General features: G+C 46.7%; 111 protein-coding genes, 1 pseudogene and 2 riboswitches (2 of these 114 running past the window's edge). Of the genes and pseudogenes, 29 read left to right on the forward strand and 83 right to left on the reverse strand.

Annotation, left to right across the window (positions count from 1 at the left end; all coding sequences use genetic code 11):
• The 3 genes from NSQ57_RS23385 to NSQ57_RS23395 form a co-directional block, all read right to left on the reverse strand.
• Positions 1–326, reverse strand: the 5' end (the start) of a protein-coding gene (locus tag NSQ57_RS23385; protein ID WP_069010059.1) for an AarF/ABC1/UbiB kinase family protein. The gene continues 1345 nt to the left of window position 1, outside the view; the window shows 326 of its 1671 coding nt (coding positions 1–326); it begins with the start codon at positions 324–326; its stop codon lies beyond the left edge, outside the window.
• A 1-nt stretch (position 327) separates the two neighbouring features.
• Positions 328–687, reverse strand: a complete 360-nt coding sequence (locus tag NSQ57_RS23390) for a phasin family protein (protein ID WP_342425370.1) — start codon at positions 685–687, stop codon at positions 328–330.
• 103 nt (positions 688–790) lie between these two features.
• Positions 791–1429, reverse strand: coding sequence for a ThuA domain-containing protein (locus NSQ57_RS23395; RefSeq protein WP_165146049.1), 639 nt, complete (start codon positions 1427–1429; stop codon positions 791–793).
• Between the two features lie 439 nt (positions 1430–1868).
• On the opposite strand from NSQ57_RS23395, the gene NSQ57_RS23400 reads away from it, so the two are divergent.
• A complete protein-coding gene (locus tag NSQ57_RS23400; protein ID WP_025721620.1) occupies positions 1869–2318 on the forward strand; it encodes an AbrB/MazE/SpoVT family DNA-binding domain-containing protein in 450 nt (149 codons plus the stop codon).
• Positions 2319–2453: 135 nt separating this feature from the next.
• Here NSQ57_RS23400 and NSQ57_RS23405 read toward each other — a convergent pair whose 3' ends face one another.
• From NSQ57_RS23405 to NSQ57_RS23495, 19 genes are all read right to left on the reverse strand, one after another.
• Positions 2454–3911, reverse strand: a complete 1458-nt coding sequence (locus tag NSQ57_RS23405) for a cobyrinate a,c-diamide synthase (RefSeq protein ID WP_342425371.1) — start codon at positions 3909–3911, stop codon at positions 2454–2456.
• On the reverse strand, positions 3904–4992 hold the full coding sequence (locus NSQ57_RS23410; RefSeq protein ID WP_342425372.1) for a cobalamin biosynthesis protein: 1089 nt from the start codon (positions 4990–4992) through the stop codon (positions 3904–3906). Before NSQ57_RS23410 ends, NSQ57_RS23405 begins: the two co-directional genes overlap by 8 nt.
• Positions 4985–5779 (reverse strand): precorrin-4 C(11)-methyltransferase, encoded by a 795-nt coding sequence (cobM, locus tag NSQ57_RS23415; protein ID WP_342425373.1) that lies wholly within the window; start codon positions 5777–5779, stop codon positions 4985–4987. Before cobM ends, NSQ57_RS23410 begins: the two co-directional genes overlap by 8 nt.
• Complete coding sequence (gene cobI, locus NSQ57_RS23420) at positions 5776–6492, reverse strand: precorrin-2 C(20)-methyltransferase (protein WP_342425374.1); 717 nt, start codon at positions 6490–6492, stop codon at positions 5776–5778. Before cobI ends, cobM begins: the two co-directional genes overlap by 4 nt.
• 31 nt (positions 6493–6523) lie before the next feature.
• Entirely contained in the window at positions 6524–7780 is a 1257-nt protein-coding gene (gene cbiE / locus NSQ57_RS23425; protein WP_342425375.1) for a precorrin-6y C5,15-methyltransferase (decarboxylating) subunit CbiE, read from the reverse strand.
• A complete protein-coding gene (locus NSQ57_RS23430; protein ID WP_318627962.1) occupies positions 7773–8918 on the reverse strand; it encodes a cobalt-precorrin-5B (C(1))-methyltransferase in 1146 nt (381 codons plus the stop codon). The genes cbiE and NSQ57_RS23430 overlap by 8 nt, the downstream gene beginning before the upstream one ends.
• Positions 8919–8992: 74 nt before the next feature.
• Entirely contained in the window at positions 8993–9637 is a 645-nt protein-coding gene (locus NSQ57_RS23435; protein ID WP_342425376.1) for a precorrin-8X methylmutase, read from the reverse strand.
• Positions 9638–9804: 167 nt separating this feature from the next.
• Positions 9805–10584: a precorrin-6A reductase gene (cobK, locus tag NSQ57_RS23440; protein ID WP_209947751.1), complete on the reverse strand. Its 780-nt coding sequence runs from the start codon at positions 10582–10584 to the stop codon at positions 9805–9807.
• Entirely contained in the window at positions 10581–11645 is a 1065-nt protein-coding gene (locus NSQ57_RS23445) for a sirohydrochlorin chelatase (protein ID WP_342425377.1), read from the reverse strand. Before NSQ57_RS23445 ends, cobK begins: the two co-directional genes overlap by 4 nt.
• Before the next feature lie 92 nt (positions 11646–11737).
• Positions 11738–13534 carry a precorrin-3B C(17)-methyltransferase gene (cobJ, locus tag NSQ57_RS23450; protein WP_342425378.1) on the reverse strand — a complete coding sequence of 599 codons (1797 nt, stop codon included), beginning with the start codon at positions 13532–13534 and terminating at the stop codon, positions 11738–11740.
• A gap of 310 nt (positions 13535–13844) precedes the next feature.
• Positions 13845–14032: riboswitch (cobalamin riboswitch) on the reverse strand.
• 56 nt (positions 14033–14088) lie between these two features.
• On the reverse strand, positions 14089–14643 hold the full coding sequence (locus NSQ57_RS23455; protein ID WP_318627966.1) for a TIGR00730 family Rossman fold protein: 555 nt from the start codon (positions 14641–14643) through the stop codon (positions 14089–14091).
• A gap of 201 nt (positions 14644–14844) precedes the next feature.
• Complete coding sequence (locus tag NSQ57_RS23460) at positions 14845–15702, reverse strand: uroporphyrinogen-III synthase (RefSeq protein ID WP_342425379.1); 858 nt, start codon at positions 15700–15702, stop codon at positions 14845–14847.
• Between the two features lie 101 nt (positions 15703–15803).
• On the reverse strand, positions 15804–16958 hold the full coding sequence (locus NSQ57_RS23465) for an endospore germination permease (RefSeq protein ID WP_165146025.1): 1155 nt from the start codon (positions 16956–16958) through the stop codon (positions 15804–15806).
• Positions 16959–17000: 42 nt separating this feature from the next.
• On the reverse strand, positions 17001–17225 hold the full coding sequence (locus NSQ57_RS23470; protein ID WP_165146022.1) for a hypothetical protein: 225 nt from the start codon (positions 17223–17225) through the stop codon (positions 17001–17003).
• Positions 17218–18435, reverse strand: coding sequence for a Ger(x)C family spore germination protein (locus tag NSQ57_RS23475; RefSeq protein ID WP_165146019.1), 1218 nt, complete (start codon positions 18433–18435; stop codon positions 17218–17220). The genes NSQ57_RS23470 and NSQ57_RS23475 overlap by 8 nt, the downstream gene beginning before the upstream one ends.
• Positions 18435–20060, reverse strand: coding sequence for a spore germination protein (locus NSQ57_RS23480; protein WP_342425380.1), 1626 nt, complete (start codon positions 20058–20060; stop codon positions 18435–18437). The genes NSQ57_RS23475 and NSQ57_RS23480 overlap by 1 nt, the downstream gene beginning before the upstream one ends.
• Before the next feature lie 180 nt (positions 20061–20240).
• Positions 20241–20579: a hypothetical protein gene (locus tag NSQ57_RS23485; RefSeq protein WP_069012102.1), complete on the reverse strand. Its 339-nt coding sequence runs from the start codon at positions 20577–20579 to the stop codon at positions 20241–20243.
• Between the two features lie 14 nt (positions 20580–20593).
• Positions 20594–21307 carry a pirin family protein gene (locus tag NSQ57_RS23490; protein ID WP_069012100.1) on the reverse strand — a complete coding sequence of 238 codons (714 nt, stop codon included), beginning with the start codon at positions 21305–21307 and terminating at the stop codon, positions 20594–20596.
• Positions 21308–21376: 69 nt separating this feature from the next.
• Positions 21377–22234, reverse strand: a complete 858-nt coding sequence (locus NSQ57_RS23495) for a LysR family transcriptional regulator (protein ID WP_039271679.1) — start codon at positions 22232–22234, stop codon at positions 21377–21379.
• A gap of 182 nt (positions 22235–22416) precedes the next feature.
• Between NSQ57_RS23495 and NSQ57_RS23500 the strand changes: the two genes are divergently transcribed.
• Positions 22417–23394: a DMT family transporter gene (locus NSQ57_RS23500; protein WP_342425381.1), complete on the forward strand. Its 978-nt coding sequence runs from the start codon at positions 22417–22419 to the stop codon at positions 23392–23394.
• A gap of 95 nt (positions 23395–23489) precedes the next feature.
• Here NSQ57_RS23500 and NSQ57_RS23505 read toward each other — a convergent pair whose 3' ends face one another.
• The 6 genes from NSQ57_RS23505 to NSQ57_RS23530 all read right to left on the reverse strand — a co-directional run bounded on the left by NSQ57_RS23505 (position 23490) and on the right by NSQ57_RS23530 (position 28791).
• Positions 23490–25478 (reverse strand): methyl-accepting chemotaxis protein, encoded by a 1989-nt coding sequence (locus NSQ57_RS23505; protein ID WP_342425382.1) that lies wholly within the window; start codon positions 25476–25478, stop codon positions 23490–23492.
• A 153-nt stretch (positions 25479–25631) separates the two neighbouring features.
• Positions 25632–26039, reverse strand: coding sequence for a DoxX family protein (locus NSQ57_RS23510; RefSeq protein WP_029518604.1), 408 nt, complete (start codon positions 26037–26039; stop codon positions 25632–25634).
• A 118-nt stretch (positions 26040–26157) separates the two neighbouring features.
• On the reverse strand, positions 26158–27018 hold the full coding sequence (locus tag NSQ57_RS23515) for a M56 family metallopeptidase (protein WP_029518605.1): 861 nt from the start codon (positions 27016–27018) through the stop codon (positions 26158–26160).
• Between the two features lie 2 nt (positions 27019–27020).
• Positions 27021–27434 (reverse strand): BlaI/MecI/CopY family transcriptional regulator, encoded by a 414-nt coding sequence (locus tag NSQ57_RS23520; RefSeq protein WP_013312429.1) that lies wholly within the window; start codon positions 27432–27434, stop codon positions 27021–27023.
• 146 nt (positions 27435–27580) lie between these two features.
• A complete protein-coding gene (locus NSQ57_RS23525; protein WP_025720336.1) occupies positions 27581–28420 on the reverse strand; it encodes a response regulator transcription factor in 840 nt (279 codons plus the stop codon).
• Complete coding sequence (locus tag NSQ57_RS23530; protein WP_023990809.1) at positions 28396–28791, reverse strand: transcriptional repressor; 396 nt, start codon at positions 28789–28791, stop codon at positions 28396–28398. Before NSQ57_RS23530 ends, NSQ57_RS23525 begins: the two co-directional genes overlap by 25 nt.
• 187 nt (positions 28792–28978) lie before the next feature.
• On the opposite strand from NSQ57_RS23530, the gene NSQ57_RS23535 reads away from it, so the two are divergent.
• Entirely contained in the window at positions 28979–29272 is a 294-nt protein-coding gene (locus NSQ57_RS23535; RefSeq protein ID WP_049817035.1) for a hypothetical protein, read from the forward strand.
• On the opposite strand, the gene NSQ57_RS23540 is transcribed toward NSQ57_RS23535, so the two are convergent.
• From NSQ57_RS23540 to NSQ57_RS23555, 4 genes are read right to left on the reverse strand one after another with little or no spacing between them, the layout of a single operon-like run.
• Positions 29260–29469: a hypothetical protein gene (locus NSQ57_RS23540; protein ID WP_029518606.1), complete on the reverse strand. Its 210-nt coding sequence runs from the start codon at positions 29467–29469 to the stop codon at positions 29260–29262. The two genes, NSQ57_RS23535 and NSQ57_RS23540, sit on opposite strands and share 13 nt — an antisense overlap.
• The gene (locus NSQ57_RS23545; RefSeq protein ID WP_029518607.1) at positions 29466–30578 is read right to left on the reverse strand and encodes a GerAB/ArcD/ProY family transporter; all 1113 of its coding nucleotides are present in this window, start codon (positions 30576–30578) and stop codon (positions 29466–29468) included. Before NSQ57_RS23545 ends, NSQ57_RS23540 begins: the two co-directional genes overlap by 4 nt.
• Positions 30579–30604: 26 nt before the next feature.
• Positions 30605–31780 carry a Ger(x)C family spore germination protein gene (locus NSQ57_RS23550; protein WP_342425383.1) on the reverse strand — a complete coding sequence of 392 codons (1176 nt, stop codon included), beginning with the start codon at positions 31778–31780 and terminating at the stop codon, positions 30605–30607.
• A 43-nt stretch (positions 31781–31823) separates the two neighbouring features.
• Positions 31824–33458 (reverse strand): spore germination protein, encoded by a 1635-nt coding sequence (locus NSQ57_RS23555; protein WP_029518609.1) that lies wholly within the window; start codon positions 33456–33458, stop codon positions 31824–31826.
• A gap of 224 nt (positions 33459–33682) precedes the next feature.
• Between NSQ57_RS23555 and NSQ57_RS23560 the strand changes: the two genes are divergently transcribed.
• Positions 33683–34774, forward strand: coding sequence for a diguanylate cyclase (locus NSQ57_RS23560; RefSeq protein WP_209947722.1), 1092 nt, complete (start codon positions 33683–33685; stop codon positions 34772–34774).
• Positions 34775–34841: 67 nt separating this feature from the next.
• On the opposite strand, the gene NSQ57_RS23565 is transcribed toward NSQ57_RS23560, so the two are convergent.
• On the reverse strand, positions 34842–35315 hold the full coding sequence (locus NSQ57_RS23565; protein ID WP_029518611.1) for an Rrf2 family transcriptional regulator: 474 nt from the start codon (positions 35313–35315) through the stop codon (positions 34842–34844).
• 66 nt (positions 35316–35381) lie between these two features.
• A complete protein-coding gene (locus NSQ57_RS23570; RefSeq protein WP_342425384.1) occupies positions 35382–38336 on the reverse strand; it encodes a glycoside hydrolase family 3 C-terminal domain-containing protein in 2955 nt (984 codons plus the stop codon).
• A gap of 232 nt (positions 38337–38568) precedes the next feature.
• Between NSQ57_RS23570 and NSQ57_RS23575 the strand changes: the two genes are divergently transcribed.
• The 4 genes from NSQ57_RS23575 to metE all read left to right on the forward strand — a co-directional run bounded on the left by NSQ57_RS23575 (position 38569) and on the right by metE (position 44631).
• A complete protein-coding gene (locus NSQ57_RS23575; protein ID WP_029518613.1) occupies positions 38569–39039 on the forward strand; it encodes an AbrB/MazE/SpoVT family DNA-binding domain-containing protein in 471 nt (156 codons plus the stop codon).
• Between the two features lie 293 nt (positions 39040–39332).
• Positions 39333–41282 carry an anaerobic ribonucleoside triphosphate reductase gene (locus NSQ57_RS23580; RefSeq protein ID WP_029518614.1) on the forward strand — a complete coding sequence of 650 codons (1950 nt, stop codon included), beginning with the start codon at positions 39333–39335 and terminating at the stop codon, positions 41280–41282.
• Positions 41279–41776 (forward strand): anaerobic ribonucleoside-triphosphate reductase activating protein, encoded by a 498-nt coding sequence (nrdG, locus tag NSQ57_RS23585; protein ID WP_039271699.1) that lies wholly within the window; start codon positions 41279–41281, stop codon positions 41774–41776. Before NSQ57_RS23580 ends, nrdG begins: the two co-directional genes overlap by 4 nt.
• A 179-nt stretch (positions 41777–41955) precedes the next feature.
• A riboswitch (cobalamin riboswitch) is annotated at positions 41956–42152 on the forward strand.
• Positions 42153–42312: 160 nt separating this feature from the next.
• Entirely contained in the window at positions 42313–44631 is a 2319-nt protein-coding gene (metE, locus tag NSQ57_RS23590) for a 5-methyltetrahydropteroyltriglutamate--homocysteine S-methyltransferase (RefSeq protein ID WP_069012086.1), read from the forward strand.
• An 85-nt stretch (positions 44632–44716) separates the two neighbouring features.
• On the opposite strand, the gene NSQ57_RS23595 is transcribed toward metE, so the two are convergent.
• Complete coding sequence (locus NSQ57_RS23595; protein ID WP_342425385.1) at positions 44717–45250, reverse strand: hypothetical protein; 534 nt, start codon at positions 45248–45250, stop codon at positions 44717–44719.
• 381 nt (positions 45251–45631) lie between these two features.
• Between NSQ57_RS23595 and NSQ57_RS23600 the strand changes: the two genes are divergently transcribed.
• From NSQ57_RS23600 to NSQ57_RS23620, 5 genes are all read left to right on the forward strand, one after another.
• On the forward strand, positions 45632–45961 hold the full coding sequence (locus NSQ57_RS23600; RefSeq protein WP_039271704.1) for a PadR family transcriptional regulator: 330 nt from the start codon (positions 45632–45634) through the stop codon (positions 45959–45961).
• Positions 45954–46505 carry a DUF1700 domain-containing protein gene (locus tag NSQ57_RS23605; RefSeq protein WP_342425386.1) on the forward strand — a complete coding sequence of 184 codons (552 nt, stop codon included), beginning with the start codon at positions 45954–45956 and terminating at the stop codon, positions 46503–46505. The genes NSQ57_RS23600 and NSQ57_RS23605 overlap by 8 nt, the downstream gene beginning before the upstream one ends.
• 4 nt (positions 46506–46509) lie before the next feature.
• The gene (locus tag NSQ57_RS23610) at positions 46510–47361 is read left to right on the forward strand and encodes a DUF4097 family beta strand repeat-containing protein (RefSeq protein ID WP_340933553.1); all 852 of its coding nucleotides are present in this window, start codon (positions 46510–46512) and stop codon (positions 47359–47361) included.
• A gap of 119 nt (positions 47362–47480) precedes the next feature.
• Positions 47481–48200 (forward strand): 3-ketoacyl-ACP reductase, encoded by a 720-nt coding sequence (locus NSQ57_RS23615; protein WP_039271709.1) that lies wholly within the window; start codon positions 47481–47483, stop codon positions 48198–48200.
• A 187-nt stretch (positions 48201–48387) separates the two neighbouring features.
• A complete protein-coding gene (locus tag NSQ57_RS23620) occupies positions 48388–48825 on the forward strand; it encodes an AbrB/MazE/SpoVT family DNA-binding domain-containing protein (RefSeq protein WP_029518622.1) in 438 nt (145 codons plus the stop codon).
• Between the two features lie 69 nt (positions 48826–48894).
• On the opposite strand, the gene NSQ57_RS23625 is transcribed toward NSQ57_RS23620, so the two are convergent.
• Positions 48895–49353 carry a hypothetical protein gene (locus tag NSQ57_RS23625; RefSeq protein WP_342425387.1) on the reverse strand — a complete coding sequence of 153 codons (459 nt, stop codon included), beginning with the start codon at positions 49351–49353 and terminating at the stop codon, positions 48895–48897.
• 120 nt (positions 49354–49473) lie between these two features.
• Here NSQ57_RS23625 and NSQ57_RS23630 point away from each other — a divergent pair, with 120 nt between their 5' ends.
• Positions 49474–49635, forward strand: a complete 162-nt coding sequence (locus NSQ57_RS23630) for a hypothetical protein (protein ID WP_176715742.1) — start codon at positions 49474–49476, stop codon at positions 49633–49635.
• A gap of 25 nt (positions 49636–49660) precedes the next feature.
• Here NSQ57_RS23630 and NSQ57_RS23635 read toward each other — a convergent pair whose 3' ends face one another.
• The 12 genes from NSQ57_RS23635 to NSQ57_RS23690 form a co-directional block, all read right to left on the reverse strand.
• Complete coding sequence (locus NSQ57_RS23635; RefSeq protein WP_039271711.1) at positions 49661–50824, reverse strand: nitric oxide synthase oxygenase; 1164 nt, start codon at positions 50822–50824, stop codon at positions 49661–49663.
• 150 nt (positions 50825–50974) lie between these two features.
• Positions 50975–51451 carry a Dps family protein gene (locus tag NSQ57_RS23640; protein ID WP_039271713.1) on the reverse strand — a complete coding sequence of 159 codons (477 nt, stop codon included), beginning with the start codon at positions 51449–51451 and terminating at the stop codon, positions 50975–50977.
• A gap of 365 nt (positions 51452–51816) precedes the next feature.
• On the reverse strand, positions 51817–53544 hold the full coding sequence (locus NSQ57_RS23645; RefSeq protein ID WP_029518626.1) for an adenine deaminase C-terminal domain-containing protein: 1728 nt from the start codon (positions 53542–53544) through the stop codon (positions 51817–51819).
• Between the two features lie 28 nt (positions 53545–53572).
• Positions 53573–54631 (reverse strand): ABC transporter ATP-binding protein, encoded by a 1059-nt coding sequence (locus NSQ57_RS23650; RefSeq protein WP_209947717.1) that lies wholly within the window; start codon positions 54629–54631, stop codon positions 53573–53575.
• 16 nt (positions 54632–54647) lie between these two features.
• Positions 54648–55436, reverse strand: a complete 789-nt coding sequence (locus NSQ57_RS23655; RefSeq protein WP_013312456.1) for an ABC transporter permease — start codon at positions 55434–55436, stop codon at positions 54648–54650.
• A gap of 6 nt (positions 55437–55442) precedes the next feature.
• Positions 55443–56264 carry an ABC transporter permease gene (locus NSQ57_RS23660; protein WP_013312457.1) on the reverse strand — a complete coding sequence of 274 codons (822 nt, stop codon included), beginning with the start codon at positions 56262–56264 and terminating at the stop codon, positions 55443–55445.
• A 27-nt stretch (positions 56265–56291) separates the two neighbouring features.
• Positions 56292–57221 carry a nucleoside hydrolase gene (locus NSQ57_RS23665; RefSeq protein ID WP_069012571.1) on the reverse strand — a complete coding sequence of 310 codons (930 nt, stop codon included), beginning with the start codon at positions 57219–57221 and terminating at the stop codon, positions 56292–56294.
• The gene (locus tag NSQ57_RS23670; protein ID WP_029518630.1) at positions 57221–58294 is read right to left on the reverse strand and encodes an ABC transporter substrate-binding protein; all 1074 of its coding nucleotides are present in this window, start codon (positions 58292–58294) and stop codon (positions 57221–57223) included. Before NSQ57_RS23670 ends, NSQ57_RS23665 begins: the two co-directional genes overlap by 1 nt.
• A gap of 175 nt (positions 58295–58469) precedes the next feature.
• Positions 58470–58814 carry a hypothetical protein gene (locus NSQ57_RS23675; protein ID WP_029518631.1) on the reverse strand — a complete coding sequence of 115 codons (345 nt, stop codon included), beginning with the start codon at positions 58812–58814 and terminating at the stop codon, positions 58470–58472.
• A gap of 401 nt (positions 58815–59215) precedes the next feature.
• Positions 59216–59527, reverse strand: coding sequence for a hypothetical protein (locus NSQ57_RS23680; protein WP_342425388.1), 312 nt, complete (start codon positions 59525–59527; stop codon positions 59216–59218).
• 32 nt (positions 59528–59559) lie between these two features.
• Positions 59560–59856 carry a WXG100 family type VII secretion target gene (locus tag NSQ57_RS23685; RefSeq protein WP_039271722.1) on the reverse strand — a complete coding sequence of 99 codons (297 nt, stop codon included), beginning with the start codon at positions 59854–59856 and terminating at the stop codon, positions 59560–59562.
• Positions 59857–59895: 39 nt separating this feature from the next.
• Positions 59896–61359, reverse strand: a complete 1464-nt coding sequence (locus tag NSQ57_RS23690; protein WP_165145954.1) for a hypothetical protein — start codon at positions 61357–61359, stop codon at positions 59896–59898.
• 82 nt (positions 61360–61441) lie between these two features.
• Between NSQ57_RS23690 and NSQ57_RS23695 the strand changes: the two genes are divergently transcribed.
• The 4 genes from NSQ57_RS23695 to NSQ57_RS23710 all read left to right on the forward strand — a co-directional run bounded on the left by NSQ57_RS23695 (position 61442) and on the right by NSQ57_RS23710 (position 63439).
• Positions 61442–61798, forward strand: a complete 357-nt coding sequence (locus tag NSQ57_RS23695; protein WP_029518634.1) for a hypothetical protein — start codon at positions 61442–61444, stop codon at positions 61796–61798.
• Positions 61799–62157: 359 nt separating this feature from the next.
• Entirely contained in the window at positions 62158–62514 is a 357-nt protein-coding gene (locus NSQ57_RS23700) for a hypothetical protein (RefSeq protein WP_208332577.1), read from the forward strand.
• Positions 62515–62703: 189 nt separating this feature from the next.
• Positions 62704–63048: a hypothetical protein gene (locus NSQ57_RS23705; protein ID WP_029518635.1), complete on the forward strand. Its 345-nt coding sequence runs from the start codon at positions 62704–62706 to the stop codon at positions 63046–63048.
• Complete coding sequence (locus NSQ57_RS23710) at positions 63032–63439, forward strand: hypothetical protein (RefSeq protein WP_239645242.1); 408 nt, start codon at positions 63032–63034, stop codon at positions 63437–63439. The genes NSQ57_RS23705 and NSQ57_RS23710 overlap by 17 nt, the downstream gene beginning before the upstream one ends.
• A gap of 64 nt (positions 63440–63503) precedes the next feature.
• Here NSQ57_RS23710 and NSQ57_RS23715 read toward each other — a convergent pair whose 3' ends face one another.
• From NSQ57_RS23715 to NSQ57_RS23760, 10 genes are all read right to left on the reverse strand, one after another.
• A complete protein-coding gene (locus tag NSQ57_RS23715; protein WP_023990839.1) occupies positions 63504–63650 on the reverse strand; it encodes a hypothetical protein in 147 nt (48 codons plus the stop codon).
• A gap of 27 nt (positions 63651–63677) precedes the next feature.
• On the reverse strand, positions 63678–65072 hold the full coding sequence (locus NSQ57_RS23720) for a contractile injection system protein, VgrG/Pvc8 family (RefSeq protein WP_340933561.1): 1395 nt from the start codon (positions 65070–65072) through the stop codon (positions 63678–63680).
• A gap of 21 nt (positions 65073–65093) precedes the next feature.
• The gene (locus NSQ57_RS23725) at positions 65094–65708 is read right to left on the reverse strand and encodes a hypothetical protein (protein ID WP_342425389.1); all 615 of its coding nucleotides are present in this window, start codon (positions 65706–65708) and stop codon (positions 65094–65096) included.
• Positions 65709–65746: 38 nt separating this feature from the next.
• A complete protein-coding gene (locus NSQ57_RS23730) occupies positions 65747–66874 on the reverse strand; it encodes an N-acetylmuramidase domain-containing protein (RefSeq protein ID WP_342425390.1) in 1128 nt (375 codons plus the stop codon).
• Positions 66875–66898: 24 nt separating this feature from the next.
• Positions 66899–68344: a discoidin domain-containing protein gene (locus NSQ57_RS23735; RefSeq protein WP_340957254.1), complete on the reverse strand. Its 1446-nt coding sequence runs from the start codon at positions 68342–68344 to the stop codon at positions 66899–66901.
• A complete protein-coding gene (locus tag NSQ57_RS23740) occupies positions 68344–69795 on the reverse strand; it encodes a discoidin domain-containing protein (RefSeq protein ID WP_069010974.1) in 1452 nt (483 codons plus the stop codon). Before NSQ57_RS23740 ends, NSQ57_RS23735 begins: the two co-directional genes overlap by 1 nt.
• Positions 69796–69952: 157 nt before the next feature.
• Positions 69953–72715 carry an NlpC/P60 family protein gene (locus NSQ57_RS23745; protein WP_342425391.1) on the reverse strand — a complete coding sequence of 921 codons (2763 nt, stop codon included), beginning with the start codon at positions 72713–72715 and terminating at the stop codon, positions 69953–69955.
• Positions 72716–72766: 51 nt separating this feature from the next.
• A complete protein-coding gene (locus tag NSQ57_RS23750) occupies positions 72767–73144 on the reverse strand; it encodes a DUF4280 domain-containing protein (RefSeq protein ID WP_029518643.1) in 378 nt (125 codons plus the stop codon).
• A gap of 2 nt (positions 73145–73146) precedes the next feature.
• Entirely contained in the window at positions 73147–73671 is a 525-nt protein-coding gene (locus tag NSQ57_RS23755; protein WP_029518644.1) for a hypothetical protein, read from the reverse strand.
• A complete protein-coding gene (locus NSQ57_RS23760; protein ID WP_029518645.1) occupies positions 73655–74260 on the reverse strand; it encodes a hypothetical protein in 606 nt (201 codons plus the stop codon). Before NSQ57_RS23760 ends, NSQ57_RS23755 begins: the two co-directional genes overlap by 17 nt.
• 372 nt (positions 74261–74632) lie before the next feature.
• Here NSQ57_RS23760 and NSQ57_RS23765 point away from each other — a divergent pair, with 372 nt between their 5' ends.
• Positions 74633–75817: a HAMP domain-containing sensor histidine kinase gene (locus tag NSQ57_RS23765; RefSeq protein ID WP_342425392.1), complete on the forward strand. Its 1185-nt coding sequence runs from the start codon at positions 74633–74635 to the stop codon at positions 75815–75817.
• A gap of 139 nt (positions 75818–75956) precedes the next feature.
• Here the strand turns inward: NSQ57_RS23765 and NSQ57_RS23770 are convergent, their stop codons facing one another.
• The gene (locus NSQ57_RS23770) at positions 75957–76913 is read right to left on the reverse strand and encodes a nucleoside hydrolase (protein ID WP_013312477.1); all 957 of its coding nucleotides are present in this window, start codon (positions 76911–76913) and stop codon (positions 75957–75959) included.
• 210 nt (positions 76914–77123) lie between these two features.
• Between NSQ57_RS23770 and NSQ57_RS23775 the strand changes: the two genes are divergently transcribed.
• Positions 77124–77717 (forward strand): hypothetical protein, encoded by a 594-nt coding sequence (locus tag NSQ57_RS23775; RefSeq protein ID WP_165145925.1) that lies wholly within the window; start codon positions 77124–77126, stop codon positions 77715–77717.
• 81 nt (positions 77718–77798) lie between these two features.
• Here the strand turns inward: NSQ57_RS23775 and NSQ57_RS23780 are convergent, their stop codons facing one another.
• From NSQ57_RS23780 to NSQ57_RS23790, 3 genes are read right to left on the reverse strand one after another with little or no spacing between them, the layout of a single operon-like run.
• The gene (locus tag NSQ57_RS23780; protein WP_029518648.1) at positions 77799–78407 is read right to left on the reverse strand and encodes a pentapeptide repeat-containing protein; all 609 of its coding nucleotides are present in this window, start codon (positions 78405–78407) and stop codon (positions 77799–77801) included.
• 37 nt (positions 78408–78444) lie between these two features.
• Complete coding sequence (locus tag NSQ57_RS23785; protein WP_029518649.1) at positions 78445–78954, reverse strand: MarR family transcriptional regulator; 510 nt, start codon at positions 78952–78954, stop codon at positions 78445–78447.
• Positions 78944–81316, reverse strand: coding sequence for an ATP-dependent DNA helicase (locus tag NSQ57_RS23790; protein ID WP_342425393.1), 2373 nt, complete (start codon positions 81314–81316; stop codon positions 78944–78946). Before NSQ57_RS23790 ends, NSQ57_RS23785 begins: the two co-directional genes overlap by 11 nt.
• A gap of 169 nt (positions 81317–81485) precedes the next feature.
• Here NSQ57_RS23790 and NSQ57_RS23795 point away from each other — a divergent pair, with 169 nt between their 5' ends.
• Complete coding sequence (locus NSQ57_RS23795; RefSeq protein WP_340933577.1) at positions 81486–82562, forward strand: GGDEF domain-containing protein; 1077 nt, start codon at positions 81486–81488, stop codon at positions 82560–82562.
• Positions 82563–82696: 134 nt separating this feature from the next.
• The gene (locus NSQ57_RS23800; protein ID WP_013312483.1) at positions 82697–82870 is read left to right on the forward strand and encodes an aspartyl-phosphate phosphatase Spo0E family protein; all 174 of its coding nucleotides are present in this window, start codon (positions 82697–82699) and stop codon (positions 82868–82870) included.
• An 83-nt stretch (positions 82871–82953) separates the two neighbouring features.
• Here the strand turns inward: NSQ57_RS23800 and NSQ57_RS23805 are convergent, their stop codons facing one another.
• Complete coding sequence (locus tag NSQ57_RS23805; protein WP_328801165.1) at positions 82954–83841, reverse strand: LysR family transcriptional regulator; 888 nt, start codon at positions 83839–83841, stop codon at positions 82954–82956.
• 131 nt (positions 83842–83972) lie between these two features.
• Here NSQ57_RS23805 and NSQ57_RS23810 point away from each other — a divergent pair, with 131 nt between their 5' ends.
• Positions 83973–84344, forward strand: coding sequence for a CidA/LrgA family holin-like protein (locus NSQ57_RS23810; protein WP_029518652.1), 372 nt, complete (start codon positions 83973–83975; stop codon positions 84342–84344).
• Positions 84341–85018, forward strand: coding sequence for a CidB/LrgB family autolysis modulator (locus NSQ57_RS23815; protein ID WP_029518653.1), 678 nt, complete (start codon positions 84341–84343; stop codon positions 85016–85018). The genes NSQ57_RS23810 and NSQ57_RS23815 overlap by 4 nt, the downstream gene beginning before the upstream one ends.
• A 149-nt stretch (positions 85019–85167) precedes the next feature.
• Here the strand turns inward: NSQ57_RS23815 and NSQ57_RS23820 are convergent, their stop codons facing one another.
• The 4 genes from NSQ57_RS23820 to NSQ57_RS23835 form a co-directional block, all read right to left on the reverse strand.
• Complete coding sequence (locus NSQ57_RS23820; protein WP_342426139.1) at positions 85168–86871, reverse strand: FAD-dependent oxidoreductase; 1704 nt, start codon at positions 86869–86871, stop codon at positions 85168–85170.
• A 193-nt stretch (positions 86872–87064) separates the two neighbouring features.
• On the reverse strand, positions 87065–88555 hold the full coding sequence (glpK, locus tag NSQ57_RS23825) for a glycerol kinase GlpK (RefSeq protein WP_029518655.1): 1491 nt from the start codon (positions 88553–88555) through the stop codon (positions 87065–87067).
• A 56-nt stretch (positions 88556–88611) separates the two neighbouring features.
• The gene (locus NSQ57_RS23830; protein WP_029518656.1) at positions 88612–89169 is read right to left on the reverse strand and encodes a glycerol-3-phosphate responsive antiterminator; all 558 of its coding nucleotides are present in this window, start codon (positions 89167–89169) and stop codon (positions 88612–88614) included.
• 205 nt (positions 89170–89374) lie between these two features.
• Entirely contained in the window at positions 89375–90328 is a 954-nt protein-coding gene (locus tag NSQ57_RS23835) for an alpha/beta hydrolase (RefSeq protein WP_342425394.1), read from the reverse strand.
• Positions 90329–90588: 260 nt separating this feature from the next.
• Between NSQ57_RS23835 and NSQ57_RS23840 the strand changes: the two genes are divergently transcribed.
• Complete coding sequence (locus NSQ57_RS23840; protein WP_029518658.1) at positions 90589–91224, forward strand: NAD(P)-dependent oxidoreductase; 636 nt, start codon at positions 90589–90591, stop codon at positions 91222–91224.
• Between the two features lie 116 nt (positions 91225–91340).
• Here the strand turns inward: NSQ57_RS23840 and NSQ57_RS23845 are convergent.
• The 8 genes and pseudogenes from NSQ57_RS23845 to kduI all read right to left on the reverse strand — a co-directional run.
• Positions 91341–92002, reverse strand: a pseudogene (locus NSQ57_RS23845) (cation:proton antiporter); the annotation flags it as partial.
• A gap of 137 nt (positions 92003–92139) precedes the next feature.
• Positions 92140–92727 (reverse strand): GNAT family protein, encoded by a 588-nt coding sequence (locus NSQ57_RS23850; protein ID WP_185156348.1) that lies wholly within the window; start codon positions 92725–92727, stop codon positions 92140–92142.
• A 65-nt stretch (positions 92728–92792) separates the two neighbouring features.
• Complete coding sequence (locus NSQ57_RS23855) at positions 92793–94154, reverse strand: MFS transporter (protein ID WP_342425395.1); 1362 nt, start codon at positions 94152–94154, stop codon at positions 92793–92795.
• A gap of 92 nt (positions 94155–94246) precedes the next feature.
• A complete protein-coding gene (locus NSQ57_RS23860; protein WP_342425396.1) occupies positions 94247–95398 on the reverse strand; it encodes a winged helix-turn-helix domain-containing protein in 1152 nt (383 codons plus the stop codon).
• Positions 95379–96617, reverse strand: coding sequence for an MFS transporter (locus NSQ57_RS23865; RefSeq protein ID WP_342425397.1), 1239 nt, complete (start codon positions 96615–96617; stop codon positions 95379–95381). Before NSQ57_RS23865 ends, NSQ57_RS23860 begins: the two co-directional genes overlap by 20 nt.
• Positions 96618–96864: 247 nt before the next feature.
• A complete protein-coding gene (gene kduD / locus NSQ57_RS23870) occupies positions 96865–97641 on the reverse strand; it encodes a 2-dehydro-3-deoxy-D-gluconate 5-dehydrogenase KduD (RefSeq protein WP_069010990.1) in 777 nt (258 codons plus the stop codon).
• A 49-nt stretch (positions 97642–97690) separates the two neighbouring features.
• A complete protein-coding gene (locus NSQ57_RS23875; RefSeq protein WP_029518665.1) occupies positions 97691–98335 on the reverse strand; it encodes a bifunctional 2-keto-4-hydroxyglutarate aldolase/2-keto-3-deoxy-6-phosphogluconate aldolase in 645 nt (214 codons plus the stop codon).
• A gap of 78 nt (positions 98336–98413) precedes the next feature.
• Positions 98414–99244: a 5-dehydro-4-deoxy-D-glucuronate isomerase gene (gene kduI, locus NSQ57_RS23880; protein ID WP_029518666.1), complete on the reverse strand. Its 831-nt coding sequence runs from the start codon at positions 99242–99244 to the stop codon at positions 98414–98416.
• Between the two features lie 340 nt (positions 99245–99584).
• Between kduI and NSQ57_RS23885 the strand changes: the two genes are divergently transcribed.
• The gene (locus tag NSQ57_RS23885) at positions 99585–100541 is read left to right on the forward strand and encodes a sugar kinase (protein ID WP_029518667.1); all 957 of its coding nucleotides are present in this window, start codon (positions 99585–99587) and stop codon (positions 100539–100541) included.
• A gap of 181 nt (positions 100542–100722) precedes the next feature.
• Here the strand turns inward: NSQ57_RS23885 and NSQ57_RS23890 are convergent, their stop codons facing one another.
• Both NSQ57_RS23890 and NSQ57_RS23895 read right to left on the reverse strand, forming a co-directional pair.
• Positions 100723–101736, reverse strand: a complete 1014-nt coding sequence (locus NSQ57_RS23890; protein ID WP_029518668.1) for a LacI family DNA-binding transcriptional regulator — start codon at positions 101734–101736, stop codon at positions 100723–100725.
• 256 nt (positions 101737–101992) lie between these two features.
• The gene (locus NSQ57_RS23895) at positions 101993–103402 is read right to left on the reverse strand and encodes an MATE family efflux transporter (protein ID WP_029518669.1); all 1410 of its coding nucleotides are present in this window, start codon (positions 103400–103402) and stop codon (positions 101993–101995) included.
• Positions 103403–103760: 358 nt separating this feature from the next.
• On the opposite strand from NSQ57_RS23895, the gene NSQ57_RS23900 reads away from it, so the two are divergent.
• The 3 genes from NSQ57_RS23900 to NSQ57_RS23910 all read left to right on the forward strand — a co-directional run bounded on the left by NSQ57_RS23900 (position 103761) and on the right by NSQ57_RS23910 (position 107231).
• The gene (locus tag NSQ57_RS23900; RefSeq protein WP_029518670.1) at positions 103761–104768 is read left to right on the forward strand and encodes an acryloyl-CoA reductase; all 1008 of its coding nucleotides are present in this window, start codon (positions 103761–103763) and stop codon (positions 104766–104768) included.
• 257 nt (positions 104769–105025) lie between these two features.
• Positions 105026–105586, forward strand: a complete 561-nt coding sequence (locus tag NSQ57_RS23905) for an RNA polymerase sigma factor (RefSeq protein ID WP_029518671.1) — start codon at positions 105026–105028, stop codon at positions 105584–105586.
• Entirely contained in the window at positions 105546–107231 is a 1686-nt protein-coding gene (locus NSQ57_RS23910) for a DUF4179 domain-containing protein (protein WP_069010992.1), read from the forward strand. Before NSQ57_RS23905 ends, NSQ57_RS23910 begins: the two co-directional genes overlap by 41 nt.
• A gap of 108 nt (positions 107232–107339) precedes the next feature.
• Here the strand turns inward: NSQ57_RS23910 and NSQ57_RS23915 are convergent, their stop codons facing one another.
• The 6 genes from NSQ57_RS23915 to NSQ57_RS23940 all read right to left on the reverse strand — a co-directional run.
• Positions 107340–108164, reverse strand: coding sequence for a carbohydrate ABC transporter permease (locus NSQ57_RS23915; RefSeq protein ID WP_342425398.1), 825 nt, complete (start codon positions 108162–108164; stop codon positions 107340–107342).
• Positions 108164–109030, reverse strand: a complete 867-nt coding sequence (locus NSQ57_RS23920; RefSeq protein ID WP_016822711.1) for a sugar ABC transporter permease — start codon at positions 109028–109030, stop codon at positions 108164–108166. Before NSQ57_RS23920 ends, NSQ57_RS23915 begins: the two co-directional genes overlap by 1 nt.
• A gap of 16 nt (positions 109031–109046) precedes the next feature.
• Positions 109047–110279 carry an extracellular solute-binding protein gene (locus NSQ57_RS23925; RefSeq protein WP_029518674.1) on the reverse strand — a complete coding sequence of 411 codons (1233 nt, stop codon included), beginning with the start codon at positions 110277–110279 and terminating at the stop codon, positions 109047–109049.
• A 349-nt stretch (positions 110280–110628) separates the two neighbouring features.
• Positions 110629–112011, reverse strand: coding sequence for a lanthionine synthetase C family protein (locus NSQ57_RS23930; protein WP_342425399.1), 1383 nt, complete (start codon positions 112009–112011; stop codon positions 110629–110631).
• Positions 112008–113891 (reverse strand): ABC transporter ATP-binding protein, encoded by a 1884-nt coding sequence (locus NSQ57_RS23935; protein ID WP_342425400.1) that lies wholly within the window; start codon positions 113889–113891, stop codon positions 112008–112010. The genes NSQ57_RS23930 and NSQ57_RS23935 overlap by 4 nt, the downstream gene beginning before the upstream one ends.
• Positions 113891–115343: the final stretch of a lantibiotic dehydratase gene (locus NSQ57_RS23940; RefSeq protein ID WP_342425401.1), read on the reverse strand. The gene runs 1727 nt beyond the window's last position; 1453 of the gene's 3180 nt are visible here — the last part of the coding sequence; the start codon falls outside the window, past its right edge; the stop codon is at positions 113891–113893. Before NSQ57_RS23940 ends, NSQ57_RS23935 begins: the two co-directional genes overlap by 1 nt.

The following is a 115343-nucleotide window of genomic DNA, read 5'->3' on the forward strand; positions in this document are numbered from 1 at the left end:
AGAATGCCACGCGCCGTTTCAGATGAAAACGGCGGTACCTGATCCTGAAGCTTAACCAGCTCACGGATAATAGGCTCCGGCAGCAGGTCAGCACGTGTGCTTGCCAACTGTCCAAGCTTGATGAATGCAGGCCCCAGATCCTCCAGCACAAGTCGAATCCGTTCACCTAACGTTTTGGACTCGGGAGTTTCTCTCGTCAGCCACTTGCGAGGCAGTGACAGTAGCTGGAACAGTCCCATTTCTTCCACCATATAGCCAAAGCCATGACGCGCCAGCGCCATGGCAATTTCCCGGTAACGACCGGCGTGCTTCATACGAACCGCCATTTTAATCCAGCCGGTTCGCTTCTTCAGCGTCGCTCGAACCCGTAAGCGCCGCCTTTTCTTTTTCCAGCTCCGCTACCTGTTTTTCCAACAATGCCACACGCTGCTCCAAACTTGTGACATCATTTTCGGTAGGTACTTCCAGCTCCTGCAAAATGCGGCTAACCTGTTCGCGGATCACTGTTTTGAATTGTCCCTGTTCCTCTGCCCCTCGTTCGATCAGACGATCGACCAGTGCTTTGGATTCCGAAGGCGCAAGTTCTCCGCGGTTTACAAGACCCTCGACGGCTTTCTCCACCTTTTCTTTGCTGACAACGGTGAGGCCCCACCCCAATGAGATGGCTTTTTTGAACAAATCGCTCATAATATATCCTCCCCTACCTGTGATTACCTACTAGTATAACCTGAAAAGGGGAGCCGCATAAAGCTCGCAGCTCCCCTTCCTCAATGAATGGAATGATCTATGTTTAACCCGGAAAGCGTCCAGCCCACTTAGCAGCCTGAAGCAGCAGCTTACGGTATCCCTCGTGCTGGAAACTTGGCTGATTATGTCCAGGCATCAGGTAGACGACCCGACCCAAGCCATAGGACAGTGACCATGCAGCCGGCCACCACTGACCTTCATACTCGTATTCCATCAGTAGTGTTTTTTCAGTGAATGGATCAAAATCAAAACGATATGGCTCCTCTTGCATCTCGAACGGTTCGATTCCTTCCATAATCGGATGATCCGGCTCTGTTACCTTGAAGGAAAGCTGCTCCGCTGCCGGATGCCGCAGGAAGCGTGCTCCCATGAGCTGTGCTATTTCATAACGTCCTTGCAATGTGATTCCGTTATGCAGCACAAGCAGTCCACCTCCGCCGCTAACATAGGACAGCAGTCCTGCTGTTTGTTGAGGAGACAGAACCTCCTTACGGCTATCACAATACGAGATGCATAGATCGAATGAGGCTAGATTTTCCTTGAGCAGCATTTTACGATTTTCACTGCATTGTACCGTCATCCAATCTTGTAAAATATGGCTAATCTCTTCGTCCACCCCTTGCAGCGGGTGAAACTCCGGATACGAATAATCTCCTAACAACAATGCTTTTCTTTTTTCCATGATAAATCCTCCTTGCCTGACTTGTATATAAGGACTTTAAAGGCGGGGTCCGTGTCATTCATTCTTGTTTGTGGGGTCAAAACGCTCAGAAAATTCTGTTTGGCCCTCATTCATTTCCCATAACACCGCCATCATTGTCCGAGCTACGGCATATATAAATAATTCTACAGACGGCCTATTAAATCCTTTAGCAGAAGATTATAGCATATATGTTCGCTCGGAATAAACTTATTAAAACTTATTCAAAATTTATAAATCTGAACGATGGCGATTCGGCCTCTTTATGGTATACTCGTAAGAAAAAAAGTGCGTCCATGCTTGATTAACAATAAAGGGCCGCTTTTTGTAAGAAATTTATGCTTGCGGTTATAGAATTGATAAGAATTGCCTCAAACCTTATACATTCTATACATCTTAAAAAACCGGGGAGGTTGCATGAATGAAAAGGACTGGAATGACCCGGCCCTTGGACAGCTTGGGGCGAATTGTGCTTCCTAAAGAGTTGCGCATGACGATGGAGATTGACATCGGCGATCCATTAGAGTTTTTTATTGAAGACCAGACACTCATGCTCCGTAAGTACAAATCAACCAACTGTATATTTTGCGGTGCGGTTGATACTAACACCTATTTTAAAGATCAGTTTATCTGCGATGAATGTGCGGCCTCGATGAAAACGGAAGATTTAGTTCCGGTCACAGCGACTGAAACCCATTCACCCCCACTTAAGCAAAACATGCATATGAAAAAAATTTATCAGCGCACAGACGTTATTTTGGAGAAAATGAGAGAGCTTATGGAAGAACATCCAGCATCTTCACAAAAACAACTCGCCTCCATGCTTGGCGTGAGTCAGGGAAGGATTTCCCAGCTGAAAAAGCTCATGTAAGCGTACCACCAAAAAAGTAATGTATACGCTTCCATACCATGTAAGGTTTAAATCTATTGAAATTTAGAAAAGCCGGCCCCTTTCAGGGAATCGGCTTCTTTTTGTTTATATGAAATGGTGGACTCGTTTGCAAAACTATGGACTGTAAGCCCGGCATTGTTCCACCCAACGTGCTGCCGCTTTGGGAAGAGAAGCGAGATGAACATGCGTGTAGGCTGCCAAAAGATTCCCTTTCGTATAGCCTTCGCTCTGAAGACCACGCATCCCCTTGGTTTGATAGGCGTAGGAGTAGGGGGCGGATGATTCGTCATAGTGCATGACAGAATAATGAAATTCATGTCCCCGAATGGTCTCTCCAGCCTCCAGCAGTAAGCAATCCTGCAAAGCGGTTGCTTCACGGTATCCCAGTGCGGCCCGTTTCTCCTGCATGCGGACGTCCGACGGAATAACTCCGGCCATGTGATGGGCATTCCCCATACGATCCGTAAGTGTCCGTGCCAGTACCATATAACCGCCGCATTCGGCGAATACTGGCATATCCCGGCTCACCGCGTTGCGGATATCTTCCAAAAAACCCGTATTTGCAGCGATATCTGCGGCAAACTCTTCAGGGAAACCGCCGCCCAGGTATAGGCCGCTTGCCTGCTCAGGTACGCGTTCTCCCGCCAGCGGACTGAAATAGACAATCTCTGCTCCCGCCTGACGCAGCAAATCCATATTTTCCGGGTAGTAAAAATTGAACGCCGCATCTCTAGCGACGGCGATGACGGGTCGTTCCCCGGTACCAGCTTCATGCCCTGCTGATGAAAGCCGATTCAGGGAAAATAATGGGTGCTCGGGCGGGCTGGGCGGCGGAGCCGAATCTGCCAATGCCCGCAGTGCATCCAGATCCGTACCCGCGCGGATCAGCTCTGCCGCCCGTTGGAAAAGCGGCTCCAGCTCGCCGCGTTCCACAGCGGGTACTAAACCCAGATGACGCTCGGGAATATCCAGCCCGTCATCACGCTTTAACCAGCCGAGCACAGGGATGCCGCACTCCTGCTCGATCGCCTTTTTGACGATGCCATAGTGCCCTTGGCTACCGCAGCGATTCACAATTACGCCCACAATGCGTAGCTTGGGCTCCAAGCGCTGAAAGCCAAGCACAATAGCAGCGGCGCTTCGTGCCATACTGCGCACGTCGACCACCAGCAATACAGGGCTGTCCGTCAGCATGGCGATTTCAGCGGTCGAGCCGGTATTGCTGAGCGGGTCCTTGCCGTCATACAGCCCCATGACGCCTTCAATCACGGAAATATCCGCGCCTTCGGAAGCACGGATAAAGGTTTCACGCACCGTATCCGGTGAGGTCATCCATGAATCCAGATTACGGGAAGATGTCCCTGTCGCGGCCGTATGATAGGTCGGATCGATATAATCCGGCCCGCATTTAAAACCCTGCACTCGCAGGCCGCTGTCGGCGAACGCCTTCATCAGCCCGAGGGTAACAGTCGTTTTGCCTGCGCCGCTGCCTGTTCCGGCAACAACAATACGGCTTCTGCGCGTAGCGGCAGACGGATCAGACTGTACAGCCTGCTTCATGATGTCAGTCATAGGAAACCCGCGCTACAGACAGCGTCATATTGCCGCTTTTTTTCTTCTCCAGTAGCCAATGGTCTGCACCAGAAGACAACAAGGCTGATGGTTCACTGACCCCATATGCGCCAGTGTATTTGAAGACGGTTTCCGATGGATTGGGAAGCTGCACCGTATTCAGCTCTGACGGAGTATACGTCACCAGTTCCCAACCGTATTTGGCGCAAAGGGCAAGTAAGCCCTCTTCGTCCTTTTTCAGATCAATGGTGGCAATATTCCGTACGCTTTTCACAGACAAACGCAGCTCTTGCAAGGTGTCCAGCACACCCGCCTCCAGCTCCTCCAATGCAGTCCCACGGTTACAGCCGATGCCAAGCACCAAGCTTTTCGGACGGTACAGCACGCCATTAGAAAGAAGCTGATCTTCTTCCTTCGGCTCCAATAAGCGGTCACTCACGACCAACGCGGCGTTAAACGGTTCTTGTAATGCTTCTGCCGTCGAAGCATATACCTTGATATGCCCAGGTACAGGTTTGTCATAACGCCACCAGTTCCGTTCGCCTGTCTCTTGTATGAGCGCAACAGGCTCCTCGTTCACAACAGCGGCGCTCACAGGAGTGGCCTTGTCGAAGCTATCGATCACCCAACCCAATTCACGCCCAAACATGTCCACCGGAATCGTGCCCTGCACGTCCGATGCAGTTGTGATTACCGCACGTGCGCCCAGTACAGCAGCTACATGGCGGGTCAATTCATTGGCGCCACCCAAATGCCCAGACAGTACGCTAATAACATGTTCTCCGCGATCATCAATGACGACCACGGCGGGGTCTACCTTTTTATCCACCAAAATCGGTGCAATCATACGAACCACTGCACCGAGGGAAATAAATAAAATAATACCGTTATATTGTTTAAATAAATCCGGCAAAATCAGTTTGACCGATCCTTCGAACAACTGAATGCCACGCTCCTGCTCATCGCCACGCTCAAACTTGGACATATAATACACATCCGTGCCCGGAAAGTTGGCTCCCAAATTGCGAACCATTTCCACTCCATGCTTCGTGATCGCCACAGCGGCAAATGGATTACTCACCGGACTTCACTCCCTTCCGGTAGCCATGGGTGAACGACTTATCATACAGCTTGGAACGGTGCGCATCCTTGTCCACCAGCTCTGGGTCGAGCGCCCAGCCCGCCAAAATCATGGCATGCATCGTTATGCCTGCTGCACGCAAATCGGCGGGTAATTGAGCAAGCGTCGTGCGCACGATCTTTTGATCCGGCCAGGTCGCGCGCTGCACAACCGCTACAGGCGTGTCCTCGCTCCAGCCTGCCGCCAGAAACTCAACGACCACCTTCTTCGCCAGTGTCGCGCTGAGGAATAAAGCCACTGTACAGTGATGAGAAGCTAGATCACGCAGCTTTTCCCGATCCGGTACAGATGTACGGCCTTCGGCACGCGTCAGAATGACCGTCTGCGTCAGATCAGGCACAGTTAGCTCTGCACCCAGCACAGCCGCAGAAGCAAAGACCGAGCTGACGCCCGGTACGATTTCGTAGGCTACTTCGCGCTGCTTCAGCAGCACCATTTGCTCCAAAATCGCACCGTATACTGCCGGATCGCCTGTATGTACGCGAGCTACGCTGCGTCCAGCCTGCACAGCCTCGCTCATAATCTCGACCTGCCGCTCTAGATCCATGCCTGAGCTTTGCAGTACCTGCGCCTCTGGCTTGGCCGTGGCAATCAGCTCATCGTTCACGAGTGAATCCGTGTACAATACCACATCAGCCGTGCGTAGAATCCGGGAGCCTTTGACCGTAATCAACTCCGGGTCTCCTGGACCTGCTCCTACGATATATACTTTGGGCTCCAACGTCATTTGCTCACCACCATTAAACTCAAATATTCAAGCTCCTGTCCGCGCAGCTCACGTGCGTTGCGCCATACCATTTCATAAGGAGAAGTGACCTTGGTAATGACAGATGCACGGTCCCCCAAATTGAGTTCATCGAGCACATCCAAAATCAAATCCAGTACCTTGGCAACCTTGATAAATACAACCGTATCGTGATTCTCAATCGCCCGCTTCATCGCTTCCCGATCATCCGTAGCCGGAATAATACCGACCTGCTGATCTCCGTCTGCCAAAGGCAATTCCAGCGCTGCCGCCGCTCCCAACACAGACGAAATGCCCGGAATAGATACAATCGGCACCTCAGGATGAAGATCCTTCATGAGCCGTGCCAAATGAATAAAGGTACTGTACAGATTAGGGTCTCCCTCTGTGACAAAGGCTACATCCTTGCCTTGACTCAGTGCCTCCCAGCAAGCAAACACCGTTTTGTTCCACTCCCGCTCCAGTACAACCGGGTCCTTGGTCATTGGAAAAATGAGTCCCAGCATCTCCTTTTCCTCCGGGTTGACGTACAACTCCACGATCTCGTGAGCATACGATTTGCCTCCCCGGCGTTTCTTCGGATAAGCCACAACTGCACATTCCTGAATCATGCGATACGCCTTGACTGTAATCAGCTCGGGATCACCCGGCCCCACGCCTACGCCGTAAAGTGTTCCTGTTGCCGCCGTATTCATGCTGTCTCTCTCCCCCTCTTGAATTACCAGCTTACTCCCCTACTACTTCGTCAGCCACGTCCACCGACGGCTGTCCTGTAATCACATATATCGGATTGAGTCCGTCAAAACGAGTCATATTCAAAATCGGCTTGCTGCGCGCTGTTTGCAATAACGTCACCGAAGTTTCGAGACCTGCTGCTTGCATCGCTTTCATACCGTCATGCAGTGTCTCAACCGTTGCAGCATTCACTACAATTCGTCCGTCCTTACGCAGACGGGAAGCACACAGACGAATCAGCTCAGCCAATTCTCCCCCGCTCCCGCCAATAAACACCGCATCCGGGTCTGGCAGATCTTCCAATCCGGCAGGCGCTTTGGCATGAATAACCGGAAAATCGGTGCGAAATTTGATTTTGTTCGCTTCCACATTAGCCAGATCACCTTCGTTCTTCTCAATGGCAAATACTTGCCCATACCTGGCTAGCCGAGCACATTCTACCGCTACAGAGCCAGAGCCTGCGCCGATATCCCATACGATGCTTCGTTCGGTCAATCGCAGCTCGGACAAGCTGAATACGCGTACTTCACGCTTCGTGATCAGCCCTTTTTCCGGCTTGCGCTGGTGAAATTCCGCATCCTCGAAGCCAAATCCCCGCCGAATTGCAGGCACGTTTTCCCCCTTACGGCGGCGCAAAATAACCACATTCAATGGTTGGAACGTTCTCTGCGCCATCTCTTCCAGCGTATAATGCTGATACACCTCATCCGGTCCGCCCAAATGCTCGCCGACAAAAGCATCATATTCCGTCATGCCATAATGCAGCAGATAGGCAGCGACTGCACCGGGATGATTCCGGTCGTCCGTCAACAGCGCGACCTTGTTCTGTCCGTCAATCCGCTGCGCCAGTCCGGTCATCGGGCGACCGTGTACGCTTTCCAGCACCGCATCCTGCCAGCTTTCACCGAGACGCGCAAACGCCAGCTGAACCGAGCTAAGATGCGGCATAATATCCAGATGTTCCGCCCCCAGCTTGGCAGACAAATAACCTGCAATTCCAAAAAAAAGCGGATCGCCGGACGCAAGCACGACAATATCCTTGTCCTCACGCAACCGTCCCAATTCTTCCACCACGGCGGATAAGCCGCTCTTTAATGTTCGTTTTTCCCCTGCGGCTGCCTTGAAAAATCCTAGCTGGCGTTCTCCACCAACCAGCAGGTCCGCACGCTCAATTTGCTCCAATGTTTCCTGCGACAGACCTGCCGCTCCATTTTCACCGATACCAATGACACGGATCACTTTACTCACCGACTCTCGCCCTCCCCAGCACGTTCCCTTTCAGCGTTATCAGTACCATTTCCACAACGATTCCACCACCTGCATGCTCCAGACAATGCTGACATCCATAGGTACACAGCTTTTCAAAAAAGCTCAGCGCATTCGCTTCGGTCATCATATCCGCCACCTGCGTAGCTGTATTCGCCTCTGCCACTGCCGCTGCAAGCGACTCATCCACACCCGCTTCACGCGCGACCTCAGCCAAAAAGCCAAAATCCACCGGAGCGCTCTTGGAGTGAACCATCATGATACCTTGAGCGACCTTGGACAGCTTACCGGGCATACCGACGAGAATAATCTTTTTCATTCCCAGCCGTTTCCCATGCTTTATAGCAAAGCCAACAAAGTCCCCCATCTGAATAAAGGCCTCTTCCGTCAGCTGATCATACATTTGCATGGCGTATTTTTCACTGCTGCCGCCTGTGGTCAGGACTATCTCCTGGCAGTTCATCGCTTGCGCAACTGATATGGCCTGCACGACACTGGCTTTATAAGCAGACGTGGAAAACGGAACGACCACACCACGCGTGCCTAGTATGGAAATACCGCCAAGAATGCCAAGCCGCCCGTTCAGCGTTTTCTTGGCAATTTCTTCACCGTCCGGTACGCTGATGACGACACGGACACCTTTGGCCGATCCGTGCTCCTCAAGCACACCTGTCACAGCCTCCGTAATCATCCGGCGCGGCACCGGATTAATCGCTGCTTCTCCGACAGGCACAGGCAGACCGGGCTTCGTTACCCGCCCCACGCCGATGCCACCGTCCAGTTCAATGCCCGGCTCCTCGCGCCAGCTAACGGACGCGATAATTCTCGCCTGATGCGTGGCATCTGGGTCATCGCCACCGTCCTTGATCGTCGTGCAGGAAGCTTCGTCCGCGTCCAACACAGGCTCAATCAGCTCAAACGCATGATCGAAGCCCGCGGGCAGCGATATCACTGCTTCCTTCGGCGGAATGCCCGTGATGAGCAGTTGTACCGCTCCTTTGGCTACTGCAGCCGCACAAGCTCCTGTCGTAAAGCCTGACCGCATTGGCTTGTCCGGTGCGGGAGCTTCACCGCTTTTCATCCGTTTGGGCTTGTCGGCGGACGCCGCTTCCTTTTCCATGCCAATTCCTCCTTAACCTCTTCTGCTGATCATGTTCCAATTCATTTCATGATACAGCAAACGGACAATCGCATCTAGCGGACAGCCATTAAGGAGATCGCATTCAATGCTGCTACGACAATTGTACTGCCGCCCTTGCGTCCAATATTCGTAATGAACGGAATATCCAGCTTGCGCAGCTCGTCCTTGGATTCTGCCGCCGATACGAAGCCTACGGGCATGCCAATCACCAGTCCGGGCTTGGCCGCTCCTTCTTTCACCAGACGAATCAGCTCCAGCAACGCTGTCGGCGCATTACCAATCGCATAGATACCACCTTCGCTCGCCTGAATCGCTTTGCGCATCGAAATAATGGCGCGTGTCGTATTCAGCCTTTTCGCTTCTTCCATGACGTCAGGGTCAGATATGTACACATGCACAACCCCGCCAAATTGACGGATACGATCCTTACTCAGCCCCGCTTGAATCATCTGCACATCTGCCACTACCTGCTGGCCTGCGCGAATAGCTGCAATCCCGGCTTCAATCGCTTTTGGATGAAACACCATGCTGCGGCCCAGCTCAAAATCAGCAGATGCATGAATGACACGCTGTACAACGGGATATTGCTCTGCTGTAAAAGGATGCTCTCCCAATTCTTCTGTGATCATCTCGAAGCTTTTGCCTTCAATCTCCTGCGGCTGTACCGTTAGCGGTTTAAATTCTGTTTTGAAATCCATGGTAGACCACTCCCTTATGGAAAATTAGAAAATAGTTTAGGAAAATGACAATTCATTGCTACTAAATCATGGATACCTGTAAAAACACCTGTTTTAAGATGACTATATTTTAAATACATGCCAGAAGTCGTTCCTGATGAACTGGACTCGCAGGGGTAAGGCTCAACTCAAATTGAAGTTTTCTCTTTTGCTGTACGCAGTGCGTTGATGACTCCGTCGAAATGATCAAATACTGTGCCAAATTCCACTTCCGGCCTGGAAATCAAAAGTACGTGAATCCCCAGCTCCAATGCAGATTGAACCTTTTCATCCACTGCTCCCGTGCTTCCGCTTTCCTTGGTGACCATCACGGTCGTGCCATAGTGCTTGTACAATGCTTCGTTCATCTCGCGGGAAAAGGGTCCCTGCATGGCAATAATATTTTTTTGCTCCATGCCCAGTTCGCCGCATTTCTCCATATTGTCCAGGCGCGGCAGCATGCGTATAACCAGACGAATCTCCGGGTCTCCGAGTAAATGCTTGGTGAACGTGCCGAGCGTCTTACTGCCCGTCGTAAGCATTACAGAACCTTTGAGTTGCTTCGCTTGTAATGCGGCTTCTTCATAGGAAGACACGATGTGGAGCAACGGATGATTGTCATATACAAGTCCTGTCCGCTCATAGCGAATATAAGGAACCCCGGACTCGCGAGCGGCTGTCATCGCATTCGCATGTGCTTCTTCTGCAAAAGGATGACTGGCATCAACAACCGCCTGTATTCCAAGCTCCCGAATCATTGCAGCCATTTCATCGGCTGTCATTCGGCCTGTGCGTACGTCTAGTCCCGCTTCAGACAAGCTGGCTGCCGCGCTTTCGGTTACGACTGAGGTCAATACGTTGAAGCCATTGTCACGGATTTGCAGCGCCAATTCCCGAGCATCGCTCGTTCCGCATAGCATGAATATCATGAGCCCTTCACCTGCCCGCTTCCATTCACTACAGATGGCGTATGTGAATGCTCGTGATGGTGATTATGGTCATCATGGCTGTGAGCATGGACATGCTCATGAGTGTGATCGTGGCTGTGTGTATGGTGATCATGATGGTCGTGCTCATGTGCATGATGGTGGTGATGTTCATGTTCATGATGATGATCGTGGTCATGGTCATGATCGTGGTGATGATGGTGGTGCTCCTGCGCCTCCAGACGGAACTGGCAGTTATCACAATTGGCCGTAACCTTGCCGAACAAACCTTCCTTAGCTCGCTCCAGCACCAGTTCAACCAATTGGGGATGGAAACCAAAATATCCGCCCATCTCCACTTGTAATGCAGGGTGAGCCTCGGCAAATTCCTGGGTCATTTCTCCGATGCGTTTAATCAGCACACCCGTGAACAGAAAATAGGGAAGCACGATAATCTTTTTGGCCCCCAATCGTACACAACGCTCCAATCCATCGGGAAAGGAAGGCTGCGTCACACCGATAAAGCTGCTCTCTACCCATGTATAAGAAAGCTTCTCCCACAGCATACGGGTGATTTTGAAAAAGTCACTGTTCGCATCTGGATCGCTACTTCCGCGTCCTAATACAAGTACCGCCGTTTCCTCGTCAGGTACCTCGACAGATGCCTCGACAGCGCTAATCATCCCCGCTGGAACTGCAACCGGCTGGGCCTCTTTCAAGCGGCTTAGCAGAATGCTGACGATTTTCTCGTGAACACCAATCGGACGTCCGTATACAAATTCCACCTGCGGATATTTCGCCTTTGCCCGGTCAATAGCCATCGGAATATCAATTTTGGCATGTACCGCTGCGAACAAAATAATCGGAATAAGAACGACACGCGTCGCCCCTTTCTCCACACAAGTTTGCATCCCATCAGCAATGCTGGGACGTGCCAGCTCCAAGAAACAGGTTTCCACGCACATATCCGGTACCCGATCTGCCACTGCCTGTGCAAATTCCAGCAGTTCCTGGTTCCCCTCCGGGTCCCGACTTCCATGTCCAACCAACAATATTGCATCCACTGCTGTTGTTTCCTCCTCTTTAATAGGGATAGCCTGCATGACGCCCTATTTTATATATATGCTTGTATCCCGTTCATCAGGCCTTCAGTCCATTAATCACCACAAACCGCATTCACTTCTACCGTTACTGGTGCATCTTCATGCCGGAACCCCGCAACGACACCTACACGCTTAAAAAATTTATGAAAGCGCTCATTCGGATGTCCTTTTTCCTTATATTCAGCGATGACATGCTCCACGATGTCCGTAATCTGATCACCCGGAATTCCTTCCGCTACAGGCTGAGCGGCATGAGCATTGCGGCCGAATTTTTTGCCACCGAGGAAGAGATCGTACCCACCCTTGCGATAGACGATTCCGATATCCTCCAGTACGGCTCCATAGCAGGCCATACCGCATCCGTTCAAAGCAATGCTCGTTTCCTTGGGTGCCTGTAATCCGCCAAGTACAACCTGTAAATGCTCAGCCACAGGCACAGCGTCATCCTTCTCCATATTGCAGAAGTCGCACGCCTTTACCTTAAACACATCGCCAATCGGCATGACAATGAATCGTTCATCCCGCAGCCGCCCGACCAGTTCCTCGGGGTCTGCACACGGCACGCGCAGCACGATCTGATGATCCGGCGTGTATTCCAGCTCGCCATCATCACCCGCTACCTCGGCGAGCAGCGCCATCTGACGAGCGGTGAACTTCTTGTTTCCCACACCCGGGGAAACGCCCACCTCAAATAGCGCAGGCTTGCCAAAGCCGCCTGTCGCCATCACGGCCGGGGCTCCCGCTCCGGCCACCGCTGACGTTCCGGCGGTGCTCTTGGCGGCAGGCGCTTGCCCGCTCCAGCGAGCGTTGGCTTCGCCAGGCAGCTTACCGCCGATAGCGAGGCGGCTTAGCGCCTCTGCCGCCAGCGATGCCGGGGCTACGCCGGTTTGCACAGCAGTCGTTGCCTGCACGGCAGCCATCGCTTGCGGGCGTGCCTGCGTGGCAACCGCAGCGCCGCTCGCGGAGGGTCCAGCGGGCGTAGTGGGGGCTGCGCCTGCCTGCGGTGTATCCTCTTGCGCGCCCAGCGACCACGGCTCCGCTTCCGTGCGGAGCCGCTGATGTGGCTTGAGCGCCTGCTCGGTCGCATCCAGCGTGTATTTGCGCTGATATCCGCGCGGAGTCACGATCAAGCCGTCATACACCGTCGTCGAGGAATTGCCGATGATTACAGTCGTCAGCATCCCGATGTCGTGGTTCAGCATATCTTCCAGCGTCGTTACAATAACTTGCTGACGTTCACGATAAGCACTCTTCACCAGCCCAACCGGAGTTTGCGGATCGCGGTAACGCAGCAAAATGGACTGCGTCTCCACAATCTGGCGGGTACGCCGGCCACTGCGCGGATTATATAATGCAATCACAAAATCGGCCGAAGCCGCTGCTTCTACGCGCTTCACAATCGTTTCCCATGGGGTCAGATGATCACTCAGACTAATTGTGCACGCATCATGCATAACTGGCGCCCCCAACAGTGATGCACAGGACTGAATAGCCGAGATCCCCGGCACGACTTCTACTTCAACTCCGTCCTCGCGTCGCCAGCCTTTTTGCATCAGCACTTCGTACACCAGCCCTGCCATGCCATAGACTCCTGCATCTCCACTGGAAATGACGGCTACCTTCTTGCCCATCTCTGCTTGGCGAACCGCCTCCTGCGCACGGCTCACTTCCTCTGTCATCCCTGTACGTACAATCTCCTGTCCGTTCAACAACGGACGGATCAAATCAACATAGGTATTGTAGCCGATAATGACCTCACTTTCGGCCAGCGCATCCAGCGCCCGTTTTGTGATATGTTCCATATCTCCTGGTCCAAATCCAATCACCAACAATTTTCCTAATGGGCTCATCGGGCTCCTCCTATTCATCCTTTTCAGGGCAGCTATGCTATCTATTCCAATGATTTTTGGACATCCTGTAACTCAAAAAAGCCCCATCCTACCCGGATGGGGCTTCTATGTACGTATCTCTCATCAGACGAACAAACAGCGTAAGAAGACACGATTTGTCTTCCTCCAGCCTGCCGTTGTTTTCCATCTGTCTGTTTACGCTTCAAACGCTGCTGCACGTTCATATCCACGCAAACCTCTAGCCAACATGGAAAAAGCAACGTGTGCCTGATTTCCTGATTTCGTACACCCATCCTCTCCGCGAAGGTTAACGGTGCATACAGATCAAGGTAGGTCTCCTGGCTTGGCATCAACGGATTCTTTCGTCTTCCCCGTTTTTCACGAGTGACCAATTAAAAAAATCCTCTTCCTTACAGTGGCGGGACCGCTCGGGATTTGCACCCGATTCCCTGTTACCCTTTGCTCAACCGCAAAGGCACCTTGTCTGTCCGCTATTTGATTATGGGTCTTATCATAACCTTGCCTCAATCAGTTGTGCAAGCACGAAAAACGCTTTATTTTAAGTTCTCTGCTTTCTTTTTTAACATATGTAGCAATTCGTCCGGGTCCGCAGAGATACTCAGTAGCGCTGGATGATCAGCTCCGGTAAACCCTTCCTGAACGCTATGACGTACCATTTCTATCAACGGGTCAAAATATCCATTTACATTCAGCAGCCCAATAGGCTTGCGATGAATGCCAATTTGCGCCCAGCACAATACCTCGAACAGCTCCTCAAAGGTTCCCAAACCACCCGGAAGGGCAATAAAAGCATCGGCCATCTCGCTCATTGCCGCTTTACGCTCATGCATGCTTGCTACCTCAATAAACTCGGTAACTCCCCGATGTACGATCTCTGCATCGAATAACAGGGTGGGCATAATACCGGTGACCTGACCGTCACCCGCCAGCAGTCCATCCGCCACCTCTCCCATCAACCCCCTGCTAGAGCCACCATAGATCAGACGGATATGATGGCGAGCCATGGCTTCCCCCAGCTTGCCTGCCGCCTCAACATATACCGATGAATGTCCAGGTCTGGACCCGGCAAATACGCAAATAGAATTCATTAACGTCTCAGCTCCTGTCCTCAAGTATCATGCATCGAAACTTATTCATTATATTAGACAAATATTTTCGCTATAACAAAAAACTTTATCGATGCATGTCCAACAAAAAAAGATAAAGACCTCGTAGGCCCTTATCTTTATTTTACTCTGGATTAGTAAATATAAGTTCATTTTCTGCTTACAGCACTATCATTTTCTAACTCATTTCAAATGACCGTTCACACTCTTCAGACCGTAGCCATGCGCCGAATCACGATGTTCAAAATATTTGCCCAGCTCCACCATCATCGCGCCCATGCGTTCTTCAGTTGGGAACACGATTCGTTCAATCCCTTCTTCCACAATGGACTGTGCGGTCACTTTGCCTACCGATACAGCAATGACATCTTCACGAAAAGCTTCCAGCAAATCTTCAATTCGGTTTTGCTCTCTGGCATATTGGGCCAAAAATCGAATTTGCGGACCACTTGTGAACGTAACAGCATCAACATTACGATGGATAACATCCTCTAGTAACGCCTGCAATTTTGCTTCCTCAGGTGGGATATGCTTATAAGGAAGTACCTGGCGGGTCACTGCCCCCTGCTCGTCCAGCCATTTTACCAACCGTGGGGCTGGATCGCCATGCAGTTGCAACAGCACTTCCTTCCCCTTCAGATCGTATGGGGCGAAAGCTCCTGTCAATCCGATCAAACTTCCGTCCTCGTCTCGTACTGCTGGCGTAAAGCCACGCTTTTTGAGTCCATTGACCGTCTTGTAGCCCCGCGCTGCAATGTTGGAAGATTGCAGCAACTCTATAATCTGCTCAGCCACACCCATATCCTCTGCCATATCGAACAGGGCATCCAGCCCCATGCCTGTCGTGAAGATGTACCAGTCCGGAGGGTTCTTTACCCACGATACAACAGCGTTGCGCAGCTCGATATCATCTAGAAAAACAGTGCCCTGGGCCGGACGATGTACTGGCTCCCCTCCCATCTTCACAACTAGCAGCGCCATTTCGTCTGCTTTACGGGGACCAGCAAGAGCGACTCTCTTACCTGCCATGCGTTGTGCCATTCTGTTTCCTCCCTAGTAGAAGTCGTATTTCTTTCTACCAAGTATACAATCAGAGGGGTAAAAGACAAATAAGAATTACTTTTTCGATGAATACAGTAATCTTATAAGTGGGTGTGTCCTGTTCTATCTCCCTGCCGGCTTTCTAGCTGACTACTGCTATCCCGCTCTCCGTTAGATGCCTTATCATCTCCGCCTTTCCCTTTAGATTTGGGTCGGAGCAACATCCATAGTACCAAGGGCATAAGTACAAAAAAAATGATCATCACCGCGGTCCACTCCCGGCTGAAATCAAAAACTTGCACGATGTTGGAGAACAGCATAAACGAACAGACATAACCTAACAAACCTACGGGCCAAACCATCAGACTCCCCCAGGCATGGGAGAACATACGCTTTACCGCCAAACTGGTAACGTACAGATCAATTCCGATCTTCGTAAGAAAGGTTGGTACGGTCAGTGCTGCCACGAACAAGTCGAACCGATCCAGAAAGTCCGTTAGCTGCAATTGACGCACCAGTTCATACGATGGATAGAACAGCCGTGACAAGATAGGAACACCAATAACCAACTCCGACTGCAACACCAGCATGATCAGAAAAGCGGTTCCGAGCAAATGCCCATACCACGCACTACGTCCATTATAACTCTTTCCAGAAATAACAAAGGGAACCATCAGGATATCGGCCATATATCCCAGCATGCGCCAGCTGCCCTTGATCACTCCCTCTACCTCTGGATGTAAGTAGGGTCTCAGCATCGAAAAATCCATATTACGCCCAAAAAAAAGCGGCATGGTCAACAGCGTCAAAATCAACATCGGCAAAAAAATCTCGGCCATATTCACGATGGTGCTTATTCCGCCTTTGGCCATAAATACCAGAGTCAACAGCAAAATAAGAGAAGTGACCACAATCGGAGTCAGCGGCAAAAGCACAACCTCCACTAAATCCGTGATAATTCTCAAATCCCGTGCAAAAATGATCAGGAATAAAATAAGGTAGACTGCAAGCAGCATACGTCCCAGCACAGGATGAGAGCTCACCATCGCCTGCATTAGATCCTGGTCAGGAAAACGACGCTTGAGTTTCAACATCGCCCAGATCGGCAAGCATAGCACGATAGCCGCAATTATACAGGTCCAGTAGGCATGCTGATTCGCGTGATCCGCTGCCTGCGCCGGAGCATGTATAAGGGTAATACCGACCTCCATCAATACACCCAGCAGTACGATTTGTCTGGTTGTGAACTGTTTCATACAGGTCATCCTCCTTTTCTCCGCAGGCATCCAATACACGATTTACAACGTAGGGGGGAGCCACAAGTCAATAAAACGGGTAATCCATGTAGCCACATAAACGGAACTCTTCGTCGATGTTCCGTAAATCCAGATACCAATGCTAATAACATACAATACGCGGGAGACCCAACGATTGATGGCAGGTGCACTATTAATACTTTTGCGATCAATCAGATACATGAAGAGCATAGCCAGCAATAAAGGTAATAAGAATACTTTATTCATTCTGGATTTTCTCCTTTTTGACCCCGAATGGTTTGGTGACCGCACCGATATTCTCAATATGCACGACCGGATCTATGGTGATCTCCACCTTGGGATATAGTTGCTCCCATTGAGGTTTAATCCGTTTCCATTCATCCGGGTGACTCGTAATAATAGCCCGGCCCAAACCAAGTATGTCTGAGTGATACTTTTGCTGGATTACCTTGACACCCTCTCCCAGTTCCCTCTTAATTTCCTCGGCTGTCTGATGTTCCAGCCACTTCAAATTTTCCTCGTTAGAAATATCGAAATCCGTCTCATTCTCCTTCACATTCCCATTGCAGTTCATATGAACGGTCATTCGAATCTCATTCCCCTGAATATAGGGCTTAATATGGACTTTATTTTCGATGAGGTGTACAGATATATAGCCTCTACCTTTGGGAGGGGGGATAAATATTTCTGTCTCCTTGGCTTGTTCCATACCCAAAAGCAGAAATCGACTGAGATGGTTATCAATAATCCCTGTTAACCTGTCTTGTCGAAAGACTGCCAATCCATCGATCTGAATATTCGTCTTCTTGTCTTTAAGACTAGCGGGCCCATTCTTCACCAGAGACATTACTGGCACCACCGGGTCAATGCCTTCCAGCAGGACGGAATTCATCAGCAGTTTAACGGAACGAGGTTTTTTCATATAGGAAAAGTTAAGCTCACGCACCATTTCCGCTGGATATTGCTCAATCGGAGCATCTGCCTGAAGCACTTCCATCGCTGACCCCTTCGTGATAACAACCAGGGAAGACAGACGGTTCTGCGGAATACGTGCAATGACATCCATCATTTTGCTAATCCCTTCCCGTGCCAGCGTCTCGCCGAACAGCAGTACCCGCCGATGGGAGTAATTAAGTGTTCGCGAAACCCCGCGCTGTTCCTCGGTACTTGCTCCTCGAAAGCTTGGACCTGTTTTGGACTCCAGATAGTAGGACTTCGTACCGCTTGTACCTCCCCCTCCTCCTGTGCTGCCCGAAGATCCGAGTTGTCCAGGCAAAGCAATTTGCATCGTTACCCGGTATTGATCGCCTTCCTTGTCTAGCCCGGTACCCATCACAAAGGCCACATCGTTCACTTCACGGCGATCCCAGCATCCTCCCAAAAGAACAGAACAAAGCAGCAGACAACAGAGCACAGCCGCTTTACGTATTTTTTGTGTATTCGATTTGGGCTTCATCACCATCCCTCCTCGGTGGTAGGCGTTCCATTCATCTTTTCCTTCGCTCGTTTGTTGTTGTCTTTACCAATCCAGGAAGGACGTTTAGTCATTTTCCACCAAGGTGCACGGACGACGATATCCTTTTGATCCGTATGGTTGTACGGGCTATATCCACTCATGTAAGGGACACCAAACGATGTTAGCTTGGTTAGATGCGTAGCAATCAGCGTTGTCGCAATAATGATCCCAAACAATCCGAATAAACCCGCCATCAGCATGATTGGAAATCGTAGCAGGCGAATCGTGATGGCAAAGTTAAAGCGTGGAATGGTAAACGAAGCAATACCTGTGAGCGACACAACAATGACTATGGGTGCCGATACAATCCCTGCCTGTACTGCAGCCTGCCCAATAACGAGTGCGCCAAGGATACTGACTGCCTGACCGACCGTTTTGGGGAGACGAATCCCTGCTTCACGTAATGCCTCAAAAGAAATTTCCATCATTAACGCCTCCACCAGTGCTGGAAAAGGGATGGATTCACGAGCCGCTGCAATACTCAATATGAGTGTCGTCGGCAGCATATCATGATGATAGGTCGTAACCGCTACATATATTGCTGGCAGAAAGAGAGCCATGATGAGAAAAAGAAAACGAATCCAGCGCACCATATTACTGATGAAAAAACGTTCGTAATAATCCTCGCTTGCTTGCATCATCTGCCACATCGTGACCGGCCCAATCAGGGCAAAAGGCGTTCCGTCAACAAAAATGGCAAAACGTCCTTCCAGTAATTGGGCAGTGACGGTATCCGGGCGTTCAGTATATTCCATTTGCGGAAACGGAGAAAAGGGATGGTCCTCAATCAGTTCCTCAATATATCCAGTCTCCAAAACACCATCAATTTTAATATCGCTGAGCCTTTTTTTTACATCCTCCACCAGTTTGGGATCTATGATCCCTTCAATATAGGTAAGGACGACGCTCGTTTGAGTTTCTGTTCCGATGGTCATGCTGTACATCTTGAGCTTGGAGGTCTTCAACTTGAAACGCAACAGTGCTGTATTGACGCGAAGGGTCTCAGTGAAGCCCTCACGCGGCCCGCGAATAACCGCTTCTGTCTGAGGTTCCTCCACGCCACGGCGGACACCACCCTTGGCGCTAAAAATATAAGCACGAGGCGTACCATCTACAAACAAAGCGGCATTGCCGTCCAGTATCGCTGCTGATACCATCTTCCATTCGTCCATCGTTTTAGTCTGGGACATGGAGATACGAGTTTCATCCAACGGCTCCAATTTGCCGTTCACTTCAGGGTCCTTGAGCATCATGCCCAGAATGACAGGCCGCAGGATATGATCCTGCAAATCCTCCGATTTTACCGTACCTTCAAAATAAGCCAACAACCCTTTGCGTTCAGGGGAAATCATGAGCTCTCGATAGACGATATCAGAGCAATCCTTGAAAATGTCACGCAAAGCAATCAAATTGTTTTCCACATTGCTACGCAGCGGCTGTTCCAGCCACGAAGACTCAGGCAGTCCTTTAGGCACATTGGAATTTCGTGTCTTGCGGTCTGCGGCTGGAATCGCTCTCCGGCTCCACGGTAGCTTCGGCAACTTGGGAAAGCGCCCTTTCTTCATCGTTATTCCCCCTTTACGAATGAGCCGAACAGATAATATGACCTATAGGATGTACCAGCCTGCAAAGGATTATGTATCCAATGAACTCAACATGTTGAACGGATAACAAAAAGACCCTGCAATGATGCAGGGCCTTCGAAAAATCCATTATATATCTGAAGATTTATGATAAAGGAATGATTAATCTCCCCAATACTCCTCGGGATGGTATTCAATCTCAGAACCAGCTTTGAACGTAAGCTCATCTGTCTGATCATGATATTCCACGCTTTCCGGAGTGACGTAATACCAATGCTTCACCACGGGTCCATCATCTACCGGCGTTACAAAACGAAATACGTTCAACTCCCCGCTATAACGCACAATCGCCTCCGCCGTCCCACGCGGCAGCCCTTGAAGCGTGAAGCGAAACACGCCGTCCACCGATTCCAAACGGCAATCGAAAACCTGCTTGCGGCTGTCAGCAAAGCTTCGTCCCGTGACGGCATGCTTGATCAGCCATGTTTCCTGCTGCGCCATGTGCGCACCTCCTTTTAGGGCAAATCAATCAACATATAAAAAGCAGACTCCTCTGCTTCCAGTGCTAGCTTTGGCTCCTGCTCAATACGAGCTGAATCGCGCCCTTGCAGAATATGTTCACCGTTCACACGCAGTGAGCCTTCAATGACGAACAGGAACACGCGTCGCCCCTCGGCCTGTGTGAATTCTACTTGCTCTCCAGGCTGAAGCTTGCTTAAATAAATCGTTAAATCCTGGTTGATTGCAGCAATTTCACCCTCTGTGCCCGGTACACGTTTTCCGGCAACGACAGGCAGAAGCTGACCGTGCAGACGCTCAGGATTGAACGCTGTGGCCTCATATGACGGTTTCAGTCCTCTCGTATGCGGGCTAAACCACAATTGCAGCAGACTGACATCCTCCGTTTGTGATGCGTTGTGCTCCGTATGAATGATGCCGTGGCCCGCTGACATTCGCTGAATGCCTCCAAAACGGGTCACTGCTACATGTCCACGGTTGTCTTCATGACGCAGTTCCCCATACAGCACAATCGAAACAATCTCCATATCACTGTGCGGATGCGCCCCAAAGCCCCGTCCCGGTGTGATGACATCGTCATTACAGACACGCATAGGACCAAACGCTGTATTGTTCTCATCCTGATACTCCGCGAATGAAAAGCTGTGACTCCCCCGCAGCCAGCCCTTATCGAAGCTGAATCGGGAAGCCGCCGGATATATTGTAAACATAATAGCCCTCCTTCAGGAAGAAAAATGAGATCAAATCCCTCTCATTGTACCCGAGCCCAAGCGATAAAGCTACGCCTCTGTCTGAGTGATAATCTCATCTATAAAAGACTGCAAGGTACTGGTAACAAAGGCTTCCTTACGTCGGATAAACACCGTTGTTACTTCATTGTACGGCTCAGGCATTGCATGACCGCACACAAGGCCTTGAGACACCAGCCCGCTGATCGAAGATTCGGGAAATACGGTCATTCCAATACCAGCCGCCACACTGCCGATAATCGTCTCAAATGTCCCAAACTCCATAATCTGTTTGGGAATAATTCCTTCCATTTTGAGCCAGGTTTCCAGCCGTCCCCGGTAGCCGCAGCCTTTTTTATATAAGAGAAGCGGACGAGTCGTGAGATCCTCAACGGAAAAATCATCTCCTTGGGATACAAGGACCAGCTTTTCCTGAAATACATCAAACTGTTCAATGAGCGGATGCTTGACCGGCCCGGTCACAAAGGCTCCATCCAGCCGCATTTCTGCAACCTCCTGCACCAGAGACTCTGTAACCCCAGCCTTGAGGGACAACTCGACATCCGGGTACTTGCTATAGTAAGCATGTAAAATGGCCGGGAGGGCAATGACAGTCTCCACAATGCCAATCTCCAGTACCCCCGAAGGTGCAGAGGTATTCTGAAACGCATGTTTCATTTCCTCAAATTGCGATAAAATGCTTTTCGTATATTGCAGCAGACGCTTGCCCTCGGCATTGAGGATCATTCCCCGCTTATGTCTATTAAATAAAGGTGTTTGCAGTTCCTTTTCGAGCAGCTTGATTCTGGCCGTTACATTGGACTGGACATAACTAAGCTCGGCTGCGGCCTTGCTGACACTGCCATGCGCAGCCACCGTCTGGAAAATGTTTAAATCGTTCAGATCCACTACTGCTCCTCCTTATTGTGAAGGGTAAGGGGCCATCAAAATTGACGCGCCTTGTCACTTATTATCATTTTAAATGATCATAATGTTTATTTTCAATCATTTTACCAATAGCTTCCCATCCTTTATGATGTTGTCCATAAGATATGTCCGCTGAGACCGGCAAGGAGGAGCTTTTGCACACCATGAACAGACAAATCATGACCGGATCTTTATTATGCCTAATCGCCAGTATGTCCTGGGGAGCGATGTTTCCGGTTTCGCACATTGCATTACAACACATCAATCCACTGTACTTTTCATTTTTGCGCTATTTATCGGTTACACTCATTTTAGTCGTACTATTGTGGCTTAAAGAGGGAAGGACTGCATTTCGCTTTGAGGGCAAGGGCAAGACGTTGTTATTCTTCGGGACCATGGGATTCACCATTTATAATATGGCCGTTTTCCAGGGACAGCACGCGATGGGGGCAGCAGGCACTCTGGTTGCCTCTATAATGGAAGTGCTAATGCCGATGATTTCTATTGCGATGGTGTGGGTCATGACCCGTAAAATGCCTCCGAGATATACACTAATCAGCATGGTGATTGCGCTGGCCGGGGCTTTACTGGTGATCACGAACGGAAAATGGACCTTTTTCACACTTGCCGGACAACATTTGCTACCGCTGCTGCTTATTTTCGTAGGCGTCGTCGGATGGGTCGTATATTCCATGGGAGGCAGCCATTTTGCAGGATGGTCTACTCTTCGGTATTCAACCCTAACCTGCCTGCTCGGAACTCTCGTCTCCTTCGTAGTCGTCACATTTTCCTCTGCTTTCAACTGGATTGTGGTGCCGGACTGGCAGGCTGTGTGGTCAGTTAAATACGAAATGAGCTTTATGATCCTGCTTCCAGGGTTAGCGGCCCTGCTTAGCTGGAATGCCGGAATCCGAAAGCTATCTCCACTGAACGGAATTCTATTTATTAACTTTGTACCGATTACCACGCTGGTACTCATGTACTTCCAAGGTTATGCCATTAGCCGTTTTGAACTATATGGGACAGTGTTAGTCATTTTCGCACTGATTCTGAACAATATGTTTCAGAGAAGTTCGCTGCGTCCTTCCGACTCACGGGATGTCCGTTTCCGTCTGGACCGCCGCAAGTCCTTCCAACGTTAACTTCTAACTCTGCAAACCAAAAATCATGCTAAAAACATTAAAAAAGCGCCTGGATACAGAGTACAATCTCCTGTATCCGGGCGCTTTTTATCATTTTAGGATTTTCCTTCAACCTGAAAACGTCCAACTAGTTCGCGCAATTCCTCTGCCATTTGGCTCAGGTCCGCTGTAGATGAAGCAATTTCCTCAATAGAAGCAAGCTGTTGCTCAGCTGCTGCTGAGATCGACTCGGTGTTGCTCGCTGCCTCGTCCGAAATGTGGGCAATATCGCTCATAATATCTACGACACCTACAGTCCCTCGTGCCATTTCCTGAGTCACTCCCGTAATGTCATTGATATGCCCCATAGCTCGTTCCACGGCTTGGCTGATTTCCGCAAAGGATTGCTCAGACGTGGTTACCGAATCAATGCCTTCCGTCACCCGTGTCCGCGCTTGATGCATAGCGCCCAGAGCATGATTCATATCCACCTGCATCGCTTCAATGCGCTCCGAGATCAAAGTAGCCGACTTTGCTGATTCCTCAGCCAGCTTACGCACCTCCGTAGCGACCACGGCAAATCCCTTACCATGATCTCCGGCACGTGCGGCCTCAATGGACGCATTCAGTGCCAACAGATTGGTCTGTTTGGCGATACCCGATATAACGCTGATAATATTCACGATTTCACTGGAGCGTTCATTCAGGGAGTCCATAGCCTGTCCGAGATCGTTAACGGTCTCATCGATGTCATGCATCTTCTGTACAGCCTGCGTAGCAGCCTTGCTGCCCTCCTGAGCCGACTCGGCGTTCATCTTCACATGTTCAGATACGCCCACCATACGCTCGGATACGTTCGCTGCTTGCTGAGCAAGCTCCTCCATATTTACAGAGCCGTGCTTAACGCTCTGCACCTGACGTTCGCTGCCCACAGCCACTTCCTGGATAGCAATGGTGACATGCTCAATCGCTTGAGTTGTCTGATCTGCACCCGCAGCCAGTTCCTCCGCTGAAGAACTTACCCGATCTGTCGTTTCGTGTACGCTTCGAATCATTGTGCGCAAACTGTCGACCATGGTTTGGAAGTGAGCAGACAATTCGCCTACCTCATCCGTTTTTCCAGTTTCCAAATCGCCCGTCAAATCTCCTTCACTGATTCGTTCTGCTGATTTTTGCAGCTTACGAATTGGTACCAGAACAGAACGGGTGATCAGGAAAATCGCGAGTAGCGCAATCACCAATGAGCCAGCCAGCACAAAAATGGTTACATAACGCATGGCAGCCGTGGCATCGCTAATCTCGGATTGATAGAAGGTACCTGCAATTTTCCAACCAGTATCCGTATTCGTTACATAGGTCAAATATTTCTCGCGACCTTCATGCATATAGTTGAAGTTCCCGCTCGGCGCAGTATACAACGTATCAAGCGAATTCTCCTGAGGAGATGAGCCCGCTTTAGCCGTAGGATGGACTACGAATTTCTTCGTATGATCCAAAATGATGATATACCCCTCCTGGCCCACTTTGATGGAGGCCAGTTTACGTACACTTTCCAGATTTAGAGAAATCCCGATAACCCCGGACTTGTCGGAAAGCGTCTGAGATACTACGACAACAGGAATACCCGATGAATTAATGATAACAGGCGTAATTGCAACCTTACCGGGCTGCTTCATCGCTTCGATGTACCATGGGCGTGTGCGAGGATCAAAAGTCCCTTCATCCTCCTTGGGCACCCCCCGAATCATCAGCCCCTCCGGTGTACCAACAAAAATATCCGTGGCATCTTCGTGCAAACCCTTGTATTGGATCAGCTTCGGCTGAATCAAAGGGCTGTTTCGACCATCTATCATCGAGCCGTCCAGACGCTCCGCTAAATAACTCGCATCTTTAATTTTACTGGCGATTGCGTATTCAATAATTGAGTTAGCTGTCGCTACCCCCTGATTCGCACTGCCGTGGAGCTGTTTTTCCATAGCATTATATGATGATTTATAGGTCGCAATGGAAATACTTAAGCTCGGAATCAGCAAAACAAGTAAAAAGCCTAAACTTAGCTTGTTCCTGAGTGTCCATATCGTTTTTCTCTTTCGCGTTGTTCCCATGTTTTTTCCCCTTTGCTCATAAAACGATATATTTGAATTACATTCCGTGTTAGTTATATCGGTTGAAAGTAGCAAATGATTTACAATGAAATTTCACAAAGGGGAAAAACAAAAACGCGCCCTATAAGACTAAGGACGCGGTTATATGAACATTTAGACCTGTACGTTAATGTTTTCAGCCTTTTTACGGCCAAATAACTGATCCACTGCCAGAAAGCGTCCACCGACAAGCGCTTGCTGAAGGCTGGTGAACAGAATCAGCAGATCAAATTCAATCGAGCCAAAAGGCTGTCCTTTTTTAGCCGTTAGCAATACACCGATCATAACGATGGTCAATGCCGCTCCAGCCAGTCGTGTTCCGATTCCCAGAACCAGTGCAATACCCCCAACCAGTTCAACCGCAGCGACCACAGGAGCCATCCAGCCAGGGAGTCCGATACTTTGGAAGAAGCCGGAGGTTCCGTCTAGTCCCTGAAACTTTTGTGCACCGTGAACGATAAAAATAACCCCTGTAAAAATCCGTACCAACAATAATCCAATATTCATAAGCGTTTGATTCATTTGCTCATCTCCTTTTAAATTGTATAAAAATTCTGCAATAAACTACACACTGTAGTGTATTACACATTGAGAATCGGTAGCGCAAAAAGCGCCACCTGTAGGAAACATCTTGCCAAACTTAGATTAGCGCCAGTGCAAACATAAGTGTCAACATCACTAGCACATAGCTGGAAAACATAATCGAACGCCAAGGCATTTGAATGACAGGTTCTTGCTGAGGGTCTAAAATACGTGAGATACGATAGTTAATGGACGTTTCTGCAAACGAGGAACAAGCGGCGGAGTTTACCAGGCGAGTATTGGCAGGCGTCATACTCAGAAGCTTGAGCAATGCGCTCCCAATCCCAACTGGTGAACCCGCTCGATGAATCGCTTCGTTATCAGCCAAAATTTCACGGGCCGTCTTATAATGATGGGTAATGTGACGTAGCACCGGCAAGTAAAACAGCTGTTTAGCACATACTTGCAGCAACCAGGTCTTCAACGGATCATAATGTTTCATATGATAGGCTTCATGGTATATGACAGCTTCTTCTTCGTGTTTGTCCAGTACAGACAATAGTGCAGAGGACAATACAATACGTGGCTTCCATAATCCCATGGTGAAGGCGGCTGGCTTGGCATAATCAATGACCCATATCCGATCGGTCCCGAGTTCACCATATCGCTCACCCAGTGCTTCGGTCAGCGGCAGGTCACGCATTCGGTGCAGTCTGCGAAAAGCTGCCCTGGTAGCCATACACTGTCTGACTGCTTCTCCTCCGGCGATAGCGAAGGTAACGAAAACCAGCCCGCTGAGCGCATCCACCATGTAGCCGATTCCGTAATGCTGTAACAAACTTCTGCAAATTTGAAACACGTTATAATTCAATTTCCAGCCGAAAACATGCTGTCCGGCGTACATACCCATCTGTATAAGGGCGAAACCCGAAATCAAGGCGCCTGCTGTAAACAGTAATTTAGAACGTGTTTTCCACATCGCTACATATCCTTTTTCCATTGTTTAATTTTTTGTTCCAGACGTTCGATCAACTTCGGATCGGCCACCTCCAGAGCATCAATCATATGATTGACAGCAAGCGGACCAAATTCGTCCACCAATTCGTGACTCAGTCCCTTGGATTGCTCATCCATGAATTCTTCCCTGCTTAAAACTGGACGATATAAAGACGTTCTCCCACGTATACTCTTACTCAGTATTCCCTTTTCCACTAAACGGTTCATCACGGTCATTACCGTATTGAAGTTAAAGTCCCGATCCCCCTCCAACGCGGTCTGCACTTCTTTGATACTCCGATCCGAAGTGGACCATAAAATATCCATAATTTTGGCTTCCAGAGGTCCGAAAAATCGGTTAAGCCCGGTTTCGCCAGCTTTAAAATTCAGTCGTTTCATAAGAAGCACCTCACACTACCGATTGTAGTGTATATCTCCTGACAAAGTCAACCGTCACACCTAATGTCAGTTTCTTCATGGAATCATATACAAACCGCCGAATGTCTCCATCCGGCGGAAATTCATCGGTATTCATAACTTTCAGTTCAATCTGCCAATCTGTATCCTACACCTCTTACGGTTGCAATATATTCAGGTTCTGCAGGCCGATCATCCAGCTTCTTGCGCAAACTTTTGACATGCACATCTACAACGTTGCTGCCGCCTACAAAATCCGTCTCCCAGATATCGTGCATCATTTGCTCGCGGGAGATCACTTTGCCTTGAGCATCAATCAGCTTCAGCAGCAAATCGTATTCTGTTTTAGTCAGATTCAATTGACTCTCTTCTTTATATACCAGCATTTTATCTCGGTCAATCCAGATGTCCTTGAACACCGTACGACGGCTGGCTTGCGCTGCCTGACGGGAAGTTGCAGGATGGCGTACAATCATCCGTTCAATGTCATGCACCATATGATTGGAAGCCAGCGGCCACACCAGCACCTCTTCTGAAGGAAGCAGCTCATGAGCATGTACAGACACCCGATCCTGAACCACGTACATAACTGGTGTGTCTTTCATGTGTTCTACCTCAAGACGATTGCGAATATCCAGTAATTCACTCTGTGGTTCGGTAGCGGTCAAATCGTAAATCAAGAGATCGCTTCCCAGATGACGCTGCACTTCAGGTTCCCAGCGATGGAAAACCATCACATCAAAACACGCATCTGACAGCGTACGCACCAACCCGTGAACTACACCCGGTACCGAACTGATCAGAATGATACGACGTGTAGTTGGACAATACAAGGGCTCATTGGAAGGAACGGTCTGCACCGTAGGTGTAGAGGGAGCAGCTAACATCGATGTCCAACTGCCCTTCACCCGTCTAGGCATGTCAGCCACTTTGAAACGATTTGTTATCTGATTCGCTTGCTTTGACATTCCTTACACACTCCTCCGAATACGACATGGGCATGGGCAATATTATACCCCGTTTCATGCGCAACCGTGTCAATCCAATCATGTGGGACTTCACTCATCACTTCATCTACTCGGCCGCATACCTGACAAATAATATGCTGATGATCGTCCATCCGCCCGTCATAGCGACTCGCAGCTTCCCCCAGCTTCAATTCACGGATTAATTCCTTATCCGTCAAATAACGCAGTGAATTATATACCGTTCCATAGGCCAGATTATATCCGCGCTCCATCAACCGATTCATAACATCGGCCGCAGTAGGATGATCGTGAGCTTCACGAACCACATCATATACCGCTTGGCGCTGCGAAGTTAAATTTAAAGTTCTCATACCGCATCTCCCTTAACCAACGCAGATTATATTAATTACAAACTTACAATCATATTAAAGATCAATTTAGAATAAGTATAAATCTTAATTTATTTCAAGTCAATGGTATCGGATAAATTGAACGGCTTTGCAACACAATGTATACAGGAGTACATGCTTAGCTTATTTATAATCGGAGGGATATTTTATGAAGATAGTGTGGATATTCACGCTCTTTATGCTGCTAATGCTCGGAACAAGTATATCGATAAAATGGCTTTCTGGTGTTCATCATCCTTGGGAGCCTATTTCATTGGCTTTTTTCACTATGCGACCATCAGAATATGTCGTCCTGGCAGGAATGCTTATAGTGTTCTTTATAAATGTGGGCAAAAAGCCAAGAGGAAACGCATTTCGCTTCCTGTTCTCACAATGGTCACGTTTCCTCAAAGTTCCTACTTCTTCCTCTGATTCTCCGCAACAGAGCCATCAGAAAGAATAAACAAGGGAAAACGCAAACAAATAATGGATGAATATAGATGAGGGACAGTCGTCCAAATTCAAAGTGGCAATCCATGTATTCCGTTCATATTCACTATCCATATTAATAATGACCACATCTCCCAGAATAAAATGGAACATCAAAATGAGCATTTGACCGGTACCGATGTATTTTTTGTCGGCAAGACGATGACTCATGAGACATTTTCCTCTCCTTTTTTATTCCGGGTCTTTCTCAGCCACGACACGATTAGCAGCAAGATAGGAAAAAACACGGCAAATATCGGAAACAGCCATTTCAGCACTAACTCGCCTGTTTGAAGGTGATCTTGATAGCTCAGTGCCATCAATACACAAGAGACTAACATGATAATCCCAAATGGCAGGATCAGTTTATGGTAAGACACTCTCAATACATCCTCTGCGGCTTTAACCGCGGCATAATAGAAGATGAAAATTTTAAAAAAATCAAAGATAATAACGCTCATAACGCCGATGACATCGACTCTGTCGATAAAATCAGATATTTCGACCTTGCTGATCATCGAGAGCAGCGGGTAAGTCGCCCGTTTGAACACATCTTCCCCCAGTGCAAGCACATTGGACAGTGTAACAATAGACAGGAGCAGCCCTCCCAGCAATATAGCAGAGACCCCTACCCCATTGGCACGATAGCCTTTTTTTAATGTGGGGAGAATCATCGCAAACGTAACCATCTCGCCGTACGGTAGCATCACGGCTTGCGAATAAACAACTTGCCATATCGGCTGCCAGCCATGCTCGGCTATGGGCAATATATTGCCGACATCTACAATGCCTGCCAACAAAATTAATATATTCGTAGCCAGGCCCAGCAGTAGCAGCAAAATTAACATGATAATGGCCGTCCGGCCTGCAACCTCGATTCCCAAATACACCACATACATGACAAGTCCAATCATTAAGGCACAAATGACTGTCAACGGCGTATGCTGAAGCGTCCGGTCGGCAATCAGGATCCCCGTGTCCCGAAGATCCCGTGCTCCGCCGTAAAGAAAAAACACGATATATAAAAAAGCAAGCGCACTCCCTGCTTTCTTGCCCAAAAGGGTTCTGCAGTACTGTGTCATTAGCAAGTCGGGAAAACGTCGGTGAAGGCTGCCATAGCATACAAAAAGCATTGCCCCCAAAACCGTGGAAATGAGGATGGCGATCCACGCATCCTTGCCCGCATTCCTTCCGGGAATAGACATCATGGATGTGCCCATCTCAAACAACACCATAAGAGAGATCATCTCTTTTGCACCTATCCGTGTCTTTTTTTTCATGGCCTTCCCTCCTTGCTCTATTTTCACTAGTCTGATTCCCCCTTGGAGTATGGGTTAGTCCGCGACTGAGTGTGTTTCAGTACAGAAGTCACTTGAATACGGACGGTGCTTTCCGCAAAATTACGGCTCCATTCGGAAGAGAGTCTTTTCCATTGTTTGGGATATCTCCTCTCCAGCGCAAGGCCAAAGCCTATTACATCGCTACGGGTACGCTGAACCTCTCTGACTGTTGAAGTGATCACTTTTTTCGTCTCCTCTGTCCATTTCTCCTGCAGTCTTTTCATCGCCTCCGGACTTTGTAAGTTAATCGAGCACTCGGCTTCCTGTACCGCCCCGGTCTGTTTTAGGTTAATCACAAAAACAGGCTCCCCTTGCTCCATCCGTGTGTGTATCTTGGTTGAAGAGAACAAGGTTTCGATGCCAATGGTTTCCCTATCCTTACCGCAGCTCAGTGTTGTTTGGGCACCTTTCACCTTGTTGTTGATCATAGACAGTCCAATGGCCTGATCATCATCCAACCAGCGGACAAGCCGATCCTTTTTGAACACCCCCATTCCCTTAATATGAACAATAGCTTTCGGTAAAATATTGTCCACATTGTTCTTGCTTGAGGCCTGCTCTAAATTCCCATTGACCCCTATGCCCGTCAGCACAGGACCGCCACCCTTATGAGACATGCTGCGAATCACATCGTCGATAGTCACCGCGTAATCCCCGGCATACAAACGCTCCGATGTTTCCAGCTTTCCTGAAATATCATTGGCGGGAATACGACCGATTGCGGTCATGATTGCCAGTACATCCTTCCCAGTATTACCGCGTGCCACCAGCATTTTCACCGGCAGCCGGATTTCTGTAGACCTTTCCAGAGAATCCATCATATCGCCGATTCCAGCCCGTGCCAGCTTTTCACCAATAACGATCAGTTTGGTATGCGCCAAAGAAATGATCCGCGGAACCCTTTGTGAGGCTCTGCGGAGCGCTTGAAACAGATTTTTTCCCTTTTCCCGATACAAAACGACTGGAGTATCTCCTCTCGCTTTGGCTCCGGCGATTTCATCTGCTACGATCACCTGTAGGGAAACCTCATAATCCGACTCCCCAACCAAATCAATTCCTATCCCAGCTACTACTGCTCTCTGGTTTAACTCCACAGAATCCCAGCAACCGGATAACAAGGGAGCGAACAGTAGTAAAACCAAACACAGCCCCCCTATTCTCCTCTTAAAAGTTACTGCACTTTGTTCATTCCTCTTCCGCTGATACACCCTGATTGCCCCCCTCCTGCATCGGTGTGGTTTTATCAGAAGAGGAAATCCCGCTTCCATCCTTCATTCTTTTCTGGTTCTTAGATGTAATGCTTTTAGGACGCTTCCTCATCATCCAGAACGGGAGTCGCAATACGGCATCCTTTTGACTCTCCAGCACAAAAGGGCTGAAAGGCGCCATGTAGGGCACCCCGAAAGAACTCAGACTGTTCATATGAGCAATCAGCGCAATCAACCCCAATGTAATGCCGTATAGCCCCATAAACGCTGACAGTATCATGAAAATAAACCGGCACAATCTCCCGGCCACTGCCATGTTATAGGCTGGGATTGCGAAACTGGCTATTCCCGTCAGGGCTACTACAATTGTGAGCAGCGGGGTGACGACTCCGGCTTCCACGGCCGCTTGACCCAACACAAGCGCTCCTATAACGGATACCGTTTGACCACCCGCACGCGGCATTCGAATACCCGCCTCACGCAAAATCTCAAAGGTAATCTCCAAAATAAACGCCTCTAGAAATGCCGGAAAAGGAACGGATTCCCGCTGAGCCAATATGCTGATCAGTAGTGGAGTCGGTATCATTTCATAATGGTATGTTGTTAAGGCAATGTAGAGAGAAGGCCCTAGAATAAGAATAATGAAGCTGATATATCTAATGAGCCGAACAACAGTCGCCATATCGTAACGCTCTTCATAATCCGAAGAACTCTGAAAAAATTGGGCAAATACTGTAGGCATCACCAGTACAAACGGAGTCCCGTCTACGATGAGCGCCACTCGGCCCTCCATAATATTGCTGCTGATGGTGTCGGGTCTTTCCGTGTTAAAAATCGTTGGGAATGGTGTGAAATGATTTTCTTGTATCATCTCCTCAACCATGCCGGACTCAAATATAGCGTCAATATTGATGTTTTCTATCCGTTTACGAACCTCATCTACGACGCCTGGATTTGCAATGTTCTTCATGTACAGCATGGCCACATTCGTGAGAGACGTGCTTCCCACTTGGAACATCTCCAGTGTAAGATCGGAGCTTTTAATCCGTCGCCGGACCAGAGAAATATTCGTGAATAGGGATTCTACAAATCCCTCTTTCGGTCCTCTGACGACTGTCTGTGTTGTTGGCTCGCTGACTGCGCGTGTCTCTCCCCCACGCGTGCCGCACGCAATCGCTTTTTCGCAGCCTTCCAATAAGATGATCGTGTCCCCCATTAACAGTTGTTCCATCATGGAACTCCAATCATCGCAGTCCTTCACTTCTCCCAGTGCAAGCGCATGACTCTGTATTCTTACGTACAGCGCTTCTGCATTCTCCGCCTCAGCAGCCACTTCAGCAGATGGGCGGCTAAGCATGGATCTCATGATGAGTTCATTCACCGTATCCGTTTTAGCCATACTATCTAGAAACACAATAGCGGCGGGAACCTCCGCCCTCAGCCCCAATTTAAAGCGACGCATCAGAAAGTCTGGGCTATCTGACGTCAATTTCTTAATTTGCTGCAAGTTGGTTTCCAAACAAGTATCGATTTTTAGATAGCGCGGAGAATTTCCATTGTTCTTACCCGCACCCGACTTTTTATTATGTTTGCGATAGGGATAGCGAATCATGAGCAAACCTCATCTCCAGTAAGGCAGCAATAGATACCGCCCATTTTTCCTTATTCTTGTATCTTTGGAGTATGCTCAATCTATTCCCAGTTATGCACCAAATACGTGAACGAAACGTTATAAGCGTACCCGCGTAATAAATTTCAATAAATTCTTCATTTGCAAGCTTAATGTCAGTTTTTTTGATAAAATGAAGAAATATGCCTCTCGGGAGGGTTAACATCTTGTTCAGTACGTTTTTTGTAAATACCTGTATCCTTGTCACCTTTTTGTACATAACCGGCCTCATATCACAAAGATATAAAATCCGTCTGCACACCTTGAAGCGTAAGATGCATTGGATTGGAGGCGCCCTTTTTGGGTGCTACGGCATTGTCATGATGTACTATTCAATTCCAGTAGGATTTAATACGATTGCCGATCTTCGTCATCTGGCCATCGTAGCTACCGCCACTTACATCGGCGGCCCAGCAGCGCTCACGGCTACTCTGTTTATATGTATAGGTAGATTATTGCTGTTTGGTATTAACGATCAAGCCATCGTAGGCGCTATTTTTATGATACTCGTTGGCCTGGGGTGCGCTTTATTGTCACATCTGTCCTGGTCACGTTTACCCAAGCTGATGATTATGAACGTTTTTGCTTTGGGCATTATATTCTGTCCCCTTATGATTAATTTGAAAAATCTTGATGATGTTCTGCACGTGTATCCGCTCCAATTCTTCATTTCCATGGTCGGCGGATGTCTTCTGTACCTCATTGCTGAATCTATCAACACATCCAATGAGCTGTTACTTCGTCTGGAGCATACCTCCTACACAGACCATCTCACTAATTTAAGCAACAGAAGGCAGCTTGAGTTCTCATTGGAAGAGAAGCTCCCTCAAGCTCGCCAACGTCATGAGCATTTATCCGTACTGGTGTTGGATATTGATCACTTCAAGGAAGTCAACGATACCTACGGACATGCCGCAGGAGATGCAGTGCTGCGCCAGCTTGGACAGATTTTAATGGAAAAATGTCGTCCTAATGATGTAGTCACCCGCAGCGGGGGAGAAGAATTCACCGTACTCTTGCCGAATTGCGCTTTTCGGCAAGCACTTCGCATAGCTAATCAAATTCTTAGCGGAGTAAATCAGTATGAGTTTGTTTTAGCGGACGGGTTTATTCTTAAAGTCACCGTGTCCATCGGCGTGACAACCTTTCCAGGTACCGGGGAAGATATGTCCGGGGCAGCCCTATTGGAGCAGGCAGATAAAGCTCTATACGAAGCTAAAAATGCAGGACGTAACCGGGTTTGCTCATATGAAATATAATTTGAGGCATGACCATTTCATAGAAATAGCCGATACAACCCTCTTTTGAGAGTTGTATCGGCTATTATCATTTTGAATCTTCATTATGATTGCATTTCCCCACCACGAGTGATGTACGCTTGGCAAGCGAAGCCAGCGTATGGGCCCCCCATACTTCCAGCATACGTCGTTCGCTCTCGGCTAAAATTTCGGATACGGCTATCGCCAACTCCTCACAAAAAGGATTGGTTTCCGGTTCATGCATCATACCCGGGAAAATTGGATCACATATTTCAATGGCGTGGTATATATCGGCAAGTGTAATATGGTCGGCCGAACGGGTAAGCACATAGCCTCCCTCACGACCTTCGCGTGCTGCAATCAAATCTGCCTGTACAAGTCGCGTCAGCACCCTGCGCACCAAAGTGACTTCGCAGTCAATGGAACGGGCAATAGAACCGCTGGCACAGAGTTCTCCGTGCTTTTCCAAATAGACAAGCGCCTTTACCGCCACCCCAAGCCATCTGGGCGTTGCGGTGCGTAGTCTTTTTTCACTATTCAAATGAGATGACACCCCTAAGCTGTAGAAACTTCGTTGAATGCATTGTACGTGATGTCAGAAGTAAGTTCAAGCCTGAAAGCCGGAATCCTCTGTAGCATGATCATCCAAAATAAAATGAGCTAACCGCACTTCCCCGCTCAACAACAGATATACATCACGTATGCCAGAGACTGAATGTACCGCTTCGGAGAGTGTAACCCAAGCTTGTGCCCCTCCTGTATTGCCCACGTTCACACGTGCCACGGCTTCACTATCGGGTGCATCCAAACACAGCTCAATTGTGGCATCACTGCTGTTGCCTGACACACGGCACTGAAGCTCGGCCACACTCACCGTATCCATGTCTACGCCATGAAAGGCAATCCAACCAGAACGTTGAGGTGCGCGCGGACGTACACAGACCTCCTTTTGCTCCTTGCTTTCATCTAGTACGATGTCGGAGCAATCATCGAAGTTTTCAGCGCGGATACTTCGTCTGGCTTGGCGTGGTGGGATGACATCGCCTCGAACGTACACAGGGTGCTCCAATCGGATATCCGCTGAGGAAGCACCAGCCAGCAGTGTATATTCACCCGATTCAACGCAATAGCAATCCCGCGTAACATCCCAGATCGCCCAATCCTTCATCCGAATCGTAAAGGAAACCGTTCGCGTCTCACCTGCCTCTAAGCGAATACGTTGAAAACCGCACAATGTCTTCAATGGTCGCTTTACTCGTGAGGCACCAGGCCGTACATAGAGTTGCACAACCTCTTCACCAGCAGCTACGCCCCGATTCGTCACCTCTACCCACACCTGGAGCGTATCCATGGCATCCAGTGCAGCAATAGATGTTACGCTATCCTTCAGGGCATCTGTACGCAGGTCACTATATTCAAAAGGCGAATACGTCAATCCATGGCCAAATGGATACAAGGATACACCTTCAAAATATTGATAGGTACGACCACCGCGAATAATATCGTAATCTTTGATGTCGCCCAATTGATCCTCGCTCTGAACCCAGGTCATGTTCAAACGCCCCGCTGGCGCGTAATCTCCAAATAACACATCCGCTATTGCCGTACCATGCTCTTGTCCCGCATGAGACGTGTATACGATCGCTGGAATATGCTCCTGAACCCAAGGGATGGCAAATGGATAGCTACCCGTCAGAACCACAATCGTATTCGGATTGACACGATACACTTCCTCGATAAGCCGTTGCTGGGAAGCTGCCAGTTCCAAGCCTGGGCGATCATTCTCTTCCTTTCCATTGATGAGCGGGTGATTTCCAACAAATACAATGGCTGTATCTGCCGCTTGCGCAGCGGCTATCGCTTCCGCTAAACCATCTGACACCGTCTCTACCTGGAATGTTGTATGGCTCTGTCCTGAAACTGTCGAGGCTGTTGAGACGTTACACTCTACAGCGTTAAGTGCGGATTTTTCAGCCTCCCCTACCTTTAATGAGCCCTCTGTTCCGGCAATGACTGGTTTTCCATTCCATGTCGTCCACAGATGCTCTCCTTGTCCAACAGGAGTCAGCCCAAAGACCTCTTTGACATACCAGCCATACGCTTCATCAGCTGTCACACGAAGCGTTATTTCATCACTCGTCACGTAAGTACCCAGATGCTCATCATGTAACGTCACACTGCCATAGCCCCAATCCGTCATGGTCAATACCGTTGGGTCTCCATCCTGGGATAGGCGCATCTCACCAGAAGAATCAACTGCGAGCTTCGATCCGTCATTCGCCGCCGTCAAGGTCACGCGATCCTTGGCATCAAGGTACACGACGCGTTCCTTCTCGTCCTCGCCTTCCAGCTTGGTACGAATCGCCTCCAGCGGTGTAACCCGGTAGGGCAGCGTACCGGAATACCAGTCGCGGTACACCTCATTGCCATGCGTACCAATGACCGCTACTTTGCCACACCGGGCAGGGTCCAATGGCAAGAGTTCATGCTCATTTTTAAGCAATACGATCTGCTCCCTCGCCGCACGCAACGACAATTCACGGGCTTGCTCTGTCATGAGAGCTTCCTCTCCGATCGAGGCATAGGGGTTGTCTGCAGCCGGATCAAATTCCCCCAACCGAAAACGGACACGGAACGTATGAAACAATGCCCGATCCAAGTCTTCTTCTTGCAGCGATCCTTGTGCCAAAGCTTCTCGAATCGCCCGCTTGGAGAGCTCCGCATCATCTGTAATGCTGTCAATTCCCGCCCGAATAGATTCGGCCACACCTGGCGTGTGGGAATCGTAATACTGATGATCGTTGACAATCCCCATGACATCACCCGCATCACTTACGACAAAGCCGTCCATCCCCCATTCGTCCCTGACAATATCGTTAACCCCATGATATAACGTAGCAGGCGTTCCATTAATCAGGTTGTAGGAAGTCATCATCGACTGGGCGCGGCCTTCCATAAAAGGCTTCTCAAAGGCTCTTAGGTAATATTCTCGCAGGTTTCGTGGATCTATACTGGAGGAGCCACTTCCCCGATCCACTTCATTATTGTTACCCAGAAAATGTTTTAAAGTGGCAACCGCTTTCAAATATACCGGATGATCGCCCTGTATCCCCTTGACTAACTCCTTTGACAGTTCTCCCGTCAAATATGGGTCTTCGCCGTAAGCTTCCTCATTGCGTCCCCATCTTGGGTCACGCTCCATATCCACCGTAGGTGCCCACAAGGTCAGACCGTTTAATTTGGGATCACGACGATAGTAGACACGCGCCTCATCTGCGATAACAGATCCGATTTGACGCATTAATTCCGTATCCCAAGTACATGCCAATCCTACTGGCTGAGGAAATGAAGTCGCCTCACCCAACCATGCTATCCCGTGCGCCGCTTCCGTACCGTGCTTGTAAGCTGCGACTCCCAATCGGTCAATGGCCGGCTGATATTGCAACATGGATTCGATCTTTTCCTCCAAGGTTAGTCGTGACACGAGATCCCGTACACGCTCATCCAGATGAATCTTCGGATCTTGAAATAAATATTCGATATCCGTTGTTTCATGACTCATATCCGTCATCTCCTTATTCCATTTAAGAATATAATGAAAAGGCATACATGAAAGCGTTTTATATATCATAGCTAAAAAGGAGTATCCCGGCAACAATACCGTAAACATCCTATACTGGATGAAAGAGAGTCGCAGCAAAGACAAAAAAAGTTGCATTTTACCTTCAATATACAAAGCTAAAAATAATATTTTTTGGTATAATCAGGATATATCATTGAAGGAGGAAGCGCTGATGAAAAATACCGGAATGACAAGGCCCCTGGATCAATTGGGGCGAATTGTACTCCCTAAGGAAATGCGCACCACAATGGATATCAATATCGGTGATTCGCTTGAATTCTTCGTAGATGAAGAAGGATTTGTATTAAGAAAATACACGGGTGTCTCCTGCAAATTTTGCGGCGCGGTGGATCACTTAACTTATTTTCGGGACAGCTTTATCTGCGCTGATTGCATTCAATTATTAAAGACCGATGAAAATGTGCATGCCACAAGCAATGATGCTATCCAGGCTCAAGAACATACCCAGCCGATCCGAAACAACACAACGTGGCAGCCCAAGCAATCCAGAGTGCAGCAAGGTGAAATGGTAAAAAAGCTTCGCAAGCTAATTCAGGATCACCCGAACCTGCCACAAAAAGTGTATGCAGAAATGCTCGATATCTCCCAAGGCCGGGTGTCCCAGTTGAAAAAGCTACTCTAAACCTTCTAAATCTATATCCCAAAATCATACACAATGTACCGACGACCCTATTCATTTTTTTGTCACAACTTCGATTGCCAGGTATAGAGTAAGGCGCATATCTACGGATGTGCCCCTTACTCTATACCTGGCTTTTTCGTGTCGGCCGCTCTTGCTAATGTGACAATAGTCACATACTCCCGATGTATACGTATATACAATATATAGATCGAAACAATTGGTTATCACTAGATATCATCAATATGTTGTTTTTGTGAAAAATATATATATTTTACTATATGGAGGGTTTTACGATGAAGGTGCTGGAGGAACATCAATTATACGACATCGGCGAGCGGGTCATTGGGGCACAAGATCTGGACATGCTGCGGGAGAATGCAAATTTGAATGGAGAATCGTTCAGCGGCAAAATGAGCAAGCTTGGGTCCGAGTATGCCAAATGGTATGCGCGCCTGCGGGTACTTCCGCCTGAACTGACGAACGCGATTGATCACGGATATGTATATGTTCACGATTTGGACCAATACGCACTCGGAACTACGAATTGTATCTTTATCCCTTTTGGCCGGTTACTACAAGACGGATTCAATACAGGCAATGGCTCTGTACGCACACCGCAAACGATTATGTCCGCTATGGCACTAGTTGCCATCATATTCCAGTCTCAGCAAAATAGCCAATTCGGAGGTGTCTCCGCCAATAAAATAGATTGGGACCTTGCCCCATACGTTGCCCGGTCCTTCCGCAAGCATCTGCGCAAGGGACTTCGGCTGTTCGAGGAAGAGATAGAATCCAGTCTGACTGACGATGAACTACATATGGCCAATCCCCATTTGCAAGAAGCCTGCCCTCGTTCATACGCATTCGCTCGCGAAGAGACGGAGACGGAAACCCGACAGGCTGCTGAATCGCTCATTCATAACCTGAACACCATGAGCAGTCGCGCGGGTGGACAGATTCCATTCACTTCACTGAATTACGGAATGTGCACGTCTGCTGAGGGACGGCTTGTTACTCAATCGCTGCTGGAGGCCACGATTCGCGGCTTGGGTAGCGGGGAAACTCCTATTTTTCCACAGCATATTTTCCAATGCAAAGAGGGAATCAATCAGGCAGAAGGCGACGTCAATTATGATTTGTTCTTACGGGCGGTAGAATGCTCTAGCAGACGGATGTATCCCAATTTTGTGAATGTGGATGCCACCTTTAACCTGCCTTTTTACCGTGCTGATGACCCGGATACCATTATAGCGACAATGGGTTGCCGTACCCGCACCATTTCTGACCGTTTCGGTAGAAATCGGCAGAGTGGTAAGGGAAATCTCTCCTTCAATACCATTAATCTGGTGCGGCTTGGCATTGAGTATGGTATTTGCACAGGCAAACGCCTGACACCTGACCGTGATCGCTTTGATGCGAGACTAGAAGAAGTTATGCGCATTGCGGTGGATGGCTTAATCCATCGCTATCAAATCCAGACCAGCCAGCCGGCCAAAGCCTCGGACTTTATGATGCGCGAAGGGGTATGGGAAGGTGGAGAACAACTAGAGCCAGATGATAAGGTGGGAAGCATACTAAAACACGGTACGCTTTCGATCGGATTCATCGGACTGGCTGAGTGCATGAAGGCACTATACGGGAAACACCACGGGGAGGATGATTTCGTATACCGAGAGGCACAACGAATCATCACTTCTATGCGCGTGTATTGCGATCGAATGAGTGAATATCACAATTTGAATATTACATTGTTCGCTACGCCTGCCGAAGGTCTGTCGGGCAAGTTCACCTTGCTGGATCAACGTGATTTCGGGATTATTCCTGAGGTGAATGATCGAGAATATTACACGAATTCTTTTCATATTCCCGTGTATTACACGCTCCCGGCTGCTCGTAAAATCAGCTTGGAAGCTCCGTTCCATAACCTATGCAACGCTGGTGCGATATCATACATTGAGCTGGACGGTAATGCGCGGAATAACCCGGATGCGTTTCTTAAAATTGTTCAATACGCGCTGCATCAGAATATCGGCTACTTCTCCATCAACCATCCGGTGGATCGTTGTACAGAATGCGGTTATGAAGGGATTATCGGGACAAGCTGCCCCCAATGTGGCACAGATGAGGAGCACACACACTTTCAGCGCTTACGTCGGGTAACCGGATATCTGACAGGGGATTATACCGTTCGCTTTAATGCTGCAAAACAGGCAGAAGTTCGAGACCGGGTGAAACATAAGTGAATTTGTGTGGCTACATTCCGGAATCTCTGAACGAAGGATACGGCCTGCGCACCGTCGTGTTCATTAGCGGTTGCCGTCATGCCTGTCCCGGATGCTTTAATCCAGCGTCGTGGAGCTTCCGTGCAGGTGAGCCATTCACACCCCAACGACAACAGGAAGTCATTCGTGACATCATGGATAATCCGTTGTTGGATGGACTGACTCTCTGCGGGGGAGACCCGTTTTTCTCAGCAGCAGAATGCTCGCAATTTGTGCGCGACTTCCGTGCGGCCTGTCCCGACCGAACCGTGTGGGCTTACACTGGCTTTGTCTATGAAGATCTACTCACAGATCAGGAGCGACAGGAGCTAGCGCTTTTGTGCGATGTGATTGTGGATGGTCGTTTTGTAGAACAGCAAAAGGACCTGACCCTTCCCTTCCGGGGCAGTCGCAACCAGCGTCTGGTAGATGTAAAAGCCAGCATTCAGGCAGGTTACACCGTTTCATTGACTTAAGGCGAAGGTTACTCGGCAAATGCTATATCTAATCTAGGACAAGTCTCCATCATGGATGAGGCTTGTCTTTTTTTGCATATCCCTAACAGATTCCATTGTAGTTTCTATTGCGCATCCTGCAAGTTTCACTTATGATGGTGAACAAGTATACGAGTGCATAATTATTCGTCATACCTTAACCGCATAGCTTGGAGATAGGTGTCTGTTCTATTCAGATCAGGCTTAAAAGGGAAGCCGGTGCAAATCCGGCACGGTCCCGCCACTGTAAACGGGGAACTTTCAGCTGTTCATACAACCACTGGTCCACAGACCGGGAAGGGATGCTGAGAGTCATGATCCGTAAGTCAGGAGACCTGCCTATTTTAACAACATCGCAAGTACCTACGGAAGATAGGGAGGTGTTAAGAGCAGTCGCCGTATTTTTGATTTTTTAATCACGGAGGCATTCTTTCCCCTACTTATTTTTAACTCTGGGGGGAAGAATGCCTTTTTTGGTACGTAAAAATAAAACAGCCACCCACTAGGAGGAAAAGTACATGTCCGTCATTGAATGGCCTGAATTGTCCGGCTTAATTAGCAGTAATCTAGGATATCCGCGTATCGGCGAAAACCGGGAATGGAAGAAAGCACTGGAACGCTTCTGGAACGGCAGTATTAGCGAAAGCGAACTGCAAACGGAAATGAAAAGATTACGGTTGGAGCATCTGAGCAAGCAGCGTGACAAGGGGATTGATCGCATTCCTGTCGGAGACTTCTCCTATTATGATCACATGCTGGATACATCTGTGATGTTTGGTCTCGTACCCGAACGGTTCAACCATCGTCCCGCAGGTCCGATTCCTCTGTCCGTGTATTTCGGGATCGCTCGTGGACAGAAGGGAGCAACCGCCAGTGAAATGACCAAATGGATGAACACCAATTATCACTACATCGTTCCTGAATTGGCAAACGCAGTCCCGGTGTTCACTGAAAATAAACCTTTACGGGCTTATCGTGAAGCAAAACAAGAGCTAGGCATTGATGGGAAACCGGTCCTCATCGGCCCCTATTCATTCGTTACCCTTTCCAAAGGCTATGATCGCAAGGAGCTTGCTTCTATTATAAGAACCTTCCTGCCTTTATACACCCGTGTCCTGTCTGAACTAGCAGCAGAAGGTGTTCAGTGGGTCCAAATCGATGAACCTGTCCTGACCACCTCATTCCCAGTAGAGGATCTGGACATTATTCAGGAAGTCTATGAAGCTTTGGCCCAAGCTGCGCCCTCTTTAAATATAATGCTGCAAACTTACTTTGGCAGCCTGGACCATTATGAGCGTCTGTCCGCACTTCCGGTACAGGGACTGGGTCTTGATTTTGTGTATGATGATGGCGAAAATCTCCAGCATATATTGCAGTATGGTTTCCCTAAAGGAAAAACGCTGGGCGCTGGGGTCATTGACGGGCGCAATATATGGCGCAGCGACCTTAACGCTGTGGCTACCCTGCTGGGTCAGTTAGCAGAACAGACCACTGCCGAGCAGCTTATCGTACAGCCATCATGCAGTCTGCTGCATGTGCCAGTCAGTCTGGAAGCAGAGCACAAGCTGGATCGAGAACTGGTGCAAGCGCTGGCTTTTGCCGATGAAAAGCTTGAGGAAATCGCCGTCCTGACGGCTGCACTTGGCAAACACGATCCATCCGCACTCACCAAGCTTGGACAAAGTGCAGATGCGGTAGCCCGTTTCAACAGCTCAGCGGCACGCGTACAAACAGCTGACGATCTGGCTGACTTGCTGGCAAAGGAGCCTCTAACACGCAGCGTTCCTTTCGCCGAGCGTCGTGAGATTCAGCAAAATAAGCTGAAGTTGCCTCCACTGCCTACGACGACCATTGGTAGCTTCCCGCAAACCGCCGAGATCCGCAAGGCCCGCCTGCACTATCGCAAAGGAGAATGGTCTGCCGAGCAATACCGGACGTTCATCCAACAGCAAATCAAGGAATGGATTGATATTCAGGAGGACATTGGCATTGACGTGCTTGTACACGGGGAATTTGAGCGGACCGATATGGTTGAATTTTTTGGCGAAAAGCTGAACGGTTTTGCTTTTACACAAAACGGATGGGTGCAGTCCTACGGCTCCCGCTGTGTCAAACCGCCGATTATATACGGAGACGTCTCCTTCGATCAGCCCATGACTGTGGAAGAAACGGCATTCGCTCAATCGTTAACTTCCAAGCCTGTTAAGGGAATGCTTACAGGCCCTGTGACCATTTTGAACTGGTCTTTTGAACGTAATGATATTCCGCGAAGCCAAGTTGCTTTACAACTGGCTCTGGCATTACGGGCAGAGGTAGAGGCACTGGAACAAGCGGGCATCAGCATGATTCAGGTCGATGAACCCGCAATTCGTGAAGGGCTTCCGCTGAAAAAAGAACAACAGCAAGCCTATCTGGATTGGGCAGTTCAAGCCTTCCTTGTGACCACGGCCACCGTTGAACCTGCGACCCAAATCCATACGCATATGTGCTATTCCGAATTTCAGCATATGATTCAGTCCATCTCCGACATGGATGCCGACGTTATATCTATTGAAACTTCGCGAAGCCACGGAGAACTGATTGTCAGCTTTGAAGATCAGGTATACGACAAAGGCATCGGTCTGGGCGTGTACGATATCCACAGTCCGCGCATCCCCGATGTATCTGAAATGCTAAGCATGATCCAGCGTGCCTTGCGCGTACTGCCATCTGATTTGTTCTGGGTTAATCCGGATTGTGGTCTGAAAACCCGCACCAAGGAAGAATCTGTCGCCGCCTTGCGACAAATGGTACAAGCGGCTCAAGCAGCCCGAGCTGCACTGGCTGTATCCAACTAATTTTTTTATCGTATCGAATCGCGCCATCATTTTGAGCTTATCCTGTCCCCTTTCCGGCCTTTTTGCTAAAAGCCAGGAAGGGGATTTATTCTAGATCATATAATGTATATACGCCTTGAATATGCTCCGTTTTCATCTGTTTCATATGTACGCCTAAGCCATGTTCTCGATCCCAGGAGCAACTAAAATTCAAATATAGTTCATCCTTTGCCGATGAGTCGGAAATCAGTACAGACATAAGCTGTATTCGATCCAACAATTGTTCCGGCCGCTCCACATAAGGCGCATATTCGTCTGGGTCCTCTCCCCATGTACTGTAAGCATTCCGATACTTTTCCACGATGCCAGCATAATGATGGTGTATGGATTCCAACACTTGAGGATGAATAGCTGATGAATATTCCATATACTGCTCCCATGTCTTTTTTTGCAACTGTGTAGGTTCTTCTATCGTCTGTGCCTGTTCTTCGGAGTCGGCTCCCACGATAAATTCGACTTCTACTTCCGAGGGTTGCCCGCAAAAATTAAGTTGTACTACACCACGCAGAACAATCTCCTCAGATACATCCCAAGATTCATCATCCTGTTCCAGTTCCATATACCACTGTTTCCAATCCATCCTTTACCCACCTCTTCATAAAAAGTATCTTTAACCGTATTGAATACTTTACAATCTATCATTTTAATGAATGAAATTAAAGCGGCATCCTATCTGTGCTTCCAGCCATATTTCGATGAATTCCCAAATAAAAATACTTTTTTCTACAACATTCGCTACTCAATAAAGCCTCCAAGGAAGGAAATCTGTCCATTTTGACACAAATATTTTATTATTAAAAATTTAGTACCTTGCATTAATCAGTACATGATGTTAAATTATACCTGACTACTGTTCTATAATTAGTACCCGTGACAAATTATGCACAAACACACGTTTCTTTCCCTTATTCCGAACGACACCTATGAATTATTGATAACATCCAGGAAGGGAGCACCGCTCGTGAATGTGAACATCCAATTCAAAAAAGGGGTACTGGAACTGTGCGTTCTAGTTCTAATTGGACGCAAAGACCGTTATGGCTACGAGTTGGCGCAAGCCGTCTCCCGTCATATTGAAGTAGCCGAGGGAGCCCTATATCCACTGCTTCGCCGTCTGGTATCAGAAGGATACTGCACAACGTATTTACAGGAATCGACCGAGGGGCCTCCTCGCAAATATTATCGGCTGACCGATACTGGCAGTCATTATACAAGAATACTTACGCGGGAATGGAATGATTTTGTCCATAATGTCGCAAGCCTACTGGAGGAAGGAAATACCGATGAATAGAAAACAGTTTCTTACAGAGGTGGAACAGCGTCTTTCTCCTCTCCCTGCAGAGGTACGCAATGAGCTGCTTAGTGATTTGAGCCAGCATTTTGACTACGGGTTAGTTAATGGCAAAAGCGAAAGTGAGATTGCCAATGAGCTGGGTAACCCAGAGGATATTGCCCGAGAAGCGTTGGATGATCCCAATGCAGCCTGGAACGCTTCTCCTCCGCTTCGCCAGGGAAGCTTTGCACGCAATATTTTTACTTTCCTAGGGCTGTTGTTTCTTAACTTGCTGATCTCCATCCCGATTATGGCTACCCTATGGGTAGTATGGGCTTCATTGGCTGTGGTATCGATCAGCTTCATTGTAGCCCCCCTTCTCGCTGTTACTGATTATGCGCTAAACAGCACCTTTTACCCGGCCAAATTCTTTTTCTCTATCACGTTGACGGGTATAGGTCTATTGCTGCTGCCTGGAGTACGTTATCTCTTACTCCTTATGGTCAGGGGCACTGTACGATACTGGAAATGGAATCAGACTACCCTGAGGGGAGCTTACTAACAACATGAATAAAAAGTGGTTTATTGCAGCAGGTCTGTGCATTGTCATCGGTGTAGCCGGAATGGTGGCCTACGGTGCCCCATGGAGTCAACAAGTCATGAAGGAAACAACTGCGATTAACAAAAAATGGACGTTTACACGTGGTCAGCTACAGAAGCTGAAAGTGGACAGCTCCGATGATGTCTCTATTTTGTTTACTCCTGGCTCTGGCGACCAAGGTACGATACGCATTAGTGGAGAAGTTCAGACAAAGGTAGCCGACCAAATTCATAATGCCCGAATTGAGAACGGTAAGCTTACGATTCAATCGGAGCCGGCCCCTTCCTTGTCATTCTTTTCGATCACTCCTGATTTGGATCAAACGATTACCGTAGAGATGCCCTCTGGCGAAACACTAACTGACCTACAGGTAGATGCACATTCAGGGAATGTAAAACTTCAGGATGCCTCCGTGCAGAATACTTCCATCACCGCTACTTCAGGCACTGCCGAGATTACAAACCTCCAAAGTACCCACCTGATCGCAAATTTAACATCCGGCAATTTTACAGCCAGTCAGCTTGCAGCAGATATGGAGTTAAAGCTTACTTCAGGTGATGTTACCATTCGTGATTATAGCGGTAATGGCCTTATTTCCCTAACCTCAGGGGAGACAAATATTACGCAACGTGCCGTAGCCAACTTGGAAGTGAATGCTGATTCTGGTGACGTGAAGATTAAGCAAGCTCCCAATTTTAAAGGTGTTTATAATGTCCGCTCTGACTCTGGGAGTATCAATACTCCCGAATCTGTTCCCGGTAGTGTGAACGTGATTAAGGTCGAAACCACTTCAGGGGATATTTATATTTCCAAATAGAGACCTCTAAATGAATGCCTCATCAGAGGCGAAGTTTGGTTCAATGAGTTTAACCTTGTATAATGTAACCATGTGCCCAGATGCACAACCACATTATAGATTAATAAGGAGGAGACTGGATGGAACTTAAGAATAAAACAGCTATTATTACAGGAGCCAGTAAAGGAATCGGTAAAGCAATTGCCGAAACTTTAGCTAAGGAAGGCGTTAACCTGGGATTAATTTCACGCACATTGACTGACCTGCAAAAGCTGCAGGATTCACTGGGGAGTACATACGGTGTGAAAGTGGTGAGTGCTGTTGCAGATATATCGGATCGCTCACAGGCCGCTGCCGCTGTAGCCTCACTGGAACATGAGCTAGGCGCTGTCGACATTTTGATCAACAATGCAGGCATTGCTACCTTTGGCACAGTCGCGGAGATGGACCCCGAAGAGTGGGAACGTATTATTCGCGTAAACCTGATGGGAACCTATTATGTCACACATGCTGTGCTTCCAAGCATGCTGGCGCAAAAGAGCGGAAACATTATTAATATTTCCTCGACGGCAGGAGAACGGGGTTTTGCAACAGGCTCAGCATATTGCGCATCCAAATTTGCTTTGATGGGCTTCACGGAAGCACTGATGCAGGAAGTTCGCAAATCTAACATTCGCGTCACCGCGCTGACTCCAAGCACTGTCAATACAGAACTGGCGGCAAACGCAGGATTACCTATTGGTGATGAGGATCGCATGCTTCAACCGCAGGATTTGGCCGATCTGACATTAGCCACATTGAAACTGCCTCCACGAGTTCAATTAAAAGTAGCCGGTATTTGGACAACCAACCCACAGTAGTTCGACATGACATCTTAGATTCATTGGCTGTACAATGCTCCGGCAGACGTAATTGTTCGTCATGCCGGAGCTTTTTTTTTCAGCATAGCTATACCAAAACAAACTGTAATATAAGCGCTTTGTACTTCCAGCATATATACATACAATTCCTACAACTATAAGCGCATTTCAGGAAAGGGGAAAAATGATGAAGAACACAGGAATGACACGGCCATTAGACCATTTAGGCCGCATTGTGCTGCCTAAGGAGCTGCGCAATTCTATGAATATTAATATTGGAGATGCCCTCGATTTTTTTATTACCCCAGAGGGACTGATGATTCGCAAGTATACGGGGGTTTCTTGCTATTTTTGTGGTGCCGTAGATCATTTGAGCTATTTCAGGGATCATCTGATATGCAAAAGTTGTATTGAAAATCTGAAGAGCGATAATCCTTCTAGTCATTTGAGTGAAGCACGTCCTGTCCAGCCCAAGAAAAGAAGGAGTTACAGAAATCAGAATGATCTCCTGAATAAACTAAAACAGCTCATGCAGGAGCACCCAAATGTATCTCAAAAAGAATTAGCCGAAATGCTCGAACTATCCCAGGGACGCGTGTCGCAGCTTAAAAAGCTACTCCTTTAGATCATCCGACCCAATCTCGTCTGTTTTAATCAACAAAAAAAGAGCCTGACGGCTCTCGGATCATCTTTGTTACGCAATGTCAGACTGCTCCATAATCGGGACCCGATAGGCCAGCAAGGACTCGTCTATTACGGCAGAAATAAACGTTGCATCTATTTCAGGCACCAGCCCAAGCGCATAATTCCATGCGTTTTCTTCAATTTGCAGCGCAAGTCGTTGCCGGGTCCCTATCCCACTCTCTTGCTCCAACGCATCGGAGAGGTTCACTAATTCCGTATCGGCGGCGTGCCCAATCTCATGTGCAAGCACAACTGTAAAATACTCCTCAACTCGATCAATGCTGCCGAACATCTGTAAACACTGTGTTTCGATAACGTCCGTATACATGGTAATGGCGTGAGCATTCATAGCATATTTGCCCCCAATCAGCCTTCCACCAGGAAAACGTTTCTCCAGCTTGACTGCCACACCTATAGCAGCCCGTTCCAAAAGCTCAGCGACAATGCGCTCTGCCTGATATCTTTCCAACTTAACTTCGCTCCTCAAACCAGAATATATAAAGTGATATTTACTCTAAATTCATGAAATCATGGATGTGTTCATACCATACACAGTACGATATTATACCTTTTTACAAAGGAGAATACCATGTCAGAAGATTATTATGTAGGCTGGGGAACACTTGCCCTGATTAATGCCGGCTTGGCACAATCCAAAAATCGGAGCGGGCTAAATTGGTTTTTTCTCTCCCTATTAATAGGACCACTGGCTACCCTATTTATCGTTGCATGGGATAAGCTCGAGTCCTAATCCAGCAATCAGGTCATTCCCATCGTTATCCGGAATGAAAAGGGCAGCCTTGGCGTTTCTGCTGAAGCACTGTATCTGATGCTGTATTAGCCTGTCTCGACATATACGACTTCTCTTGAACTCCGAAATTCGGCTTCACAAGCCGATTATCGTAGGAATTATGAAAAATATGCGTTGTCGCCGGGGATAGCGGGGGAATCAGCCATGTCCAATTGCCTGTCAGTGCGCGCCCAGCCTTGGCTTCCCGTTCCTCAAACAGCTTGAATTGTGCCGCTGCGGTATGGTGGTCGACAATGCTGACTCCCGCCTTTTTGAAAGAATGCAGCACAGCAATATTCAATTCCACCAGTGCCCGATCACGCCAAAGCGTTGTTTCACTCGTCGTATCCAGCCCCATCAGCTTAGCCACCTGTGGCAACATATTATAGCGGAAGGTATCCGCAAAATTGCGGGCGCCGATTTCTGTTCCCATATACCAGCCGTTAAAGGGAGCCGCTGTATAGATGATACCGCCAATCTCCAGCGTCATGTCCGAAATCATAGGCACAGCATACCAACGTAATCCCAAGGAAGCGAAACCCGAGATTTCTGGATGCTCAATGGCCACCTCCATAACCAAATGTTCAGGAATATCATATAGCTCGGGAGGCCGCCCGCCTGCTTCCACAACCAGTGGCAATATATCAAAAGGGGTCATCGCTCCTTGCCAGCCCATGTCTTTACAAGCATTGGTAAAATCTACCGAGATCGGGTCCCCGATGACCCCTTGATCGGTTTCATATCCAGCGTAACGAATGAGTTGATGGTTCCAGATGCGGATATTCGGCTGCCCTGGCTTGGAGGCGCGGAATACAGTAAGCGTTGGCTTAATTTTACCGCCATTCGTTCCTATGCGTATATGCTCCAAGAGCTCGCGAACCACTTCCGTTGCATCTGACGCGCCCCGCGCATCCCTGACCAAAAGCTTGTCCCAAAATAAGCGACCGATGCAACGATTGCTATTGCGCCAAGCCATAAGTGCCCCGTGCTCCAGCTCTTCGTACGTATGATCATACGTTCCCGTAGTCTCTATGTCGTGACGAATATTAAGAAGCCGGGCCTCCGCTTCATCGCGGCTTCGGCCCAGCTCCTCATAACATGTATATATAAACTGCTCCGCTTCATGCAAAAGCTGTTGTTTCACTTCCATAACACACACCCCATCCCGGCAGCTCTATAACTCTAGAGCCTGTGGTCTTCCACGCCTTCTCGTTATTATACTCCAGTGGCAGAGTGGAACCAACGGGATGTGTGTCTTGTTCACCTGATCTCCATATACATGGAAGTCTATACCAATGGGTTATCCCAAATACGCACTCAGCATCCAGATATGTTTATCCATTGCTTCTCTTAAGCCGTTAAGAAGATCCTCTGTCGCTTTATCCTGTGCCGCTTCCGCTGCTTCCATCCCATTAGCCAGCTCAACAGTGATGGTTTTAAAATCAGCAACAACGGACTTCACCATATCCTCAGCTGTCTGCTCACCTGCGGACTCCTGAATAGCTGAAAGTTGCAAATGCTCCTTCAAGGTCGCAGCCGGACGGCCACCAATAGCCAACAATCGTTCAGCAATCGTATCTAGATTAGCTGTTGCTTCATTATAAAGTTCTTCAAATTTAGCATGCAATGTGAAGAATTTAGGTCCTTTCACATACCAGTGGAAATAATGCAGTTTCGTGTACAATACAGACCAGGTAGCTACCTGACGATTCAATGCCTTGTGCAATTCTTGAATAGCCTCTTGTGTAGGTGCGTTCGTATGATTTAATGTACTCATGTTTAAAATCCCCTCTCGTTCAAATATAGTTGGTGTAAAGCTTGGATGCTCGTTAGCAGTAGTGTCTGATTTTCTTCAAAATTCCATGCGTCAATCCAATAAATCTTAATCAATTAATTTAGACTTAATCTAAATCCTGTTTTAATTATAACACTGTGACGATGTTTTTCAAGTCCTTATTCGATTTTAATCATGAAGATTACATGAACTAATTGTAAAGCAAACTCTACATGCAATCGGGTACCCAGAATCAAGACTTGTTTATCTTTTATACATAGGTTACATCAATAGGAGGATAGAAGATGTTAACTTTGTCTGCTAAAGCATCAAAAAAGAGCCGGCCCATAAGAGGGTCGGCTCTTTTATTATTCTTGCATCTCTGAAGTTTCCACGATTAAAGGTACAACCTTGCCAGCATTTACATCAATCAGGCCGTGATCGGTAATTTTCAAGGCCGGGCTGACCGGCAAAGAATGCGTGCTCAGCGACATGATTGGATTGTAATGGCGGTAGCCCAGCGACAGCAAGGCTGAACGCAGCTCCTTCACATGCGCCGCAACCATTTCCAGCGGTCCTTCTGTTAAGATCCCGCCTACGGTTAAAGGCAAATGGGACAGCACCTTGCCATTTTCAACTACGCAAAAACCGCCTTGGCTGGCAAGAACCGTATTCGCAGCCAGTATCATATCTTGCTTGTTATGCCCTACGACCAGCAAGTTATGGTTATCGTGCGAATAGGTGGTTGCCACTGCCCCACGTTTAATCGTATCTCCTCCGATCAAACCGTAAGCACGGTTGCCATTCTTTCCATACCTCTCAAACGTAGCAATCAGTCCATGTTCACCATGTTCCCATACCAGTTCCCCCTGCTCTACTTGTGCAGGTGCAATCCGTTCACTTGTAAAAGTAGAGCCATCTTTGACCATCATAACACGGCATTGATGTGTGCCATCAGCTACATCCATCTTTACAGTAAAATCCTGCTCCGTGAGCGGATTGAGCTTCACACTTTGATAAAAGTGGGCGGGGAAGCGGCATTTTATTGGTGCTTGATGGTATTCCTCGAACTTATCGAATACCTTGAGTCCGTCCTTATAGACTTGCTCCACATCAAATTGACCAAGATCCGACAGCAGTACAAAGTCAGCTATTTTTCCCGGTGCAATGGTTCCGCGGTCATGCATACGCATCCGTGCAGCAGGAGTAAACGTAGCTGCATAAATGGCATCCTCAGGCTTCATGCCCATTCCGATTGCTTTACTTACAATATGGTTTAGATGCCCTCGCTCTACGAAAGAGTCTGGCATCACATCATCCGTTACAAAGCAAAAATGTTGTGCCACATCTTCCTGAATAAGATAGTCCATCACTTCAGGGGTCATGGATTTTTCCTGGATTTCAATAAACATCCCCGCAGCCATCCGCGCCTTCATACCTTCAATACTTTGGTGAGTATGGTCTGAGCCTATCCCCGCATAGATCAACTGATGCAGGTCCAGATCAAGCAACTGTGGCGTATGACCTTCAATGATCAGCTCCGGGTAGTGCTCACGAACATGGCGTAAGATGCGATTCGTTTTGCTCTCCGGATCACGAATGACATCCACATAGTTCATAATTTCACCCAGGCAGATCATTTCACCCGTTTGCAGCAGCGCATCAATTTCGGGAATACCGATCTCGCCTCCTGAGGTTTCGAGCGGCGTTGCCGGGACAGAGCTTGGGATGCCGTAGAACATATCAGCCACGCAATCCTTGCTGGCTTCCATCATTTCCTGGACGCCTTCCAATCCGAAAACATTCGCCATTTCGTGCGGTTCTGGTACAATCGTCGTTATCCCATTGCGAATCAGTCCATAGGAAAAGGTTGCCGGTGTCACCATTGTGCTTTCGATATGCAAATGGATGTCGATCAGGCCGGGAATCATATATTTCCCGTGCCCTTCGACAATTTCAGCAGCCTCGAAAGACTCCAGACCACGCTGACCGATATACATAAACTTGCCATCAAGTATAGCTACATTACCTTCTTCGAACGTCTTGTAGTAACTGTTATACACCTTAACTTGTAAAATCATTTTGTCTGCACGCATGATGTATCTCCTTCATCGAACCCGCTGATTATTGGACCAGCACCATTTTATCTGCCGGAAAATGCAGGGTAACCCGCTGACCACTCAGGTAGGGCGTATCCATTTCCTGATTAGCCGTAAAGTTGCCTTTCGCCGTTTCTACCACATACTGATAGCTACGCCCCAGGTAAGTACTTACCTTAATAATACCGGGGAGCTCATTTTCTCCTGTCTCGTTGCCTTCTGTTCGAATGACCAAATCATCCGGACGAATAGCGCCCTGACGAGCACCCAGCTGGGCCGTACCCTGATTACGCGCTACGCCGAATGAAAGATCACCTGTATTCAGTCGAATACGATCCCCTTCTTCAGTACGCTCGTCAAAGCTTAGAAAATTATTAAACCCAATAAAACGGGCGACAAATTCGGTCGTCGGATATTTAAAAATGGTCGATGGAGCATCTAATTGTTCGATGTTCCCCTTATTCATAATCGCAACCTGGTCAGAAATCGAAAAACATTCCTCCTGATCATGCGATACATACACGGTAGTGATGCCCAGTTCCTGTTGAATACGGCGGATTTCCACACGCATATTTACACGCAGGTTAGCATCCAAGTTACTCAGAGGTTCATCAAACAACAGCAGATCGGGTTCAATCACAAGCGCTCGCGCAATCGCAACACGTTGACGCTGTCCGCCTGATAATTCACCGGGGAAACGTTTTTCAAATCCCCCCAGGCTAACCGTTCCCAGCATCTTCATAACGCGGCGCTTTATATCATCTTCCTTTACTTTGCGTAACCGCAAACCAAAGGCAACATTATCAAAAACAGACAAATGCGGAAAGAGTGCATAACTTTGAAATACAAAGCCGAAGTTCCGTTTATTCACCGGAACCCGAGTATAATCCTTATCGCCAAACAAAAATGTTCCTTGTTTAGCTTCGAGAAATCCTGCAATGAGACGAAGTGTGGTCGTTTTGCCACAACCACTCGGTCCGAGCAACGAGAGCAATTGCCCCCGTTCAAGCTGCAAATCGAAATCCTGCAAGATCAGTTGGTTGTCATAAGCGACCGATACGCGATCCAGAGTAAGCAGTGCCATAAGGTTGAAGCCTCCATTACCTTTTAGTGAAGTAAGACAATCCCATCAGTCGTTCAATCAAGAACATCAGGATACCGGTTAAAATCATCAGCATAACCGAAATCGCCGCAATCGTCGGGTCAAAATAATTTTCGACGTAAGTCAGCATTTGAATGGGCAGGGTGCTGAATCCCGGTCCTGTCATAAAGACGGAAATGTCGACATTGTTGAATGATTCCAGAAAGGCAATCAGGATAGCCGCAATAATGCCTGAGCGGATGTTGGGCAGAACCACTTTGAAAAAGGTTTCCAGCCGTCCAGCCCCCAAACTAAGCGCTGCTTCCTCAATCGCAAAATCAAAGTTAGACAAACTGGATGCAATGACTCTAATAATGAACGGCAACATAATCACCGTATGTCCGATCAATAGTCCAGCATATACTGGTAAATGGTAAACTATGATCAAATAGCGCAGCAGTGTAAAACCAAGCACAATACCCGGTATGAGCAACGGAGAAAGGAACAAAGCATTCAGCGCATCCTTCCCACGAAACGAAAAACGACTAAGCGCATAGGCGGCAGGCATACCAATCAGCAGTGCCAAGATGTTGCCTAGCAGAGAGACCACAATGGACGTTTTGAACGTGGACATAAACAAATCCACTTCAAAAATATTTTCATACCAGCGCAAGGAAAAGCCCTGCGGAGGGAATTTTAATACCGTGCCCGGCTCGAAAGAAGTGACCGATATGATCAACAGCGGACCGAGCAGAAAGATGAAGACCAGCAGGCTAAAGAAGCCTAGTCCGTAATGTTTCTCCCGCATATCCACCTACCCCTTCGGATTGAGTTTATGGGCCGCCTTATTTAAGAGACCGACCACGATAAATGTAATAACAATCATAATTGTTGCAATAACAGAAGCTAAAAACCAGTCGTTTAGCGTCATCGCGTTCTGATACAAAAATGTAGCGATAACCCGCTGTTTTCCTCCAAGTAGTGCTGGTGTCGTATATGCAGTCAGGCTGCCCACGAAAACGAGAATGCTTCCAATGATCAGGCCAGGCACAGACAGCGGAAATACGATTTTACGAAATGCGCTGAATCTGGAGGCCCCGAGGCTCTGAGCAGCATGAACAAGATCACCGTCGATATTTTCGAGTACACCAATCAGTGAAATAATCATCAGCGGTAAAAACAAATGAACCAGACCAATAATCATCGCTGCCGGAGTATACAAAATATTCAGCGGCTCATCTACAAGTCCTAAACCGATGAGCACGTTATTTAACAGTCCCTTGCGACCCAGAATGACCATCCAGCTGAATGACCGCACCACCGGACTCGTCAACAAGGGGAAGATAGCCAGCGCTAACAAAATCCCTTTACGACGCGGGGCCTTTTGCGAAATATAATAAGCCGTCGGGAAGCCAAGTAATACGCACACGAGTGTCGTTACGACACTGACTTCCAGCGTAGTCAGCAATATTTTCAGAAAGTAAGGGTCCTTGAAGAAATGGAGATAGCCTTCTAGGGTGAATGAGCTGTTCTGTACGAAGGTCGAACCGATCGTCAACACAATCGGAATGACCATGAACACCGCCAGAAAGAGCAGACCTGGCAGCAGCAGCCAATACAAGTATGTTTTCTTCATGGGTAGCTCCTTGCGGTTATCAAAATGTTATTCCTTATTCAGCACCTGGATAAATAGCTCCAGAAAAGCTTCGCTGTCCACCTGTTCACATACATTCATATTGGGGCTATGATTGAGGCGGTTCTGCACATCGCCCACCGTTTGTCCGTCACATATACGACTGGAGGTTTCCACGTCGACATACAACGACGAGGTATCGACTAACCCCGAATTCAATGCGACACCCACGGCAAGCGGGTCATGAAGCGCACACGCCTTTACCCCGTTGCGTTCTTCATAACGCTTGGTATAAACGGCCGTGCTTTGAGCTACATAATTACGAATTCCAGGATGGGACAGACGAGCAATATGATCGGCAGTCAGCAGAGCCTTCCGTGTTACATCCAGTCCCACCTGTATCAACCGACCAAATCCCGCATGAAATACGATTCGTGCGGCTTCAGGGTCAGCATACATGTTGTACTCCGCTACAGGTGTAATATTGCCGCACCCGTGAATAACACCGCCCATAAAAATGACTTCATCGACGTGATCCGTCAGTTCGGGACACTTCAGCAGCGCCAGTGCCAGATTGGTGAGTGGCCCGGTGCAAATGAGCGTCACTTCCCCCGGGTGAGCCATCACGGTGTCAATAATGATATCCGATGCAAAACCTTCGGACGCAGACATGGCTGGGACTACTCCACTCAGTGCGCCTCCAATGCCGTCTTCTCCATGGACACGATGCTCGTGCAGGCCTTTACGTATTAAGGGGGCCTCCGCCCCCCGATAAACCGGAATATCCGGTCTATCCAAAAGGTCGAGGATTTTGCATGTGTTCAATGTTGCTTGTTTAAGTGAAACATTACCGCATACCGTAGTAATCGCTTGGATATCCAGCTGACCACTTTTGGCGGCTAGTAAAATACCCAACGCATCATCAATGCCCGTATCTACATCTAATATAACCTTCTTCATTATTGTGCAACTTCCCGGTTCCAGCGATCTGTCCATGCCTTGATATGATCGTTAACGAACTTCATATCCAGCTTGGTCAGCTTGTTCACTACCTCTGTACCGTACGTAATTCCCTCTGTATCCGCACCGGACAGTACCACCTGCGTATTCACCGGGGAATCAACCTTTGCCTTGGCAGACTTTTCTTGAACTTCCTTACTCAGCTGCCAGTTGATAAATTCCTCAGCCAGTTCCTTCTGGTCGGAGCCTTTCACTACATTAATTGTGTTCATTACTGCGTATGCACCTTCACTAGGAGCTACAAATTTCGCTCCTGGCACAGCCGCCTGCAAATCTTTGAAGTACATTTCCATGATTGGACCGCCGGCAATTTCTTGTTGACTAAACATGTTCACAAACTCAGATGTTTTGCTATAAAACTTAACGATATTCGGACTCAGCTCTTTCAGTTTTCCGAAGGCTTGGTCTTCATTAAACTCCTTACTACCCGCTACCTTGGAGGCTGCATCTACCATCATCGGTCCGGCAGTCGCCGTAATATTCGGCAAAGTCACGTTTCCTTTGAACTCAGTTCCCCACAGGTCAGCCCAAGAGGTCACATTCTTTTTCACCAGCTCCGGATTATAGGCAATACCGAGACGCCCGACCGTATAAGCAGGACCATACTCCTCACCCAGCGGTGCTTTGGCAATATCATAAATTTGGTTCAGGTTCGGCACCTTGCTGCGATCCAGCTTCTCAAACAATCCCTGTTGGATTCCTTGTTGAGCATAATAATCAGACAGATAAATCAGATCGACATCTGTGCTGCCTTGACTGATTTTGTTCAACCGTTCCGCATTATTTCCAATTTCGACCACGATGTCAACGTTATGTTCTTTTTCAAAAGGCTCGTACACTTCTTTGTTAAAAAAGTCCTCGGAAAAGCCCCATGTGGAAATAACTAGTTTCTTTTTCCCATCAGCTGAACCATCTTTTCCATCTGTCTGACCGCCAGTAGCATTACTGCCGCAACCTGCCAGTACCACGGATGCCAAGGTCACAGCCATAAACCCTTTAAACCATTTCTTCATATGAAACTCCCCCTATTTTTTTATTATGCACACCTTATGACACAAAAAAGAAAAGTACTCTTGTAAAACAAGAATACTTTTCTTCGTAAACAAAGAATAAGTTGATCCCGCTGCGCGTTATAACAGGTTCTCCCCTCAGATAGATCCGAAGCGAAAAGCCGAATATCCAATTTTATTAGGATTCCTTCAGAATGATGTTCGTAATAGCCCACTGCGTTGCTGAATCATAATCACGCAGTAAAGCATCTATATCGAGCTCCATATCCTCAATCAGCTTCTCGCGAAGTCTCTTCTTGTACAGCATGGACATTCGGAAATCCACTTCCAGCTTCAAGCCGGGGGCTTCCACTTCCAATGCTGCCGAGCGTGGAGAACGCCGGTGCTTCGCCACAAAGGTAACAATGTTGTTCTCAACGGTGGCCCGCAGCAGCGTGGTCCCGAAGCCGAACAGTTCCTTTGAAACTTCATTGTAAATCTGGCACATCCGCTTCTTGCTTTCGTTACTGTCGAGCAGCGTCATGAACCCACCCTCATCAGCATATTACGTACAATCAATCTTTCAACACGATAGATTATACATAAATATACGATAAATAGCAAACAAAAATCCCTAATCCAATCACATTCAATGCGAAAAAGCGAACAATATGTCGAACTTTGTAGCTTTTCAACATTTTTACACCTTTTTTAACTCATCTTCAAGCTTCCGAACGCTGCTATATTCGCCCACAGGGCAATTTAAAGTAGACTCCGGTAAATCTCTGGCCAAGGGTTTTATCGTCGTCATTCCAGAGGAAATTTTTTCCTTCTACTATATATGTAGTTTTTACTTAAATGCATTTAACCGTACCCCGCGGGAGTCCCCTAGCGATTGTACGGTTTTTTTATGTTATATAGCTGACTGGCCAGATGGGAACCCCTTCAAGAAAAAGCCGATAGAATCCACGAGGACACTACAAGAGTAGCCGGCCACAGCAGCATAAAGTTAGCTATGATATACGCCCTCTTAAAAGCATAACGATGATAAAAATACCAACAGCTCCATGATATGAATATTCCTATCGGGTAGCTCATTATGACATAGGCAAAAATATAATTGCTGAGATAATCTCCAGCTGTTGGTGCATCGAAAGAAAATGCGACCACCATCAGCATGGCCGGATAGGCAAATAGCGTTAAGCCATAAACGATATTCAATATAAGTAAAATGACAAATGCATTTTGATCTTTCATGATGTTCTCCTAACTATTGCAGTCCGCCTGTATCACCATTGTGCAGCCCGTTTGCGTCTCTCCTCACGCCGATCAGCTTCTTCCATTTTGCGAATATAACGTTTCAACTGCTCTTTATGCTCGTCCAATTCTTGTATTCGTACCGTGGTTCCTTGGAGAAACACCTCCATTTTACGTGTTAATTCAGCAGCTGATTCTCCCCGCCATTCATGCAGCCTACCATATATATTTTTCATCTGCTGCTCCTGATGCTGAAGTCTTTGCTTTAGCTGCTCGCATTGCTGAACAGCCCTACGCAGATCCCCCAGGCTCAAAGATATTCTGCTCATCTCTTTCGCCTCCCGTTGTGTTCTTCCAGCTGCTCTTTCTTATTGATCCACCATCGTAAATTCCTGGCCCTTACGATCTATATATTCTGCTATCTCCGTAATCGATTCCTGATACCAGCGATTAATCCGATCTAACGTTGCCGTTGCACTATGCGCAAGCGGGGTCAAAGACTGACTTTCACTTGTCCCGATATGAGCCTGAAATAACTGAATGGACGCACGGGTATCACTGGAAAATCCATGCAAGCTAGAACGCATCTGATTAGCCGCATGCTTTAGCTCCTCAGGTGTTAATTGAATTGTGCCTGCATTCTTGTTGCCCACAAAATATGCCCCACCATGGGTGCGACCATCTTGTTGTCCTGCTCCCATCAAATTCACACCCAGTGCAGTAGCAGCAAACTGCCCGAAGGCCCCCATTTGTCCCCCATAGCGTTCAACCAGATCGCCCATGACTTCCTTGAGCTCTGCTCGCGCGGCCAGCATTTGCTCGTATGCCTGCACCCGTGGATTGCCTTCCACCAATTGACCGTCCATCGTGTACAGTGGATTGCTGATATTGCCATTTTCATCAAACGTAAAGTTTCCCATGCTATGAGTGTTCTCTCCACCTAATACAGAATTATAGAATTTGGTGAATGCATCTTGCTGTATCATAGGCAATGTAATCGGAACATAAACAATAGGAGTCCATTTTGGGCCAAGAATTAGTCTTTCCAATTCGGTTTTTCTTTCCAAGGGAATTGAAACAGGAATAGTAAACTTGGCTACATTGGCAGTCTTATAATCACTCCCAATATGATACGTTTCCCCCACATGTTGGTTAGCCTTAGTGGCTCCCCCACCAACACTATCTCCGGGATGGGCAAAAGCCACATTAGTCTTCTTGAATTCTCCTGCTTTTACCCTCTTTTGAAGATCTTCAGGCAATAAATGTACAATACCCGGAGCAGCAAAACTCACGGATGATAAACCATTTTTCACTGCAATATATTCTGCTTCTGCACCGCCTAAAGAATGGCCTGTCGTAGAAATTTCAGCAGCGGGGTACTTCTTCTTCACTTCGTCATACAGTGTTTGGGCTTTTGTAAATTGATTATCCTGATACTGTGACTCATACTGATGAAATGAACTTTGTACCTGTGGGGGGAGCTTTTTTATCTCTTCTTGATTATTTATATAATAATCGTGAACTTGATTTAAATTTTTCGCTCGTCCGCCCACAACATCGCTAATGTCCGTTCCTATGTCCATCGCTCTACTCCATATTGGTCTTCCCCCTGGTTCAGTTCCCCTATATCCTATAATCACCTGATTGCTATTCTCATTGTGAAAAACGGTCGCATCAAATCCAGAACCGTTCGTGTCATGTAATAGTTTTTCGTCTAAATCAACAACCCTCCAACCAGGAATATCTTCATTTTTATAAGTCTTTGGATCAATATCCAATAGGTAAGCCTCATCTGCTATCTTCCAGTATGTTTTTTCACTAATATACTGCAATTATTACCCCACCTTGTCTAATCACCTAATATATTATAAAGTTAGAAAAAGTTGATACTTTCAAAAAAGGAGCATCTAAAAATTGAAAAGAAAAAAAATTTGGGTTACTGCTCTCATCTTATTCTTCATCCTAATAGGAGCTCTCTATTACATGCACTACGCATCAAATATAAAAAAAGAAGAAGCCGTTAGAACAGGTATACCTATTGGAAAAGAGTACATCAAAAAATACTATAGGGCTGATTTCATATTTAAGAGTTATGACTATGTAGGTAGCTATGTTAATAATACGGTTCATCTAATCGGCTATATAAAAGGACATGAAGATCAATCGATATCTATCGCTTACGATTTTGAAAAAAAAGAAGTGCTTAGTGTAACCGGACCGGATTGGTTCATTGACAGTCGATACCCTAAAAAGAATGTTCCACCATTTTAAATATCAAGATTTGTATGCAAAAAAAAAAAAACACATATGATTCATTCCAGTTCAAGAATATATTTTTCCAATCTAAGGAAGTGAAATCATTATAATACTTCCTGTTTACTTGCGGTATAGTTGAAAGTAAAAATAAGTATAAAGTCGTTGGTTACTGCATTTTGGGTCGCAGTTCATACCTAATAACGATTAGGACTTTGTAACTGTATGTTAGAAGAGATTTGCGTATATGAACACAATTTTTAAACGTTGTACCGAGCTAATCCTTTTATTAAATAAATGAGCTATCCTACTATTATTATAAAAAGCACTAATGTTATGAGTTTATAGTCAGGAGATACTAAGGAGAAGAATTCAACTTGAAGAAGAAAAAGGATTGGGGAAGCATCTTTATAGTAGTTTCAATCCTCGTTGGAATCTTTTGTTACATGCAATATACGGAGGATGTACAAAAAGAAGAGTACGTCCAATCTGGCATACCTATTGGAAAAGAATACATTAGAAAACATTATAATGCCGAGTTTATATACAAAAATTACGACTTTATTGGCGGCTATGTTAACTCTACCGTTTATCTTCGTGGCTATATAAAAGGACATGACGGTCAGATAATCTCACTAAATTACGACTATAAGAAAAAAAAGGTACTCTACGTAACTGGACCGGATTGGTTCATCGACAGTAGGAATCCTAATAAAATTGTTCCGCCATTCTAAAATCAAGTCTGTATTCAAATGCCCTCTAACAGATGACTTTTTCCTAAATATGAAGAAGTAATATCATTAAAATACTTCCTGTTACTGAGAGATATTTGCAACAAAAATAAGAACCACGTCATTGTTCACTGCATTCTGGTTGTAGTTCACATTAAATTATAAATAGCATGTTAGGGGAATGTTGCGTAAATGAACACAATCCTTAAATGTTGCACAGTTCTCATCATAATATTAACCATTCTGGGCGGTTGTGGTTTTTCTACCGCTCAAGAGGAAGAGGTAGTGGAGTCTGCTACTACTGTCAGTATCAAATATATTAAAACTCACTATAATACGGATTTCGTATTAAAAAATTACAATATTGAAGAAAACAGTGTCTTTGCAAGAGTACATCTTTACGGCTATATAAAAGGAAACGATACAGACTTAATTAGGATATCCTATGACTTGGACTCAAAAGAAATCGTCAATGTTACGGGACCGGATTGGTTTATTAATAGTAAGGTTATAGATAAGAATGCACCTTATTCCTAAGAAAGCTTATAGCATATTTAGCTCAATTTTAAGGAGAATACTTCAACTTGAAAAAGAAACAACTATGGCTTTTTGTCTTTATATCACTTGTCATTCTGGTAGGAGTTTTCTTTTACATGCAGTACGCATCGAATGCCAAAAAGAAGAAATCGTTCGGACAGGCATACCTATTGGAAAAGAGTACATTAAGGAATACTATAGGGCAGATTTCATATTTAAGAGTTATGACTATATAGGTAGCTATGTTAATAACACGATTTATCTAATCGGCTATATAAAAGGACATGAAGGTCACTCGATATCCATTGCTTACGATTTTGAAAAAAAAGAAGTCCTAGATGTATTAGGACCTGCTTGGTTCATCGACAGTAGGAATCCTAAAAAGAAGTAGAATATTGAACCATGATTGCAGAAAAGGCCCCTTAGGGGCCTCTTCCAGTCGTCGTTAGTCATATTTAGCGCTCTTCACCTTTGGTGCTATGCTTAGTTACATGAATAAAAGGATATTCGCCTTTGCTTATTTTACGTTTCCATTCTTGAATCATATCTTCCTGGGTTGGCGGTTTCTCGTTTACGATTGCTCCTGTAGTTACTTTAGCCATTGGTTTACCCTCTCTTGTTGATTTTAGTTATTGCGTCTTTATCTTTTCTCCAGTCATTTTGATGTTACCATCCATTTCTACCAAACTCGTTTTACATTTTAAACCGATAGCATCCTTCGCGGTGACCTGTATTGTGTTACCCGCATTGAACACCAGGTTCCCGTCTGCTTTTACACGGATATCCTTTTTGCTTCGTAGTTCAATTCCATGGTCATCCAGCAGTCGAATCACCACTTCATCGTTGTTCCCCGTGATTAAAATTTCATTTTTCTCAAAAATAATAGCTTTGCGGTACTTGGTCATAAAGATCTTCGTCGACGGGTCCTTAATAAAGTCACCGCCTTTGGATCTCTTTCTGATCGAGTGGGTCACAATAGCGTCTTTTTCTTTAGAGGTCGGAAAGTAGATATCTACAAAATCAAACAGCTCCGGCATGCAGTACCATCCCGTATTCCCTTCCGATGTATAAAATGTAGCCGTTGGAAAAGCGAAGGTTTCCTTGACGTTAGGCTTGACCTTATCCATTTCATAAAAGAAAACCTTCACATGATCCTGCTCGATTCCAATGACCTTGGATTTCAATGACATGCCCCGAATGTCCTCATTTACAATCAAATCCTGTTTCATTCCATCCGCTGTAGTCAGCACATATTCATGCCACAAAGCACTATGTCGTATAAACGCAACAGACTGCAGGACGTATAAAGCTTTCCCTTTAAATTTAACCTCCGCCCCAATTTGCAGCAGGACATCTCTAGCCCCTGTTGTTTGCACTTTATAATATAGAAGGTTGTCATCCTTGCTGGCTCCTGGTTTGGTTTTTCTCGTCATCGAGTAGTTATACTGTTTGAGCTCACCTTGATTGACGCCATCCGGCAATCCAAAATAAAACTGAGGTTTTTCACCAATCGGATCAGGTATTAGTCCCCAACCAAGCCGAGACGCTATACGTTTTAGAAACGACCAGTCCGTTTCGTCGTATTGCATCGTAAATTCCTGTAAAAGCTGATCTTTTAAGCGGCTCGTACAATTGGCTTTGGGATAGGATTTGAGTACATGTTCAAGTAATGCCTGCACCTTCATCTTCACATTTTGAAAGGATTGTCTATGAAGCACTTCATCCAGCTGGCTTGTATAGGAGAGGGCCTCGACGACCAAATAAGCTACATTGGACACCAACTTGATTCTGAACTGCGTGACTAATCCCCTAAATAATACACTCTGCTTTTGATCATCATTCACATAAGAAACGACTAACTTCGCCCCTGCTTCCATATGATCTGTGTACTCTTCCATTTGGGCACCCGTTAACACACCTGTCAAAAAGACTTTCACATGCTCATTCATTTTCTGTACAACTTTAACTTTTGGATTTTTAAGAGATAAAACCGTTCCATTATACTTGATGATTGGATATCCCATGTTACCGCTCCCTTTTGTCGGTTAGTTTACGTTTATCCGTTGTTTGCTTACGTATTGAATGACATCGTTAATAGTTTGATTATGTCCCTTATCGTTAAGGGTCTCATCTAATGCAGGAATTGTGGTAAAAGTTTTATTTTTTTTCTGAAAATAAATGTCCGCTATAGGGAATGGTTTTGCACCATCTGGTCCAGACCCCGTTTCATAATAAGCGATAATGATAACGTCTTTTAATCCATCCTTATTTAGATCCTTGAAGGCCACCGCTTCTATGCCTTCATCAGCATACCACCATTCATTCCCATATAAATCAGGAAATGAATATACAACTCGTTCTCGGTCATCTAATAGAAAAAAGAAGCTTTTAGGAATTTCATCTTTTTTTGTTTTAGTCGATACAAACCGTACTTTCCCAAAGCCCTCAAGAGTAGTTTGAAAAGACTGCTCCTCGTTAATGGTATACTTATCTGTGTTTAGTTTTTTGATATTACTATTTACGTTGTTACGCGTTATAGAACTTTGCATCGGTTTAGTTAAGGTTGCAGTCTCTTGAGGAATAGCTGAATATAATCCCATAGCCTTAAGCCCATTTAAAAAGCTGGATATAACAATTATGAAGATAAACACTCTATACATGCACTTGCCCCCTTGAGCTCTTCATTTAAACATATATATTAACTATTCTTATACAAGTCAGTATTTGATTTTAGCTTTTTTGTGTAATCATCTACTTTTGCTGGTCCGTTATATCCACGTACAAAGCGTCTTAAATCATTTGTTTGTAAAGAACTAAGTAGATTTTTAGAGTTTTTTATATATCTGGAGAACCCTTTTATCTGCTCTTCATGCCCAGAACTGAATGCCAGAAACATATCTTTAGCAGAACTGTATCCCGCCATTTTATAATTAGAGCCCAATATTTGCCCCAATCCCATACTTATAGAAGCATAAGCTTTTTTTTCATTCTGAGTGATGGCAAAATTCAGAGTAGCATATTCACTGCTCTGATTAGTGTGCACTTCTTTCCACTTCATTTCAACACTTTCTCGATATCTATGCTCCTTCCAATGTTTTTTTGGTTTATCTAAAAATGTAAACAATGAAGTTGGATGCTCTACAAAATGATGCACTTCAAATCTTATTACTAACTTGCCATTTCTAAAACCTGAGCCTCCTGATTCAACAAGAATAACGGCTCCAAGTAAGTTAGGATCGACGTTTAACTCTGCTCCTAGTTTTTTAATAACGTCACCATACTTCTTTTTGAATTCAGCAACAGATCCAAAACTGCTTTTATCACCTTTTCCTGTTTCAATCCCGTCCGTTTTTGGCGTATTTGGAGGTTTAACTTCTTCTTTCTTCTTAGTATCATCAGATGGTGGTGATGCTTTAGTACTCATATCAATCAGACCTAGCTTCTCGCGTATAGCTCGTCCCGCCTTCTCGGCAGCCAGCTTTTCCCTGATATCTCCACTTGCCTCCGCAGTCATCCAACGAACGGTTTCTTTTTGCATTTGCTCTTGAGCCCACTTGGGGAATGTGGCCATTTCGCGTAATTTGCTTCGAAGTCCTTCTGCCAGTTTTTGCGCTTTACGCATACCTACCTCGTCACCATTGACTTGAGCAATATACCAATCTTCTTTGTATTTACGCATCCAGGTCTGGGCCCAGTCTGGGTAGCTTAGTTTTTGTTTTTTCTGTTCTGCTGCAAGATCAAATGCCTGTGCTTTCCTGTGTGCATTAGCAGTTGTTAAAGCTCTCAACATAGGGGTTGCACCAAACGTTGGCTCTTTCCATTTCATATGTCTTCTCCTTTGTTAGAAATGCTAGAAGAATCGTATCTCCGACATACAGGTATCGTGATATTTAGTTCCTCGCTCTACGGCCTCAATCGTTATTTTCACGAAAGAGGTATGAATGGGGTTATCAAGAAATTCGTTTCTTATAAAATCATTATCTATCACCCTGGTCTGCCCGTTTGAAAACTCCAGTTTCATTCGTTTAACTCTATTATTTGCTTGGAAGGCTTTGGATGACTTGGCTAAACCATTAAAAAGTTCAAACCCCTTCAGTTCTTGCATAGAGCCGAAATCAATTTTGATCCACTCCCCGATCCCGTCTCCTTTAACTCCTTCACACCAGGCTGTACTCGCATCTCCGTCCATGATGTTTTGGGCAGCATAGGAATTTCCTGCTTGGTCTGGAAGTGTAGAAGAGGCAATGATTTTCCGTGCCGGGATACTTTTTCGATATTTCATTAAATCCGTTGTTGTTTGTATCCATTGTGTAGGGGACACGTTATAGCCTATCCTGTGAAATAGATTGGAGTATTTTATAGGCAAACCTGTTTGGATGTTTCGTTGTTGCATTTCACCCTTCGAATTCACATAAGCAACCCTGTGGTTATCTAAAGTTAAAACAGGGTTCTCAGAGAATTCTGCCAACATCCTCTTCTTTCCGTCATCTAAATTCAACATGTACCACTTTTCGTCATCATAGGAACGGTAAACTATCTTATTATTATAAAGCCACTGATAAACCTGCATTGCCTTGGTCACTGTGATTCGTTGAACCTCTTTATTCGCCATCAGATCAAAAATATATAGAGTACCATTATCTTCAATACATAATTTTGAACTATTAGGAGAAAACACACTATATCCAATAGATTCTTCCGAACCAGTATAGTTGGAAATAGATAGTTTTTGAGTGACTCGTCCCTGAATATTGTATTGAAAAAAATCTCCATTATTGGTGTACACACATTTACTTAAATCCGGTGATATTACGACGTATTCCCTATCAGGTATATTAAATTCATACAACTTTTTATATGTGGATAAGTCATAAATAAAAATGGCACTGTAATCTATCATATGTGTATATCTGCTCAGTGCTATAGTCTTGCCGTCACTAGAAAATCGCATTATTTCCAGCTCACTTCTAGGGAAATCCTCTTTCTCACTTGCGTACAACCGATCAATAATATCAGTTGTATCAATAAACGTATTGCCTGTAGGATCATCCATATCAACGAGATAGTCCACAGGCATGTTTTCATTTTCCGCTTCAAAGAGCAACCAATTTACAGCCCTTTTTGTTGGAGGAGGTTTCTTGGACTGAGAGACAGAAGCATAAGTTTCATTCCGCTCCTGTCCTACTTTTTGCCCCTCATTCGATTGTATACACCCGCATAGCATGGAAAAGATCATGACCAATAACGTAATTTTACTTATCCATACTGCAGTTTTTTTCCGTTTTCTACTGTTCATCACAATAACTTCAGCTCACCTATACATGTATTTGGGAAGTCCGCGCCTTTTTTCACTTCCAGGATGGTAATCTTAACGAAAGAAGTCCGTATAGGTTCATCAAATTTGAAACGTGCCCCACTGCCCTCAAACACTTCAGATTGCCCATTCGAAAAATCAAGTTTCATTTTTTTGATTTTACTTACGTCTAAATACTTATTATTAACCCACATGAAGTTATCGGTTATATCTATACCTCTCATCTCTTGAGTTGAACCCAAATCTATAGTTACCGTTTCCCCTACTCCGCCCCCCTTGGTTCCTTCACACCAAGAGGTTGAATAATTTCCATCCGTTAAATTGTCCACATTAAAAGAACGAATACCCTGATCAGGTAGCGTAGAAGAGGCAGTAATTCTTTTCACTTTAACCTTGTTGCTATACTTCATATAATTGGTTTTTGCTTCGATCCACTGTATTGGAGCCGTGCGTATTCCTTGGTTTTTAGTAAAAGAGGATATATCCTCCTTTCTTCCATCGCTCAGATGAACCAGATACATTTTTGATGCTTCGTATTCTGCGGACAGCGCCAATTTTTGATCAGGGGATAGTATAAATGGTGCCGTACTTTTAGTTATCCACCTTTTTTCTCCGCTCTCTATATCAAATGAATAGACATCTTTTGTGTAATTGTCGTCCTCTTCAGAAATTGTATAAATTAATTTATCTTCTTGATCCCATTGCAAAAGCGAAACCATAGACCCTGTAAGTAAACGTTTTACTCCACTAATACCGGACAGATTCAGCATAATGATGCCTGGTTGGTCATTTTCCTCAAAACAGAATCTAGTGCCATCTGGAGAAAATAATCCTGAACTAATGATACCTAAATCTATTTTACGTTTCCCAATGTCTATTTTTGTCGTTTTCCTCTTTACTGCATCATATAAATACACTTGCCCATTCAACTCATAAAGATATTTACTTAAATCAGGAGAGACTACAGGGTAAGACGTTGAAGGCAGTTCAAACTCGGACTCTTTTTTTCCTGAGTTCAGATCATATACCTCAAGAATGTGTTTTTCGCCCCCTTCTTCCACATCAGAGATTGTCCTTACGATCGCCATTCGACTTCCATCATTTGATACTCTACTGACAGTTACTTGGGAGCCGCGATATTTTATTCGCTCTTCTTTAGTTTGCATCGCATCTACCAAGTCATCGATTCGTATATAGGTCTTCCCTGTAGGATCATCTAAATTGGTCAAAAATTGAGTCGGATATGGGTCTTCTTCTCCATTTAAAAGCCACCGTGCTTCTTTTTCAGTAACATTTCTATTATCTTGTGTGACCCTGTGTGATGATATTTCTTGGGGGTGAGGAGACGAGAAAGCTTCCTCTCCTTTAAACCCACTACATGCCGATATAATGGCTACAAAAGTAACAATCAATATGATTTTTATAAAATTCACTTTCTTACCACTCCCTCTTCCGTTCTCAATAAAGCCTACCTAGCTAAACGGGGCAGCACTATTTTCTCCTGAGAATACCTTGGAATCAAATATTATTATGATGTTTTAAGCTACTACTTATTTTCTTATTTTCTTATTTTCTTATTTTCTTATTTTCTTATTTGTTAATTATTGAGCCATCATCTTGTATAATACGTCTAATTGCGATAACGTTTGAATATATAAGACCATAACCTTTTCCCCAATTTGTGTTTAATTTATCTATTGTTACATTATGAGATGGCTTGAGGTCCTTTTTCATTTCAGCAAGAGTTTGTGCATTACCATGCTCGTGAATGAACTTTCCATCTCCCACATATATTCCTACATGATCTACTTTGAATTTGGTTTTCCCCCCACTCCCCCAATCAAATAAGATTAAATCACCTAACTTCAAATTTTTATAATCCCCACTGGATCGTAAAGCTTTGTAGTCAACCTCTGTTCCCCGATGGATTTGATCGCTTGTAGTACCGCCTATACGCACATTTAATATGGTAAAGTACACCGAGGAACTAAAATCAGAACAGTCCATATAAATAGGTGGATTGTTGGGGTCCAGCTTCATCGTTGTAATTTTAGTATCCATACAGTAAGGAATCTTGCCTAAAAACTTCTTAGCGAATTCTACAATTGCTTTCCTTTTTTCCTCGGCAGAACTGTTGGATGGAGTAGGCTTTGGTTCTTCCTTCGCTGGCTTTTCAGGAGTAGTCGGCGGCTTCTTGCCCGGTTCCGTTTTCGTTGTTGTTGTTGCTGGAACTGTTGGCGTTGCAGTCTTATTAACCTTAGGCCATGGAAGAATGCCATTGGCTACTTGATGCAGGTACACTGCGAGCACATCACGACCATATCCCTTATTTTCCAGGCCGTATTTTTTCGCAAAATCATGCAAAGCGGCGTTGAACTCCTTATCCCAATCGCCTGTAGTTGGTAGCTTGTACGAGAAGCTGTCTGGATACTTCTTGGCAAGCTTGTTCAAATTCTCTCTGGCAAGCAGGCTGTTTACGCCATACTTACTCCGCAGATCGGCCGCTTCCTTGGCTAGAGCCTTTTGATCAGCTATGGTCAGCTTATGGGCCGCATCTGCGTATTGTCCGGACAGCTCCTCCAGCCGATTCGCATCCAGATAGGATTTGGCTGAATGACCACGAATCAGCTCGTTGATTAGCACGTTGTCACGCAGTTGGTTGGCGAGAAGATGCATCTGCTTTTGCTTGGCCTTGTCGTTGGCTCCATGCGCTTCCCACCACTGGGACGTGTATTCATGCATTTGCGCTCTGGCCCAGGCAGGCATACGATCTATTTCTGCCACCTGCTGACGCAATTGTTTGGCCTTGGATGCTGCTTCCTTGGCCCCTTTTTTGTCCCCGGCTGCCACGGCTTTGTAGTAGTCCGTTTTAAATTGAAGCAGCAAATTCTGCACCCATTGCGGATACCCTTTTCCCTTCAATTCTTGAATCAGGGATTTATAAGCTTTCAGTTCGGCATCAGGCACCTGATTTTTCATGAACTTACTAGCCTTGATATGAAGTGCTCCATCGGTTCGGATATAGCTAGTTTTGCACGTCAGAGATATTTCGCGAGTAGCGGTCATCTGTACCTTTTTGCCATGCAGCACTAGGTCTGTATCGGCGTGAAAGGTGAGATCGTGATGGCTGTACACATGAATACCAGATGCAGGGTTTAAGCGTACCAGTATCTTGTCTTTCTGGGTGGAGAGGGCTAATTCCTTATCATCGAATCTCGCCACTTTTTGTGTTTTGGTATGAAATAGCTTTCTTGACGGTTGACTGATTTCATCTCCTTTGTAGTCTCTCTTACACAGGGATTGAACTACACGAGCCTCCTTTTCTTTGTTAGATGGAAAATACAAATGGACATGATCCCCCAGCTCAGGCATGCAATGCCAACCGATCCCATCTCCGGTATACATAGTGGGGTAAGAAAACCAGCACCCTTCAACTTTGGACTGCATGGAATCCACGGACAGATGAAGTTTAACGGATTCGTTTTCACTATTTAAATCAATAACTTTCCCTTCAATAGAGGTACCTTTAATAAACTGATTATGTATGACCTCCCTCGGAATACCCTCTTCAGGAACGAGAACATAGTCATATGTCATAATACCTTGCTTCATCCCTGCATGAATTTGATCAATAACCCAATGCTTTCGTCGAAACACGACGACATCTCCAAGTTCAAAACGCTTCGTATCCTCCACTTCAGCATATGTATACCGAGGGCCTGACTTTGTTTTTTGGAGGGAAAAGTTAATGCTGCGCAGTTCACCTTTCACCTGTTCTTTTGAGGCACCTAGCCATAGTCTCGGGAACACGGACGTAATCTCGGCAATCAGCCCAGTGTGCAAATGAGAAGCCATTCTTTTCAGAAACTCCCAGTCACTCTCCCCATACTGAATAGTAAAGCCATCTAACTTTTGATTGCTGTCCGTCAGGTCAATAAAATCCCCATGTGGATAGGCATCTATGAGTTCGCGGAATAGTTGATAATATGTCAATTTGCCGTTTTGAAACGAACGGTTTTTCCTTTGTTGATCCATCAGATATGTAAAAGAGGCAGCCTCGATGTACATGTGATATACGCCATTTTTGAATGCAATTCTAATATTGGTGACGATTCCTTTAAAGATGCTAACTGTCCCTCGGTCTTCATCCATCTCATATACCTCTAGCACATCCTCATCATGTGCTAAACCGTCATACTTCGCATGGTCCTCATCCGGTATGAGAGCAGTAATGTACACCTTGCCGTGCTCATTTATCTTCTGTGTCAATTCAAAATCAAGCAGCCTGATAATCTCATACGGTGCATTTACTTTAATATTTCCATAAGTCAGCACAGTTCCTGCCAGTCCCATCTTACTCCCCCCGGTTGCTTTTCATGTGATGCAAATCCTACAATCTGTTAACTATTCCTGCCCGTCTGTGGTGAACGAGATTTTTCCACACCACATGCATAAGTTCGTGGAGCAGCTCATCAGAGCCGGAGATTGATCTACGTATACATCCTTTTTTCCATTCAACCAAGGCATAGAAACGCTCGGTTTGCAGGACTGCGGAATGATTTTCCCGGAATTCCCTTTGTTAGCAGAAGAGACTGCAGGATTATGCATACTACGACACATTCCGAAAGAAGGGATATGCGTCTGCGGGTGAAAATCCTGAATATTCCCTTGTAGTTTGTCACCAATACTAATTCCCCTGTTAGCTGAAACACTAAATCTTCCCGTGTGACTTCCATAGCTGCAATGTATCTGTGCCCCATCCACTACATAGCTCTCACTCATTCTTAGACTCTCCTTTGTATAGATGGCCCCTCTGTATCGACCTTTTGTAATTTCAAGCCTGCCTGATTGAACTTCAAAATACATTCAGCCACATCGAGGTCTACAATGATATGATGATTGGCACCCTGAACCCTGAATATTTTATGATTCTCGACTGCATATTCATCTAAAATGATTTTCTTCAGTGTACCGTCCCTATGATATTCACTGCGTGGTGATAAACACATCAGGCTAGGCGGATTTGCCAGCCAATACCTTGTTTGCTGCATTCGCTGCATATGGGCAAAAACAACTAACTTCCAGCTTAATCCGGCTTGATATATATCAAAGATTTCCTTTAGTTGTTCCGAAACGATGGGTAACGGATGCTCTATAAAATCAATATAGTCCGCATCACCTGATACATAAAATTGTAAAATAGATTCTTCATCGGCACATGATGAGCTTTCTGCCCATTCCAATAACTGCCGGCGATTCGTCCCTACTGGATACATATACTCCGTAATACGATTATCCTGTTGAATCATGTAGTACTCCATAAGCTCTTGAATACACCACCTCACTGATTCCTTTATACTCCCCTATTCTTACTTCCAAATCGTCCTCACATTTCAAGGCCTTGAATTCAGGTAAATGTACAACCTGCTGAATAGCATCTTTCGCTAATTTCAGAATATATTGATGAAATTCCCCTGCAGCCTGGAGTACAAATCGCTCCACATCAGGCTGAAAAATCTTGTTCATATAAGGTTTTCGAAGCTGATTCAATTCATCCTCCAATTCTGCTAAAAAGCTGAATGCCCAGCCTGCATCATAGATTCCATAACAAGGTTGAGGATCAAAGAACCAATTTTTATCATAGGCTTCGACGACATAGTTATAGTTGCGATCCACCAGATACGTGCGCCTCATAGAATAAGTAATGTATCCGATCCTTGTCTTAGCCACTTCTGAAGAATGGGCTTGCAGGCAGATCGATTGAAAGGATTGAATAAAAGAAGAGATGAGCTCATCTTTTCTTTGTTCATACAAAGACGCTGCCTGATGTAATTTCTGGTTCAATACATCTTCTGCATAGGTCTTAAGGAAGTGTTCTAGGGCTTCTTGTCTATTCATAATTCCACCTCTGAACCTATTATATAGAATATTTACATGATATTACTGGTTCTATCCTCCTATTTTATTACACAATTTTCATATCATGAGATTACATATGAATTTATGAAAATAGAATGAAAATAATCATATATTTTCGTGAATGTGTAATAATACAAACAAAAACCTTCCCAGAAAGGCTAGCATTAGACCTAAAAAATGAAGGTTTGCGCAAGCGAATAGGTAAATGGAAGTAGAAAGATCGGTTTATAATGAAATAATCATGTATAATTAACAATACGCTCCAAAAGCACATTCAGAGGATCGAGAATGGGATACACAAACTGCTAAAGTTTTTGGATAACCACCACTTTGCATCAGGATTGGAGATACATGACTACTTCACCTACAGGTTTTTATAATAGTATTCAAGAGGCTACCGCGCACGTCATTGATGTGCTAAGTGATATTTTACATGTAAACACCATTTTTATTGCCGCTAATGACGGGGTTACAAATGTGATTGTAGATTCATTTAACCGGGAAGAGGTGCTGGTTCACAATGGAGAGGAGCTTCCTTTTGAGCTTAGCTATTGCAGTCTAGTGCTGAACCATTCTGCGGATTACCTCACCATTTCGGAAACGTCCATTCACCCGCACACATGCGACTTAGATGTGACTAAAACTATCGGAAACCACTCATTTACAGGAATCCCTATTCGCATGAAAAATGGTCAGGCTTACGGAACCATTTGTATCTTGGACGCACCATCTGTACATTTGACAGAATCCGAACTGAAGGCCCTACAGGCTATGGCTGTATTTCTGGGTTATGTGGTGGAACTGGAGAAAGAAAAGATAGATGCTGAGATCTCTGCCCTGAGCAAGCTGGATTTGATCTCTTCCCTGAGTAATAAAATTCGGTTTTCGCTAACCGAAATATGGGGAGCCACCGACCTCATGCTGACGACAGAGTTAACAGAGGAACAACAGCAATATATGAGCATCATGGAGTCGAGCAGTCGCTCGCTTATGACGTTGTTGAGTAATATTTTGGATTACAGCAATATAGAGTCCAGGCAGATCGATGATATTGAAGATCCGTTTGATCTGAGAACGATGATGGAAAATGTATTGAGTCTGTATACAGAGGTAGCCGCACAGCGGAATCTAGAGTTGAAGCTTGACTGGAATCTCACCAGCTCGCCTATTTTTATCGGGGATGAGGCTAAAATTCGCCGTATGTTGATTAATTTGGTAGATAATGCAGTGAAGTTTACAAACACAGGAACCGTCACTTTATCTGCAAACACCCGATCTGTGACCGATGCACCTGAGGTTGAACTGGAATTAAAGGTGAAGGATACTGGAATCGGTATATCTCCGAATAAATTGAAATTGTGGCTTGAACATGACCGTGGGTACTCCCCCTCATATGGTAATCCAGGCTTGGGTTGGCAGATTACCAAACATCTATTAAAACGAATGAAGGGTAAGATGACAGGGAGGAGTGAACCTGGTAGCGGGACGGAGATAACGCTCCAATTCACCCTGAAAACATACCAGGAGTCAGCCTAAAACTGAAATTAGCTAGTGATGATATGGTATATCATGTAATAGAAGCCCGTGACGCATAACGTTCACGGGCTTTATGTTATGGGTACGTCTCACTAGGCAGTATTATCGCCCTATGCCGCACGTCTGTACATTGCCAGACTTAGTAACGTTTGGGAGCAGCCAGCTTGGCCAAATCCGCCATATACGTAAAGAAGGCTTCCGGGTCTGTATCATACACCAGATTCACAGGACGTCCATCCGCCTGTTCCACCGTTCTGCCCTGACTTGGCCCTTCTGCGATCACGCTGCAATGCACCGTCTTTTTCTTGACAATGTCCGGGCGTCCTACGGATGCAGTGGTCAGTACATCCCACAAGTAGTAGGTTGAGTTCGTTTCGCTATAGACGAGCGGCGGACATCCCGCGTAGCAGTTGCCTAGGAAATCCACGCCCTCATATCGGCGCTCGGCAGCCCAACGATTGCGTACTGCTGGAGTTAATGGTACTTTGCTTGTGCTTTCCAGCGCTACCAGATCAATCGTGATGCCGCTTTGCCACACCCGATATGCCGCTTCTGGGTCCCAGAATACATTCCACTCTGCTGTGCCGTCATGCTCCGGCTCTTCCACATTCCCTTTTTCAAAGGTGCCGCCCATCCATACCAGCTTTTCAATCTTTGCTTCAATATCCGGTGCTTCATCCAGCGCCCGCGCCAGATCGGTTAGCGGTCCAGTGAATAGCAACAGCGTTTTACCTTCAGCTCCGCGTACCTTTTCGATCAGATGCTGATGAGCTGGCAGGGATGAAAGCGGTGCTTCCATACGCCCCGATTCATTCAGTACGGGTAATGCATCCACATAGAAGGAATGTAAACGCCAAGCGGCAGGAAACGGATTTTTACCGCGTGAATTAGACTTTGCGACTTCCACAGGCCCTTTATTTTGTCCAAAACGATCAATAATTTTACGGCTGGCATCCGTCGCAGGCTCCAGATAACCATCTGCTGGAATCACCGATACTCCGGTCAAATGAACCTGCTCCATCTGAAGCAGCATAAAAAGGGATACTAGATCATCCACTCCACCATCATGATTAAAATAAACGTTTGTCTGACTCATCTGTCTCTTCCTTCCTTTATCCCCGTAAGCAGGCTTGTTCTTATCGGCAACCACCCTTCATTATGCCTGATCGCTTCACAGGAGTAAATGTGCGATAGTGCGTGAATCAGGGATTTTTTGCTTGCGCCATGCTTAAGATAGGTAGAAATGTGTGTAATAACAGGGTAGAATCATGGGTCCTAATCGGAAGCGTATGAAGGAGAGATGCATATGACAGCCCAAACAATAGAAGAGTTGGAGCAGATCCGTAAAGAGTGTAAATCCATGGTGACAAAAAGAGCTGCGGCTTCGGGTGGAGCGGTATTAGTTCCAGTTCCAGGGGCTGACGTTCTTGCTGATGTTGGCATTTTGATGCAGCTACTGCCAGCCATTAATGGAAAGTTCGGATTATCTGAGAAGCAGCTGGAAGGTCTGGACGCAGAAACCAAATCCATGGTGTATGGTTTTATCACTTCGATTGGCAGCAAGCTGATTGGGCGACTCATCACCCGTGAAGTTATCGTGCAGATTTTGCAAAAGATGGGCATTCGGATCGCTACCAAGCAGGTTAGCAAGTTTGTTCCCCTTCTGGGGCAAGGGCTAGCCGCGGCAATTGGCTTTACTGCTATGCGAACCATTGGCAATCGGCATGTCGATCAATGTTATGAAGTAGCCAAACGCTTGCTGGAACAGCGAACTGCCGTAGATATCGCGCGCAACTGGACGGTTCCACAGCAGCCTCTAGAGCCTGTGGGAATTGATCATTTGCCAAACCAGAACCCGGAAGCAGCAATTCCACTACTGCCGGCATCCACTAAAGATTAAGTCCTTCAATTTCGAATCAACCGTCCATTTCACCCGCACGGGGTACTCCAGATCAAAACCAGCATCGGTATCCCGTGCTTTTTAGCCTTCTACCTTGGCTCCATAGGAGCGAGCCACCGCTACTGCCTGCTCGATATCCAACTTGGCTCCGGTGATGTCCAGATCTTTAAAATTCACGCCATCCATCTTCGCACCGCGCAGGTCTGTTCCTTGAAGATGGGCTTTGTGCAGTCTTACCCGGCTAAGATCAGCCTCTCGCAAATCTGCTTTTTCCAAATTGCATTCGGATAAGTCGGCTTCCTTGAATCGTATTTTTCGCAAATCTTGTTTTCTTAAATCTGCATGACGCAAATTCGTATAAGACCAATCTCCGCCCGTAATTGTGATACCATCCATATTCGCCCCCGCAAAATCTGAACCTACCAGCTTGCAGTTATCAAACCGGACTACAAACAGATTGGCGCTGGTGAACAAACAATTGGTAAAAGCCGACTCCTTGTAGTGAGATGCATTCAGAATGGCCCCGGTAAAATCACAGTCCACAAAAGTACAGCCTTCCACAAGGGACTCATTCATCTCCACACCCCGAAAGCGACATCGGGTAAACTCGCAATTTTTCCACTCGCCTTCTCTGGCATCCATTGATCCAAAATCACGGTCTTCATAGACCTCATCTGTATAAAAGAACATGTTCTCTCTCCTATTCCTTATTCCCTATATCAGGAATTCAGCATTTCGGCAAGGACCGCTCAAAACCGCCTTTCATTTTCCCCAGCAAACCCTTCATCATCTGATGATCCTGCGGCGTAAACTCAGACATACACGACCGAATCAGCTTCGTATAATAAGGGACTATCTTACTTAATAGCTCTCGTCCTGCCTCTTTTAATCCGACAGTCACCATCCGTCCGTCACTCTCATGAGCCACACGTTCAATCATGCCATCTCGCTCTAATCCGTCGATCAGTCCCGTCATGGTCCCACGCGTGACATCCGCTTTTTCCGCTAACTCCGATGGTGTCATGCGATGCGGCGAGTGGCAATGCAACAGGCTAAGCACGATAATCCGACCCTGAGAAGCCCCCAACTTGGTCAAATCTGTATCCATTTCTCTGAAAATACCGTTAGCCAAGCGCGCAAATGTCACAAAAGTCTCTATATTATCTACTTCGGCATCCTCATGTCCAAAGCTACGCAGCACCCCGCGTATGGAGTCATTATGAAAATTAAAGTTCATAGTCTATCCATTCCTTCCTTAATCCCGCTTGTTCCGTCAGACGGTAGCTTTTCCATTCATCTGGCAGCAAAGAAGCATACGGTTCCTTGGCAAAACGATCATCTACCAGGACCAACAATCCTTCGTCGTGCTCTGTGCGGATAAGCCTGCCACCTGCCTGAAGAACCTTGTTCATCCCTGGATATACATACGCATAGTTGAAACCATTCCGTCCCTGTTCCGAAAAGTAATCCCGCAGCACATCTCGCTCTGCTCCAATTTGCGGCAAGCCAACGCCGACGACGACTACCCCATTTAAGCGATCCCCGGGTAAATCAACACCTTCAGCAAACACACCACCCAATACGGCAAAGCCAAGCAAGGTGTGCTCTTGCCCAGGCTGGAAGGCCTCTAGGAATCGATCCCGCTCTGGTTCGGTCATCCCCGGACTTTGTACCAACGTATTTGCGGACACGTCCCGAAGCATGAACTCCTCATATACCTCACGCAGGTATGGATAGGACGGGAAAAACACAAGCATATTTCCTTTCCGTTCCACAACCAATGCAGCCAGCATATCCGCAATCGCCCCTTTGGAACGCTCGCGATCCCGATAACGGATGGAGAGCGGCAGCAGACGTACATCCCATTGCTCCTGATGGAAAGGGGAAGGAACCTGTAACGTATAATCTTCCTCGTTTGCTCCGAGCATGTCCCGATAATAAGCAAGCGGTGTCAACGTCGCGGAAAAATAAATGGCTGAGCGGTAGCCCTTAATAGCTTGTCCCAGCAAGTGAGAAGGATCGAGGCAGAACAGCTTGACCCTCACTTCACTGCGCCCTGCTTCCACATAAGTAACGTACCGTTCATCATATAAAGCAGCAATCCGCAGCATATTCTGAGCAGTAAAATACGTATCCAGAAGCAATGCGTAGGCCGTACTTTCACTGCTTGCGCGACTTGTACTACTCCCCGTTACCAGTTCACGTTCAGCAGCTTTCACAAAAGGCACCAGCAGCTCCAGCACCTCTTGCGGCGCTACTGTCTCCACTGCTTTTCCTGTGTCTGCATATTGCTTGCGCAGCGTAATCATATGTGCGTTCACTGCACTCGCAGTCGCAGCAATCTCTGGACTTAGCAGCTTAAATTCTCGTTTCAGTTCCAAAAAAGAAGATTTCAAAATTTCCGCCGAAAACATGTCCCGGCCGCGTTCTACCAGATTATGCGCCTCATCCACCAGTACGACACCTTTTCGCTTGTGCTCCTCCAGCAATCTTTTCAGAGAAATCCGTGGATCGAAAACATAATTATAATCACTGATTATACCATCCGAGGCATACGCCACATCCAGCGAAAATTCAAAGGGACAAACCTTATGCTTGCGCGCATAACGCTCAATCACCGCCCGGGTCATTAACGTCTCATTCGCCAAAATATCGGATACCGCACCGTTGATCCGGTCGTAGTAGCCCTCGCACATGCTGCATGATCCAGCGTCACAATCATTTTCATCCTTAAAGCAAATTTTATCCTTCGCAGTCAAAGTCACCACATGCATGTGCAGCCCTTGGGCCTGCATTCTGGCATAAGCTTCTTCGGCTGCTGCCCGAGTGGTGGTACGAGCCGTTACATAATATACTCGCCTAACCTGCCCCTCACCGATCGCCTTGATCGCGGGAAACAAAGTGGATACCGTTTTACCGATACCCGTAGGCGCTTTGGCAAACAGGTTAACCCCTTCGGCAATCGCCTTGTACACCGAACCCGCGAGCGTTCGCTGTCCCGAACGATACGTGTCAAAGGGAAAATTCAACATAGCAATGCTGGCATCCCGCTTTTCCGCATGTGCTCTCAGCAGGAATGCATACGGTGCATAACCAGCAATCATCTCCTGCGCGAAAGCTTCCAGCTCAGTAAAGGATAGCTCGCGCCTAAATCGGCGAATGTCTTCACTGTGTGCCTGCACATAAGTAAGCTGGACCTGCATGGAATGATGTTGTTCCTCACGAGCAATCATATAGGCATACAGAAATGCTTGCGCCCAGTGTACGGGTTGACCGTCACCCTGAATATCTTCGAGAGGCAAAGAGATCGATTTAATTTCATCGACCGTCCATACGCCATCCAGCTCAATCAGTCCGTCACAGCGGCCTTCAATGATAAACAATTCGTCCTTATACTGAATTTCTGTACGTAAATGTACCTCTATGCGGTCATGCTCCTTGTAACCTTTCTGGATAACCTGATGCACGCGAGTTCCTTCGAGCATACTGCTATTCGATCGAAAGCCGCTATGAATGCTGCCGCTCCGATGCACATATTCCACAAGTGGACGCACCGATATGTGAATTGGTTCCTTCATACGATCACCCGTTCCGGTCATAGTCCTTTCACTGTACCACGTAGATAAACGAAACGTAAGGGACAGAAGAATCGTTTAATGGTCGATTGGTATTCACTCATGCCTACTTTTTACCGAAATATAGAAACGAGGCCTTTTGCTTTATTCCCCACAATACTACAACTCTCATTACAGCATAAAGGATAGGGATATGTTAAAAGAATTAATTAACAATTTTGCGTTATTAACAAGCTTCTTATTCTTTGGAAATTTATTTTTCCGCAAATATGAACGTTACCTAAAAAAACATATATTCATTTATCGGGTAATGAACGGTTTAATGCTGGGTCTGTTTGGCATTCTGTTAATGATGACCGGTTTATGGATCCGCGGGCACTTTGTGGTCGATCTGCGCCATTTGGCGATTATCATATCTGTTTATATGGGAGGATCGGTATCCGGTCTGCTGACCACTTTGATCATAATCCTGTACCGTATTTACATTACAGGTGGTTGGACAGATGTTTCTCTGACTGCTACCGTCAATTGTTTCATGACACTGGGCATTTCACTTATCTTTATTCGAGAAAAAAGCCTAACACTCCGCAAGTGGATGTCGGCCGTGATTGGAGCTGCTGTAGTGTCGCTGTTATCTACTTTCTATGTAGTTAACCCTCCTGATAATGAATCCATGATAATCATCACAACTGTTAAGTTGCTTGGCGGCCTGTTCACTTATTTTATGATGTCCCATATCAAAAAAACCGAACGGGCTGTTCATCTACTGGAAGAAGCTGCAAACCGGGATCATTTAACCGGACTCTACAGTCCGCGTGCTTTCGATGCGCTATTCGAAGAGGTTTTTCATACTTCCAAGACTACAAAACAACCCTTTGGACTCGTGATGCTGGATATTGACCACTTTAAAAATATTAATGATACGTATGGTCATTTGAACGGAGATACCGTCTTAAGCCAATTGGGAATGCTGTTAACCCGGGAATCTACAACGAGGGCGTACCCCTCCCGTAAGGGCGGAGAGGAATTTGCCATTCTGATTGGAAATTGTGATAGTCAGAAAGCAGCAAGCTTTGCCGAAAAGATTCGGGAAGCTGTGGAAAATGAACGTTTTCTTTTGAATGACGGAACCTCGATCTCTCTAACCGTATCGCTTGGAGCAGGTAGTTCGCCTGTCATTGCATCGAGGCACTTACTGGAAAAGACAGATGAGGCACTATATGAAGCTAAGCGTTCAGGACGCAATCAGGTGAAACTGGCAAAACCATAGATATTAGTCGCTAAATGTCAGGAAAGCTGGATTATTGTTAATAAAAAGTGGTAAAATGGAAATAACATCGTTATCAAAAAAACTTCTGCCGCTAGTGGAGACATGCCTTACAATCGACATGGGGGGTGGGCTTTGTGAACCTCGAACAATTGGAAAAACTCATGGAAAAAGAACGCCGTGAACTGAATCGCATGGCTGACTTACACGGATTAAAAGATGAACGTGTATTGGACAAATCCTCCAGACTTGACCGTATTATGGACAAGTACCTTCACACCAAGCGTGCAATAAACCAAACACACTCATAGAAGCAAGCTACATCGCTGCCCCTCAGGGCAGCTTTTTTATTCTGCATCGTACTCACCTTCTCGCGGACTGACTACTTCCCGCCCTATTCCGTCCGCAACAATTGCTGTGTGAACGATATCCATTCTCTGGCGGCAAAGGACAGGTAGCGATCGTTCCGCCAAATCATCCCCAAATGCCAAGGAATGACGGGGTCTACCAATGGAAGAACACGCAAGCGCTCAGAATCCAGATCTCGGCAAATGGCCTCCGGCAACAGAGCTACTCCCAGGTTTGCAGCAACCATTTCGCTAATCAGATCCCATTGTGAGCTTTCGTACACTACACGCGGCTGAAAGCCGGCACGAACACATTCCGCAATGATACGGTCATGCAGCGTAAAATCCTCACGAAACAGTACAAATGCCTCCTCCGCCAACGCAGATAACGGTACCTCCTTGCACTCTGCCAATGCATGCGTAGGATGAACGAGCAAATTCAGCTTTTCCTCCACAAACAGAAATGTCTCAAACATATCTCCAACTGCGGGCAGCACGATCACCCCGATATCCAATGCCCCGGCTTCTACGTCCCGTTCCACTTTCTTCGCCCCGTCCTCAAATAATTGAATGGTCACATCAGGATATGCCTTATGGAATTCTCCAATGACACGCGGAAAAAAGCTCGATCCGACCATAGGGGGCAGGCCAATACGGATATGTCCCTTTTTCAGGTTCATCAAATCACTCAGCTCCGAGGACAGGCTCTGAAAGGACTTTACAATTGCTTGTGCCTGAAGCTCAATGACCTTTCCCGCGTCCGTCAATTCGATTCTTTTGCCAATTCGGTCGAACAAAGCGACCCCCAGTTCATCTTCTAGACTTTTAATCGTCTTACTGATCGTCGGCTGGGTAATAAACATGCTCTGGGCTGCCTTTGTAAAGCTACGCAACCGCGCGACTTCCAAAAAATATTGTAAATGTCGGATATCCAAAGCTACACCTTCTCCCATAGATAAACGGAATAGATTATATTCTTTATATGCATTTTACTCATGAAAGCTTGTGATGTAAAATTTCATTACAGTTTGAAAATAACCGATCACAAAGATAGGAGTCATTATATATGAAAAGCTTCATACGCGGTGTCCTCCAGATCGCCGTCCTGATGGCCTTTTCGCTCATCCTGAACGCGGTAGTCTCCTGGCTCCACCTGCCTATACCCGGTAGTATCATTGGTATGCTAATCCTTTTTATTCTGCTGCAAACCGGCTTGGTCCGGCTAAGCTGGATTGAAGTTGGCGCAAACTGGTTGCTGGCCGAGCTGCTATTATTCTTTATTCCCTCCGCTGTCGGCGTCATGAATTATTGGCCGATGCTGGAACACGATGGTATGAGCATTATGCTGGTCGTGTTGCTCGGCACCTTTCTGGTGATGGCCTGCACAGGTATGGTCGCCAGTCTGCTTGGTAAACGAAAGGAGCATAAATCATCATGATCGGTCTTCTATGTATTGTATTGACACTCGCTATTTACTGGATGGCCAAACGCATGTACCGCACACTGCCCAAGGTGTATTTGTCTCCATTGCTCATTACACCTGTTGTTATCATTTTGATTTTGACGCTGACGGGTGTGAATTACCGTTCTTATAATTCGGGCGCCCACTTGCTGTCCATGCTGCTACAGCCAGCTACGATTGCATTTGCTGTCCCTTTGTACCGATATTTCCCAGTGTTAAAAAAACACGCTACCCAAATCGTGCTTAGCGTGCTGTCTGGATCTGTTGTAGCCGTGTTGTCCTCCATGGCGCTTGCCAAGTGGATGCACCTGAATTCTTCCCTGCTGAGCAGCCTGATTCCTCGCTCCATTACGACACCCATTGCGATGAATGTATCGCAAACGATTGGCGGCAATCCGACGGTCACAGCTGTATTCGTTATTCTGACCGGATTGAGCGGTCTTATTATCGGTCCAGTGATTGTAAAACTGTTCCGTATCGAAAATGAAGTCTCCCGTGGGGTACTGCTCGGTACCGGTGCTCATGGTACGGGCACTTCCAAAGCATTCGAGTTCAGTTTGCTGACGGGGACGATATCCAGCATCTCGATGGTGCTCGCCGCTCTCTTTACCTTGGCAGCCGCCCCGTTCCTGTTCCACTTGATGCTGTAAACAATCTGCATACAACAAAAGCAGCGATTCTCTTAAAAATAGAGAATCGCTGCTTTTGTTTTGTAGGCCCCTTTTCCGCATAAAGCAGCGGTGAGAACGAAACGATGGTAGAGAAGCGGAGCGGTAAAGGATACGCATCCTCGTTCCTATTAGATGGCTTTAACGTCACCTTGTTTCACCTGTACCTCTAAAGGCGTTACAGCTTCATACAGGTAAGCATCCAGCTCAGCCGTATATTGTCGTTCTTGCGCGGCGCTCCAGCCTGCATGTTCAGACATCCATGCGATGGCGGGCTGTTTCCAGCGCTTCACCTCGTCAATCTGGAAGAAAAGTGCTCCCGTTCGCCGTATGAAAAAATCAGACGGTGTCACCGTCATTTCCTGTTCCATCGCATACAGGAGCGGGACACGCACTTCCACAGGCAGTGCCGCTTCCTTCTCGGTAGTCTCCTTCATGCTGCGTGCCGCTATCGCAAACAGCCGCTCTGTGTTGGAGCCATAGCGGATTGCCCATGCTCTAGCCGTTTCAGGCGACAGGCCGAGTGCAACACCTGCTGCGGTTTGCTTACCTACGTACGCGTCCCAGCCCGCCGAGCCGCCTACGCTGCCACCCGAAATCGGGATGTGTCTGGTGCGGCATGCCCGGAAGCTCTGCCCATGCAAGCGCCCCAGCTCCCGTACCGCACGATCCACGACGAGTTCGGACATTTTCCGGTAGCCCGTCAGCTTGCCGCCTGCAATCGTGATCAGACCTGAACGGGATTCCCAAATTTCGTCCTTACGTGAAATTTCTGAAGGGCTTTTATCGTCTTCATAAATGAGCGGCCGTACCCCTGCCCAACTGGATTCTACATCCGTAACAGTCAGCTTCACATCCGGGAACATTCCGTTGATCGCTTGAAGCACATACGCCCGATCTTCGACGGTCATCCGGGGATGCGCCGTATCCCCCTCATACACCGTGTCAGTCGTACCTGCATAAGTTTTTCCATCACGCGGGATGGCAAATACCATGCGTCCATCCGGTGTATCGAAGTACACTGCCTGTTTGAGCGGAAAGCGCTCAGCATCGAACACTAGGTGAATACCTTTCGTCAGGCGTAGCACCTTACCCTCCTTGGAGCGATCCATTTCCCGCAGCGTGTCTACCCATGGTCCAGCTGCATTAATAACCAGCGAAGCTCGAATTTCGTATGGTTTTCCCGTTACCCGGTCCGTTACGCTTGCACCGCTTATTCGTCCTTCGTCATACAGCAGCTTGTCAGCCTTGGCATAGTTCACCGCCAGCGCCCCTCGTGTAACAGCCTCCTTCATGACCTCAATCGTCAGGCGAGCGTCATCTGTACGATACTCCACATAGCTGCCGCTTCCCTTCAGTCCATCACGCTTCAGCAAAGGCTCGCGCTCTAGTGTAGCCTGGATGTCCAGCATACGACGGCGCTCACTACGCTTAACACCAGCAAGGAAATCATATACCAGCAGCCCGACAGAGGTGGTAAATGCGTTAAACGTGCCGCACTTGTGAAAAGGAAGCAACATACGCTCCGGTATGGTCACATGTGGACCATTTTCGAATACAATTGCCCGCTCCTTCCCCACCTCAGCTACCATCTTAACTTCCAACTGCTTCAAATAACGAAGACCCCCATGCACTAGCTTGGTCGAGCGGCTGGACGTACCTGCTGCAAAATCCTGCATCTCCACCAATGCTGTCTTCAAACCACGATCCGCCGCATCCAGCGCAATACCCGCCCCTGTAATGCCGCCGCCAATGATTAATATATCAAAATGCTCATGTCCCATACGTTCCAAGACAGCGGTTCTCTCCTGCGCAGCAAATCCCTGTTCTCCCATCATGTATCCCTCCAGCTTTGTATATATTCACGATGCAATCTGCCAACCGACTCATCATAAGGTACAAAAAAAGACCACGAACATCGCTGCGGCGGATGCCGAGCGGTTCATGGTCTCTCCAAGTCTCCTGACGAGTATTAACTTATCTATATCGTAGCACACACGATACGCTATGAAAAGGGAAATCTGCCTGCTACTTGAACGCCATTGCGGCATGAACTGCCTTTTTCCAGCCACCATAAAGATCAGCCCGCACGTCTTCACTCATGGACGGAGTAAAGGTATGATCACTTTGCGCATATCCCCGGACTTCATCCAGACTGCTCCAGAAGCCGACTGCCAGTCCCGCTAAATACGCCGCACCGAGTGCAGTTGTCTCGTTCACAGCAGGCCGTTCTACAGGCAGATCGAGAATATCGCTCTGGAACTGCATCAGGAACTCGTTCATCACTGCACCTCCATCTACACGCAATGAACGCACAGGTACACCCGAATCGCTCGCCATGGCAGTTAGGACATCTTTAGTCTGGTAGGCCAGCGATTCCAGTACCGCTCGTATAAAGTGCTCCTTGGTCGTTCCCCGCGTCAAACCAAATGTCGCACCGCGCACGTCACTATCCCAATACGGGCTGCCCAGACCCACAAAGGCCGGGACAAAATATACCCCTTCTGTGGAGGTCACACGCGCCGCATACGCTTCACTATCTTTGGCTTCGCGGAACATACGCAACCCATCACGCAGCCACTGAATAGCAGATCCGGCTACAAAAATGCTGCCCTCCAGCGCATACTTCACCTGACCATTCAGCCCCCATGCAATGGTCGTAATCAGTCCATGTTCCGAGTCACAGGGTTCATCTCCGGTATTCATCAGCATAAAGCATCCCGTACCGTATGTATTTTTAATCATACCTTTGTCAAAGCATCCCTGACCGAACAGAGCTGCTTGTTGATCGCCTGCCGCTCCGGCAATAGGGATTTCCTGTCCGAAAAAGTGATAATCCACCGTATGCGCATATATCTCAGAAGATGATTTCACCTCTGGTAGCATAGACGCAGGAACGCCGAGAATATCCAGCAGCTCCTCATCCCATTTTAGCTCATAAATGTTGTACATGAGTGTGCGGGCCGCATTGGAGTAGTCTGTTACATGTGCTTTACCACCAGACAATCTCCAGATTAGCCAGGTATCAATCGTACCAAACAGCAAATCCCCACGCTCCGCTTGAGCTCGTGCCCCTTCGACGTTGTCGAGTATCCATTTGACCTTGGTGCCAGAAAAGTAGGGATCAATGAGTAGTCCCGTTTTGCTATGAAAAATATGATCAAATCCACGGCTTTTCAATTCCTCGCAGATCCCGGCTGTTTGCCGTGACTGCCATACCAGTGCATGATATACAGGCAGACCCGTATGTTTATCCCACACTACTACGGTTTCCCGTTGATTCGTAATACCAATCCCGGCAATTTGGCTGGCTTTCACACCTGATTCTGACAAGCAGGAGGCGATGACGGCCAAAATAGAGCTCCATATTTCATTGGCGTTTTGCTCTACCCACCCGGGCTGGGGAAAATACTGTGGGAACTCCCGTTGTGCCTTGTATACCACTTTTCCCTGCCGATCAAACAAGATGGCCCGCGAACTGGTTGTGCCCTGATCTAAGGCAAGAATGTATTGCTCCATCGTTTCCCAGCCTCCTTGCTTATTATGTATGGTTACCCACTTGATACAAATAAAAGCTATTGCTTATAGTGTTCGAACAGCTGTTTATTGGAGGTCGTAACTGCTGTAGCTCCCGCGGCCAACGCTGCTTCCACATCCTCAGGGGTGCGAATAAGTCCGCCTGCCAAAATAGGAATGCCAGTGCGTTCGCTGACCTCCTTAATCATCGGTGGAACAACACCGGGCAGCACCTCAATATAATCCGGACGCGTTTTTTCTACCAGCGCGTAGCTTTTTTCCAGTGCAATCGTATCGAGCAGGAACACCCGCTGTACAGCAAGAATTCCTTTCTTTTTAGCAGTTGCGATCACCCCGGACCGGGTCGAAATAATCCCAAATGGCTTAATTTCCTGACACAAATATTCAGCCGCATACTCGTCATTCTTCAAGCCTTGCACCAGATCGGCATGCAGGAGCATTTGCTTGCTGCGACTTCTAGCCATCTGGTACAGGCTACGCAGCTGCGCTACATGCGTATCCAGAAAAACCGCATACTCATAAGAACTGTCCAAAATACCCTCCAGCTGCTTCATATGCTTAGCTGCAGGTAAAATGCGTTGTCCCTGAAATGGCATGGATATCCCCCTTAGGCTGAATGTCGGTCAAACTCGTTCAAATTTTATATTATCACTCTGTTCGACGAACGTGAAGCGGTTTCATTGCAGATATGTATAAAGGCTGCCTTCCCTGCAATAGATGTCAGCAGGAAGAAGACAGCCTAATCATTCAAAGAACTGGATCAAATCACACGACGGCACCCTTAAAATGCTCTATAGTGTACTAGCCCTCAAACCCTTGGCGCAGCCATGAGGTAGCGAGCATGATCGCACCGCGCTTGGCCGCGGTTTCAGACAATGAGTTCAGCATCACAAAGTCGTGGATGATGCCCTGAAAGCGTGCAGCGGTCACATCCACCCCCGCTTCACGTAGCTTGTCCGCATAGGCCTCGCCTTCATCGCGCAGCACATCGGCCTCACCTGTAATGACCAGCGCACGTGGTAGCCCTTCGAGCTGTTCTGTGGTGGCACGTAATGGGGACGCCGTGATCTGCGCTCGTTCGTTGGGATCCGTCGTATATTGATCCCAAAACCATTGCATTCCTTCGCGGCTCAGGAAATATCCTGTGGCGAACTCATGATATGATTCTGTGTCAAAGGAAGCATCCGTCACTGGATAGAACAGCAACTGCTGGCGAATGGTAGGGCCGCTACGTTCTTTGGCCAGCAGCGTTACGGCCGCCGTCATATTACCGCCCACACTGTCTCCGGCTACCGTCAGCGTATCGGGCTTCAGCCCATGCTCGCGTCCGTGCTGTGCCACCCATTGAACGACCGCGTAAATTTCCTCAATCGCCGTCGGATATTTAGCTTCAGGGGACAAGCTGTATTCTGGAAATACAACTGCTGCCTGTGAGCCGACTGCCAATTCACGAATCAGGCGATCATGCGTATGAGCATTACCGAATACCCAGCCTGCTCCGTGAATATATACAATGACCGGGAGATCGCTTGTCACCTGTTGTGGGCGAACAATTCTGACCTTCACCTCACCGCCAGGCCCGCCTGGAATAGTTAGATCTTCTACATCTGCGGCAGGTTTGTCTGCTGGGCCGGATTGAACCTCATTGACCGTTTCACGTCCTTTTTCAGGACCCAAATCATATAGAAACGGAGGCTTGGCATTATCGTCTGCAAATTTCTGTGCTGCGGGTTCAAGCTGTACTTTTTTACTCATATCGATTCACTCTTCCTTTCTTTTCTGTGGTCTACATATATCCATTTTGGCTTAAGTTTGCTCATTCAGTTTTACCTTATATATTTAAACGAGTTCCTCTCTTTCCAATCGGAGGACTTTAGTTTGCCCAACAGAAGAGCTTGACTTTTATTTTATATTGTAACTATAATAGTTACATATTAAAGTTCGTAAATGCACTGAGTACACTTACGATCAAACGAATGAATCATCCACATCATATTTATAGGAGGCTATCTATTATGAAAATTGCAGTTATTGGTGCAACCGGTAAAGCAGGAAATAATATCGTAAAAGAAGCATTAGACAGAGGGCATGAAGTAACCGCCATCGTCCGTGACTCGTCCAAAGTAACAGAAAGTCGTGCTACTGTGGTACAAAAAGACGTTTTTGATCTGAAAACAGATGATCTGAAAGGTTTTGACGTAGTTGTTAATGCATTTGCCGCTCCACTCGGACAAGAGCATCTGCATGTCGATGCAGGTAACGTACTGATCGAAGCCCTGCGTAATGTATCCGGTACTCGCCTGATTGTCGTAGGTGGTGCAGGCAGCTTGTTCACTGATGAATCCCAAACACTTTTGGTAAAAGACGCTCCTGGCTTCCCTGATTTCGTATATCCAACAGCCAACAACCAAGGAAAAAACCTGGAAATTTTGCGTGGTACCAGCGACCTGAACTGGACCTTTATTAGCCCTTCTGCGGAATTTGCACTGGGTAAACGTACAGGCTCTTACCAAGTAGGAAAAGACACACTGTTGGTTAATTCCAAAGGTGCAAGCTATGTCAGTTACGAAGATTATGCAGTTGCCGTAGTGGACGAAATCGAAAAACCACAACATCTGAACCAACGCTTCACAGTGGTGTCCGAGTCCTAATTTCTCTATTCTTGCAGCACATTTAGCATAAAAAAGACCCTTCGCCCATGTTTCCATGCACACTATGAGAAACTGAACCCGAAGGGTCTTTTTGTTATGACCTGTTGATACTCTCATTACAACTTATCAATGCTGGCCTTCTTTTCTGTATCGTGAGCGGAAGTCTCCCTCTTATCGCTAAAACACAGCTTGAGAATTGGAGGTGCAGCCAACGTTGTCAAAATGACGGCAATGATCACGGATATAAAATATTGCTGTGCCAACAGACCCGACTGTAGACCGGTAGCTGCAATAATAAGTGCGACCTCGCCACGTGATATCATACCGGAGCCAATCGCAAGAGAAGAACGGTTATTGAAGCCCGTCAGCCGCGCGCCGAGGCCTCCTCCCACTAACTTCGTCACCAGCGCAATCAGTGTCAAAACAACAACAAATCCGAGCTGCTGCCCTACTCCCTCAAAGGAAACATTTAATCCGTAGCTACGACGAAGAAAACTAGCCTTTTGCCAACAAGAAGTCCCAGCGAAGTTTCTCCACCCATACCGAATATATTCATTACTACCGCTAGCAGCACCACGACAAGCACATCATCCAGCACTGCGCACCCAAATTCCTAGAAACCAGCCTTCATGCACCGAGAATCCAAAGGCTTCCCTACACCAAAACCACAAATTAGCGGTAAAATAATGCCTCCAACCGCCACAGCTACCGCAGGCTTCCAATTACGTCGAAGTTGATCCAGATCCGTCTCCAGTCCAGCAATGAACATCAGCAGCAGGTTCCCCTAAAAAAGACATAAAGGAGCCTTGGTGACAGGCTCCTTCAGTAAATTCATATATTCATTTGATGTTGTCTGTCATATTTGCGCAAACAAGCAATTTTATCTCTTCTGCAAACCCGTGTAAACGTGTTGAATCAATTGTCTGCTTTTTTCACATAGCGGTTGCGGTATTCGTGGTCCAGCATACTCATCAGGATCGAATCATGGTATTCATAATTGTAGAATAAAGCATCCCGCTGCACACCTTCGCGCTGAAAGCCTACTTTTTCATAGCAACGAATGGCACGTTCATTAAAATCAAATACATTCAGCTCAATCCGATGCAGATTACAGATACCGAATCCGTAACCCAGCATGAGTACAAGCGCTTCAGTGCCGTAACCTTTCCCCTGATTTCCCTGCTCATTGATCGCAATACGGATGTTGGCACTGCGGTTCAGGCTGTCCATATCCTGCAGGGCTATATCCCCAATGACACGATCATCTTCGCGAAGCGCAATCAACAGCAACAAGCTTGAGGCATCCTGTCCTTTAGCTTCAATATAACGGGCAATTTGATCCTTGGTAAAGCTTCGTTGTGTGCCTGTCAGCCTCCGCACATCCTGATGGAACAATGTATTATAGTATAGCTCGGTGTCCTCTACGTTAACGGGACGCAAGTACACCCGTGATCCTTCAAGTAACCGTGCCACAGGCTCTGAGGCTGAAGTTTGTTGAGTCATCATGATCTCTCCCCTGCTAAAAATATGAATGACGAAAATCAAAGCAAATTATTGCGCAAGTTCGACTACGCAGGGTCTGCATTTTGCTCCGTAGTCAGGCTAGAATCAGCGAGGGACTCGCGCCAAATTACGGATTGAAGCAGCAGGCCTGCCAAGCCCAAGATTCCAACAGTCATCCCGATCCAGACAAAAGCCGTTCCCGCCCCTGCTATTCGGATCAATACTCCCCCGGCAAGCGGCGAAACGACCATGATTGCTCCAATCACGGTACTTTGGATACCGAAGACGCGTCCTACCATATCGGCAGGGGTTTTGGCTTGTAATATATAGTTCTGGGTGATAATGTACAGGCCATTGCCCACGCCCAGCACAGCCCCGATCATAAGTAGGACTGGCCATCCTGTTCCGGGCTGCGCCCAGCCTAAAGCAGCAATTGCTCCGCCAACCAGCACATATCCACCACCGAGCCCCCAGCCTGCGCTTATGCGATTCAAGCGATTAAGCGCAAGCATGCAACCGACGGCGCCAGCACCAATGGCTGAAACCAGCCAGCCAAGCAGCGATTCATTACCCGGAGCGAGCACTCGCAGCAATGTAGGGAACTGGTAGTCGATCATGAGAATGGCGATTAAGCCGAAAAGTCCGAATATGAGCGTATGCAAAAGCATTCGACTGCGCCATAAGAACGCCCAGCCCTCACGCCATTGGTTGAAAAAACGAGATGCGCGAACATGCTCCTCCCGCATTTGGACTTCATCAGCCTCAGGCGCTGTATGCGTAGCCGACTTTCCTTGCTGCTCGGCTGCAACAGCTTGTTGGTCTGCGCTGACCAGCGCCGGACCGATTCCGCGCAGCGGCCACAGCAGCAGTCCGGAACAGAGGCGCAGCAATGCATTGAGAATAATGCATGCCTGGGGAGACAACACAGTCAAGGTCATAGCGCCCAGTAATGGCCCTGCCACTTTGGAGGCCTGATTGACCAACCCATTCAGCGAGGTCGCCCGAAACAGGTCGTCGCTGGCGACTACCGTGCGGGTCAAGCCTTGCTGTGAAGGCATTTGAAATACGCCAGCCGCCGCGCGTAGACCGAGCAAAGGCAGCAGCCACACCGGACCTGGGACGGCGAGAATGGCCAGCGTCAATAAGGCAATAGCTGCATCGCAGACGATCATCAGCCGGGCCTTGTGTACCCGGTCAGCTAACGTGCCCGCGATAGAACCGAGCAGCAGACCCGGTAGCGCCATCACTACCGGAATCAGCGCAATCAGCATAGGGTCAGCTTCCCAGCGGTAGGCAACAAGCACCTGAATGGCGATAGCATCAAACCAATCGCCAAAGGAAGCAGCCGTGTGTGCCGCAAACATCCGCCGAAAACGGCCATTGCGCCAAATGCTACGCGCGGATTGCAGTTCTTTCTTTTCCTTCATTATCTACTCACCCTGCTCTCATTTTCAGCTTTTTTTAGCAATAAGAACATTCTAGCGGGTCTATATCAGAGGAAAGTCAGACAGCTAAAAAATCAGGCCATTGAGATTGTCTGCTCCAGCCAGCGCCTTAGCGCCGAACGATGCAGTGTTAAACTGTTGTCCCGGTCAAGCTGATCATATTGAGCGGCATACTTCTCTTCCAGCGCTGGATAGGAACCGCAAAGCTTCAGGAACGAGCGAATTTGACATACCGCTTTGATTTTTAGTAATTCCTGTTTAGCCATATCAAGGGTATCCAATCCCTCATCCATGAGCCGCTCGGCGTTATCCACATCTCCAGTACGCAACAGCATAAGCCCGCGCATCATGCGATAACGGCCCAGCTCGCGCAAAAACGGGACCTCCGACAGCATGCATTCCAGACGATCAGACAGTTCGGCAGCCTTTTCCATATGATTGGCAACCAGATGCATATACATCTCCATCAGCGCAACAGGCATCACAAAATTATCGAGATTATCCCGTTCCATGACCATCATGGTCAGTGGCAGACCTTCCTGGGCGTGTTCAGGTTGTCCGTTCTCTACATAAGCCTCCAGAATGTTGAGAATACGCAATTCCCGCTCCTGCGCTTCAGATAGCAATCCACTGGAAAGCGCACGCTCACATAGGACAAGCCCCTCATCCGTCACCCCTGCTGTGCACATATATAGCAGTAGCATCCAATACAATCGATCTGCGGGAGCAAAGTCCTCCCGTTCCAAGAACCAAGGCACATCCGCCTGTACAAAACGGGTATACATTTGATAAAAGACAGACAATTCAAAACCCATCTGCTCCTGCTGGGCAGCCAGCGCTACGATGGAATTTCCCTGCCCCAACAGCTGGTATTTGCGGAATAGTCCATGTACGGCGTCTTGCACCTCCTGATCGTGCAAGGACGGATGATTCTGTGGCTGCACGTCAGTCAAGGTCAAGCTGTAGCCATACCCTCTGACCGTATGAATACGGAGACCATCCCATGACTTAAGTTTTTTGCGCAATCTGTAGATATGATCATCTACCGTACGCTCCACCGGATACTCCAGCGGCCACACCCGATCCAGCAGTTGTTCACGGGTGAACACCTGGTTCCGGTTATCGTACAGAAAGCGCAACAGCGCAAATTCTTTAGCCAACAACATAACACGATCTGCATTACAAACCACACTGTAGCCATCTGCATCAAATTGTAGCCTGATCATCCACCTCGCCTCCGACATATCGTTTCTTGGCTGCACCCAGCCCTATAAACATAAGCAGAACACTCAGGCACAAAAGCAGCAACAGCGGAATGGTCCAGCCTTGTGTCGCATCATGCAAATAACCGAACAGTGTCGGCCCGGTCGCTGCCAGCAAATACCCAAAGGATTGCGCCATACCCGACAACTCTGCTGCCTGCTGCGGTGTCCGCGTCCGCAAATTGAAGAACATCATCACTAACGGGAAAGCAAAACCACCCGCTATACCGATACATATGACCCAAATCACGCTCCACTGTGTAGCCCCAAGCAGAAATCCACCCAGACCGATAAAATACAGCGCAGCCATAATCAGAACCAATACCCGCTGATCCTTCACTCGCGCCGCCCAAATAGGCACAATAAAAGTAAATGGCATTTGCGCAAACTGCATCACAGACAGCATCCAGCCCGCAGTCTCTGAATCCATTCCCTGTCCGCTCATCATTTCGGGAAACCAAGCGGCAGGAACATAGAACAAGGCAGATTGCAGCCCCATAAACAGCGTCACCTTCCAAGCCAAAGACGATGTATATACATTCACGGTTCGGGCAGACACCGCCGCTTTATTAGCCGTTTTTCCTGCCTTAAGGAGTTGTGGCACCCAGAGTAAAATCCCTACGACACCTACAATCCCCCATATTCCCAAAGCACCTCGCCATCCCATACCTCCGTTCAGAGCCAGCGGTATACTCAGCCCGGATGCTGTTGCAGCGACCACGTTCATAGATACTGAATATACACCGGTCATCAGTCCGCTGTTGCGAGGAAACTCCTCTTTGATCAGACTGGGCAGCAACACATTACAGACGGCAATAGCTAGTCCCAGCATAGCAGTCCCGACAAATAATGCAGTAACCCCTAACGTTGAGCGCACTACAATACCTGCGGTCAACAGCAGCAAAGCTGCAAAAATAATAAGAGGCGATCCGAAGCGGCGCGACAGTTTGGCTACAAAAGGCGACAACAGGGCAAAAGCCAGCAGCGGCAATGTCGCTAATAGGCCACTCAGTGTATTCGAAATATGCAAAGAATCCTTAATCAAACCGATAAGAGGTCCTACCGAGGTAATCGAGGCGCGCAGATTGGCACCTACCAGAATGATCCCTACGGCAAGCACCCAAGGACCGGCATGCCACAAAGATTTGTATACCAAAGCTCGTTGGTGTTGCTGTGAACTCATCTCTCCATTCTCCAATCTATCTGTGTTATGCTCAAAGGCTCCAACCAAGTGTACGGCTGGAGCCTAGCAATTTTTATCTCATTAAATTATAAAGGCATTCGTGCCATATGCATAGGACGGATCGACACAGCGCCCCAAGTCTTCAAGTTCAGCATATAGCTTCATTGAAAAAATAAAAGCTGCCTGAAAGGATCGTTTCCTTTTGAGGCAGCTTCCAGTTCATAAACTTCGATGCGACCAGCGCTGCTTAACGTACCAGCCAGCCGCCGTCCACCGCCAAGATATGACCGTTCATATAGTCGGAACCCTGACTGGCGAGGAAAACCACAACTCCCATCAAATCAGACGGATCGCCCCAACGACCCGCAGGAATACGCGACAGGATTTCTTGATTGCGATTTTCATCCGCACGGATTGGAGCTGTATTTGCCGTAGCAATATAACCCGGCGCAATCGCATTAATCTGAACGTTATGAACTGCCAGCTCGTTCGCAAATGCCTTGGTCAAACCAGCTACCGCATGCTTGCTCGCTGTATACGGCGGAACGAATTTGCCGCCCTGAAAAGCAAGCATAGAAGCGACATTGATAATCTTCCCGCTTTTTTGCTCTACCATCACCTTTGCCACTTCCTGGCTCAGATGATATACGGCATTCAGGTTAATCTCCATGACAGCGTCCCAATCCTCATCTTTATACTCCAGCAGAGGGGCGCGACGAATCGTACCTGCATTGTTTACAAGGATATCAATTTTACCGAATTCATTGACGCATTCTTCTACAATTTTTTTAATGGATTCTTTCTCTGTCAGATCTGCCTGATAAAAGGCAACCTTCACACCCGTTGGCTCCAGCAAACGTCTTGTTTCTTCATACTCATCATTGTTAGCTACAATGAACAGGTCTGCACCCGCTTTGGCCAAAGCTACGGAATACCCTTGACCCAAACCAGTGTTGCCTCCTGTTACAATCGCCGTTTTACCTTTTAGACTGAAAAAATCCAATGAAAAATGGTCCAGACCCATGTCTACGCCTCCATCACAAATTAGTATAAAAACCTATATTTCCTGAAGCCTACAGCGCTGCGCGTACTTCTTTATATTTAGCTACATAACGTGCTGCATTTTCTGTGATCAAGTCGTAGCGACCTTCCTTGGCTGGAGCCGTCAAATTACCCCCAATTCCCACAGCTACACATCCGTTACGCAGCCAGGTTTCCATATTATCCAGATCAACACCACCCGTTGGCATAATCTGTACATGAGGCATTGGACCTCTAACGGCCTTCACAAAGTCCGCCCCCATTGCACTGCCTGGGAACAACTTCACGACATCGCTACCCAATTTCATGGCTTCCTTGATCTCATTCAGCGTCATACAGCCAGGCATATAAGGAATCGCGTACAAATTGCATAGCTTCGCTGTTTCTTCTTCAAAAGAAGGACTCACGACAAACTCTGCTCCGGCCAGAATAGCAATTCTCGCCGTCAGTGATTCCAGTACCGTTCCTGCACCAATCACTGCCCGATCCTTAAATTCATCTTTCAATCTTCGAATGACCTGATCCGCATCTGGCGTCGTAAATGTAAGCTCAATATTATCCAAGCCGCCTTCAATGCAGGCTTTAGACATGAGATACGCTTCCTCCGCCGTGTTTCCTCGAATGACTGCGACGACACCTACCGAAGTGATATGTTCCAAAACTTTCTTTTTCGTCATGTTCCTGATCCTTTCCACGAATGGGATGACCATGTACCTCAGCCGCTTGCAGGTTTACGCTCCAATACACTAATCGGATTAACGCAACTCGCTCATGGCAACCTGATCCATGTCTTTGTATGTTTTATTTTCACCGGCCATGCCCCAAATGAAGGTATAGCTGCCCGTAGCCGCACCACAGTGGATAGACCAAGGTGGAGAAATAACGGCTTCATCATTTTTCATTACCAGATGGCGCGTTTCGTTCGGTTCACCCATCAGGTGGAACATTCTTGCGTTCTCATCCAGTTCAAAGTAGAAATATACTTCCATCCGACGGTCATGAACATGTGTCGGCATAGAGTTCCATACACTGCCGTTTTCCAACGTCGTCATCCCCATAACCAATTGGCAACTTTGAATGCCTTCATCATGGATAAAGCGACGCAACGTACGGTTGTTAGCTGTTTCCTGCGAACCCAGACTTTCAGACGGTACATCGGCAAAAGACTGTTTCGTCGTCGGATACGTGGTATGAGCCAGGGCCGAAACGATATAAAATTTCGCAGGCTTTCCACTGGAATCGCTTTCAAAGATCAACTCCTTGCCACCTTTACCTACGTAGAGACAGTCTTTTGTGGCCAGCTCGTAAGTTTCACCGTCCACCTTGACCGTACCGCTACCCCCAACATTAAAAATGCCCAGTTCGCGGCGCTCCAGGAAAGTTTCCGCTTTGATTTGATCGTTACCTTCCAGTGCAACAGATTTATTCACGGGATAAATGCCCCCGATAATGACACGATCTTCATGCGTATAGACCAGCTTTACCTCCTCAGGTACAAACAGTTCCTGGATTAGATAGTGCTGACGCAACTCTTCAGTCGTAAAATGTTTGGCATGTTCGGGATGAGTTGAATAACGCATTTCCATAAAAACATTCCTCCTGTTTAGATAAACTTTTTTATCAACGGAATTGTTATAAAAGCGGTTTCTAACTCTACTTCTTAGCTAGAATTGTAATAATTATCTAAGGGGGTGTCAACCTAAAACTTCGATTTTCCTAGAAAAACCCTTAATACACACGAAGTTTCACACGTTTTTTACCTTTTGATAAACAAAACCACATTTTTTTATCTATATTATCCAAAAAGTTTTTAGCAAATATATCAACTTCATCATTGTGAAAAACCGATTTATGTGATAATTTCAATTTATTCAGTTGGTGCATGCGCTTACAGATTAAGTTTACTAAACACAAGGAGGAATTCAAATGACCGCAACATTGGATGCTGTTACCTTCGGAGAACCGATGGCCATGTTTTACGCCAATGAAGCAGGCTCTCTGGATGAGGTGCGTTCATTCACCAAAGCGTTGGCCGGGGCAGAGACGAATGTTTCGGCAGGTTTGTCGCGTTTGGGGCTACGAGCCGGACTCGTAACCAAACTCGGCGAGGATACGTTCGGCAAGTTCATTGCCGATGCGCTACGTCAGGAAGGAATCGACACCCAGAATGTCATGTTTACCAAAGACCACTCTACCGGGATGCTGATTAAATCCAAAGTTATAAGTGGGGACCCCGAGGTGGAATACTTCCGCAAGCATTCCGCCGCTTCCACACTGAGCATCGCTGATTTTAACGAAGCTTACTTTGCCGGGGCTCGCCATCTGCATTTTACAGGTATTTCCGTTGCCCTCTCCGCTGAATGCCGCGAATTCGCACGACATGCGCGGCAATTCATGAAGAAGGCAGGCAAAACTGTATCCTTCGACCCTAACCTAAGACCCAAATTATGGCCTGACACACAAACGATGGTGGAGGCGATTAACGAAGCATCTGAGGGATGCGACTGGCTTCTACCGGGGATTCATGAAGGTAAAATATTGACGGGCTATACTTCGCCCGAGGATATTGCTTCGTTCTACCTTGACCGTGGTACCTCACTGGTCATCATCAAGCTGGGAACCGAAGGCGCATATTACAAATCCGCAGATGCTGAGGGATATGTCAAACGCTTCCGCGTAGATCAAGTCGTGGATACCGTCGGTGCGGGTGACGGATTTGCCGCAGGTGTTATCAGCGCGCTACTGGAAGGCTTGCCCCTGGCAGAGGCAGTCAAACGCGGTAATGCACTTGGTGCGCTGGCTGTCATGTCAGCCGGAGACATGGATGGCTATCCGACGCGAGCCGAACTGGAATCTTTTTTGCTCAGCGCCAGCACAAATTAGTCCGGGATCATCCCCCGCGTAACCTTCACTACTATGAGCGCAAGCTCAACAAAGGCCGCATCCAAAGTCGGCTTAACTTCCAATAGCCCGTATTCGCATTTGTGTGACCTGAGCAGCATATGCATACTCAGGTCGTACAAAGGAATACGGGCTATTTTATAATATAAGACATGATGCTCGTCTACAGCGTTTTGACGGATTCTCCCCGATTGATATCCGGCACAAATCGGTAAATAATCGGAACCGATTCGCCGCCTTCCTCAATACTGGACAGCAGCGTTTTTGCCGCCTGCTTCCCCATATCCGCAATCGGTTGCGTAATGGTCGTAATCGGCGGATTGTAAATATGGGCAAACTCCGCATCGTCAATTCCGATAATGGACAGCTCTGCCGGAATGCGTATACGTCGGGCATTCACATACTTCAACACCTCAGCCAACACGATATCATTCCCGGCCAACAGCGCAGTCGGCGGCTCAGGCAGTTGGAACAGCTCCTTCAGCGTCTGCTGGATTTCTTCTCTCGGCACGCTGTGCATATATTCTTCTCGAAATGGCATACCATGCTCTTCCAACGCCTTCTTGTATCCGCTGAGCCGCTCCACTCGTGGAGTAATCCGATTCAAGCCAAGGGGCAAGGTAATCAGCGCAATTCGCTCATGCTTGTGAGCCACAAGTTCCTGAATCGCCAGCTTAATCGCCATTTCGTTATCCAGCAGCAGGCTACGTGTATTGACACCGTCCACCAAGCGGTCCAAAAACACCAATGGATACTTTTCACGAATGAGCTGGTTGTAAATGTCTGCATGCTTTCCTGTCGGGAAGATAATTAAGCCGTCCACTTGACGGGCCTTGAGCATCTCAATATACTGGCCTTCCTTGTCGGGGTTTTCATCGGCGTTGCAAATGATCACCTGAATGCCGAAAAGCTGCAATTCCTCCTCAATCGCACGGATAGACTGGATCGACAGCGTATAATCAATGTTGGCTACAATGACTCCCACCATAAACGTCCGGTTCTGCTTCAAGCTGCGGGCCAGCCCGTTAGGCTGATAATTCAGCTCTTGAATAACCTCGGCAATCCGGTCCCTTGTCTGGTCGCTCATATATTTATATCGTTTGTTCAGAAATTGCGAGACAGTGCTTTTAGACACTCCTGCCTTCTGGGCAACATCTTCAATCGTCGGCTTCTTCATCGGTACACTCCTTGTCTTTCATGTACTGCGTTAGTGCAACAAAAGTATATCTTTTTTTTAGTAAATTTACCAGACTTCTATTTATGAAAGCCATTATGATATAAGTTGAACTTCAAAATTGCCTATCGTGCCACTGTATAAAAGGATGGTTCTCCCGGCAGCAAAAGAGGCAGTTCAAGATGTTCTCTTGAACTGCCTCCACGTATACAACTCTATCGAAAAGCTAGGTTCCAGTTGGCCCTAAATACTACTCGGATCAGTGTGCTGGAACAGGCGTTGCAGACTGATCTGGTGTATCGTGCTCGATCAGCGCATGCTTTTCCCATAACCGGCTTTTCCAGCGGGCATACATGATGACAGCACGAGTCCATTCATCAGCAGCAATCGCCAGCCACACACCGGCGAGCCCCATATCCAGCTTGAACACCAGCAGATAACCCAGCGGCAAGCTCATACAGACCATAGAGATTAGTCCCATAAAAACCGGGAACTTGGCATCTCCAGCAGCACGCAACGAGTTAATAATGACGATATTCGTCGTCCGGCCAGTTTCTAGCAGAATGCTAAGTAAAATGACTTGCGCTCCCAAACGAATGATTTCAGGGTTCTCTGTAAATAAACCGAGCAAAGGTACACGGAAAAAGATAACCACCGCATCAATAATCACAGTCACGAGTAGCGCCCATTTCACACTGTTCAATACACGTTTATAAGCCGTATCCTTCTCTCTGGCTCCCACGAGCCTTCCCACTACGATAGCCGTTCCCATACCGACGGCCATACTGAACAAATAAATATAGCTCGAAATATTATTGGCATATTGACGTGTCGCCATCGCTTCTGCGCCCAGATAGGTCACATACAGTGTGAATATGAGCTGACACGACTGATACATGATAGACTCCAGCGCGGATGGTACACCAATACGCAATATTTTAGAGATAAACTTTTTGGACAAGTGAACGTAATATTTCCACTCGACACGAACCTCAGTGACCCGGTACATCAGCCAGAAGAAGATCAAGAGACAAATAAAGCGGCTACCTACTGTAGAAATAGCAGCACCTTCTACACCGAGTGCTGGCATTCCCCAATGCCCCAAAATCAAAACATAGTTGCCGACCACGTGGATCACGTTCATAAAAACCGATACATACATCGTTTCTTTGGTAAAACCGTGCGTACGAATGGTCGCCGCCAGCGCGTTAATCAATGCCTGAAGGAAAATAGCCCCCCCGACGATGCTCATATAGGATTCCGCATACGTAAGAATGTCCCCCTGGACATTCAACCATTGCAACATATGCGTACCAAACACAAGAAAAATTACGCTTAGCAAAAGACCTACCATCAAATTCAACGTAATGGCCGTACCTGTAACCTGGGCCGCTTCGACTAGTTTCTTAGAACCGATATATTGAGCTACGACGATAGCAGCGCCGTTGCCGATAACCTCCAGTACAAGGATAGCGATTGAAATAATTTGATTGGACGCGCCCACACCCGACACTGCATTATCAGATACAGAGCTGAGCATGAATGTATCGACGCTTCCCATTAACATAAACAGGAATAATTCAAGGAAAATAGGCCATGTCAAACGGAACAAATTCAGTTCCTTGGCTTCGGACAATACCGAACCATTTTTTAGTGCTCTGGTTGTCATTCATTCACCTTTCTTCATAGATTTATTTAACAATCAAAAGGTATGTTAGCATAGTCATTCTGAAAATACATCCCGTTTACGTAAAATGATTTGCAAAATGCGTAAGAATTCATTTATCACCCTCTTTATAATTGATTATCGAACTTTATTGAAACAGGATATTACAAGAATATACCGGCAAATCTGGGCTTATCGACGCAATTATGAGCTAAAGAGTATAATAGAATACGAGCCTGTGAGCATTGCCGCTGACAGGTTGTGAAAATTGTTGTACGCTTCCTAAGCATAATTCGCGAATTAAAGAGGGAATATATAGGACATTCATAGGGTTAAAAGGTAATAAAGGAGGCTTTTACAGATGACTCAATCATTTCAAGCCCTTGTCGTCGATCAGACGCAGGACGGTGAAGTTCAAGCAGAGGTGCGTTCTCTGGAAGCTAGCAGTTTACCTGCTGGAGAAGTATTGATTCGTGTCGCTTATTCCAGCATCAACTATAAAGATGGGCTTGCTGCCCGCAAGGATGGCAATATCGTCAAATCCTATCCGTTCGTACCAGGCATAGATTGCTCAGGAACCGTCGTCTCTTCGGAGGATAGCCGCTTTAGCGAAGGACAAGCGGTGCTCGTTTCCGGATACGGGCTGGGTGTGTCTCAATTCGGAGGATTCAGCCAATATGCACGCGTGCCTGCGGACTGGGTGGTTCCACTTCCAGACGGACTCACGCCGAGAGAGGCGATGATTTTCGGGACAGCCGGATTCACCGCGGCCCTGTCGTTATATCGGCTGGAGCAAAACGGCGTTACTCCGGAGCAGGGGAAGGTACTTGTCACCGGAGCGACGGGCGGCGTAGGCGGGGCAGCTATTGCCTTGCTGAACAAGAGAGGCTATCATGTCGTAGCCAGCAGTGGCAAGGCCGATGCGCATGATTACCTCAAGGCGCTCGGAGCAGCCGAGGTTATTTCTCGCGAGGAGGTCTACGACGGCGCGGAGAGCATCCGCCCGCTGAGCAAGCAGCTTTGGCAAGCGGCTGTTGATCCTGTAGGCGGAAAGCCGCTCGCTTCGCTGCTCAGCCAGATCGCCTACAACGGCTCCGTTGCCGTGAGCGGCCTGACGGCAGGAACCAAGCTGCCTACGACGGTGCTGCCGTTTATTTTGCGCGGCGTAAGTCTGCTGGGCATAGACTCTGTCTTCTGCCCATACGACACCCGTGTAGCGATCTGGAAGCGACTTGGCAGCGAATGGAAGCCGGAACAGCTAGAGCAGCTCGTTGAGCGCGAAGTCGGATTGGCCGACCTGCCCAGCGCGCTCGAAGACATCCTTGCAGCCCGCTCGCAAGGAAGAACGCTTGTACGACTGGCTGACTAAGCAGAAAGATATCGGCAATCTATCTGTTAACCTGGTTTTGCGTGAGGAAATATTCATTCCGTAGAGTCTAGCTTTGCAAAACATAAGAAGCTTGTAAATCTGAACTTTTGAGATTTACAGGCTTCTTTTTTCGTGTGATACATTTGAAGAAAAACAAAATATATCGAATCAGACGGTTTACTTTTCGCAACCAAATGAACCTTATGAGGGCCTCAGTTGTTATATAGATAAACTGCACAAGAAAGGAGAGCACATCATTGGAGAGTAATCGAGAGTTGTTTGATTTGTATCAACGAGATGTATACCGAACCTGCTACTACATGGTACATAACGCATCGGATGCAGAGGATTTAACGCAGGAAGTGTTTATCACCCTGTTTCGCAGCAATCGTGAACAGATCGAACAACTAAAAGCCTGGATTATGAAAATTACGGTCAATCATTGTCTGAATTACCTTAAACGCCGGAAAAGCCTGCATTTGAAAGTATCGGCTAATCCCTATTTATTTAGCGGGGCGGAAGGTAAGCCTGTAGACAAGCTGGTGGAAGAACGCGAATCGACAGAAGAATGGATCGTTTATATGAATCGCCTTCCAGCCAAAATCCGCGCTGTGCTGACCCTCCGCTATATGCATGATTTCACACTGGCAGAAATATCAAAACTGCTGGAAATTCCGCTGGGAACCGTCAAATCGAGGACTCATAAAGGGCTAAAGTTATTGGAGCAAATACTGCGGGATGCAGGTGTAGAAATTCCCGAGATGGAAGGAGAGAACTATGAACAACGTAGAAAAGGCATTGAAGCGCAAGTTAAATAATGATTCGGAAATGGCCTATCCTGACTTCGATGAGATGTGGAACCGGATGGAACAGACAGGGCATACTGCCCCTACGCTAACCGACACTTTCGATTCATTCACTCCGCACCGACATAGAAATTGGCGCAAAATAGCTATCGCCGCCTCTCTGAGTGCGCTTCTCGTTGCCGTTCCCGTCTATGCCGCCATCCATTATAATTGGGGCAATCTGCTGCACGGAAGAAGCGGCATTCAGACGGCACTAAATCAAGACCTTGGACAGCCCTTGGAGCAATCCGTAACCAGAGACGGAGTGAAGCTGACGCTGCATACCGCTATTGTCGATGAGAACCGGACCGTGATTCTGTACAGCTTGGAGGTCGGAAAACGGGCAGAGAACGAGTTTTGGAATGTCAAAGGCGTATCGCTAAAAGGTGCTGCGGGGGAAAGCAGTGCAGGGGAATATAACTTTCAGCAATGGGACCCGAAAAATCAACGGTACAACGGATACTTTGAAAGTGACTGGACACCGCAGCAAGAAACAGAGAACATGCGGCTGACCGTAGATCATATAGAGCTCACCAGCGTTCAGGAACTGGAATTGCCGCTCGATGTCACATCGCCTCAGATGCAGACATTCAAGCTGGATCGTAACGGCTTACAAGATATGAAGGTACAGGTATTTCAACAAGGGAAGGATAAGCTGATGCTGTCCTCGGCAATCACCTTCGATTCCTCCATACCCAAGAAATGGGACAATCCACAAATCGTTGCTTACCAAGGCGGTGAGCCCGTGATGTCGCAGCCTGGGGGGACTTTTGGCAAACCCGGAGATAACGGGGAGTATACAGCCCAGCAGTATTTTTCTAAAGCAGATATACCGGAAGGACAGACTGCTTTCAAACTGCAATATGCGCAAACTGAGAAAAGTATACATGAACCCATAAAATTCGACCTGCAGCTAAGCAAGAAGAAGATGGAAAGCGGGACGATTAAAAGCGTGCTGAATACCCCATTGGAAAAAGACAATCGGAATGTTTTGCTAGAACAAATGATTGTCACACCTACACAAATCCGTGTCACGATCAGAAGCAAGGAGAAATTCGCCATGTTACCTTATCAAAAGTACTTTCTTTCTGTGAACGGCACAACGTTAGAGGGTAACCGTTGGTCTTCACCTGATCAGGAGCACGATCTGAATACGATCCGTTTTGAACGACCGTCCCATCTTGTGATTACCAAGGACACTCCTATTACTTTTACAGGCAAATATAAAGTCACGATCCATTCGGATGACAAAACACCACAGCTTTTAACTGATATATCTGACCAGAAGCAGACACTAACGACGCAAATCGGTGGCTATCCTGTGAAGTGGACTTACTACAAACAGGAATCAGACTTATTCGTAGAAACCGAAAGCGAGGACGCTCACTTTGGAGGGATTAACCAGACGCATATTAGCCTGGGTAAAGAACGGATCATTGGCAAGCCGATCACAGCCAATTTTGCCGGAGACGGCAATAACAAGGCAGTGGATGTCTACAAGAACTTCAAAGGGAAGGAAGCTTCTATCTATATGTTCTACTATACAACGGACGACCCGGAAGCAGAGACAACCGTATCCTTGCAGCCTCTGACAAGCAACAGCGAAGCATCTAAATAGTAATGCTATAAAAAGAGGGTCCTCTATACCTGTGTGAACCGTGGTATAGGGAGCCCCTTTTTATTTTCCTGGTAAGGCACGGTCTGCCTAAAACGATTGGCTCCTGCCCTACTTCACAGAACCTTGCGTAACGCCATTGATAATCCATTTTTGTGCAATCAGATAGACGATAATCATCGGCAGCAAAGCCATCAGGTACGAGGCAAAAGCCAGATTGAAGTCTGTGTTGAACTGTCCTTGGAACACATACTGTACGAGCGGCAGTGTATATTGCTCCGCATCGCTGATAATAATGAGCGGCAGCAAAAAGTCATTATATGTGGACAGACAAGTGAGAATCCCCACCGTAGCACTAATCGGCGCCATCAGCGGGAATATAATGCGCCAAAAAGTGCCCCATGTCGTCGCACCATCTACCGTGGCTGCCTCTTCCAACGCTACCGGAATGGAGCGAATATAACCGACATACACGAAGACATTAAACGCCAAACCATACACCGTATGCAGCATAATGAGACCCAACAGATTAGTCATATGAAGGCCCGAGGCCAGTTTTACAATCGGCAACATGATGATGGGGAACGGAATGAACATGGCACTCACAAAATAAAAATATAACCCCTTGAAGAAACGCCGCTGCATATTACGAGCAATGGCATAAGCAACCATCGAATTGGTTAGCAAAGTGAGTATAACCGTCGATGTCGTGACCATCACACTGTTCCGAAAAGCGCTGAAGAAATTGGTCATTTCCACTGCACGACTAAAATTTTCCCAATGCAGTTCGGTCGGAAAGGCAAAGGAGGAATGTGCCATCTGCTCGGGATTTTTAAGGGCTATCGTCACCGTCATATAGAGGGGAAACAGAATGAATATTGTCCCCAATGCTACCAGAAGCAGCACAGGCCAGTTCGTACGTCTACTAGTTTTCATCAGTTATCCATCTCCCTTCTCTGGAGGAATCGAAGCTGTAAGATGGAAATGATCGCAATCACAATAAAGTAAATAACAGAGTTAGCCGACTGATAAGCGAATTCTCCACCTCTAAAGCCCCCGGTGTATATCAGGTGGGATATCGACTGCGTGGCCCGTCCCGGCCCACCATTCGTCAAAGCCACGATCTGATCGAACACCATCAGGGAATTTTTCATCGCCAATACCATATTGATCGTAAAAAACGGTGCAATTAATGGAAAGGTAATGCTCCAGAATTCGCGCCATTTACCCGCACCGTCCAAATTGGACGCCTCATACAGACTTGTCGGAATGGTTTGCAGCCCAGCCAGATAGAGAATCGTATTAAAGGCAATCCCCTGCCATACGGCTACGATGACCACTCCTACCCAAGCCAACTGCTCACTGCCTAAGATGTTTGTCGATAATGAACTGATGCCTAAGTTCTGTCCCCAGATCGTAAATACATTCGAGAACAGGTAATTGAATATGTAACCTACGATCAACACGCTCAAAATATTAGGTAAGAAATAAATCCCGCGAAAGAAATTACGGAAACGTATTTTAGCGTTCAGCCCCATGGCAATCAGCAAGCTGAGAATATTAATCGCAATGGTAACCACAATCGCAAATTTGAAAGTAAACCAGTAAGCATTGCCCACATTGTCGTCTTGAAACAAATTAATATAGTTCTTAAACCCGACAAAGTGGTACTGATGACCAAAGCCGTTCCAGTTCGTGAGTGAATAATAAAATCCCTGCAAAGCAGGCAGGGTCAAAAATACAAAAAACAATAGCACCGCCGGCACCGTCATCCAGTAAAAAGTCGTTAGTCGCTTATTCATGTCTCCTCCTCCTCTCTTATCGGCGGTTAGCTACCTTATTCCACTCCCGGTCGAGCTTGGCTAGATAGGCATCGATGTCTCCGTTTTGCAGGAAAGCCTGCACAATAGAATTCAATTGGACCGCTTTGGGAATATAATGATCGGCAAAATCAATGACACGGCCTGATTTAAAATACGGCAGCAGCTCTGCCACACTCGGATCATCCTGCGTGACTCCCTTCACCGCTGAAAACAACGTTTGTTCCGTAATGTATTGCTTGCTGTTCTCCGGTTTTAATAAGAAGGCAAGGAACTCCTCCGCCTCCTTTTTATGCGGCGTGCCTTCCGAAACGGCCAATAGCGTGTCTATACCAGACACCAGCTTGACCGCCTTTGCGTCATTCCCTGTGGGTAACGGGAAAAATCCGAGTTCCACTTTCGGGTTAGCTTTGCGAATTTCAGATATAGCCCACGAGCCCTGAATGTACATCAGTCCCTGCCCGTTAGCGAAAGCACGATTACCGTCAGCATAGTTTTTGCCAAAATTATCACTATGTCCGTATTTCAGTAGCTCCAGCTGCTTTTCCGCAATCTCGCGGTACTTGCCCTGAAAGGTGACCTGATTCTCACGCCGTTGCAGGAAAAAATCAATGCCCACCAGATTCGGACCCAACGCATTAAAGGGGAGGTTCGTTTGCCAATCATCTTTATATGTAAAATAGAAAGGAATTTTGCCAGCAGCCTTGATCTTTTGCGCTGTTGCAATCAGCTCATCCCATGTTTTGGGCACCTGTAATCCCATTTCTTTAAAAAGCGTTTTGTTATACATCACACCATTCGCATTCGCAGCATAAGGAATTCCATACACGGGATCGACCCCGGTCACATCCTTAAGCATCTTGAGGTAAATCGGATCAATCGTACGTGGCAATTCTGTATTCGCCAGATCCGTAAAAATACCGCTTTGTGCCAAAATGGAGTAGGTATCGGTGGCCCCAAGCCCCACAATGTCAGGTACATCGTTTTTGACAACCCGTGTCAATAACACGGTCTCTGCCTCTGGCGGATTGACCTGTGTCACTTCAATACCGGGATGTTCCTGATTGAATTGAGAGATTAGCTTATCGAATGAACCCTTGGCCTCCGGCTTGTTTTGAAAGAATTCAATTTTCACCTTACCTGAATCATCGCCCTTGTTGCATGCGCTCACAAAAACAGCCAACAAAAGGATCGCCGCCAGTGTAGACAGCTTTTTGGCCCAACTCCACATGCTCATACCTCCTTTTCCCCTATGTCAATCTATGCAGGACTAAACAATTAATACCCGTCCCTTATGGAAAAGAAACGATACACCGTGTTTGGCGGTTATATAGTAAAAGGGTACTCATCTTCGCTCTTGTTTTTCTGTTTTGTTCAGGTATTGGGTTATTGAATGGGAGTACAACATATACTGCCTTGGGATTCCATGTAAGCGGAACCAGCTTGAAGGATGCTAATGAAAATACCTTGAGTCTCAGGAGGAATTAGTATGTTAAAAAAGATCCAACCGGCCTTCAAACGGTCGATTGGATCTTTTCTTACTTTTATTATGTTCAGGTTAGGGAATAACATGACATATCTTAGCGAATTAGAAGAGCAGCGTCCCAATCCGGATTTTCATTTCCTATCAATGAAGCCAACACCAAGGCAACTCCAGCACTTCCATTCAGAAAGCCAGCCTCATCTACTTCTGCTAGCCTCCCATCCAATAGGCTATGATCATAAAAGCCAAACGCCGAATTAGTATCGAACATATCCAGCACTTCTTCTAGTAGCCTGTCTCGCATCATACCTAACTGCTCATGGCCCGTATCTGAATACATACGCTGGATCAGATGCAACAATCCCCCAATACCATGACACAATGTCGCAGAAGATAGTCCTCCTTTACGATAGAGCCTTTTTTCTATATCCAAGTATGCACGTAGTCCCGTTTCGATCCAATCTTTATTTTGAAGAGCTTGTCCCGCCAGCCAGATCGAACGTGCAATGCCTGGTACGCCATAACACCAGGAATCACGATAATACTGCGTGCTTTCAGGCTGCAGACGGTTATCCACCCATTCCTCAAGGGAAACACGCCCAGGCCAAATCACGCCCTCAGTATCCTGAACACGCCAATGATGTATAAATTGTGACAGTCTGTTGATATCGCCCACTAAAGGGAGGGAGTCGGCTCCATTAAGAGCAGACAGGCTCAGAAAAGCTAATGGACCCGCGATACCATGCGAAAGCCCTAAATTAAAATTTCCCTGCGGATATTGTTTCTTTTCATTCTCTTGAAATTGATTCTCCGTGGTAATATACCATCCAGGTACAGGATGTCCATTCCAAGTACGGTCGCTGCACATTATCTGAAACAATTCAATCGTCTGGTTCCATATGGTATGCATAGTCGGGCGGTCAGAAAATAACATGGCGATGCGTCCGATCCCTGTAAAGCCTGATATGGCGTCATACTGGCTCATTTGTAATTGTCCTCTTCCCCATTCCTCCCGACATAGGGCCAAGCTATGTAAAGCAGCCTCTTCGAACCAGGAGGCAAGAGAATCAAGCATTCCTTGATAACGTGTGCCCTTCCTGGATAAAGAGTAAATAGCCAGCAAAATACCTGATAATCCACTATACAGGGATAAGTCATGGACACCCTTTTGCTCCACGATCATACGAATTCGCTCTAAATATTGGTGTCCTACAATATCCCAACCATCCTCAGGGTATAGTCGATCCAACTGACCCATTAACAAACAGATGCCCGTGAACCCACTTCCCAAACTTTCATCTGACCAACGGTCCATCTTCATCCCATCAGACTCTATCGGGGGCGTTTTTTTCATATACATACGCACTTGATCGGGGTCTTTGTAACGATTGGAAATCTCTTGTAAGATTACAGTTACTTTATCCTTCATATCCAAATTAATGGGTATCCATTTATCACAAATATATGAAGTCGTCGTCATCCTAGCACCCTCCCTCCGCTTTCAATTAAGGAAGCTTCTTCATCGAATGAGCTGGCCTGAATGTTGTACATCTCTGCGTATAGCCCATTGAGTAACATCAGCTCCTTATGTGTTCCCTGCTCCACAATTAAACCATTGTCCATTACCACAATTTTATGTGCCAGACGTGCTGATGAAATCCGATGAGTAATAAAAATACCAATGCTATCCTTCATCAACTCCAAAAATAATACCAACAAATCCTGTTCTGCCACAGGATCCAAGAAGGAACTTGGCTCATCCAAAATATACACATCCGCTTTACGCAGGAAAGCCCGTGCGATTGCTATTCGCTGCCATTGGCCTCCTGAGAGTTGGTAGCCATCCTCAAACCATTTACCAAGCTGTGTGTCCAAACCTTGTGGAAGTTTGGCTATAATCTGGTCTATAGCTACGCACTGGGCTGCATGGATGAGCTCCTCATCCTGCTCCATACGCCCTAATGATCCAAACCCAATGTTATGACGTGCTGACATTTCATAATGCATGAAATCTTGAAACACGACTCCAATTTTGTCTTGAACCTGCTGCAGATCATAATCCTGAACGGGACGGTCGTTAATTTTAATGACGCCATTATAATCAGAATAAAGCTGCATCAGGATTTTCATAAGCGTCGATTTTCCTGATCCATTTTTCCCTACAATGGCTATCGTCTGTCCTTTAGTCATTGTTAAATGCATGTCCTGAATAGAAGCCTTCGATTGACCCGGGTATGTAAAGGAAACCCCTTCAATTGAAATTTGTTCAATACAAAATCCGGTGCTGCTCTTTGGGTGATCCAGAAGTGCCTGTTCCTTTTGACGCCGAATGGGGTCCGATGTAGGCAACTGTAAAAATACAAATAACTGCTCCATATACAAATTATTTTGTGAAAATTGAACAATACCTTGGATTAGTGCCTGCATTTGACTTTGGGTCAGCATAATCGCTTGAATGTAGCCATATAAGTTCCCTATTAATATTTTTTTCACAAAGGTTTCCTGGATTGCGATCCACACTATCCATAACAGAACAGAAAGTTCAAGCAAACTGTACAGGAAAGTAATTCTAACTCTTTTGCCCAATATACGCCTGTCTTCTACAAAAAATCTTTGCAGTAAATTCTCATATCTTTTTAGTAAATAAGGACCCAAATTAAAAATCTTCACTTCTTTGACCGCACGATCATTTGTAAGCAAATAGGTCATATACCATGACTGTCGATATAACGGGGTACGATTCATATAGATTTCAAACTGTTCTTTGTTTAACTTAAAAATTGAGTAAACCGACACCAGTGAAATCACAAATAGAATAACCACAACCCACCATTTCCATAAGAAAAGTAAAACTGCCGAAGACAGCATGGTAACTAGACTAGATAAAATACCAGCCATTTGTGTATATAATTGGTAAGGTCGATAGGAAGCTTCTTGGGAAGCCCGCTTTAGCTGGTCGTTGATTTGAGAATTTTCATAATCCGCCAGTCCCAAGTAGCCTGATTTTTCTCCAATCATGATATTTAATGACTTGGACAGCACAGATTCAAGGACGCCCTCTACATAACTCTGACTCATCGTAACTAGACTTTTTAAAACGTGAATAAATATAAAGAGACCAAATTGTAGCATAATTATAGAGATATCATGAGGACTAGAAGAAACAATACTATTAAGTAAATTTTGCATGATAACCAAAGTAAGTACGGGCATCACACCTTGAATGATATGCAAAAAAATGCTAGAAAGCATATAGACCTTATTCATGTTAAATACTAAGGCAAAAAGCTTAAGCCCTTGACGTACAGACTTCCATATGGAAGAAGTCCGCCGATCTGTACTTTTTTGTACGCTACTCATTAGCGGTTCCCCCGATATTGAACCAGGCTGTTCATAGCATGTCTGGCCATGATCATTATTTTGCGCTCCCGATCCCTGTCAATTCCAATTAATCGGTTCAAATGCATATGGATCACACTGTATATAATATCCTCTCTTGTATTGGTAGCTCCCCCCTCCCGTTCCTGCTCATGGAGTATATAATTATATTGCTCTACTGCTTCTTTTCTTGCATAAAAAATATTTTCTATGGATTCGCGACTGGATGCAGTCGAAGCTGTCATTTCCTGATCCGATCCCATCCATTTTAAAAAGAACTTCCGTTCCCTGCGAAAGTCTTTCAAATAGTCTTTGAAGTCAAATTGACGATTTAAGAATTGAAACGCACTTTCCTCATAGTAACCAAACTGGTAGAGAAGATTGATCACACTTAAAATAGCTATAACGTCCTTCTGTAAAGAAGCCTGGTTGAATCTAATGAGACGTATCAATTTGGCTGTCACTTCACTGTCACAAGAAAACATTCGTTCTGCCCACATCATGAGCTTCTTTCCACCGTAACGCTCTACTTCTGGCTCATAGGTATCGATCACAACTCTGGATATCATGCCTTCATTTAAAAGCATCTCTGTCCATTGATGAAACACGGGAAGAAACAAGTTTCCCTCCTGAAACTCCGGTAGCTTAAACCGGACACGAATATGTTTATCTGGATCAGCGTATCGGATAAAGTACCCCTGAAGGATGTTACCGTCCTCTTGATGCTTCCGCACAAATTCATCCCAATAACCACCAATAAACTCATCTTGGCGACTGTTCATACCATATAATTTGGCATAGAACCAAGGACCACCAGGAAGATAAGTACAGGTTGCCTCTGAGGAAAGACGACTTGTATCCTCATGCCTTCTATCTAGTGTGGCAGCAACTTCCTCCTCAAAATGGTTCGTTGCTACAGCCTGTTTACGTATACATGGAAATACAAATTCAGCCGCCAAGCGTCCACTGTGACGAGAGACTGGCGTTTCACCGACTTCACCTATGTGTTCGATTAAAGTAACTTTTCCTTTGGATTGAAGATCTCTACAAACCTGTTCAACATGCAATGGATGATTCATATCCAACAGGATTCGATTATCTAATTCAATCATATATACATAACGTGGCAGATTCCATTCTTTTTGGAATTTATACACTGAATTTTCCGAATCAATCATATTCTTGGATGGGCTAGTTGCCGCATCCCATGTCATTCTCCATGTAGCCGGATTGAGAATGACATGCTTATATCTTAGACGTGGGGTAAAAGGAGCATGGGTGGCGAATCCCCACTCCATAGATGACCAATGGCGATAACCATCCTCACTGACCTCCAAAAGAAAACGATGTATGTTAGGAGTCAATTCAGCATTGAGCATATGTCCAGCCCTAGCAATGACCTCACGATTGCGACTTATCGACTTCAAATAAAAA

Source organism: Paenibacillus sp. FSL L8-0502, assembly GCF_038593055.1.
Classification (GTDB): Bacteria; Bacillota; Bacilli; order Paenibacillales; family Paenibacillaceae; genus Paenibacillus; species Paenibacillus polymyxa_D.

Bases quoted from the DNA above. Each gene is read 5' to 3' on its own strand.
- NSQ57_RS23390 (WP_342425370.1), bottom strand. From the start codon at position 687: ATGAGCGATTTGTTCAAAAAAGCCATCTCATTGGGGTGGGGCCTCACC.
- NSQ57_RS23395 (WP_165146049.1), bottom strand. From the start codon at position 1,429: ATGGAAAAAAGAAAAGCATTGTTGTTAGGAGATTATTCGTATCCGGAG.
- NSQ57_RS23400 (WP_025721620.1), top strand. From the start codon at position 1,869: ATGAAAAGGACTGGAATGACCCGGCCCTTGGACAGCTTGGGGCGAATT.
- NSQ57_RS23405 (WP_342425371.1), bottom strand. From the start codon at position 3,911: ATGACTGACATCATGAAGCAGGCTGTACAGTCTGATCCGTCTGCCGCT.
- cobM (WP_342425373.1), bottom strand. From the start codon at position 5,779: ATGACGTTGGAGCCCAAAGTATATATCGTAGGAGCAGGTCCAGGAGAC.
- cobI (WP_342425374.1), bottom strand. From the start codon at position 6,492: ATGAATACGGCGGCAACAGGAACACTTTACGGCGTAGGCGTGGGGCCG.
- NSQ57_RS23430 (WP_318627962.1), bottom strand. From the start codon at position 8,918: ATGGAAAAGGAAGCGGCGTCCGCCGACAAGCCCAAACGGATGAAAAGC.
- NSQ57_RS23435 (WP_342425376.1), bottom strand. From the start codon at position 9,637: ATGGATTTCAAAACAGAATTTAAACCGCTAACGGTACAGCCGCAGGAG.
- cobK (WP_209947751.1), bottom strand. From the start codon at position 10,584: ATGATATTCATGCTATGCGGAACGAGCGATGCTCGGGAATTGGCGCTG.
- cobJ (WP_342425378.1), bottom strand. From the start codon at position 13,534: ATGAGCCCATTAGGAAAATTGTTGGTGATTGGATTTGGACCAGGAGAT.
- NSQ57_RS23455 (WP_318627966.1), bottom strand. From the start codon at position 14,643: ATGAATTCTATTTGCGTATTTGCCGGGTCCAGACCTGGACATTCATCG.
- NSQ57_RS23460 (WP_342425379.1), bottom strand. From the start codon at position 15,702: ATGGCACAACGCATGGCAGGTAAGAGAGTCGCTCTTGCTGGTCCCCGT.
- NSQ57_RS23465 (WP_165146025.1), bottom strand. From the start codon at position 16,958: ATGAAACAGTTCACAACCAGACAAATCGTACTGCTGGGTGTATTGATG.
- NSQ57_RS23470 (WP_165146022.1), bottom strand. From the start codon at position 17,225: ATGAATAAAGTATTCTTATTACCTTTATTGCTGGCTATGCTCTTCATG.
- NSQ57_RS23475 (WP_165146019.1), bottom strand. From the start codon at position 18,435: ATGAAGCCCAAATCGAATACACAAAAAATACGTAAAGCGGCTGTGCTC.
- NSQ57_RS23480 (WP_342425380.1), bottom strand. From the start codon at position 20,060: ATGAAGAAAGGGCGCTTTCCCAAGTTGCCGAAGCTACCGTGGAGCCGG.
- NSQ57_RS23485 (WP_069012102.1), bottom strand. From the start codon at position 20,579: ATGGCGCAGCAGGAAACATGGCTGATCAAGCATGCCGTCACGGGACGA.
- NSQ57_RS23490 (WP_069012100.1), bottom strand. From the start codon at position 21,307: ATGTTTACAATATATCCGGCGGCTTCCCGATTCAGCTTCGATAAGGGC.
- NSQ57_RS23500 (WP_342425381.1), top strand. From the start codon at position 22,417: ATGAACAGACAAATCATGACCGGATCTTTATTATGCCTAATCGCCAGT.
- NSQ57_RS23505 (WP_342425382.1), bottom strand. From the start codon at position 25,478: ATGGGAACAACGCGAAAGAGAAAAACGATATGGACACTCAGGAACAAG.
- NSQ57_RS23510 (WP_029518604.1), bottom strand. From the start codon at position 26,039: ATGAATCAAACGCTTATGAATATTGGATTATTGTTGGTACGGATTTTT.
- NSQ57_RS23515 (WP_029518605.1), bottom strand. From the start codon at position 27,018: ATGTGGAAAACACGTTCTAAATTACTGTTTACAGCAGGCGCCTTGATT.
- NSQ57_RS23520 (WP_013312429.1), bottom strand. From the start codon at position 27,434: ATGAAACGACTGAATTTTAAAGCTGGCGAAACCGGGCTTAACCGATTT.
- NSQ57_RS23525 (WP_025720336.1), bottom strand. From the start codon at position 28,420: ATGTCAAAGCAAGCGAATCAGATAACAAATCGTTTCAAAGTGGCTGAC.
- NSQ57_RS23530 (WP_023990809.1), bottom strand. From the start codon at position 28,791: ATGAGAACTTTAAATTTAACTTCGCAGCGCCAAGCGGTATATGATGTG.
- NSQ57_RS23535 (WP_049817035.1), top strand. From the start codon at position 28,979: ATGAAGATAGTGTGGATATTCACGCTCTTTATGCTGCTAATGCTCGGA.
- NSQ57_RS23540 (WP_029518606.1), bottom strand. From the start codon at position 29,469: ATGAGTCATCGTCTTGCCGACAAAAAATACATCGGTACCGGTCAAATG.
- NSQ57_RS23545 (WP_029518607.1), bottom strand. From the start codon at position 30,578: ATGAAAAAAAAGACACGGATAGGTGCAAAAGAGATGATCTCTCTTATG.
- NSQ57_RS23555 (WP_029518609.1), bottom strand. From the start codon at position 33,458: ATGATTCGCTATCCCTATCGCAAACATAATAAAAAGTCGGGTGCGGGT.
- NSQ57_RS23570 (WP_342425384.1), bottom strand. From the start codon at position 38,336: ATGAGTCATGAAACAACGGATATCGAATATTTATTTCAAGATCCGAAG.
- NSQ57_RS23575 (WP_029518613.1), top strand. From the start codon at position 38,569: ATGAAAAATACCGGAATGACAAGGCCCCTGGATCAATTGGGGCGAATT.
- NSQ57_RS23580 (WP_029518614.1), top strand. From the start codon at position 39,333: ATGAAGGTGCTGGAGGAACATCAATTATACGACATCGGCGAGCGGGTC.
- metE (WP_069012086.1), top strand. From the start codon at position 42,313: ATGTCCGTCATTGAATGGCCTGAATTGTCCGGCTTAATTAGCAGTAAT.
- NSQ57_RS23595 (WP_342425385.1), bottom strand. From the start codon at position 45,250: ATGGATTGGAAACAGTGGTATATGGAACTGGAACAGGATGATGAATCT.
- NSQ57_RS23605 (WP_342425386.1), top strand. From the start codon at position 45,954: ATGAATAGAAAACAGTTTCTTACAGAGGTGGAACAGCGTCTTTCTCCT.
- NSQ57_RS23610 (WP_340933553.1), top strand. From the start codon at position 46,510: ATGAATAAAAAGTGGTTTATTGCAGCAGGTCTGTGCATTGTCATCGGT.
- NSQ57_RS23615 (WP_039271709.1), top strand. From the start codon at position 47,481: ATGGAACTTAAGAATAAAACAGCTATTATTACAGGAGCCAGTAAAGGA.
- NSQ57_RS23620 (WP_029518622.1), top strand. From the start codon at position 48,388: ATGAAGAACACAGGAATGACACGGCCATTAGACCATTTAGGCCGCATT.
- NSQ57_RS23630 (WP_176715742.1), top strand. From the start codon at position 49,474: ATGTCAGAAGATTATTATGTAGGCTGGGGAACACTTGCCCTGATTAAT.
- NSQ57_RS23635 (WP_039271711.1), bottom strand. From the start codon at position 50,824: ATGGAAGTGAAACAACAGCTTTTGCATGAAGCGGAGCAGTTTATATAT.
- NSQ57_RS23640 (WP_039271713.1), bottom strand. From the start codon at position 51,451: ATGAGTACATTAAATCATACGAACGCACCTACACAAGAGGCTATTCAA.
- NSQ57_RS23645 (WP_029518626.1), bottom strand. From the start codon at position 53,544: ATGCGTGCAGACAAAATGATTTTACAAGTTAAGGTGTATAACAGTTAC.
- NSQ57_RS23650 (WP_209947717.1), bottom strand. From the start codon at position 54,631: ATGGCACTGCTTACTCTGGATCGCGTATCGGTCGCTTATGACAACCAA.
- NSQ57_RS23655 (WP_013312456.1), bottom strand. From the start codon at position 55,436: ATGCGGGAGAAACATTACGGACTAGGCTTCTTTAGCCTGCTGGTCTTC.
- NSQ57_RS23660 (WP_013312457.1), bottom strand. From the start codon at position 56,264: ATGAAGAAAACATACTTGTATTGGCTGCTGCTGCCAGGTCTGCTCTTT.
- NSQ57_RS23665 (WP_069012571.1), bottom strand. From the start codon at position 57,221: ATGAAGAAGGTTATATTAGATGTAGATACGGGCATTGATGATGCGTTG.
- NSQ57_RS23670 (WP_029518630.1), bottom strand. From the start codon at position 58,294: ATGAAGAAATGGTTTAAAGGGTTTATGGCTGTGACCTTGGCATCCGTG.
- NSQ57_RS23675 (WP_029518631.1), bottom strand. From the start codon at position 58,814: ATGACGCTGCTCGACAGTAACGAAAGCAAGAAGCGGATGTGCCAGATT.
- NSQ57_RS23680 (WP_342425388.1), bottom strand. From the start codon at position 59,527: ATGAAAGATCAAAATGCATTTGTCATTTTACTTATATTGAATATCGTT.
- NSQ57_RS23685 (WP_039271722.1), bottom strand. From the start codon at position 59,856: ATGAGCAGAATATCTTTGAGCCTGGGGGATCTGCGTAGGGCTGTTCAG.
- NSQ57_RS23705 (WP_029518635.1), top strand. From the start codon at position 62,704: ATGAACACAATCCTTAAATGTTGCACAGTTCTCATCATAATATTAACC.
- NSQ57_RS23710 (WP_239645242.1), top strand. From the start codon at position 63,032: ATGCACCTTATTCCTAAGAAAGCTTATAGCATATTTAGCTCAATTTTA.
- NSQ57_RS23715 (WP_023990839.1), bottom strand. From the start codon at position 63,650: ATGGCTAAAGTAACTACAGGAGCAATCGTAAACGAGAAACCGCCAACC.
- NSQ57_RS23720 (WP_340933561.1), bottom strand. From the start codon at position 65,072: ATGGGATATCCAATCATCAAGTATAATGGAACGGTTTTATCTCTTAAA.
- NSQ57_RS23725 (WP_342425389.1), bottom strand. From the start codon at position 65,708: ATGTATAGAGTGTTTATCTTCATAATTGTTATATCCAGCTTTTTAAAT.
- NSQ57_RS23730 (WP_342425390.1), bottom strand. From the start codon at position 66,874: ATGAAATGGAAAGAGCCAACGTTTGGTGCAACCCCTATGTTGAGAGCT.
- NSQ57_RS23735 (WP_340957254.1), bottom strand. From the start codon at position 68,344: ATGAACAGTAGAAAACGGAAAAAAACTGCAGTATGGATAAGTAAAATT.
- NSQ57_RS23745 (WP_342425391.1), bottom strand. From the start codon at position 72,715: ATGGGACTGGCAGGAACTGTGCTGACTTATGGAAATATTAAAGTAAAT.
- NSQ57_RS23750 (WP_029518643.1), bottom strand. From the start codon at position 73,144: ATGAGTGAGAGCTATGTAGTGGATGGGGCACAGATACATTGCAGCTAT.
- NSQ57_RS23755 (WP_029518644.1), bottom strand. From the start codon at position 73,671: ATGATTCAACAGGATAATCGTATTACGGAGTATATGTATCCAGTAGGG.
- NSQ57_RS23760 (WP_029518645.1), bottom strand. From the start codon at position 74,260: ATGAATAGACAAGAAGCCCTAGAACACTTCCTTAAGACCTATGCAGAA.
- NSQ57_RS23765 (WP_342425392.1), top strand. From the start codon at position 74,633: ATGACTACTTCACCTACAGGTTTTTATAATAGTATTCAAGAGGCTACC.
- NSQ57_RS23770 (WP_013312477.1), bottom strand. From the start codon at position 76,913: ATGAGTCAGACAAACGTTTATTTTAATCATGATGGTGGAGTGGATGAT.
- NSQ57_RS23775 (WP_165145925.1), top strand. From the start codon at position 77,124: ATGACAGCCCAAACAATAGAAGAGTTGGAGCAGATCCGTAAAGAGTGT.
- NSQ57_RS23780 (WP_029518648.1), bottom strand. From the start codon at position 78,407: ATGTTCTTTTATACAGATGAGGTCTATGAAGACCGTGATTTTGGATCA.
- NSQ57_RS23785 (WP_029518649.1), bottom strand. From the start codon at position 78,954: ATGAACTTTAATTTTCATAATGACTCCATACGCGGGGTGCTGCGTAGC.
- NSQ57_RS23790 (WP_342425393.1), bottom strand. From the start codon at position 81,316: ATGACCGGAACGGGTGATCGTATGAAGGAACCAATTCACATATCGGTG.
- NSQ57_RS23795 (WP_340933577.1), top strand. From the start codon at position 81,486: ATGTTAAAAGAATTAATTAACAATTTTGCGTTATTAACAAGCTTCTTA.
- NSQ57_RS23810 (WP_029518652.1), top strand. From the start codon at position 83,973: ATGAAAAGCTTCATACGCGGTGTCCTCCAGATCGCCGTCCTGATGGCC.
- NSQ57_RS23815 (WP_029518653.1), top strand. From the start codon at position 84,341: ATGATCGGTCTTCTATGTATTGTATTGACACTCGCTATTTACTGGATG.
- NSQ57_RS23820 (WP_342426139.1), bottom strand. From the start codon at position 86,871: ATGGGAGAACAGGGATTTGCTGCGCAGGAGAGAACCGCTGTCTTGGAA.
- glpK (WP_029518655.1), bottom strand. From the start codon at position 88,555: ATGGAGCAATACATTCTTGCCTTAGATCAGGGCACAACCAGTTCGCGG.
- NSQ57_RS23830 (WP_029518656.1), bottom strand. From the start codon at position 89,169: ATGCCATTTCAGGGACAACGCATTTTACCTGCAGCTAAGCATATGAAG.
- NSQ57_RS23835 (WP_342425394.1), bottom strand. From the start codon at position 90,328: ATGAGTAAAAAAGTACAGCTTGAACCCGCAGCACAGAAATTTGCAGAC.
- NSQ57_RS23840 (WP_029518658.1), top strand. From the start codon at position 90,589: ATGAAAATTGCAGTTATTGGTGCAACCGGTAAAGCAGGAAATAATATC.
- NSQ57_RS23850 (WP_185156348.1), bottom strand. From the start codon at position 92,727: ATGACTCAACAAACTTCAGCCTCAGAGCCTGTGGCACGGTTACTTGAA.
- NSQ57_RS23855 (WP_342425395.1), bottom strand. From the start codon at position 94,154: ATGAAGGAAAAGAAAGAACTGCAATCCGCGCGTAGCATTTGGCGCAAT.
- NSQ57_RS23860 (WP_342425396.1), bottom strand. From the start codon at position 95,398: ATGATCAGGCTACAATTTGATGCAGATGGCTACAGTGTGGTTTGTAAT.
- NSQ57_RS23865 (WP_342425397.1), bottom strand. From the start codon at position 96,617: ATGAGTTCACAGCAACACCAACGAGCTTTGGTATACAAATCTTTGTGG.
- kduD (WP_069010990.1), bottom strand. From the start codon at position 97,641: ATGGGTCTGGACCATTTTTCATTGGATTTTTTCAGTCTAAAAGGTAAA.
- NSQ57_RS23875 (WP_029518665.1), bottom strand. From the start codon at position 98,335: ATGACGAAAAAGAAAGTTTTGGAACATATCACTTCGGTAGGTGTCGTC.
- kduI (WP_029518666.1), bottom strand. From the start codon at position 99,244: ATGGAAATGCGTTATTCAACTCATCCCGAACATGCCAAACATTTTACG.
- NSQ57_RS23885 (WP_029518667.1), top strand. From the start codon at position 99,585: ATGACCGCAACATTGGATGCTGTTACCTTCGGAGAACCGATGGCCATG.
- NSQ57_RS23890 (WP_029518668.1), bottom strand. From the start codon at position 101,736: ATGAAGAAGCCGACGATTGAAGATGTTGCCCAGAAGGCAGGAGTGTCT.
- NSQ57_RS23895 (WP_029518669.1), bottom strand. From the start codon at position 103,402: ATGACAACCAGAGCACTAAAAAATGGTTCGGTATTGTCCGAAGCCAAG.
- NSQ57_RS23900 (WP_029518670.1), top strand. From the start codon at position 103,761: ATGACTCAATCATTTCAAGCCCTTGTCGTCGATCAGACGCAGGACGGT.
- NSQ57_RS23910 (WP_069010992.1), top strand. From the start codon at position 105,546: ATGAACAACGTAGAAAAGGCATTGAAGCGCAAGTTAAATAATGATTCG.
- NSQ57_RS23915 (WP_342425398.1), bottom strand. From the start codon at position 108,164: ATGAAAACTAGTAGACGTACGAACTGGCCTGTGCTGCTTCTGGTAGCA.
- NSQ57_RS23920 (WP_016822711.1), bottom strand. From the start codon at position 109,030: ATGAATAAGCGACTAACGACTTTTTACTGGATGACGGTGCCGGCGGTG.
- NSQ57_RS23925 (WP_029518674.1), bottom strand. From the start codon at position 110,279: ATGTGGAGTTGGGCCAAAAAGCTGTCTACACTGGCGGCGATCCTTTTG.
- NSQ57_RS23930 (WP_342425399.1), bottom strand. From the start codon at position 112,011: ATGACGACGACTTCATATATTTGTGATAAATGGATACCCATTAATTTG.
- NSQ57_RS23935 (WP_342425400.1), bottom strand. From the start codon at position 113,891: ATGAGTAGCGTACAAAAAAGTACAGATCGGCGGACTTCTTCCATATGG.